This is a genomic window from Duganella hordei, assembly GCF_040369125.1.
GTDB lineage: Bacteria > Pseudomonadota > Gammaproteobacteria > Burkholderiales > Burkholderiaceae_D > Rugamonas > Rugamonas hordei.
In genome coordinates, this window is record NZ_BPWI01000003.1 from 396,405 (window position 1) to 509,460 (window position 113,056).

A 113,056-nucleotide genomic window follows, 5' to 3' on the forward strand; every position below is an offset into this window, starting at 1 on the left:
GCGCTACCGGATCTGGCACGTCTACCTGGCCGGCTGCAGCTATGCCTTCGAGCAGGACTGGATCAGCCTGTACCAGATCGTCGGCCGCAAGGCGGCGCAGCGCAGCGGCACGCTGCCCTGGTCACGCAAGCATATGTATCCGTCGGCGGCGGACAATACGAGCAATGGCACCGGCGCCGGGAACTACGCGCTCGGCGGCGACGGCCTGCCGGCGTTCGCGCTGCTTCAGGACGATGGCGGTGCGGCCGTGGCGTCGACGCCGCCGGCGATCAAGGCCTTCAGCGCCTCGTAGACCTGCTCCAGCGCCGACTCCAGGCGCACGGCGGCCGATTGCCACGGCTGGCCGGCATGCAACGCCGCCGACAGCTGCTCGGCCAGCGCCACCGCGCGCGCGGCGCCGAAGTTGACCAGCACGCCCTTGAGGCTGTGCACGGCGCGCGTGCTGCGTTCGGTCTCGCCCGACGCCAGCGCCGCGCCCAGTTCCTGCCACAGCTGCGGGCCGTCCTGCAGGAACAGCGCGGCCAGTTCCAGCAGCAGTTCGGTATCGCCGTCCAGCCGCTGCAGCGCGCCGCGCCAGTCCAGCAACTGATGGCCGCTGTCGGGCTGGTAGCGCTGCAGCATTTCGCGCAGCTGCTGGCTGTCGACCGGCTTGGACAGGTAGTCGTCCATGCCCGCCTCCATGCAGCGCTCGCGGTCGCCGGCCATGGCGCGCGCGGTCATCGCGATGATCGGCACATGGCCGCCCTGCGCCAGTTCGCGCAGGCGGATCTGGCGCGTGGCCGCCAGGCCATCCAGGGCCGGCATCTGCACATCCATCAGGATCACGTCGAAGCCGCCGTGCACCGCGCTGTCGAGCACGGCCAGTCCGTTGTCGACCAGGGTGACGCGGTGGCCCAGCTTTTCCAGCAGCCGCATCGCCAGCCGCTGGTTGACCGGATTGTCTTCGGCCAGCAGCACGCGCAGGCCGCCAAGCGCGGGCGCGGCAGCGGACGCCGGCGAGTATGAAGGCAATGCGTCGCCCTCGGCGGTCAGCACGCTGGGCCCCATGTTCGCGCCCGGGGCCTGCACCGGCAGCGGCGGCAGCGGCGCCGCCTGCGTCACCCCGGTGTGCTGCAGCGGCACGGTAAAGCTGAACACGCTGCCTCGCCCCGGTTCGCTGCTGACGTCTATCCGTCCCTGCATCAGGATCACCAGCCGGCGGCAGATCGCCAATCCCAGGCCGGTGCCGCCGTACTGGCGCGTGGTGGAACCGTCGACCTGGGCAAACGCCTCGAAGATCATGTGCTGCTTTTCGGCCGGCACGCCGATGCCGGTGTCGCGCACGGCAAACGTGATGTCGCTGCGGCCATCGTGCTCGGGACCGGCGCCCAGCGCCACCGTCACGCCGCCGTGTTCGGTGAACTTGATGGCGTTGCCGACCAGGTTCAGCAGCACCTGGCGCAGCCGCCCCGGATCGCCCTTCATGATGCGCGGCAGTTCCGGCGCCAGCTCGCCGGCCAGCGCCAGCCCTTTCTGCCGGGCGCGCAAGCCCATCGCGCGCAGCGTGTCGCCCACCAGCTGGTGCAGGTCGAACGGCACTTCCTCGATCTCCAGCTTGCCCGCCTCGATCTTGGAAAAGTCGAGGATGTCGTCGACGATGTGCAGCAGGGCGTCGGCCGAGGCCTTGACCAGCCCCAGGTCGGCGCGCTGCTCGGCGTTGAGTCCGGACTCCAGCACCAGCTCGGTCATGCCGAGGATGCCGTTCATCGGCGTGCGGATTTCATGGCTCATATTGGCCAGGAATTCGCTCTTGGCGCGGCTGGCCGCCTCGGCCGATTCCACCGCGTGCTGCATGGCGGCGCGGGCGGCGCGCTGCTCGCTGATGTCGATGAAATAGCCCAGCATATAGGACAGCCCGCCGCTGTTGATCACCTTGCGGCTGACCAGCACGTCGATCGGCGGGTCGACGCTGGTCATGCGCCGTTCGCTGGTGACCAGCCGGCCGCTGCTCCACGCCTGCTCGTCCTCGCGCAAGGTGGCGGCGGCCCAGCGCGGCGAGGCGAAGTCGCCGATGGTGCGGCCGAGGATTTCCGCCCGCGAGCGCTGCGTGAATTCCTCGAAGCGGCTGTTGAAGCGCAGGAAGCGGCCGGCGCGGTCCTTGAGGAAGACGGGGATAGGCAGCTGGTCGAGGATCTGCTCGGTCAGCTCCTGCTGGTCGCGCGCGGCCCGGTCGGCCGCGGATTCGGACGGCGTGGTCAGGTCGGCGTGCAGGTCGCGCTGCAGGCCGGCCAGCTTGGCCGCGGTCTTGTCGCGCCAGGTGCCGACGTTGCCGCGCTGCTGGCGGTTTTCCTTGCGCAGCAGCGAGTTGGCCAGGCGCAGCTGGGTGGACTCGGTCTCCAGTTCGGCCAAGGTGATCAGCAGCCGTTCCAGCGCGGCCTCGTCGCCCAGGCCGAACGCCTGCCGTATCGGCCCGATCAGGCTGTCGCGGCGCAGCGCCGGCGCCGGCCAGCTAGGCGGTGGCGACTGTGGCATCGCCAGCCTGGTCGGGTTCGTCGCGGAAACGGGCGCGGATGTGCTGCACGTCGTCCCAGCGCGCCAGCAAGGCGTCGACGCAGCGCCGGTCGAAATGCGTGTTGCAGTTGTCCAACAAGTGACGGCGGGCGTCCTCCATGCTCCAGGCTTGCTTGTACGGCCGCACGCTGGTCAGCGCGTCGAACACGTCGGCCACGGCGACGATGCGGCCCACCAGCGGAATGGCCTCGCCGGCCAGGCCGCGCGGGTAGCCGTTGCCGTCCCAGCGCTCGTGGTGGGTCAGCGCGATCTCGGCCGCCAGCTGCAGCATGCGCGCCTGGCAATCCTTGAGGATGTTGTAGCCGATGCCGGCGTGCTGGCGCATCACCACCATTTCCTCGTCGTTCAGGCGGCCCGGCTTGAGCAGGATGTGGTCCGGCGTGCCGACCTTGCCGATGTCGTGCATGGGCGCGGCGTTGAGGATGTCGTCTTGTTGTTCGGCAGACAGGCCCAGCTGGCCGGCGATCAGCTTTGAATAGTGGGCCATGCGCTGGATGTGGGCGCCGGTCTCGGGATCGCGGTACTCGGAGGCGCGGCACAGCAGCATGATGGTTTCCTGCTCGCGCGCGCGCAGCTCGGCGGTGGCCTTGCTGACCTCGTCCGCCAGCCAGCTGGCGCGGTGCTGCAGGCTCAAGGTGGCGCTGCGCAACGCCAGCATGTTGCGGGTGCGGGCCAGGAACTCGACCTTGTCGATCGGCTTGATGAGGAAATCGCTGGCGCCGTTTTCCAGCGCGCGGTGGCGCACGTCGACGTCGACGCTGGCGGTCACCATCAGCACCGGCGGGCGCTGGTCGGGCGGCGCGGCCAGCGCGGCGATCAGCTCCAGCCCGTTCATGTCCGGCATCATGTAGTCGACGATCAGCAGATCGTAGGGGTTGGCGTTGCACCAGGCCAGCGCCTCGCGCGCCGACTGGAACGACATCGTGCTGACGTCCTGCAGTTTATCGACCAGCCGCGACATCAGCACCAGGTTGATATGGGTGTCGTCGACCAGTACCACCTTCATGCATGCCTCCGGGCTTAGTCGTTCTTATTATTTCAAGCAATTATTTCAAGCGATGCGTGTACGTCTTCTTGAACTTGGCCACCTTGGGCGCCACCACGAAGGCGCAATAGCCCTGCAGCGGATGCTGGCGGAAGTAGTCCTGGTGATAGTCCTCGGCCTTGTAGTAGGGCTGGGCCGGCGACAGTTCGGTGACGATGGGCGCGTCCCACACTCCCGCCATTTCGGCGATCACCTGGCGCGCCGTGGCTTCCTGCTGCGGCGACTGGTGGTAGATCACCGAGCGGTACTGGGTGCCGACGTCGTTGCCCTGGCGGTTCAGGGTGGTCGGGTCGTGGATGGTGAAGAAGATTTCCAGCAGGTCGCGATAGCTGACGACGGCCGGATCGAAGTCCAGTTTCACCACTTCGGCATGGCCGGTGTCGCCGGCGCAGACTTGCTCGTAGGTCGGGTTGGGCTGATGGCCGCCCGTGTAGCCGGACTCAACGTGGGTAACGCCCTTCACTTCCAGATACACCGCCTCGAGGCACCAGAAACAGCCTCCGCCCAGTATCGCGGTTTCGATTGTCATCACTCCCCCTGCGTAGAAGACTGCCCGGTTCTGTCCATGAGTGACTGTAACGCAAACCGGGGCAATACGCTATCGCGGGGCAAACTTTGGCATAATGTCAGAAATATACAGGCCAACCATGCACACACGTTCTCCCCGCGCCCAACAGCGCTCCTTCGATACCCCCCATTTCCGCCAGGCCCTGGGGCAGTTCGCCACCGGCGTCACCGTCATCACGACGCGGCTGGCGGACGGCACTTTCCGTGGCCTGACGGCGAGTTCCTTCAATTCGGTATCGCTGGATCCGCCGCTGGTGCTGTGGAGCCTGGCCACCTCGGCCAACAGCATGCCCATCTTCACCGGCAACTCGCATTACGTCATCAATGTGCTGTCGGCCGGCCAGGCGCACCTGGCCAAGCTGTTTTCCACGCGCGGCGTCAATCCGTGGGACAGCGTGGAATACGAACTGTCGCGCACCGGCCAGCCGATCCTGAAAGGCTCGTCGGCCTGGTTCGAATGCCACAACCGCAGCCGCTATCCCGAGGGCGACCACGTCATTTTCGTCGGCGAGGTCGAGCTGTGCGCGGTCACGCCGGCGCCGCCGCTGATTTTCCACGGCGGGCAATTCTGCAGTCTGGGCTAAAAACGGAAATTGGTGTCGCCATTTGAAAAGCCGGCCCCCGTGTGACGGCATAGAATGCTGGGCAGCATACACCACAATGAGAGACCACCATGAGCCAAGCCCGCGCCCAATTCCACTGGGATGATCCCCTGCTGCTGGACCAGCAACTGACCGACGACGAGCGCATGGTGCGCGACGCCGCTGCCGCCTATTGCCAGGACAAGCTGCAGCCGCGCATCCTCGAAGCGTTCCGCCACGAGCAAATGGACACCTCCATCTTCCGCGAAATGGGCGAACTGGGCCTGCTGGGCCCGACCATCCCGGAACAGTACGGCGGTCCCGGCCTGAACTACGTGTCCTACGGCCTGATCGCGCGTGAAGTCGAGCGCGTCGATTCCGGCTACCGCTCGATGATGAGCGTGCAGTCGTCGCTGGTGATGGTGCCCATCTACGAATTCGGCACCGAGGAACAGAAACAGAAATACCTGCCGAAACTGGCCACCGGCGAGTGGATCGGCTGCTTCGGCCTGACCGAGCCCAACCACGGCTCCGATCCCGGCTCGATGATCACCCGCGCCAAGAAGGTGGCGGGCGGCTACGCGCTGACCGGTTCCAAGATGTGGATCACCAATTCGCCGGTGGCCGACGTGTTCGTGGTCTGGGCCAAGGACGATGAAGGCGCGATCCGCGGCTTCGTGCTGGAAAAAGGCATGGCCGGCCTGAGCGCGCCCGCGATCCACGGCAAGTTCGGCCTGCGCGCCTCGGTGACCGGCGAGATCGTCATGGACAATGTGTTCTGCCCGGAAGAGAACGCCTTCCCGGACGTGCGCGGCCTGAAGGGTCCGTTCACCTGCTTGAACTCGGCGCGCTACGGCATCGCCTGGGGCGCGCTGGGCGCGGCGGAAGACTGCTGGCACACGGCGCGCCAGTACGTGCTGGACCGCTCGCAGTTCGGCCGTCCGCTGGCCGCCAACCAGCTGGTGCAGAAAAAGCTGGCCGACATGCAGACCGAAATCACGCTGGGCCTGCAAGGCTGCCTGCAGCTGGGCCGCATGAAGGACGCCGGCACGGCGGCGGTGGAAATCACCTCGATGATGAAGCGCAATTCCTGCGGCAAGTCGCTGGACGTCGCCCGCGTGGCGCGCGATATGCTGGGCGGCAACGGCATCTCGGACGAGTTCGGCATCATCCGCCACATGGTGAACCTGGAAGTGGTCAATACCTACGAAGGCACGCATGACATCCATGCGCTGATCCTGGGCCGGGCCCAGACCGGCATCCAGGCCTTCCAGTAAAGCTAAAAAAAAAACCGCTGCCGAGGCAGCGGTTTCTCATTGTGCGGCCGCTTTCTAGAAGCCCTTGAAGGCATAGCCGATGCTGACGTTGACCGCCAGCGGATCCAGGCGCACGTCCTGGGTCTGACCGGTCGAGTAATGCGCGGTGGTTTTCAGCTTGGTCTTGATGACCGAAGCGTCGATGAACCACTTCTCGTTGATCTTCACCGTGCCGCCGATCTGGTAGCTGGCCGCCCACTTGTCATCGAGCTTGAAGGTTGCGCCAGGGCCGCCGGTGTTCAGGATCGAGGTCAGCTGGCCCGAACCACGCTCCTTCTGGAACATGGCGTAGGTGATGCCCAGGCCCACGTACGGACGGAACATCGAGTTGGCCGGCAGGAAGCGGTACTGGATAAAGGCGGTCGGCGGCAGCACTTCGGCCGTGGCCAGCTTGCCCGTGCCCTGAATGGCGCCGGCGCCTTCCAGCTCGTGCTTGTACGGCAGACCCAGATCCAGTTCGGCCGAGATGTTGTCGGTCACCATGTAGGCAACCGCAAAGCGCGGCTTGGTATCCGAACCGACGTCGGTCTTGGTGCCTGGCAGCGCCGGCGCCGAAACGTCGCCCGAGTCGACTTTAGGGGTGATCTTGTTGACGCCCAGCGTGCCCAGCCAGGTGCCCTGGGTTTGTTGTGCGGATGCAGCCGAGGCTACCGTCATCGCGGCGGCCAGCGCCAGCAGTTTTACCGTGTTCTTCATATCGTCTCCAGATTTATTGTGTTGTGAGTCCGGCAGCCGGCGCCCTCAGGCGGCGGCTGCCTGCGACGACAGAATTACAGCCAGCCCTTGACCACCAGCTTCTCGGCCACATAACGGGCCAGCAGCAGGTTGGTGAACGGCGTCGGGTGGACGTCGTCGGCGAAGGACCAGTGGCTGATATCGCCGGACTTGACGTTGCTGGCGTTGCAGACCAGCGAGCTGGCCAGCGGGTTCTTGGCAGGGGTCAGGTCGCAGGCGGTTTCCGACACGTTGGTCAGGCCGTATGGGCCGGGGTTGGTGGCCTGGTCGTGGCTGGCGGCAAACACGTCCACGATCAGCACCTTGGTTTCCGACGACAGGCCGGTGGTCAGCGCGGTGTTGAAGGCGCTGACCATGGCGTTGATCAGGGCCTGGGTCGATGCCGACTGGCCGCGGCCCGACGGCGTGGTGGCCACGTCCGGCAGGTTGTTCACGGTGACGAAGTTGGCGCCGTTGGCGACGATCTGGGTTTTCACCAGGGTGGCCAGTTCGGTGCCGGCGGTCGTCATGGCGGCGACCAGGTCTGGACCGTGGGCGGTGGCATAGTCGGCACCGGCCTTGGCGCCGGCGGCGGTCGCGTCGGTGGTGGCCTTGGCCACCATCGGACCGTAGACGGCAGGCGATGCCACAGCCGAGTTGCCTGGCTGGATGGCGGCGGCGCCGATGGCGGCCTGGGTGATCGTGGTCTGGGTGCTGCCAGGACGCGCCGCTTCGGTGCCCGCGGCCAGGCCGATGGCCTGGGCGGCGGTCTGCGGGTTGGTGGCGCCGGCGGCCAGCTGGCCCACCAGGCTGGTCACATAGGCTTGACCGCCGGCGGCGGTACCGGCCGCGGTGGCGTCGGCGCTCAGCTTGGACAGGTTGAACAGCACGTCGTTACCGCCGGCCATGACCAGCACCAGCTCGTCGCCCTTGAATTTGCCGCCGACGGCTTTCAGGTGGTTGGCCACCTGGGTGACCACAGGAATGGTCAGCGCGCCCAGCGGGCTGCCGGTCAGCTTGTTGCCTGGGCCGACAGGGTTGGTCACACGGGCGCCGCCCTGTGCATAGCCGTAGCAGCCGGCGTGGGCTACTTGCGGCACCGAGAAGCCTTGGGCTGCATTGCCGTCGAGGCCGGTAATCGCGGGGCATGGCGCGGCCACGCCGATTTGCGCGGCCATCAGTTCGGTCCAGTTCTTGCCCGTCAGCGTGGACACGGTGGCGGAGCTGTCGCCGTTGATCGTGAATTTGCCACCCTTCAGCGCAGCCACGGTGCCGACAGCGTAGGAGCCGACGTCGGACAGGCTATCGCCAAACGATACCTGGGCGCTGAACTTGTTCTTGAGGGTTTGGTTGCCAGGTGCTGGATCTGTACCGCCGCAGCCTGCAAGGACGGCCAAGGCCATTGCAGCGAGTGCAAATTTGGTGTGACGCATATTGTCTCCTAGGAATTTTATTTTGTGATGTGATACGAACGGCCGTGCTATTCGCAACACAACTAATATGCCAGCCTTGAGCAACGTTGTATAGAGGAGCACGCAATTGAGCGTCCTTTTTGTGGCTAAAAAGAACGTTTGCTCGGTGTAAATTTCGGCATGAAAGCGAGTCCGGCGGTATTTTCACCGCGATGGTGCGGAATCAAAGAAGTTTCTTGCCTCACGCATACAGAATGGCGCCACCAGGCCGGCATGGTAGCTGTCGGCGACGGCCTTGTTGGCATCGCTCCCGCTGCCGCCGCCGCTGATGACCGAAAGCCGCAGCAATGCCTTGGCGGCGGCGAACTCCGCGCGCGCGTTGCGGTAGTCGGTGAGCAGCGCGGAGTCGTCCAGGTCCAGCACCGTCAATTGCAGCGACGACATGGCCTGGGCGCGGAAATAAGCGCCGGCGGCATCGGTATTGGCGAACGGCACCACCGGGTCCTGGCTGCCGCCGCACAGGAATAGCGGCACGCTCGGCGTGTAGGTGCGCAGGTCGTTCTTCAGCAGCCACTTGCGCAGCGGCTGCGCCGGCGCGCAGGCCAGCGGCGTGCTCGAGCTGGTATTGCACGGATTGGCCTTCAGATCGGCCAGGTAGCTGTTGCGGTAACTGGTCTTGAGCAAATGGTCGGCGCCGAAATAGGAAGCGTAGCCGGCCGCCTGCGGCAGCGAATCGGCCGCGAACAGCACGTCGTTCGGCAGCTTGCCGGCGGCGACCAGGTCGCCCAGACCCAGGGTGCCGGGCAGCAGCGTGTCGATGCCGGTGGCGTATTTGTTTTCGTAGACGTCGTTCAGGCTGGTGTACAGGCCGGCGCCGGCGCGCTGCCCGGCGTTGATCAGCATCGGCAGGAAAGCGCTGGAACCGACCGTCGGCGCGCCGTTGAAGATGGCGTCGCCGAACTGCAGCAAGGCGTACGGGCCGGACATCGGCGCCGCCGCCGTGACCTTGAATTCGCCCGAGTATTTGGTCTGCATCGCGCGCTGCGTGGCCAGCGCCACAAAGCCGCCCTGAGAGTAACCGCTCACCATCAGCCGGCTGGAGGCGGTCGCGTTGATGGCGCCGAACACGCTGCGCGCGGCGCGCAAGGCGTCGATCATGTCGTTGGCCTGCTGCTCGGCGTCGAGATAGGCGTGGTAGGCCATGGCCGAGCCGGCGTAACCGCCGTAGTTCGGCGCCACCACGATGTAGCCCTGCGCCGCGAACATCGCCGCCATCAGGCGCGCCTCGGTGCCGGCCAGGTTGGCCATGTCGGTGGCTTTCGAGGCCGAGGTGCCGTGCGCGTACAGCATCACCGGACGGCCGCCCTGGCACGCCGGATCAGTGCCGGACGGCACCATGATGGCGGTGCTGGCGTCGGTGTCGGCGGCCATGCCGTCGAGCGTGTGGTATCTGACGGTGTAGGTGGTGACGGCGCAGGTCGGCGTGCCGGTGACGGCGCTGCCGTAGCTGACCGAGGCCTGCACCAGGTTTCTCATCGTGACGGGATCGACGGTATTCAGCGTGGCGCCGGCGCTCACAGCGGCCGGCACCAGGGTGGCGCCGCCGATGACGACGCCGCGCAACTGCGTAACGGGAGGCTGGGTGACGACGGTGCCGCCGGTATGGTCGGCGGACGAACCGCCACCGCCGCCGCACGAAGCCAACAGGACTGCCGGGAAAATCAGGGAAAGACGGGGGCCGCGCATCATCGCATCCTTGCTAGTGAATTCAAGGTCGCCGAGCGATTTTTTCGGCCGGCAACCGTTTCATCGTAGCAGGAAAGCAAACCGCAAGCACCATGATGTTGCGGTGCCCACACAGCTCATTTGTTCAACAATGACGCGATGACACCGGCCGAGCCGAACACGGATCGGCGCAGCCGGTCGTTGACACCCAGCCATTCCGGGCCTTGCGGCGGGGTTTCGACGAGAATCACGTCGGAGCCGGTCTGGTCCATATCGCGCAAGGCGGCATACAAACCGTAGGCATAGCCGGCCGGGTCGGCGGGCAACATTTGCTGCGACTGCACCAATGCCGGCAAGGCATAGCTGATGACGGCAACAGAGAGACTTTTCGATTGCAACTGATTCACGGTGTCGGACAGTTTGGCGTGCTCAAGCATGGTGACCGGCGTGCGCGGCGCGTAGTGCGATTCCAGCGTGCCGGAGGCGCGCGGCGCGGCCTGGTCGGGCGCGGCCGGCATGGCGCCGATGACGCCGGCGATCTGCTGCGCGCTGATGTGGCCGGGACGCAGCAGCACCGGGCCGTGCGTGGCCAGGCGCGACAGGTCGACGATGGTCGACTCGATGCCGACCTGGCTGGGTCCGCCTTCGAGCACGGTGGTCAGCAAGGCGGCGCTGCAGGCGTCGTCCCCGGATTCGGTCGGGCCCTCGTCATGGTCGTCGAGGCCGAACTCGTCGCGCACGTGCTGCGCGGTGGTCGGGCTGACGTTGCCGAACTTGTTGGCCGACGGCGCGGCCACGCCGCCCTTGCCGCCCTTGAAGGCGCTCAGCAAGGCGATCGCGACCGGATGCGACGGGCAGCGGATGCCGACCGTATCCTGGCCGCCGGAGACGGCGTCGGGGATGTGGCTGGCGCGTTTCAAAATCAAGGTCAGCGGACCGGGCCAGAAGGCTTGCACCAGCTGGCGCGCTTCCCGCGGGATATCGGTGACCCAGTAGTCGAGGTCGGCACCGGGCGCGACGTGGACGATCACCGGATGGTCGTTGGGACGGCCCTTGGCTTCGTAGATGCGGGCGACGGCCGCCGGGTTCTCGGCATCCGCCCCGAGGCCGTAGACGGTCTCGGTCGGAAAGGCGACCAGGCCGCCCGCTTCCAGCACTTCCGCCGCCGTGGCGATGGCGGCCTGGTCTGCTACTGCTTTCACGGTGCGATGCCCAGGATGACGCAGGCGGCGTTCAGCTGCTGCTGCGCTTGCGCCAGGGTCGGCGCGATGAAGGTCAGGTGACCCATCTTGCGCGCGCGGCGCGGATCGTCCTTGCCGTACAGGTGCAGGCAGGCGCCGGGCAGCGCCAGCACCTGGTCCCACGCCGGTTCGCGCGTGGTATCCGTATCATCGGTGAACCAGACGTCGCCGAGGATGTTGAGCATCACGGCCGGCGAATGCTGACGCACGTCGCCCAGCGGCAGGCGCGCCATCGCGCGGACCTGCTGCGCGAACTGGCTGGTGACGCAGGCGTCCATCGTGTAGTGGCCGCTGTTGTGCGGACGCGGCGCCATTTCATTGACCACCAGGCTGCCGTCGGTGAGCACGAAGAACTCGATGCACAGCACGCCGACATACCCGAGCTCGGCAACGATGGCTTGCGCCGCCCGTTGCGCCACCTTGGCGCTGGCGTCGGAAACATTCGGGCCCGGCACGGTGGTGGTGAACAGGATGCCGTCGCGGTGCACGTTCTCGGCGATCGGATAGACCACCGACTCGCCGTCCGCGCCGCGCGCCGTCAGCACCGACACTTCATAGGCCAGCGGCAGCATCTTTTCCAGCAGACAAGTGACCTTGTCCATGGACTCGAACGCGGCGCGCACGTCTTCGCGCGACTTCACGCGGACCTGGCCCTTGCCGTCGTAACCCATGCGCACGGTCTTCAGGATGCCGGGCAGCAGGTCGTCGGCGATGGCGTCGATATCCTCCTGCGAGGCGATCACCTTGTGCGGCGCCGGCAGCACGCCGGACTTGGCCGCGCAATCGACGAAGAAACGTTTTTCCGCGATGCGGTCCTGCGCCACCGACACGCCGTGCGCGTTCGGCGCGACAAATACTTTTTCGGCCAGGCGCGACAGGCTGTCGGCCGGCACGTTCTCGAATTCGGTGGTGACGGCCAGGCATTGCGCGGCCAGCGCGTCGAGGCCGGCGGCATCGCTGTAGCCGGCGTTGACGAGGCGCTGCGCGACCTGCCCTGCCGGACACTCGTCGGCAGGCTCCAGCACGGCGACCTGGTAGCCCATGCTTTGTGCGGCCTGGGCAAACATGCGGCCGAGCTGGCCGCCGCCCATCACGCCCAGCCACGCTGGCGGATTGGCGTTGGGCAGCAGTGGTGTGAACTTCGGATTACTCATTTATTCAAGCGGTAAAGTCATGGCCTTGGCGGCTGCGGTTTGCGTGGCGCGGAATGCTTCCAGCTGGTCGGCCAGCGCGTCGTCGTTGGCGGCGATCATCGCCACCGCCGTCAGCGCGGCATTGGCGGCGCCCGCTTCGCCGATGGCGAAGGTCGACACCGGCACGCCCTTCGGCATTTGCACGATGGACAGCAGCGAATCCTCGCCGCGCAGGTATTTCGACGGCACAGGCACGCCCAGCACCGGCACGATGGTCATCGCGGCCACCATGCCCGGCAGGTGGGCGGCGCCGCCGGCGCCGGCGATGATGGCGCGCAGGCCGCGGGCGCGCGCGCTCTTGGCGTAGGCATACATCTCGTCCGGCATGCGGTGGGCCGAAATCACTTGCGCTTCAAACGGCACGCCGAACTGCTTGAGGATGGCGACCGCGTTCTGCATCACGTCCCAGTCCGACGACGAGCCCATGATGACGCCGACCAATGGCTTGTTCTGATCCATGTCAGGCCTTCAGTTTCTGGCCGGTCAGGCGCTCGATGGCCTCGAAATACTTGGCCTGGGTCTTGTCGATGACGTCGGCAGGCAGCGCCGGCGCCGGCGCGGTTTTGCCCCAGGTCAGCGTTTCCAGGTAGTCGCGCACGAACTGCTTGTCGAACGACGGCGGCGACATGCCCGGCTTGTACGAATCGGCCGGCCAGAAGCGCGAGGAATCGGCGGTCAGCACTTCATCCATCAGGTGCATGACGCCGTTTTCGTCCAGGCCGAATTCGAACTTGGTGTCGGCGATGATGATGCCGCGCGTGGCCGCGTAGTCGGCGGCGGCCTTGTACAGCTGGATGCTGACGTCGCGCATCTTGGCGGCCAGTTCGGCGCCGATGCGGCTTTCCATTTCGGCAAAGCTGATGTTTTCATCATGCTCGCCCAGGTCGGCCTTGGCGGCCGGCGTGAACAGCGGCTCGGGCAGCTTCTCGGCCTGTTGCAGACCCGCCGGCAGCTTGATGCCGCAGATGCTGCCGGTGTCCTGGTAATCCTTCCAGCCCGAACCGATGATGTAGCCGCGCACCACCGCCTCGACCATGATCGGTTTCAGGCGCTTGGCGACCACGGCACGGCCCTGGACCTGCTCCACTTCCTCCGGCGCCACCACGGATTCCGGCGCCACGCCGGTCAGGTGGTTCGGCACGATGTGGCCGAGCTTCTCGAACCAGAAGTCGCTCATCTGGTTCAGCACCATGCCCTTGCCGGGAATCGGTTCATTCATGACCACGTCGAAGGCCGACAGGCGGTCGGTGGTGACGATCAGGATCTTGTCGTCGCCGACAGCGTAGTTGTCGCGGACTTTGCCGTGGCCGAGCAATGGCAGGGAGTGGATAGAGGTCTGGTAAAGGCTGTTCATAGCGGGGAATGTAATGAAAAAGCGAAAACCGGCGGTGGAGGGAGCCTCGATCGCCGGTCGAAAGAGTCGGGTTGGTCCAAAAGGACTAACCCGTTCCAAACAGAATTTTACTTCACAATCTGGGCCAGCTCGCCGGCCTTGTAGCGTTCGGCCATTTTTTCCAGCGGAATGACCTTGATTTTCGACGCCTGGCCTTCGCAGCCGAAGGACTGGAAGCGCGCACGCACGACCAGCTCGGCGGCGGCGCGGGCCGGCTTGAGGAAGTCGCGCGGGTCGAACTTCGACGGGTTCTCGAACATGAACTTGCGCACGGCGGCGGTCATCGCCAGGCGGATGTCGGTGTCGATGTTGATCTTGCGAACGCCGTGGCGGATGCCTTCCTGGATTTCCTCGACCGGCACGCCGTAGGTTTCCTTCATGTCGCCGCCGAATTCGCGGATGATGGCCAGCAGTTCCTGCGGCACCGACGACGAGCCGTGCATCACCAGGTGGGTGTTGGGGATGCGGGCGTGGATTTCCTTGATGCGGTCGATGGCCAGGATGTCGCCGGTCGGCTTGCGGGTGAACTTGTAGGCGCCGTGCGAGGTGCCGATGGCGATCGCCAGCGCGTCGCACTGGGTGCGCTGCACGAAGTCGGCGGCCTGGGCCACGTCGGTCAGCAGCATTTCGCGGGTCATGGTGCCTTCGGCGCCGTGGCCGTCTTCCTTGTCGCCCTTCATGGTTTCCAGCGAACCGAGCACGCCCAGTTCCGCTTCCACGGTGACGCCGATGGCGTGCGAGAACTTGACCACTTCCTTCGACACTTCAACGTTGTACTCGTACGATGCGACCGACTTGCCGTCCGCTTCCAGCGAACCGTCCATCATCACCGAGGTGAAGCCGGAGCGGATCGCGGCCTGGCACACGGCCGGCGACTGGCCGTGGTCCTGGTGCATGACGACCGGGATGTGCGGGTAGGCTTCGACGGCGGCGTCGATCAGGTGGCGCAGGAAAGCTTCGCCGGCATATTTGCGGGCGCCGGCCGAGGCCTGCATGATGACCGGGCTGTTCAGGGCGTCGGCGGCGGCCATGATGGCCTGCACCTGCTCCAGATTGTTGACGTTGAACGCAGGGATGCCATAGCCGTTTTCAGCGGCGTGGTCCAGCAGTTGACGCATGGATACGAGGGACATGGTAATACTCCAAACAATAAAAAAACCTGGTTGCCGGAGCAATGCCGCTCCCGTTCCACGGGGGCGGCGCTACCGGACTTACTGGGTAAACTCTCCAACCTTGACGATCTTCAGCGCATTGGTGCCGCCGACCTGGCCCATCGGCTCGCCCCAGGTCACGACGATCATGTCGCCCTTCTTGACGATGCCGTACTCCACCAGCAGATCCTCGGCCTGCTTCAGCACCTGCGCGCTGCTGCCCTTCTGCTGCAGATTGTAGGCCTTCACGTTGCGGTACAGCGCCACCTTGCGCAACGTCGTGGTGCTTGGCGTCAGCGCGTAAATCGGCGTATCGATGTTGTGGCGGCTCATCCACAGCGCGGTCGAACCGGACTCGGTCAACGCCACGATCGCCTTGACCGCCAGGTGGTGCGCGGTGAACAGGGCGCCGTACGCGATCGACTGGTCGATACGGGTAAAGGTCGCATTGAGGAAGTCGGCGTCGAGCTTGTTGTACTCGGACTGCTCGGCTTCCACGCAAATGGCGGCCATCATTTCCACGGTCTCGATCGGGTAGCGGCCCGAGGCGGTTTCCGCCGAGGTCATCACCGCGTCGGTGCCGTCCAGCACCGCGTTGGCCACGTCCGATACTTCGGCGCGGGTCGGCACGGCGTTGAAGATCATCGATTCCATCATCTGGGTCGCGGTGATCGCCAGCTTGTTCGACTCGCGCGCCATCTTGATCATGCGCTTCTGCAGCGCCGGCACCGCCGCGTTGCCCACTTCCACCGCCAGGTCGCCACGCGCCACCATGATGCCGTCGGACGCGTCGAGGATCTCCTGCAGCACAGGGATCGCTTCGGCACGCTCGATCTTGGCGATCATCATCGGCTTGTGGCCGAACGGCTCGCCGGCGATGTTGGCCAGCTGGCGCGCCATTTCCATATCGGTTGCGCTTTTCGGGAACGAGATCGCCAGGTAATCGCACTGGAAACTCATGGCCGTCTTGATGTCTTCCATGTCCTTGGCGGTCAGCGCCGGCGCGGTCAGGCCGCCGCCCTGGCGATTGATGCCCTTGTTGTTGGACAGCTCGCCGCCGATTTTCACGGTGGTGTAAATCTCGTGGCCGACCACCTTGTCGACCACCAGCACGATCAGGCCGTCGTTCAGCAGCAGCTTGTCGTCCGGGCGCAGATCCTGCGGCAGCGCCTTGTAGTCCAGGCCGACGCGCTCCTGGTTGCCCAGTTCGCCGTTTTCGCCCCATTTGGCGTCCAGGATGAACTTGTCGCCGTTCGCAAGGTCAATCTTACCATTTTCAAACTTGCCAACGCGGATTTTAGGACCCTGCATGTCCGCCATGATCGCCACTTCGCGGCCGCATTCGGCCGCCGCTTCGCGCACCAGGCGCGCTCGGTCGATATGGTCCTGCGCCTTGCCGTGCGAGAAATTCAGGCGTACGACATCGACGCCTGCACGTATCATTTTGACCAGTACATTAAAGTCAGTGGAGGCTGGGCCGATCGTTGCGACAATTTTGGTACCACGGGACATGGAGTATTCCTTGAGCGTTGGGTCATGCGAACAGTCCCCGCGGTCGGCGGGAACCAGGAAAAGCTGCGCTGTTTGTTATGGTGAGGCCCGAAAAATGTAGCAAAGCTACAGTTTTTAGACCTTTCCCAGGCATTAACTGGATTTTACTGTTAATTTGCTACACCGCACGACCGTGCTTTTACACCCGCTATATTACTGCGCCGCAGCACGCTGGGTCAGGATCTCCACTGCAGGCAGGGTTTTACCTTCCAGGAACTCCAGGAAGGCGCCGCCGCCGGTCGAGATGTAACCGATCTGCTCGGTGATGTTGTACTTGGCGATCGCCGCCAGCGTGTCGCCGCCGCCGGCGATCGAGAACGCCTTCGACACCGCGATGGCCAGCGCCAGCGTCTTGGTGCCTTCGCCGAACTGGTCGAACTCGAACACGCCGACCGGGCCGTTCCAGACGATGGTGCCGGCCGCGCCGATCTGCGCGGCCAGGATGGCGGCCGTCTTCGGGCCGATGTCCAGGATCATGTCGTCGTCCGCCACGTCGGCCACGTCCTTGACGGTGGCGGCGGCGGTGGGCGAGAACTCTTTGGCGCACACGACATCGACCGGGATCGGCACTTGCGCGCCGCGCTTGGCCATGATCTCGATGATGGCCTTGGCTTCGTCGACCAGTTCGTTCTCGACCAGCGACTTGCCGATGTTCAGGCCGACGGCCTTCATGAAGGTGTTGGCGATGCCGCCGCCGACGATCAGGTTGTCGACCTTGTCGGCCAGCGCCTTCAGGATCGACAGCTTGGAGGAAACCTTGGAGCCGGCGACGATGGCCAGCAGCGGGCGGGCCGGGGCGCCCAGCGCCTTGCCCAATGCATCCAGCTCGGCGGCCAGCAGCGGGCCGGCCGCGGCGATCGGCGCGAACTTGGCGATGCCGTGCGTCGAAGCCTCGGCACGGTGGGCGGTGCCGAAGGCGTCATTGACGTAGATGTCGCACAAAGCGGCCATTTTCTGCGCCAGTTCGTCGCTGTTCTTCTTTTCGCCCTTGTTGACGCGGACGTTTTCCAGCAGCACGACCTGGCCGGCCTGCAGGCCTTCGAGGCCGGCGCCGTCCACCCAGTTCTGCTTCAGCTCGACCGGCTGGCCCAGCAGCTCGGACAGGCGCTTGGCGACCGGCGCCAGGCTGTCTTCCGGCTTGAACTCGCCCTCGGTCGGACGGCCCAGGTGGGACGTCACCATCACTTTGGCGCCGGCGGCGGCGGCCGCCTTGATGGCCGGAACGGACGCGCGGATGCGCGTATCTTCGGTGATATTGCCCGCATCATCCTGCGGCACGTTCAAGTCGGCGCGGATAAAAACGCGCTTGCCTTGCAGCGCATTCTGGGCGATGAGATCTTGCAGACGGATGAAGTTCAGAACAGCGGACATGGCTACCCAAGGTCGAGTTAATGAAAGAGCGCTATTTTACCGCAAGCCGGGGCTGATTCTTCTGTTATTAAAATACATGCATCAGGCGCAATGCCGTGTAGAAAGCCATGCCAAATATAATGGTCTGCAGCATATTGCGACGCAGCAAGTAGAAGATCGTAGCAACAATTCCAGACACCAGTTTGAGATTGCTCAAATCAAGCACAGCATGGCCGTCCGCCAGGATCAGGTCCGGCGCGACGATGGCCGCCAAGGCGCAGGCCGGGGCGTAGCGCAGCATTTCCTGCACCCGCTTCGGGATGGTCACATGTTGTCCAACTACCCAAAACGAGCTGCGGGTGGCGGCCGTGGCCACCGCCAGCGCGCCGATGACGGCCCAGACTTCCCAATCAGCCATGTGTTTTTCTCCATTTTTCGGCGCCCTCTTCGACCGCCATCGAGGTCAGCATGCCGACCAGCACGGCCAGCAGCAGGCCCAGCTTGTACGGCAGGCCGGCCGCCAGCACCGACACCACGCCTGCCACCAGCACGCCGCACAGCGCCGGACGGCCGGCCATCAGCGGGATCATCACGCAGATGATGGCCAGCGTGCCGGCAAAGCTCAGCCCCCATTCGGCCGGCACGGCGCTGCCAAGGAAGATGCCGGCGATCGAGCCGATCTGCCAGGCGGCCCAGTTCGGATACAGCAAGCCCTTCAGATAGGACAGCTTGCCCACTTGCGGCGCTTCGGACGGGTATTTTTGCAGGAACAGCGCGACCGTCATGTCGCCGGCCACATAGCCCAGCAGGAAGCGCTTGCGCAGCGGCAAATGCGCGAAATGCGGCGCCAACAGCGCGGAAAAGATGACAAAGCGAAGATTTACTACAAAAGCGGTGGCGAAGATGACCCAGATCGGCGAGTGCGCCGCGATCAACGGCAAGGCCGCCAGCTGGGCCGATCCGGCGAACACCAGCATGGTCATGCCCAGCGCCTGCGGCACCGTCAGCCCGCTCTTGACCATCGCGATGCCGACCACCAGGCCCCAGGCGCCGATGCCGAACAGGGTGGGCGTGCCGGCCTTCACCCCCTCGCGCCAGGATGGCTCATGATGCTCTGCCACGTAAGGCGATGGGGGTGCGCTGCCGGATTCGGTCATGTGGATTCTTGTGGCATTCCTGCCACATAGCAGGTGGGACCGGTGTTGTAGAGGCGCTATTTTACCGATGATTTTTGCTCAATGCGCGAATCCGTTAAAATCGTGGTTTTCCCTCAGCCTTTCGGAGCATAAGAATATGACCACCGCCAACACGTCCGCCGCCGCCAACGCCGTAGAACTCGAAGGCAAGGACCTGCCAGCCCATTGCCCGAACCCCGCCATGCCGCTGTGGTCGTCGCATCCGCGCGTATTCCTGGAGTTTAACCACGACGGCGTCGCCAAGTGCCCGTACTGCGGCACCGCCTACCGCCTGAAGCCAGGCACCGTCGTCGGCCACCACTAATCAGCGCAGCGCTACCGGAGCCAGCATGCCAACCAAACGAGTCAAGCAGTTGAATGGTAGCGCCGCCGAAACCGAATCGGCGTTTTACGATGCGCTGAACCGCGCGGACCTCGATGCGCTGATGGCCCTGTGGGCCGACGACGACGAAATCGTCTGCGTGCATCCCGGCGGCCCGCGCCTGATCGGGCACGCGGCGATCCGCTCGTCATGGAGCGCCATCCTCGAGCATGGCGGCCTGCACATCATGCCGTCGCAGCTGCACGAGACGCACAACTTGATGAGTTCGGTGCACACGGTGGTCGAAGGAACCACCGCCGCCGGCAACGAAGCGGCGCACCTGGTCGCCACCAACGTCTACGTCAAAACCCCGCGCGGCTGGCGCATCGTGCTGCACCATGTATCGGTTGCGCCGGGCCCGGTGCCGGTCGACACGCCCACACAAGTCTTCCACTAAATTAAGCCGCACTGAATCGCCGTGAAGTACACCGCCCCTCTGTGGCTGCCCAGCGGCCACCTGCAAACCATCTATCCCGCCACCTGCATCGCCAAGCCGGCGGTGCGGTTCCGGCGCGAGCGCTGGGATGCGCCGGACGGGGACTTCGTCGACGTCGATTTCGTCGACGGCCAGCCGGGGCAGCCGTTTGTCGTGCTGTTCCACGGCCTCGAAGGCTCGTCCGACAGCCACTACGCGCGCGCGCTGATGGCCGACGTGGCCGCGCGCGGCTGGTCCGGCGCGGTGCCGCATTTCCGCGGCTGCTCGGGCGAGCCGAACCGCGCGCCGCGCTTCTACCATTCCGGCGATGCCGAGGAAATCGACTGGGTCATCCGCCGCCTGCACGCGCGCAGCCAGGGCAAGTTCTACGCGGCCGGCGTCTCGCTGGGCGGCAACGCGCTGCTGCGCTGGCTGGGCGAATCGCAGCACCGGGCGGACTTCGTCGACGCCGCCTGCTCGGTGTCGGCGCCGCTGGACCTGGCGCAGGGCGGCGCGTCGCTGTCGAGCGGCTTCAACATGATCTACACGCGCATGTTCCTGCAAACGCTGAAGCCCAAGTGCGTGGCCAAGCTGCAGCAGTTCCCCGGCCTGTTCGAACTGGACAAGCTGCGCGCCGCGCGCGATCTCTACGAATTCGACAACGTCGTGACGGCGCCGCTGCACGGCTACCGCAACACCGAGGATTACTGGGACCGCGCCAGCGCCAAGCACGTGCTGGGCGACATCACCGTGCCCACGCTGGTGCTCAACGCCAGGAACGATCCCTTCCTGCCGGGCCGCCATCTGCCGCAGCGTGCGGCGGCCAATGTGGTATTGGACTATCCTGCTCACGGAGGCCATGTCGGTTTTGCCGTCGGCGGACTGCCGGGCAAGCTGGACTGGCTGCCGCGGCGCCTGATCCATTTCATGGAAGGCGCTACCGGCATCGCACAAAACGACGCACTGGTGGAACAGCATGGATGACATCGTCAAGCAGGCGCTGGCCAAATGGCCGAACGTGCCCCACTGCTACGGCTGGCTGGGGCTGGACGCGCGCGGCAACTGGCGCATGCGCGACGAGCGCGCGCAGCACCTGAACCTTCCCGGCGACAAGCTGACGCATGGCGCGCTGGTGGCCTTCATCGTGCGCAACTATGCCGCCGACGAGCGCGGCTGCTGGTATTTCCAGAACGGTCCACAGCGCGTGTACGTGCAATTGGAGGCGACGCCGTACATCGTCCGCACCGATCCCGATTCCGAGCATGGCTGGACGCTGCACACCGGCGCCGCGCTGGGCTGCATCGATGAAGCGGTGCTGACGGAGACCGGCGCGCTGGTCTTGCGCAGCGGCGACGTGGTGGCGCAACTCGACGACCGCGACTTCGCGCACGTGCTACCGCAGTTGCAAATGAATGGCGAGCCGGTGGACGACGAAGCCTTGCTGGCCTGGCTGGAAGGCGACGAACTGCCGCCGGCGGCGCTGACATTGTGCGAGCGGGGCCGCCAGATCGCCGTGCAGCGCATGGCTGGCGCCGACTTGCCGGCGCGCTTAGGCTACGTCAGCGTACCGTCCGCCCCGACGTAATATCCGGTGAACGCGAACGGTCGAACGGGTCGGTGGTAGCGTCCGAGTTCTGCTGACGCAGGCGGTCGAACGGATAGCTGGACTGGCGGGCATCCGCGCCGGACTTTATCTCGGCCTTGAACGCCGGCCGCGAGTCGGCCTCGCGCATATCCTTCTTGGCCTTGTCGCCCATTTCCTCGCGGCGTTTGGCCTGCAGCTCGCGTTCGCGCGCATCGATGACGGCCTGGTCGTAGAACGACGCATCGGGCGCCTTGCGCGCATAGTTCAGCTGGTCCAGCGCCGACAAGGTGCCGCCCTGCAGCACATACGATTCCGCCAGCGCGATATGTTGCAACGCCAGCTTGCCCTGCTTGGAATACGTCTGCGCCAGCAGGTCGTAGGAATCCGGATCCTCGCGGTACAGCTGCACCTGGTCGCGCAGATAGACGGCCGCTTCCTCCAGCTTGCCGGCCGCGATCATCGCCTCGCCGTACTGATGCGCGATGCCGCGCGACAGCGGGAACTTCTGGTGCGCCGCCTCCGCCTCCTCGGCGGCCTTGGCCAGCACCGCCTTGTTATCCGGCTGCGCCAGCTTGATCTCGATCGACGTCGCGACAAATATCGATTCCGCCTTGGTGCGCGGCGCGGCGCCGAACACACCGGCCATCGGCGGCTTGTTGACGGTGTCGCGCGCCTTGTCCAGCCAGGTTTGCGCGCTGGCCGTGTCGCCCTGCTTCATGCTCAGGAAGGCCATGCCGTATTGCCCGGCGGCCTTCAGCTGCCAGTTGTCCTGCCCCATCTGGGTCTGGAAAAACTGCTTCGCTTCGGCATAGCCGTTGGACGTCTGGTCCTGCAGCACGCGGGCGCGCGAACGCACCAGGTAAAAGTCCAGGCTGTCCTGGCGCTGCTTGTACGGCTGCTCGCGGATGCGCGCCTGGATGTCGGCGATGCGTTCGGTGGTCAGCGGGTGGGTCAGCAGCCAGGCCGGCACCAGATCGCTGTAGTTGCGGGTCGAATTCTGCATTTGCTGGAAGAAGGCCACCATGCCCGACGTGTCGAAGCCGGCCTCGCCCATGATCTGGAAACCGATGCGGTCGGCTTCGCGTTCGGCATCGCGGCCGAAGTTCAGCTGACGCTGGATGGCCAGGCCCTGGCCGCCCAGGAACACGCCCATGGCCGCGTCGCCGCCGGCGCGGGACGCCAGCGCGGCCAGGATCATGGCCGCCAGCGGTATCAGCGCGTCCTGCTTCTGCTGGCCGATGGAGCGGGCGATGTGGCGCTGGACCACGTGGCCGATCTCGTGGCCCAGCACCGAGGCCAGCTCGGACTCGTTGTTTGCCGCCAGCAGCAGCGCCGAGTGCACGGCGATAAAGCCGCCCGGCAGCGCGAACGCGTTCAGCTGCGGATCGCGCACGACAAAGAAGTAATAATCGAAATTGGCTTCGCCGCGCGCGCCGGGGCGGGCCGCCACCAGCGCGTTGCCGAAGTTGTTCATGTATTCGAGGATGGGGCCGTCGTCGAGAAAATCCTTGTCGCGGCGGATGTCGCGCATGATTTCCTCGCCCAGCTTGCGTTCCATCAGCGGCGACAGGTCCTGGCGTTCGGTATCGCCGAGCGAAGGCAGGTTCGGGATCTTGGCGGGCGCCAGCGCGTTCTGCGCCATCGCCACCGGCATGGCGACCAGCAGCGCGGCGGCGGTCAGGCGCATGCGCAGGGAGCGGGGGAATCGTTTTTCATTCACGATGCTATGATACCCGCAACTCGCGCGCTTACGCACAGCGCTCTCCACTGAATTATTTTGTTACGTTTCGATCATGACCACACCCGCAAATCCCGCCGAGCAGCTGACCCATTTCGACGCCTCCGGCCAGGCCCACATGGTCGACGTCGGCGCCAAGGCCGAAACGCACCGCATCGCGCTGGCCAGCGGCACCATCCGCATGAAGCCGGAAACGCTGGCCATCATCACCGGCGGCACGGCCAAGAAAGGCGACGTGCTGGGCATCGCCCGCATCGCCGCCATCATGGCGTCCAAGCGCACCAGCGACCTGGTGCCGCTGTGCCACCCGCTGGCGCTGACCCGTGTTGCCGTCGATTTCGAGACCGACGTCGCCAATTCCAGCGTCCACTGCAAGGCCCAGGTGGAAACCTACGGCAAGACCGGCGTGGAAATGGAAGCGCTGACCGCCGTGCAGGTCGGCCTGCTGACCGTTTACGACATGTGCAAGGCCGTGGACCGGGGCATGGTGATGACCGACATCCGCGTGATGGAGAAGCATGGCGGCAAGTCGGGCGACTGGAGCGTGACCAGCCAAGCCATTGCTGCCGACTAAATCTGCTGGATACCGCCGTCGACAAACAGCTCGATGCCATTGACGAAGCTGGAATCGTCCGAGGCCAGGAACACCGCCGCCTTCGCGATCTCGTCCGGATCGCCAACGCGTCCCATCGGGATCAGCGAGGCCAGGTGGTCGAGGAAGCCCTGCTGCTGAGAAGGATCGTTGCCGACCAGTTCCACCAGGCCTGGCGTTTTGATCGGACCGGGGCTCAGCGTGTTGATGCGGATGCCACGTCCCTTCAAATCCAGAATCCAGTTGCGCGCAAACGCGCGCACCGCCGCCTTGGATGCCCCGTAGACACTGAACGCTTCGGTGCCGCTGCTGCCGGCGGTGGAGCCCGTCAGGATGACCGAGGCGCCATTTCCCAGCAGCGGCAAGGCGGTCTGGACGGTGAACAGCGTGCCCTTCACATTGCGGGAGAAGGTGTCGTCAAAATGCTCTGCCGTAATCTGGCCCAGCGGCAGCATAGTGCCGCCGCCGGCGTTGGCGACAAGTACGTCCAGCTTGCCATGCCGGTCGCGAATGTGATCGAACAGTTGCTGTAACTGCGACTGGTCCGTGGAGTCGACGCGCATCCCTTCGGCAGCGCCGCCGATGGCGCTGACCGCAGCGTCGAGTTCCGTCTGCCGGCGGCCGGTGATGTAGACCTTGGCGCCTTCGCGGACGAAACGCTTGGCCATGGCCAGGCCGATACCAGTGCTGCCACCAGTGATGACTGCAACTTTTTGTACGAGTTTCAACGTCATGATGATCTTCCTTTAAAGTGGATGGAGTGCGAGTGAGTATGCAGAGGAACAACCGGCCCGATAAGGCAAGCGCGGCTCACAACATTTATGCTTTAATTGCATGAATCAATCACTCGGCGTCCCCAGATGAATAAATTGCTATGGATGCATTGCCTGGTTCGGGCTGTGGAGACCGGCAGCTTTTCGGCCGTGGCGCGCGAATTGGGCATCGGCCAGCCCAATGTCAGTCGCCACATCGGGTCGCTGGAGCGCATGCTGGGCACCAGGCTATTGAACCGGTCGACTCGCCAGCTGACCGTCACACCCGACGGTCAGCGCTATTACGAATTGGCCCGGCAGGCGATGGATGTCATCAATCAGGCGGAGTCCGAGGCGCGTGGACAGCAAAATCCGCATGGACTGCTGAGGGTGGCGTGCGCCCCCACCCTGGCGGTGGAACAGATCGTCGATTCACTGCCGGAATTCATGGCCAGGTTTCCGGATGTCGAGGTGGAATTCAGGCTCAGCGACAGCTTCGCCGATCTCATCGCCGAGGGAGTGGATGTGGCGATACGCGGTGGCGCGCTGAAAGACAGCGCGCTGCGGGCACGGCGGGTTGGAACCTCGGAGCGCGTCTGCATCGCCGGTGCCGCTTATCTGGAGCAGCATGGCGTTCCGAGCCAGCCCGCCGATTTGCTGCAACATCAATGCATCATCTATACCCTGCTCGCTGAAGAAGGACGGGGCTGGGCATTCACTAACGGCGAGGTGCACGTGACGGGCCGCCTCAAGCTCAACAGCCTGGAGGGGGTGCGCCGCGCGGCGCTGGCGAACATGGGCATAGGCTATTTGCCGGCGTGGATGGTCGCCCATGAGCTTCGCAGCGGCAAGCTTCAACTTGTCCTGGGCGATCATGCAAAGAAATCGCCGGTCAATGCGGTGTATTCCGCTGACCGGCTACTGCCACTGCGCGCGACGGTCTTCATCGACTTCATCGCCGCCTTGTTCGCCGCCACGCCGGGACTGGACGGGCTGCCCTTGTCCAGGACGCCAGACTAAAGCACGCCGCGACCAAATCGCAACTGCTCGTCTTGTCTGATTGTTACCTTCACATGGCAGGTATATAATTGATGTCACGGAAGTAATTATTTGACGCAGGCCTCACGAAAGAATTTGCATGAGCAGCACTCCTCCAGCAGGCGAAGCCAAGACTCAGGAATACGAATTCGAGCAGATGAACCTGCAGGTAGGCGGCAGGATACAGTTCATTACTCACCGTACCATCAAACCCATCCAGCACTTCTCCACGCTGATAGGATGGTCCAAAGACGAATACATGATCGTCAAGGTGCCGTTCGAGAATGGCGCACCGATCGCGCTCAACGATGGCGACAAGCTGACGATCCGGGTCTTTTCCGGCGTGAACGTGTGTTCGTTCTCGTGCGTCGTGCAGCGCGTGTTCCCCAGGCCGCTGTTTTATGTCCACCTGTCGTTCCCGGTATCGATCCAGGGCACCAGCCTGCGGGCGGCGATGCGGGTCAAGGTCGATATCCCGGCGCAGGTGACGACGCCGGTCGGCACCACCTCGGTATTCCTGGTCAATCTGAGCGTTTCCGGCGCGTTGATCGAGTCGGCCAAGAAGCTGTCGGAAGACGACGACCAAGTCGGGCTGTCGTTCTACCTGATCGCCCAGCCCGGCAACCGGCAGGTGCGCATCAACCCGCAGGCGACGATACGCAATATCAACATGGTCAAGCCGGCCACCGGCGACAAGCCCGACGTGTTCACCTACGGCGTGCAGTTCATCGACCTGGATCCGGTTCACTACACGATGCTGCAAAACCTAACCTACGAAGCGCTGATCGCCGACCGCCAGAAGATCGTCTGATGCGTTTTGCATGGACGAAAAAAAACCCGGCATCAGCCGGGTTTTTAGCTCAAACATCCATTAAGGCAGGATGTTGTTCTTCGTGATGGCAGCCTGCGCAGCCGTATTGGTCACGGTGGTGGTGGCTTTCCAGGTCAGGTTGGTTGCGCCAGCCGCGATGGTCGGGGTGTAGACAATGGTCAGGCCATCGACGCCAGTACCCAGACCGGTACCCAGGGTCAGCGTGATAATACCCTTGGCAACGGTAGCCGAAGCAACTTCCTTGGTGGTGGTAAATGCGGCAGGGATGCCGTTGGTGCCCATGTCGCAAGCGGTCAGGATGCCGCCGGCTTCCTGGGCGCAAACAGCAACCGCGGTTTTCAGCGAATCAGCAGCGCCCTGGGCGTTGGCGATCTTGGCTTTGACGGTGTAGTCGCTATACGCAGGGATTGCCACGGCGGCCAGGATACCGATAATGGCAACCACGATCATCAGCTCGATCAGGGTGAAGCCGGCTTGTGCTTGTTTCTTCATCATTTTCATGGATTTCATTTTTCTACTCCTGGTTGGGGTACATCAATTTTTTGTTAGGTAGTTCCCTATGAGCAATTGCTGTGCCAGGGTCTTTTTACTCGTCAATCAAACTAAAAACCGCCAAAAGCTGCCATTTTTTGTCAGTTTTCATGACGCAATTTGTCAATGCATTAAGTGACTGACAAATTTTGTCGACTGCTGGCAAAAAAAAACCCGGCCAAGGCCGGGTTTTTCGTCCATCAACCATTAAGGCGTTACGTTGTTCTTCGTGATGGCAGCCGCCGCAGCCGTGTTGGTCACGGTGGTGGTGGCCTTCCAGGTCAGATTGGTTGCACCAGCTGCGACGGTTGGGGTGTAGATAATGGTCAGGCCATCGACGCCGGTACCCAGACCGGTACCCAGTGTCATGGTGATCACGCCTGCAGCGACGGTTGCGCTGGCAACTTCCTTGGTCGGGGTGAAGACTGGGATGCCTGGCTTGGTATCGGAACAATCGGTCAGCGTGCCGCCGGCTTCCTGCGCGCACACGGCCACGGCGGTTTTCAGCGAATCGGCAGCGCCCTGGGCGTTGGCGATCTTGGCCTTGACGGTATAGTCGCTGTACGCCGGGATCGCCACAGCCGCCAGGATACCGATAATGGCAACCACGATCATCAGTTCGATCAGCGTGAAGCCAGCCTGTGCTTGTTTCTTCATCATTTTCATGGATTTCATTTTCGACTCCAGGGTGTGTTGAGCATCAAAATTTTGTAGAGCACCTAGCTATGTGCAATTGACGTGCCAACCCTTTTTGCAAAGAAATCCCGCTGAAAACGCTAGAAACTGCCGTTTTTTGTCGGTCCGACTGCCCTTTTTTGTCAGCCGGTACGCCGCAATTTGTCAGCTGAGCCCGCGACTGACAAATTTGGTCAGGCGATGCGGAAGGCCATTTGGGTTCCGCTGAGATCGATCAAGTCGCCCGGGTGCAATCGTTGCGCCGCCTGCTTGCCCAAGGCGACGCCGTTCACCAGCGGCGCCACATCGCCTTCCGTGTGGACGATAGAATACGCATCCGGCTGGCGATGGATCACCACCACCTGCACGCCGGCGCGGCCGAGCGTGGTCTGCGGCTTGGTCAGCGCCACCTGCTTGCCGGCATTATTGCCATTTAATACTTCGATTTGTGCCAGCAACGGTGCCGCCGCCGCCATCGGCCGTACGCCGTCGGCCACGAACTCGACCTGGAACTTGGCCATCTTGATCACATCCTGGTGCTGCAGGAAATGCTTGCCGATGCGATGGCCGTTGACGAAGGTGCCGTTGGTGCTGTGCAGGTCCTCCAGGAAGGAGTCGTCAAGGATGGTGACGATGACCGCGTGTTCGCCGCTGACGGCCGGATGCGTCAGCACGATGTCGTTGCGCGGGTGACGGCCGATGGTCATCCGCTCCTTGCTCAGTTGTACTTGCTGTTCTACCTGCCCATCCCGCGAGATGATGATCTTCGCCAATCTGGTCTCCAAAAGAAAAAGCCCCGTGTGGCCTTGCGACGATCTTGAGCGTCGCATGCGCACATGGGGCTTTTTTATTCCACATTCAAGCTGGCTGTTATTACAGCATGGCTTTCAGCAGACGCGCCATTTCGGACGGGTTCTTGGTGACGGTGATGCCGCAAGCTTCCATGATTTCCAGTTTGGCTTGTGCGGTGTCAGCGCCGCCGGAGATCAGCGCGCCGGCGTGGCCCATGCGCTTGCCCGGAGGAGCGGTAACGCCGGCGATGAAGCCGACCACTGGTTTCTTCATGTTGTCTTTGATCCAGTAAGCCGCGTTGGCTTCGTCCGGGCCGCCGATTTCGCCGATCATGATGACCGCGTCGGTGTCAGGATCGTCGTTGAACATCTTCATGACGTCGATGTGCTTGAGACCGTTGATCGGGTCGCCGCCGATGCCGACTGCCGACGACTGGCCCAGGCCCAGCGCGGTCAGCTGACCGACTGCTTCATAGGTCAGGGTGCCCGAACGCGAGACCACGCCGATGCGGCCCTTGCGGTGGATGTGGCCTGGCATGATGCCGATCTTGATTTCGTCAGGGGTGATCAGGCCTGGGCAGTTAGGGCCCAGCAGCAGGGTCTTCGAGCCAGCTTTGGCCATGCGGTCCTTCAGGGCCATCATGTCGCGGACTGGAATGCCTTCGGTGATGCAGATGGCCAGATCCATTTCAGCTTCGACAGCTTCCCAGATCGCGGCGGCCGCGCCTGCAGGCGGCACGTAGATCACCGACACGTTTGCGCCGGTTTCTTTTTTCGCTTCGGTCACGTTGGCGAAAATAGGAATGCCTTCGAAGTCTTCGCCGGCTTTCTTAGGATTCACGCCTGCCACGAAAGCAGCTTTGCCGTTCGCGTAGTCGCGGCACATGCGGGTGTGGAATTGACCGGTCTTGCCGGTAATACCTTGGGTAACGACTTTGGTATCTTTATTGATCAGAATGGACATGTTGATTCCTTAATTAAGCTTGACCGGCAGCGGCTGCTACAACGCTCTTCGCTGCATCTTCCATGGTGTCGGCTGCGATGATAGGCAGACCGGAATCGGCCAGCATCTTCTTGCCCAGGTCTTCGTTGGTGCCCTTCATGCGCACCACCAGAGGCACCTTCAGCGAAACGGCTTTCGATGCGGTGATCACGCCTTCGGCGATGACGTCGCAACGCATGATGCCGCCGAAGATGTTCACCAGGATGGCTTTCAGGCCTGGGTTTTTCAGCATGATCTTGAACGCTTCGGTCACTTTCTCAGCCGTTGCGCCGCCGCCCACGTCCAGGAAGTTGGCCGGCTCGCCGCCGAACAGCTTGATGGTGTCCATGGTGGCCATGGCCAGGCCGGCGCCGTTCACCAGGCAGCCGATGTTGCCGTCCAGCGAGATGTAGGCCAGGTCGAATTTCGATGCTTCGACTTCGGCTGGATCTTCTTCGTCCAGGTCGCGGTAAGCCAGGATTTCCGGCTGGCGGAACAGCGAGTTGGCGTCGAAGTTGAACTTGGCGTCCAGTGCGATGACCTTGCCCGAACCGGTCAGGATCAGCGGGTTGATTTCGGCCAGCGACGAATCGGTTTCCCAGTAGGCTTTGTACAGGCCTTGCAGGTTGGTGACCGCGTCGGCGATCGAACCTTCCGGCACACCGATCTTGGCGGCGATGCTGGCGGCTTCAGCGTCGGTCAGGCCGACGGATGGGTCGATGGCGATCGAGTGCAGCAGTTCTGGGTGGGACTCGGCAACTTCTTCGATGTCCATGCCGCCTTCGGAGGAAGCCATCAGGACGACGCGCTGCGATACGCGGTCGGTAACCATCGACACGTACAGTTCTTTCTTGATGTCCGCGCCTTCTTCGATCAGCAGGCGGCGTACTTTCTGGCCTTCAGGGCCGGTCTGGTGCGTGACCAGCTGCATGCCCATGATTTGCTCGGCGTATTCTTTGACTTGCTCCAGCGACTTGGCTACTTTCACGCCGCCGCCTTTACCACGGCCACCGGCGTGGATTTGTGCTTTTACAACCCAGACCGGGCCGCCCAAGGTTTCAGCAGCTTTGACTGCTTCTTCCACGGACATGCACGGAATACCGCGCGGAACCGTCACTCCGTATTTTCGGAGGATTTCTTTGCCTTGATACTCATGGATTTTCATGCTGGCTTCCCTTCTGATGCTGATGTGTAAAAATCGGTTGATAGTGCGAAATGTGTGTATCTAGTAAGCAGAGATTGCTACGCGCCACCTGGTGCTGCTTTGACCACCCAGCGCGGGTAAAACTGCGCCACTGCTCCGCCGTCGGTGCGCAGGGCATGGCATTTGTCGAGTTGAAAAGGCTTGTGGCGCGGCACGCCGTTATCTTCGGTAGCCGCGTCGTTGGTCGACCAGACATCGTTGGCAAACGCCTGCACCGCGGCCGTCGGCAGGATCTGCGCCAGTTCGGTCAAGTGGGTGCAGCCGGAAATACCGGCCAGGCGTTGCTTGAGCTCGTGGCGGAAACCCTTCATCAGGTTCAGGCCGACTAGCTGTTGTTTGTAATCGGGAGCAATGGTGTCGCAGTGGCCGGGATACGGAACGGCATCGGATGCGGCTTCGGCATCGACGATGGTCAGTTGCAGATCGACGGTCAAACGCAAGTGCAGGTCATGCAGGGGGGTGCCGCCAGCGCGTGGGCCCGAGGCCAGCACGGTGTCGTGCACTTTGATATCGGTGATATGGGCGTCAAGATCCCACAGGCCGTCATCGCGTGCGTACGCTTGGACGGCAATTGCGCGCGTGTGCCGGAGCGCACGTCGGGTAACTGGGGTTGACAGGGACATAAGACCGATGCCGCTCTCGCGACAGAAATTTAGTAAGCAGCCATGTGCTGAAACGCACGTGTCCGCAGCTTCTACGGACAACTACCGCACCTGCGGCGCTGCAAAAACCCCAAAAGTGTAGCACATCAAGACCGCCAGTTGCGCCAGAACATATGTTTTGACCACAAAAATGGGCGTTTCGAGGTTGTTTTTACAAGAAATTCATCAATCGTATTTCAGTCATGGAAACATTGTATGGTGCGTTGCGGCAGCCGCTCAGTCGCGCTTAATCATCCTCCGGCGCGCCTTTTAACGCGGCCTGGACGGCGCGCTGGGAAAATCCGCGCTGCAGCAGGAAGCGCATCTGCTTGTTGCGTTCCTGCGGATCGGCGGCCACGGTGCCGAACTTGCGGCTCCACACTTCCTGGCAGCGCTCGGTCTCGCCTTCGGCCAGGCCGGCCTTCAGTTCCTGCAACTCCTCGCCCTTGATGCCGTGGCTCTGCAGCTCGGCGACGATGCGGCTGTTGCCAAAGCGCGCGGAGCGGCGGTGGATCAGCGCTTCGGAAAAACGCTCCTGCGACAGCCAGTTGTTCTTTTCCAGCAGGTCGAGCAGGGCTTCGATGTCGTCGCCCTCTTCCGCGTAGCGCGACAGCTTGCGGCCCAGTTCCAGCCTGCTGTGTTCGCGCATCGACAGGAATCGCAGTGCGCGTGCCTTCAGGCTCAGTTGCGGTGCTGCCATAAAACCCTCTGCACAATGAGAAAACCACCGGCAGCATAAGCGGCGCGGTGGTTCGGGATGAAGCGGACGTGGTGCTTATGCCGCGTCGGCCTTGTCGGCCTTGTCCGCTTTGTCGGCCTTATCGGCTTTGTCGACGGACTTCAGCTTGACGACCGTGTCGCCCTTGTCAGCGGCCAGCGGCGGCAGTGCGCGCACGCCCAGCGATTCGCGAACCTTGTTTTCGATTTCCCATGCCAGCTCAGGACGCTCTTGCAGGAAGATGCGGGCGTTGTCCTTGCCCTGGCCGACGCGCTCGCCGTTGTAGCTGTACCAGGAACCGGACTTCTCGACGATCTTCGCTTCCACACCCAGATCAAGAATTTCGCCTTCGCGCGAGGTGCCTGCGCCATACAGGATGTCGAAGTGCGCTTCCTTGAACGGCGGCGCGATCTTGTTCTTGACGACCTTGACCTTGGTTTCGTTGCCGATCACCTCGTCACCCGACTTGATCGAGCCGGTGCGGCGGATGTCCAGGCGCACGGAGGCGTAGAACTTCAGCGCGTTGCCGCCGGTGGTGGTCTCAGGGCTGCCGAACATGACGCCGATCTTCATGCGGATCTGGTTGATGAAGATGACCAGGGTGTTGGTGCGGTTGATCGAACCGGTCAGCTTGCGCAGCGCCTGCGACATCAGACGGGCTTGCAGGCCCGGCAGCGAATCGCCCATGTCGCCTTCGATCTCGGCGCGCGGCGTCAGCGCGGCGACGGAGTCGATCACCACCATGTCGACCGAACCGGAACGCACCAGCGCGTCGCAGATTTCCAGCGCCTGCTCGCCGGTGTCCGGCTGCGAGATCAGCAGTTCATGCAGGTTGACGCCCAATTTTTGCGCATAGCCGACGTCCAGCGCGTGTTCCGCGTCGATGAAGGCACAGGTGCCGCCCAGTTTTTGCATTTCCGCGATGGTTTGCAGGGTCAGCGTGGTCTTACCCGACGATTCCGGACCGTAGATTTCCACCACGCGGCCGCGCGGCAGGCCGCCGACGCCCAGCGCGATGTCCAGGCCGAGCGAGCCGGTCGACACCACTTGCACCTCTTCCATCGGCGTGCTGGCGTCCATGCGCATTACGGAGCCTTTGCCGAATTGCTTTTCAATCTGTGCCAGCGCGGCAGCCAGCGCCTTGGCCTTTTCAGATGCAGGTACAACAGCTTTTTTATCGTCCATAATGTTCTTTCAACCAGTGGGTGGGTGCAAATTCGTCGGTACAGGCAGTACTGTATAAAAAAACAGTGCTTAATGCAAGCACGATTTTTAAACAATTTTGAGTTCGCACAAAAACTCGCCACCTTGCGTGAAATGAAACACAATACAAGCTTCTGTAGCAGGAGTGTCTACCATGCGTATTTTACTTGCCGAGGACGATAGCGTACTGGCCGACGGCCTGACCCGGTCGCTGCGCCAATCCGGCTACGCCATCGATTGCGTGCGCAACGGCCAGGAGGCCGACACCGCCCTGTCGACCCAGGAATTCGATTTGCTGATACTGGACCTGGGCCTGCCCAAGCTGTCCGGCCTGGAGGTGCTGCGCCGCCTGCGCGCGCGCTCCTCGCTGCTGCCGGTGCTGATCCTGACCGCCGCCGACTCGATCGAGCAGCGCGTCAACGGCCTCGACCTGGGCGCCGACGACTACATGGCCAAGCCGTTCGCGCTGTCCGAGCTGGAGGCGCGGGTGCGGGCGCTGACCCGGCGCGGCGCCGGCGGCGGCGCCACCGTCATCAAGCACGGTCCGCTGTCCTACGACCAGGTCGGCCGCAGCGCCTACATCAACGAGCAGATGCTGGACCTGTCGGCGCGCGAGCTGGGCTTGCTGGAGATCCTGCTGGCGCGCACCGGCCGGCTGGTATCCAAGGAACAGCTGGTCGACCATCTGTGCGAGTGGGGCGAGGAAGTCAGCAACAACGCCATCGAGGTCTATGTGCACCGCCTGCGCAAGAAGATCGAGGTGGGCGGCATCCGCATCGCCACCGTGCGCGGCCTGGGCTACTGCCTGGAAAAATACTCGGACGCCGCCCGCGCCAACAGCGAACTCGGCGACGCCGCCAAGTGACCCCGGCGACGCAGCAGCAGGAACCCGGCCAGGCCGACGGCGAGGAATACCAGCCGCCGGCGGCCGAGGCCGACGAAGGCATCCAGCACTCGCTGTTCGGCGAAATCCTGGACTGGATGCTGGCGCCGCTGCTGCTGCTGTGGCCGATGAGCATCGCGATCACCTACCTGGTGGCCAAGTCCATCGCCAACCAGCCGTTCGACCACGCGCTGGAAGACAGCGTGACCGTGCTGGCGCAGCAGGTGCACGCGGTGGACGGCAAGATCATCAAGAGCCTGCCCGGCTCGGCCCGCGACATCCTGCGCGCCGACGACATCGACAATGTGTACTTCCAGATCCAGGGCCCGCGCGGCGAGCACATCGACGGCGACCGCGACCTGCCGCCGCCGCTGGACGAGGAGGACAAGTTCAGCGGCGGCAGCGTGCGCTTCCGCAACGACACCATGCACGGCACGCCGGTGCGCGTGGCCTATACCTATGTGCGGCTGGAGCGCAGCCAGGCCGACGACGCGCAGCTGGCGCTGGTGCAGGTGGCCGAGACGCTGGAAAAGCGCGCGCAGCTGGCCAACGCCATCATCAAGGGCGTGATCCTGCCGCAGTTCATCATCCTGCCCATCGTCCTGGCGCTGGTGTGGTTTGCGCTGGCGCGGGGACTGTCGCCGCTGGCGCAGCTGCAGGAACGGATACGGGCGCGCAGCTCGGACGACCTGAGCCCGATCGCCTCCAACCAGGTGCCGGAAGAGATATCGCCGCTGGTGCGTTCGCTCAACGAGATGCTGGCGCGGCTGTCGCTGTCGATCGACATGCAGAAGCGCTTCATCGCCGACGCCGCGCACCAGATGCGCACGCCGCTGGCCGGCATGCGCATGCAGTCCGAGCTGGCGCTGCGGCAGACCGACAGCGGCGAAATCCACCGCTCGCTGGAGCAGCTGGCCAAGAGCTCGGAAGCGGCCACGCGCCTGGTGAACCAGCTGCTGGCCCTGGCGCGCGCGGAGAACCAGCCGCAAGCCGGCGCCGCCATGCTGCCGCTGGAATTGTCCGAACTGGCGCGCAGCGCGGTGCAGGACTGGGTGCCGGCTTCGTTTGCGCAGCGCATCGACCTGGGCTTCGAGGCACCGGCCGAGCCGGTGCAGATCGTCGGCAATCCGACCATGCTGCGCGAACTGCTGTCCAACCTGATCGACAACGCGCTGCGCTACACGCCGGCCGGCGGCAGCGTGACGGTACGGGTGCGCAGCGACGAGAGCGAGCGCGGCTATCTGGAAGTCGAGGACACCGGACCGGGCATCGCGCCGGCCGAACGCGAGCGCGTGTTCGAGCGCTTCTACCGCATCCTGGGCAACACCGCCGAGGGCAGCGGCCTGGGCCTGGCGATCGTGCGCGAGATCGCGCAGCAGCACGGCGCCGAGGTCGACATCTTCAGCAATCCGCGCGCCACGCAGTCCAAGCTGCCGGGCGCGCTGTTCCGCCTGAGTTTCCCGCTGCCGCCGCGCCCGCAAGATGAAGAAAGCGAGCCGCCGCACTATGGATAAAGCACCACCGATCACCCGCGCCGAACACTGGCGCAAGACGCGCCGCCTGTCGGCCATCCTTCTGCTGCTGTGGCTGACGACCGGCTTCTGCGCCGCCTTCTTCGCGCGCGAGCTGGCCGGCCTGAGCGTGTTCGGCTGGCCGCTGTCGTTCTACCTGGCGGCGCAGGGCGCGTCGCTGGTCTACCTGGCCATCCTGGCCGTCTACGCCTGGCGCATGCGCCGGCTGGACCAGGCCGCCGCCGCGGAGCTCCGCGCTTGAAAACCCCACGCACCTTCCTTCAGCGCCTGCGCAGCTACTACGCGCTGTTCACCATCGGCTTCGCCGGCTTTCTGATCGCGCTCGCGGTGCTGGAGCAGGAAGGCATGCCGCGCGTGTGGATCGGTCACCTGTTCATGTTCGCCACCATCGTGCTGTACGCCACGCTGGGCGTGTTGAGCCGCACCTCCAACGTGCTGGAATACTACGTCGCCGGGCGCCGCGTGCCGGCCATGTTCAACGGCATGGCCACCGCCGCCGACTGGATCTCCGCCGCCAGCTTCATCAGCCTGGCCGGCGGGTTGTACCTGCACGGCTTCGACGGCCTGGCCTACATCATGGGCTGGACCGGCGGCTACTGCCTGGTGGCGATCCTGATCGCGCCCTACCTGCGCAAGTTCAGCCAGTACACCATCCCCGACTTCCTCGCCGCCCGCTACGGCGGCGCCGGCGACAGCAGCAACAAAGGCGGCCGCGCCGTGCGCATCCTCGCGGTGGCGGCCACCATCATCGTCTCGTTCACCTACGTGGTGGCGCAGATCTACGCGGTCGGCCTGATCGCCTCGCGCTTCACCGGCGTCGATTTCTCGGTCGGCATCTTCCTCGGCCTGGCCAGCATCCTGGTGTGCTCCTTCCTTGGCGGCATGCGCGCCATCACCTGGACCCAGGTGGCGCAATACATCATCATCCTGGTGGCCTTCCTGATTCCCGCCATCTGGCTCTCCGGCAAACACACCGACAACCCGATACCGCAGGTGGCCTACGGCAAGCTGCTGCCCAAGCTGAGCGCGCGCGAAGCGGTGCTGATCGACGACGCCAAGGAGGCCGAGGTGCGCGCCATCTTCCGCCGCCGCGCCGACGACTACGACACCCGCATCCGCGCCCTGCCCGCCTCGTGGGAAGCGGGGCGCGTCGAGGTCCAGCGCAAGCTCGACAGCGTCAAGCTGCGCAATGCCTCGCTGCTGGAAATCCGCGCCGCCGAACGGGGTCTGATCGCCTATCCAAAGGACGCCGACGCCGCCGCGCGCGAGTGGGCCGACGCCCGCGCGCAGAACCTGGCCCGCGCCGAGCCGATCACGCCGCACGCCACGCCCTATCCGGGCGACGCCGAAACCTCGGACATCAAGCGCAACAACTTCCTGGCGCTGGTGTTCTGCCTGATGCTGGGCACTGCCGCGCTGCCGCACATCCTGATGCGCTCCTACACCACGCCGTCGGTACACGAGACGCGGGTGTCGGTGCTGTGGACGCTGTTCTTCATCCTGCTGATCTACCTGACCATTCCGGCGCTGGCGGTGCTGGTCAAGTACGACATCTACAACTCGCTGGTCGGCAGCGATTTCGCCCACCTGCCGAACTGGGTGTCGTACTGGACCAACGTCGACAAGGTCAATCCGCTGTTCAGCATCACCGACGTCAACGGCGACGGCATCGTGCAGCTGGCCGAGATCACCATCGACGCCGACGTGCTGGTGCTGGCCACGCCGGAAATCGCCGGCCTGCCCTATGTGATCTCCGGCCTGGTGGCGGCCGGCGGGCTGGCCGCCGCGCTGTCGACGGCGGACGGGCTGCTGCTGGCGATCTCGAACGCGCTGTCGCACGACATCTACTACAAGATCGTCGACCGCGGCGCCTCGACGCAGAAGCGCGTCACCATCTCCAAGCTGCTGTTGCTGGCGGTGGCCTTCATCGCCGCCTACGCCGCCTCGACCAAGCCGGGCGACATCCTGTCGCTGGTCGGCGCCGCGTTCTCGCTGGCGGCCGCCACGCTGTTCCCGGCACTGGTGCTGGGCGTGTTCTGGAAGCGCGCCAACCACCAGGGAGCGATCGCCGGCATGGTGGCCGGCTTCACGGTCTGCGTCTACTACATGCTGCATACCAATCCCGTCCTGGGCGGTAGCGCGGCGGGCCAGTGGTTCCACATCGCCCCCATCTCGGCCGGCATCTTCGGCGTGCCGGCCGGGCTGCTGACGATGGCCGTGGTCAGCCTGCTGACGCCGGCGCCGGACCGCCAGACCAATGCGCTGGTCGACTACATCCGCGCGCCGGAACTCTGAGATACATTTGCCCTGTGGCAGATTTGATAACTTGATGGTATGGTGCTCGAGTTATCTATTTCACAAACATACCGCCATGCATATCCGTACCCTGCTGTTACTGGTTTGCGCCGTTTGCCACAGCGCCCTGGCTGCCGATGTCGCGCCTGGCGCCGGCAAGGCCCCGCCGCCGATCGCAGATTTCTTCGGCAACCCCGAATTCACCGGCGCCATCCTGTCGCCGAGCGGCAAATACCTCGCCGTGCGCGTGGGCGCCAGGGAAAAGCGCGACCGCCTGGCGGTGGTGGAACTGGGCGCCAACACCGTCAAGGTGGTCGGCAACTTCAGCGACGCCGACATCGGCGAATTCCAGTGGGTGAACGACAACCGCCTGGCCTTCACCGCCGCCGACCGCGACCTGGCCCAGGGCGACCTGCGCTACGCGCCCGGCCTGTACGCGATCAACCGCGACGGCACCGGCTTCCGCCAATTGGCCATGCGCAACGGCACGCCGTTCATCACCAGCAGCCAGGGCGGCCTGCCGCCGCGCGAGCTGCTGCCGTGGCATACCTATATGCTGAGCCAGCGCGGTCCACAGGATTCCGACTATATGTACGTGCTCGACAAGAGCTTCAGCGGGCCGGGCCAGCTAAACTACGTCAGCCTGGAACGCCTGAACACCGTCACCGGCCGCATCGCCTCCAGCGTGCCGCGTCCCGGCGACAGCATGAGCTGGATGCTCGACAACAAGGGCGAGCCACGCCTGACGGAGACGCGCAAGGACAACGTCAGCACCATCTATTACCGCGACCCCGCCAGCAACGAATGGCGCAAGCTGATCGGCTTCGATACCTATACCGGCAGCAAGGAAGCCTTTTCGCCGCTGGCGTTCGGGCCGGACGGCACGCTGTACGTGGTCACCCGCAAGCACAGCGACACCTCGGCCGTCCACATCTACGATTTCGCCACCAACACCATTTCCGACAAACCGCTGGTCAACCTGCAGGGCTTCGACTTCAGCGGCCGCCTGATCATGGACCAGAACAAGCTGCTCGGCGTGCGCTACCTGACCGACGCCCAGGGCACGGTATGGTTCGACCCGGCGATGAAGGCCATGCAGGCCGACATCGACGCCAAGCTGCCCAACACCGTCAACCTGCTGACGCCGCCGTCGCGGCCGGAAGCGCCGTGGGTGCTGGTGACCGCGTTTGCCGACATCTGGCCCTCGCGCACCCTGCTCTACAACCGCGACACCAAGGCCCTGACGGCGATCGGCGCCACCCACCCGGCCATCAATCCCAACCAGATGGCGCCCAAGTCGCTGGTGCGCTACAAGGCGCGCGACGGCCTCGACATCCCGGCCTGGCTGACCTTGCCGCGCGGCCCCGGCAAGAACCTGCCGATGGTGGTGCTGGTGCACGGCGGCCCTTACGTGCGTGGCGGCCGCTGGGACTGGGATGCGGACGCGCAGTTCCTGGCCTCGCGCGGCTACGCGGTGCTGGAGCCGGAATTCCGCGGCAGCACCGGCTACGGCTACGCGCATTTCCGCGCCGGCTGGAAGCAATGGGGCCTGAAGATGCAGGACGATATCGCCGACGGCACGCGCTGGGCCATCGCCCAGGGCGTGGCCGACGCCAAGCGGGTCTGCATCGCCGGCGCCAGCTACGGCGGCTATGCCACGCTGATGGGCCTGATCAACGATCCCGATCTGTACAAATGCGGCGTCGAATGGGCGGGCGTGACCGACATCAACCTGCTGCGCGACGGTTCATGGTTCTATGTGTCCGACATGTCCGACGCATGGAAGCAGTACGGCATGCCGCAGCTGGTCGGCGACCCGGTCCAGGACGCCGAGCAGCTCAAGGCCACGTCGCCGCTGCTGCAGGCCGCCCGCATCAAGCAGCCGTTGCTGCTGGCCTACGGCGGCTCCGACATGCGCGTGCCGCTGCCGCACGGCACCAGGTTCTACAAGGCGATCAAGGAGACCAACCCGAACGTCGAGTGGATCGAATACCCGGAGGAAGGCCACGGCTGGGCGCTGCCGAAGAACCGCATCGATTTCTGGGGCCGCGTGGAGAAATTCCTGGACAAGAATATCGGCGCGCAGTGAGACCGAGCGCAACCTTGATGCGCCGGGCGGCATATGCCTGTGCCGCCGCGGCCCTGCTGGCGGTCATCGCCGCGCACGGGCGCGGCAGCGCATCCGATGGCGCCTGCGGCCTGGGGCCGCCGCCGGGCGCCCCCGGTTTTGCCGAAGCCCAGGCTCGCGACGAAGCCGACCTGCGCAAGAACGGCTATCTTCCGGCATGCGAGGCCAGCCTGGCGCGCTACGATCTGCCGTTGCTACGTGCGGCGGCGCTTGCCGATGTGGCGTTTCCTCCGGTGGAGCTGGCGCGCACGCCGTTCGCCGGTTTCGAGAGCGCGGGCGCCTGGAGCGAGTCCGTCAACGACACCAGATCGCGCCTGTATCGCGCCTTCCGCACGCCGGACGGCCATACGTTGGTGCTGTTCGAGCATGACATGTCCGCCGACGGCTCGTCAAGCTGGCGCGCCGCGCAGTTCGAGCAGGAGCGCGTCAACGGCTCGCCGGCCCGCCTGGTGGTGCTGCGGGCGCCGTCGGGGCGCATGGTGTCCAGCCTGACCTGGACCGAGGGACGGCGCAGCTACGAGCTCTGGCTGGACGGGAACGACGCCCGGCATCCCGCGGGCCCGCAGTTGCTGGCCCTGGCGGCGGCGCTACCGCGCTCGGTGCCGGCCTGCCCGAACGAGGCCCCGGTCGCGCCGCCGCGCCTGGGCCCCGACGGCATGCCGGAGATCGGCCCCATCCCGGCCGTGCTCACCGGGGCCGAAGTCGCTGCGGCATTGGAAAAATCCGGAAAATCATGCAAGTGAGACCACATTCCGGAGTAAGCTAGCGGATCGTACTTACCAGGGGAGGGGCGTATGTCGTCGGGAAAAATTCTGGTCGCACAGGGAGGCGGGCCGACCGCCGTCATCAACCAGTCGCTGGCGGGCGTGGTGCTGGAGGCGCGCCGCTTCCGCGACGTCACCCGCGTCTACGGCGCGCTGCACGGCGTGCGCGGCATCATCAACGAAGACCTGGTCGATCTGACGCGCGAGACCAGCCACAACCTCGAACTGGTGGCGGCCACGCCGTCGTCGGCGCTGGGCTCGACCCGCGACAAGCCGGACCTGCCGTATTGCGAGGAAATCTTCAAAGTCCTGCGCGCGCACGAGATCGAGCAGTTCTACTACATCGGCGGCAACGATTCGTCCGACACCGTGCGCATCGTCAGCGAGCAGGCGCAGCAGGCCGGCTATCCGCTGCGCTGCATCCACATCCCCAAGACCATCGACAACGACCTGGTCGGCAACGACCACACGCCGGGCTTCCCGTCGGCGGCGCGCTTTGTCGCCCAGGCGTTTGCCGGCGCCAACCTGGACAACGCCTCGCTGCCCGGCGTGTACGTGGGCGTGGTGATGGGCCGCCACGCCGGCTTCCTGACCGCCGCCGCCGCGCTGGGCAAGAAGTTCCCGGACGACGGCCCGCACCTGATCTACCTGCCCGAGCGCGTGTTCTCGCTCGACCAGTTCCTGGCCGACGTCAAGGCCGTGTACGAGCGCTACGGCCGCTGCGTGATCGCCGTGTCCGAGGGCATCCACGATGCGTCGGGCGAGGCCATCGCCAGCCTGCTGGCCACGGAAGTCGAGCGCGACGCCCACGGCAACGTGCAGCTGTCGGGCACCGGCGCGCTGGCCGACCTGCTGTGCGACGAGATCAAGGCCAAGCTGGGCATCAAGCGCGTGCGCGGCGACACCTTCGGCTATCTGCAGCGCTCCTTCAGCGGCTGCGTGTCCGGCGTCGATCAGCGCGAGGCGCGCGAAGTGGGCGAGAAGGCGGTGCAGTTCGCCATGTGGGGCGGCCGCGATGGCTCGGTGGCGATCAAGCGCATCGGCGACTACGCGGTCAACTACGAGCTGATGGCGCTGTCCGACGTGGCCGGCAAGACGCGGGTCATGGAGGACGAGTTCATCAGCGCCAGCGGCACCGACGTGACCGACGCCTTCCGCATGTACCTGCGGCCGCTGCTGGGTTCCGGCATGCCGGACGCGTTCCGCCTGCGGCCGGCGCCGGTGGAAAAAATCCTGAAGAAATAGGAGATGGCGACCATGAGATTCTTCCACCGCGGCGTGCTGCTGGCCATGCTGGCCGGCGCCGCGCTATCCGTCTCGGCGCAAAACAAAGATCAGCCCCCGCCGCCCGACGGCAAGCGCGGCCCGCCACAGGAAGCCATCGACGCCTGCAAGGGCAAGGCCGACGGCGCGAAAGTCACCTTCAAGGGCCGGCGCGGCGAAGATATCAAGGGCGTCTGCAAGAAAATGCGCGACGTCGTTGCCGCCGTTCCGGAAGGCGGCATGCCGCCACCGCCGCCGGACCAGCGCAAATAACGCTACTCAGCATGCACGTCGCGGTAGGCCAGCATGGCCAACAGGCGTTCCTCCTTGTCCGCGTCGAAACCGCAGGTCGCTTCGAAACGGGCCGGGTTTTCGTAGGTGCCGAACAGCATGTCCCACCAGACGATGTCGCCGTAGTTGTTGCGGTGGCGTCCGTACTGGTGATGGATGCGGTGCATCTCCGGCCGCTGAAAGAAGTAGCCGATCCAGCGCGGCGTACGCACGCTGGTGTGATAGAAGAATTCGCCCAGCGCCGTGCACAGCGTGTAGACCGCGCCCGCTTCCGGCGACAGGCCCAGCAGCGTGTACACCAGCAAGCTGCCCAGCACCGAATTGACCAGCATTTCGCCCGGGTGCTTGTAGAACGACGTGATCACCTCGATGCGCTGCGGACTGTGGTGGATCTGGTGGAAGATGCGCCACAGCCAGTCCGACTCATGGCGCCAGCGGTGCCACCAGTAAAACACGAAGGTGGCGATGAAGTAGGCCAGCACGCCTCCCGCCGCCGGATGCAGCTGGCGCGACAGGTGGAACACCGACGCCGCCGACAACCAGCGCTCCCAGCTGAATCCCGCCAGGACCACGATGCCCAGTTGCGCCGCATTCACCAGCACCACCCGCAGCGGCCAGGTCCGAACCTTCGGCAAGCGCCAGCCCGGCCGCAGCCGCTCCAGCACAAAACAGCCGGCGAACACCGCCAGTATCACAGTCAGCATGTCTCTCTCCTCGAAGCGGTTGGAAAGACAGCAGTCTGCCACCGGGCAGCTGATTTAAATACCTTGCCGTTGATAATTACATCATTTAAGCTGCAACGTATCAAATTTCGATACCGCACGCCATGTCCCAGACCCAAAACCTGATCGTCACGCTGAAACGCCTGCTCAAGGCCGAGGGCATCACCTACGCGCGCGTCGCCGCGCACCTGGCGCTGAGCGAGGCCACCGTCAAGCGCCAGTTCTCGCTGCAAAGCTTTTCGCTGCAGACGCTGGAAGCGATCTGCGACCTGCTGCACATCGAACTGGCCGAGCTGGTGCAGGCGGCGGCCAGAAACCAGCCCGAACTGCATAAGCTGAGCCCCGCGCAGGAGAAGGAACTGGTGGCCGATCCCGGCCGCCTGCTGACGGCGGTGTGCGTGCTGAATCACTGGAGCGCGGCGCGCATCGTCGAGACCTACAAGATCAGCCAGGCCCAGTGTGTGGCCTACCTGGTGCAGCTGGATCGTCTCGGGCTGATCCATCTGATGCCGGAGAACCGCGTCAAGCTGCGCATCGCGCGCGACTTCGCCTGGCTGCCGGACGGTCCTATCCAGCACTTTTTCCAGGACCGCATCCAGTCCGATTTCTTGAACGGCAGTTTCAACCGGCCCGGCCAGCAGCTGCGCTTCCATCACGCGATGCTGACCGCGGAAGCCAGCGCGCGCCTGCAGCAGCGCATGCAGCGGCTGCTGCGCGAATTCGCCGAGCTGCACGAAGACAGCAAGAACGCGCCCGACGCCCAGCGCTACGGCACCAGCCTGCTGATGGCGGTCAAGCCGTGGGAGCCACAAGTGTTCGAAGCGCTGCGCCGCCATCCCGACGCGCGGCCGTTTGCCGGCGCCGCCGGTTAGCCGGACGCGGAGCGCGGCAGAGTCCCGAAGAGTCCTTTAAACGGAGAAGCGGGGTCAGGAAGCGGGGTCAGTTCCGGCAATGTGCCATGCCGAAAAGGCATGGCACATTGCCGGAACTGACCCCGCTTCCTGACCTCGTCGCTCTATAAAAAAAGCGGACGACGCCGAGGCGTGGTCCGCTCTTCGCGACAGCCCGTAAAGCTTAGACGACGATGGTCTGGTGTTCGTCGCCGACGCGGGCGCGGATCTTGCCGATGGTGTGGACGGTCTCGCCGGCCGCTTCCAGCTGGGCGATGGCCGCCGCCGCGTTTTCCTGCGACACGATGACGGTCATGCCGATGCCGCAGTTGAACACGCGGTGCATCTCAGCGTCGGCCACGCCGCCGTGCTGCTGCAGCCAGGTGAACAGCGGTGGCATGGTCCACGATTTGCCATCCAGTTCGGCCACCAGGCCGGGCTGCAGCACGCGGGGGATATTCTCGACCAGGCCGCCGCCGGTGATGTGCACCATGCCCTTGACTTCCATAGCGTCCATCAGCGCCAGCAGCGGCTTGACGTAGATGCGGGTCGGCTGCATCAGCACGTCCGACAGCTTGCGGCCGTGGAAGTCGCCTTCCAGGTCCGGCTTGGCCACTTCGATGATCTTGCGCACCAGCGAGTAACCGTTCGAGTGCACGCCCGACGAAGCCAGGCCCAGGATCACGTCGCCCGGCACGATCTTGGTGCCGTCGATGATCTTCGATTTTTCCACCGCGCCGACCGCGAAACCGGCCAGGTCGTATTCACCGGCAGGATACATGGAAGGCATTTCCGCCGTTTCGCCGCCGATCAGCGCGCAGCCGGCCTGTTCGCAGCCCTGGGCGATGCCCTTGATCACGTCGGTGGCGGTCGCCACGTCCAGCTTGCCGCAGGCGAAGTAGTCGAGGAAGAACAGCGGCTCGGCGCCCTGCACCAGGATGTCGTTGACGCTCATGGCGACCAGGTCGATGCCGACCGTGTCGTGGCGGTTCAGCTCGAACGCCAGTTTCAGCTTGGTGCCCACGCCGTCGGTGCCGGAGACCAGGACCGGCTCCTTGTACTTCTTGCTGATCTCAAACATGGCGCCGAAACCGCCCAGGCCGCCCATCACGCCTTCGCGCATGGTGCGCTTGGCAAAGGGCTTGATCGCTTCGACTAAAGCGTCGCCGGCGTCGATATCGACGCCGGCGTCACGGTAGGACAGGGAAACATTAGAAGTTTGGCTCATGGTGTATTTCGCAGCGGAGGCGGTAAAATAGAAGGCGGAGACCTGTTTCGTAGCAAAAAACCACGAAAATGCGTAGAAATCGGCGCAAAATCGGTACGACAACCCGGTCAATCCGCTATTTTATCAAAATGCCCCGTCCAACAGCCGTTTTTAACCATCTAAATCACTTTCCATGCCATTTCCCCTCTCGCTAGAGCAAAAGCAAACGGTATTCTGGGTAGCGGTTTGGGCGGCATTCTTCCTCCTCCTGATCACTTTGGGTCCGGTGCTGACGCCCTTCCTGGCCGCCGCCATCATCGCCTATGCGCTCAATCCGGGGGTCGACTTCCTCGACCATCTGCACCTGCCGCTGGGCCGCGTGAAGATGCCGGTGCCGCGCGCGCTGGCCGTGGTCGTGGTCGTGGTGCTGTTTTTTGCCGCCATCGCCACCCTGGTGCTGATCGTGGTGCCGGTGCTGCAGAAGGAAATCCCGATGCTGCAGGCGCAGATCCCGGCCTTCCTGGCCAAGACCAACGACCTGCTGGGCCCCAAGCTGCTGGACATGGGCGTCAAGGTGCGCCTCGACAGCGCCGGCATCAAGAAGCTGGTATCGCAGCAGATGGCCACCAGCGGCGACGAAATCTGGAGCGCCGTGCTCAATTCCGCCCGCGTCGGCGGCACCGCGGTGCTGGGCTGGATCGCCACGCTGGTGCTGATCCCCGTCGTGCTGTTCTACCTGCTGCTGGACTGGCACCCGATGCTGGCCCGTATCGGCGGCGCCGTGCCGCGCCGCTGGATAGTCGCCACCGAGGCGATGGCGCGCGAAGTCGACACCCTGCTGGCCCAGTACCTGCGCGGCCAGCTGCTGGTGATGTTCGTGCTGGCGGTCTACTACTCGGTGGCGCTGGCGATCGCCGGTTTCGACGTCGCGCTGCCGGTCGGTATCATCACCGGCCTGCTGGTGTTCATTCCCTACCTGGGCTTCGGCCTGGGCCTGGTGCTGGCGCTGATCTCGGCCGTGCTGCAGTTCTCCGACTGGAGCGGTGTCATCGCCGTGGCCATCATCTACGGCGCCGGCCAGGTCCTGGAAGGATTCTTCCTGACCCCGCGCCTGGTCGGCGAGCGCATCGGCCTCAATCCGCTGGCCGTGATCTTCGCCCTGCTGGCGTTCGGCCAGCTGTTCGGCTTTGTCGGCGTGCTGCTCGCATTGCCCGCGTCGGCGGTGCTGATGGTGGCATTTAAGCACTTGCGCCGCCACTACCTGAGCAGCAGCTTCTATAATGCGTGACGTGGAATACAGAATCGTTATGCAAAATACAAGACCAAGGCGAACGCCATGAAGCAGCTGGTGCTCGATTTAGGCGCGGACCAGGCGCACAGCCTCGCATCCTTCGAGGTCGGACAGAATGCCGAAGCGGCAGCGCTGATGGAGCAGTTCGCCGGTCGCACGTCGCGCGAGCACTTCGCCTACCTGTGGGGCGCCGGCGGCGTCGGCAAGACTCACCTGCTGAAAGCCCTGGCCAGCGCCGGCGGCGAGGCGGAACAGCTGCGCGCGCGCTACATCTCGCCGTTTTCGATCGAGTCCGAGTTCCTGTATTCGCCCGAGGTCGACCTGTATCTGCTCGACGACTGCGAAAAACTGTCGCCGGTGGCGCAGATCGACGCCTTCGCGCTGTTCAACGAAATCCGCGCCAACAACGCCTTCATGGTCTGCAGCGGCGCCGTCGCCCCGGCCGTGCTGCCGGTGCGCGAGGACCTGCGCACGCGCATGGGCTGGGGCCTGATCTACCAGATCCACGGCCTGACCGACGACGAAAAAGTGGCGGCCCTCTCCGCCGCCGCCACCGCCCGCGGCTTGACGCTGTCGCCGGGCGTGATACCCTACTTGCTGTCCCACTTCCAGCGCGACATGCGGTCGCTGTCGACGATGTTGGACTCGCTGGACCAATATTCCCTTGAAACCCAACGCCCGATCACCCTGCCGCTGCTGCGCGAGTGGTTGCAGGCGGAAGCCAAAGAATGATGAAGCATGAACCTGGCACTATTTGACCTCGACCACACGCTGCTGCCGATCGACTCCGACTACGAGTGGGGCCAGTTCCTGGTGCGCATCGGCGCCGTGGACGCCGCCGAATTCGCCCGCCGCAACGATGAATTCTTCGCCCAGTACCAGGCCGGCACGCTGGACCCGGTCGAATACCTCGAGTTCTCGCTCGGCACCTTGGCCGGCTTCCCGCGCGCCAGGCTCGAGGCGATGCAGGCGCAGTACATGGAGGAAGTCGTGCTGCCGGCGATCCGCCCGGCCGCCCGCGCGCTGCTGCAAAAGCACATCGACGCCGGCGACCTGGTGGCCATCGTCACCGCCACCAACCACTTCGTCACCGCGCCGATCGCCAAGGCCTTCGGCGTCGAGCACCTGATCGCGGCGATGCCGGAAACCGACGCCGACGGCAACCTGACCGGCAAGCTGCTCGGCACCCCGACCCAGGGCGCCGGCAAGGTCACGCACACCAAGGCCTGGCTGGCGAAGATGGACAAGAAGCTGGAAGATTTCGGCACCGTCCACTTCTACAGCGATTCGCACAACGACCTGCCGCTGATGTCCATTGTCAGCCACCCGGTGGCGACCAACCCCAACGCCGCACTGAAAACGCATGCCACAGCCCAAGGCTGGCCATTAATTGACCTATTCAATGATTAAGAAACTGATCCGCAAAATCCTGGGCACCAAGAGCAAGGCGCGCGACACCAGCACGCCGGTGATACTCGGACCGGACGCCCACGGCATCGATCCCCGCCTGCTGTCGTCAAACGCCGTTCGCGTCACCAGCACCCTGCAGGAAGCCGGCTACGAAGCCTTCGTCGTCGGTGGCGCCGTGCGCGACCTGCTGCTGGGCGTGAAGCCGAAAGACTTCGACATCGCCACCAACGCCACGCCGGAGCAGGTGCGCAAATTGTTCCGCCGCGCGTTCATCATCGGCAAGCGCTTCCAGATCGTGCACGTGATGTTCGGCCAGGACCTGCTGGAGGTGACCACCTTCCGCGGCACCACGCTGGACAACGCGCCCAAGGATGAACATGGCCGCGTCCTGCGCGACAACACCTTCGGCTCGCAGGCGGAAGACGCGGTGCGCCGCGACTTCACCATCAACGCCATGTACTACAACCCGGCCAACCAGCAGGTGCTGGACTACCACGGCGGCATCGAGGACATCCGCGCCAAGACGCTGCGCATCATCGGCCAGCCGGAAGCGCGCTACCGCGAAGACCCGGTACGCATGCTGCGCGTGGTGCGCTTCGCCGCCAAGCTCAAATTCTCCATCGAGCCGAACACCGGCGCGCCGATCCCGGTGATGGCGTCGCTGATCGACAACGTGCCGGCCGCGCGCGTGTTCGACGAAATGCTGAAACTGCTGATGAGCGGCCAGGCGCTGGCCTGTTTGCAGCAGCTGCGCAAGGAAGGCCTGCATCACGGCCTGCTGCCGCTGCTGGACGTGGTGCTGGAGCAGCCGCTGGGCGCCAAGTTCGTCACGCTGGCGCTCGATTCGACCGACGCCCGCATCCACGCCGGCAAGACCGTGTCGCCGGGCTTCCTGTTCGCGTCGCTGCTGTGGCACCAGGTGCTGGAGAAATGGACCGCCTACCGCGCGGCCGGCGAGCAGACCATCCCCGCGCTGCACCTGGCCGCCGACGACGTGCTCGATTCGCAGACCGAGAAGCTGGCCTTGCAGCGCAAGATCGGTTCCGACATGCGCGACATCTGGTCGATGCAGCCGCGCTTCGAGCGCCGCACCGGCAAGTCGCCGCACAAGCTGCTGGAACACCTGCGCTTCCGCGCCGGCTACGACTTCCTGCTGCTGCGCTGCGCCTCGGGCGAGATCGACGCCGAACTGGGTGAATGGTGGACCGCGTTCTATGAAGGCGACGAAGCCACCCGTGAAGACCTGATCGCCTCGGCCAACCAGCCAGCCGGCGGTGGCGGCGCCAAACGCAAGCGCGCTCCGCGCCGCGGAGGCCGCAGCAAGGGCGGCGCCGGCGGTGCCGAAGGCGGCGCCCCCGCCACCGGCGGCGGCGACGGCGCGGATTAAGCTGCGCGGACGCACTCACAGCGCATCATGAGCATCATCGGCAAAACAGGCGAAGACGGCTTCGCCTTCACCATCGCCTACGTCGGCATCGGCGCCAATCTCGGCGACGCGCGCGGCAACGTGGCCGATGCGCTGGAGCGCCTGCAGCGCCTGCCCGGCTGCACGCTGATGGCCGCGTCGAGCCTGTACCGCACCGCCCCCATCGATTCCAGCGGCGACGACTACATCAACGCCGTCGCCCGCGTCGCCACCACGCTGGACGCCGAAGCGCTGCTGCAGGCGCTGCACGGCATCGAGCAGGCGCACGGCCGCGAACGGCCCTACCGCAACGCCCCGCGCACATTGGACCTGGACCTGCTGCTGTACGGCGACCAGCAGATCGCCAGCCCCACGCTGACCGTGCCGCACCCGCGCATGACCGAACGCGCCTTCGTGCTGGTGCCGCTGCTGGAGATCGCGCCGGCCATCCACATTCCCGGCAAGGGCGCGGCGCAGCAGTATGCCGCCGCGGTAGCCGGCCAGGGCATCGGGCCCATTATTTGACTCCCCTGCACGCGACAGCATTCAGGACTACACTATCGCGGTCTGACCTCATCTTTAAAGGATTCTCCATGTCTGGTTATTTGCAAGGAAACGAAATGGCCGCGGGCCAAAAGCCTGCCGTCGCCACCGCGCCTGCACCGGCCAAAACGGTCGCCACCAAGGCGGTGACCATTCCGACGCTGAACACGCTGCGCGCCGCCGGCGAAAAGATCACCATGCTGACCTGCTACGACGCCAGCTTCGCCTCGCTGATGGACCGCTGCGGCGTGGAGATCCTGCTGATCGGCGATTCGCTGGGCATGGTCTGCAACGGCCACCAGTCGACGCTGCCGGTCACGGTGGCGGAGGTGGCCTACCACACGTCGGCGGTGGCGCGCGGCAGCAAGTCGGCGATGGTGCTGGCCGATATGCCGTTCGGCAGCTACGCTACGCCGCAAGCGGCGTTCGACAACGCCGTCAAGCTGATCCAGGCCGGCGCGCACATGGTCAAGCTCGAAGGCGGCGCCTGGCTGGCAGACACGGTGCGCTTTCTGACCGAACGCGCGGTCCCGGTCTGCGCCCATCTCGGCCTGACGCCGCAATCGGTGCACCAGCTGGGCGGCTACAAGGTGCAGGGCAAGACCACCGAAAGCGCCGAGCTGCTGAAAGCCGACGCGCTGAAGCTGCAGGCGGCGGGCGCCTCGCTGCTGGTGCTCGAAGCGATACCGTCGACGCTGGGCAAGGAAGTGACCGACCTGCTGGCGATACCAACCATCGGCATCGGCGCCGGCCCGGACTGCTCCGGCCAGGTGCTGGTGATGCACGACCTGCTGGGCGTCTTCCCGGGCCGCAAGGCGCGCTTCGTGAAAAACTTCATGGAAGGCCAGACCAGCATCGACGCCGCCGTCAGCGCCTACGTCGCCGCAGTCAAGGACGGTAGCTTCCCGGCGCTGGAGCACTGCTTCTAAGCGATACGGCCCGCAAACTGGCGCGCGTCGATCAATGGCAGGGTGGCCGAGGCGTCGCTGAAATAACGCAGGCCGCGCCAGACGGCAATGTCGCCGACCATGTAGAAATGATGCTGGGCTCGCGTGAGCGCAACATTGAGCAGGTTGGGTTTCGATGCCGCCCATGCCGCCGCGCCGGCGCGGTCTGCGTCTACGCCCAGCAGCATGAATACGGTGCCTTGTTCCTTGCCCTGGAATGTATGAACAGTACCGACCCGCTCTTTGCACCAGGTCCTCAGCACCTTTTTCTTCGGCGTCTTCCGACCGGGAACGTGCCGCGCCCAGTCGATCGCCATGATGCTTTTTTTCAGCTCGTTCTTGACCGCCTTGAAAGGCGAGATGCAGTACAACGGCGGCAGCTCCCCATCGCGGGCGTACAGCCGCAGCACCACCTCGGTCATATAGTCGACTTGCTGCGGCACGACTTGCTTGAATGTCGTCGCACCTTGGATCTGTATCCAGCCGCTGTCGCCCAGCCTCAGGCCTGCTGGGGGCTGGCGCGATTTGAGGCCGAACACCATCTTGCCGCCGTAAGCGGTTGAATTCGACAACGAGAACATCGGATCGGCGCAGCGCCGGTGCACGCGTAATGGACTGCCGATCCACAGCCCGCTGGTGCCCGGCTCGGGCGCCAGCGTCCCGTAGCAATTGGCGGCATCGGCCAGCCTTTGAACCGAGACTTTGTCCGGCGCATAGGCCTCGCCTGCGGTATGCACCGACAAGGCGGACAAGGCGCGGATCAAATTCATCGGCACCGTGAACACCGGCTCGATTTGCCGGGGATCGCCCACCACGACGGCACGCCGCGCCCGCCATAGCGCGCCCACCGCCGCCTGCGGCACGGCCTGGCCGGCTTCGTCGATAAACAGCCAACCCAGCGAACGGCTGCCCACGTCGCGGAACTGCCGCGCGAATGAGGCAAATGTCGTCGACACTACCGGCACCACCATGAACAGGCTTTGCCATATCAGCTTGCCATGCGTGCTCACTTCCGGGCGCCGCCCGTCTAGCAGCTTCGCGATGGCAAACAGATTGCCACCAAAACCTCCGCCCTTGGAGGCGACATCCGCCAGCCAGGCTTCATGCAGGGCCAGCGCCTTCGCAAACAATGTCGCGCGCAGCGTTGCCAGAGCGCCGTCATGCCACACGCCCGCAATCTGGACATCATCGGTTTCCAGTGCATCGAGCGACGCGGGAACCGGTTCGACGAATCGCGCCGCCAATGCGGCCAGTTCGGACGATAGCTGCTCCCATTGCCGCCGCCGCGCGGCCAGGGCGGATTCCGCCTGCCCCGCAGCGGTGGCGGCTTGCACGCTGTGCGTCGCGCAATCGGCCTCGTGCCGCTTTGCGGCGGCGATATTGGACCGTGCGGCAAGCTGCGCGTCGGCATTGCGCATCACCTCGGACTGGTGGCGGCGCGCCGTCCCGGTACGCAACAGGCGCGACCAGAAGCCAGGCCTGGAGCGGTCCAGCAGGCGCTCATTTTCGGACAGATCGGCCAGACGCTCCTTCAACACGCTTAAATCCGACTGGCTGGTCCGCAGCACCTCGGCGGCGGCGGCGGCGACGTCAACCGCCACCGTCAACGCCAGTTGCTGTTCATGGCAAAACAGCGCCGCATCCTGTCCCAGCATGGCCGTCCGCAAATCGGCATAACGGGCCAGATCAGTGCGCAATTGGTCGACATGGCGCTCGGCTTCGCGATAGTCGGCCGCGGCCTGGCTGAATCCAGGGCCGTTGTATCTCTCAACCCAGTCGCGGATATGCTGGCACCTGCGGTCCGGGGGGCTCTTGCCCTCCTTGTTCGCGTAATAAAATTTGGAAACGAAGCGCCGCCGATTACCGCTGTTGCCTAGCGCGCAGGAAATCAAACCCCACGGCGCCTCATCCTCGGACAACTCCGCGACCTTGCCTTCGTCGTCCTCGGCGGCCAGGCGATGGGCTACCGGGCGCAGGTAGCTGAAGTCCTTCCACGCCGCGCCCAGCTGTTTGCTCTTAGGCAGGTCGCGGGAGATGTTTTCGACGGCGGCGTTATTCGATGACGCCACAACCATCTCGAACCCCGTCAGGTCGGCATGCAGGCATCCTATGGTCGTGGTTTCATTGGTGTTGGCAAAGCCGACGCGTACCTTGCCGGTAAAGGCGTCGGCCGCACGGTTCAGTCGCGCCAGCACGCCGGCACGGCGCACGATGTTTTCGGCGAAGACCTCACGCAGCAACGTGGTCTTGCCGGTGCCAGGAGGTCCGTTGACCGCGAACAGTCCCTGGTCCGCCAGCCGGGCCATGCCGGCGTTGATGGCAAATTGCTGCATCAGGCTCATACGACGATCCGCGTCCTCCAGCCAATGACCACGGTTGCCGAACGCGGGATGCAGCAAACGCCAGAGTTCCGCGCGACCGGCGTCGGTGTACACATCGACCCGCTGGTTTTCCGCCAGCGGATTCAGATAAGCGTCGAGCAAGGGAACCGGCTCGCCATTCTTCACCGCGCGCATCGCGCACTCGATGTCTTCGATATAAAAACTGTTGAGGATATCGATGCCCGGTTCGGCCGGCTCTTCCGCTTCGTCGCTATCATCCACATCTTCGGGAACGGCCGTCGTATCCGCCGCCTCAGGCGGCGCAGCACTTTGAGTGGTGACGATCTCCAGCAATATCGCCGGCTGCTGCCGGCCCGGGGAAAAGCCGGACCACTCGGCAAACAAATCGGTCAACATGCCCATTTCAGCGCCGGACAACGGCGCCGCAGCCATGGTGCCATCACCGGATTTTGGCGCAGGCGCGCGTTGGGAAATGAAGTTCTGCAGCCTGTCCTTGAGCGCCTCACGGCCGGCGTCAAACGCCTCCAGGCCCAGACTCGACAAACCCTGCGCCGCGACCCGGCCCAACGCCCAAGGTACCGTTGAAACGGAAACCGGGTCGAAATTCGGTTCGCCGCAGGCATTCAGGGACAACCGCGCGCAGCAAGTGCGGCCCTCCATTTCAGTTCGTTCTTCTTCCTCGCACGGCTGGGAAGCGGACAAGGAAATGGCACACGACTCCAGTATTTCCGCCTTGTCGAATACGCCGATAAACAGGCGGTACCCGGTGAGCCTCCTCTCAGGCGGCACGGCCAGCGTCGAGAGGTAAGTCGTGGGCAAGCTGGCAAGATCATCGCGCGTGAGCCAGCGCAATTTCCATTTGTCTTCCGTATCGGTGATTTGATTTAGATCAAAGGGAATAAAGAATTCGATCTTATGCCAATATTCAAGGATGTCGAGAAGCCGCTGCTGTGCCGCTTGGGTCATAGGTTATGGAGTCAGATATCAAAAGCCGATGGGTTCGCTGCCGGACCTGCTTGTGTCAGTATCTCAGCAGCCAAACCATCGGTCAATCGGTACGCGCAGCCAGCTCTTTAACCGACTTTTATCCACGTAGTCTTGAGCTCCGTGTATTTGTCAAAGGCGTGCAGGGATTTGTCGCGGCCGTTGCCGGATTGTTTGTAGCCGCCGAACGGCACCGTGATGTCGTCGCCGTCGTACTGGTTGACGTGCACGGTGCCGGCGCGCAGCGCGCGGGCGGTCTGGATGGCTTTGCTCAGGTTGGCGCTCCATACCGCCGCCTGCAGGCCGTAAGGCGTGGCGTTGGCTTGCCTGACGGCGTCGCGCACGTCGGTAAAGCTCAGCACCGACAGCACCGGGCCGAAGATCTCTTCGCGCGCGATGCGCATGTCGCTGTTGACGCCGTCGAACAGGGTCGGCGCGACGTAGTAGCCGCCGCTGTCCTTGCGCACCTGTTCGCCGCCGGCCAGCAGTTTCGCGCCGTCCGCGCTGCCCGCTTCGATGTAGCCCATCACCGTCTTCAACTGCGTCTCGTCGACGATGGCGCCCATGATGGTGGCTTCGTCCAGCGGATCGCCGGGCGCGAAGCGCGGTATCATCGCCAGCGTTTTTTCGATGAAGCGCTCCTTGATCGACTCCTCCACGAACAGCCGCGATGGCGCGTTGCAGCTCTCGCCCTGATTGAAATAGATCGATCCCACCGCCGCCGACACGGCCGCATCCAGGTCCGGACAATCGGCGCACACGATGTTGGCCGACTTGCCGCCCAGCTCAGTCCAGGCCCGCTTCAGGTTGGACTGGCCCGCCATCTGCATGATCTGCTTGCCCACGCGCGTCGAGCCGGTGAAGCCGATGCAGTCCACGTCCATATGCAGCGCCAGCGCGCTGCCGGCTTCCTGGCCATAGCCCGGCACCACGTTGAACACGCCGGCCGGGATGCCCGCCTCCAGCGCCAGTTCGCCCAGCCGCAGCGCCGTCAGCGGCGACTTCTCGGACGGCTTGAGCACCACGCTGTTGCCGGCGGCGAGCGCCGGAGCGATCTTCCACGCGGCCATGATCATCGGATAATTCCACGGCACGATGGCGGCCACCACCCCGACCGGCTCGCGCGTGATCAGCGCCAGGCTGTCGGCGGCGGTCGGGGCGATTTCGTCGTAGACCTTGTCGATCGCCTCGCCGTACCAGCGGATGCAGTTGGCGGCGGCCGGCACGTCGACGCTCTGGCTGTATTTGATCGGCTTGCCCATGTCCAGCGTTTCGAGCAGCGCCAGTTCGGCGGCGTTCTTCTGTATCAGGTCGGCGAAGCGCAGCATGGTGCGCTTGCGTTTGGCCGGCGCCATGCCGGCCCAGCGGCTGTCGTCGAAGGCGGTGCGGGCGGCGGCAACCGCGCGGTCGACGTCGTTGCCGTCGCAGCGCGCGACAGGGCCGAGCAGGCGGCCGTCTATCGGGGAATGGTTATCGAACTGCTGGCCGCTGCGGGCCCAGACCCGCTCGCCGTTGATGAAGGCGCGGCCGTCGATCTGCTGAACCAGCGCGCGTTGATGCCAAAGAGGATTGTCCGCCATGTCGACTCCAGATGAATGAACCGCAACACCCTGATTCTAATCCGGAATGACGTGCTCCGACGCACGTCATTCCCGCGCAGGCGGGAACGACGTCAGCCGGACTTGAAGGCCGCGGACACCTGACGCTGGCGCAGGCGCTCGGCGCGCGCCAGGTACAGGCTCGATGCGATCACGCCGATCGACACCACCAGGATGGTCAGCGCCGCCACCGCGTTCACGCGCGGATCGAGGCCCAGGCGCGCGCGCGAGAAGATCACGATAGGCATCGTCGACGAACCGGGGCCGGACAGGAAGGCCGACAGCACCACGTCGTCCAGCGACAGCGTGAACGTCAGCAGCCAGGCCGAGGCCAGCGCCTGCGTGATGTTGGGCAGCGTCACCAGGAAGAATACCTGGTGCGGCCTGCAGCCGAGGTCCATCGCCGCCTCTTCCAGCGACTTGCTCATCTCCTGCAGGCGCGATTGCACCACCACCGCGGCGTAGGCCATGCCCAGCAGGGTATGGCCCAGCCAGATGGTGCCCATGCCGCGCTCGGGGAAGCCGAACATCTTCTGCACCGACACCATCATCAGCAGCAGCGACAGGCCGATGATCACCTCCGGCATCACCAGCGGCGCGCTGGCCATGCCGGCGAACAGCGTGCGGCCGGCGAAGCGGCGGTAGCGGTTCAGCACAAAGGCCGTGAAGGTGCCCAGTATCACCGACGAGCAGGCCGTCAGCACGGCGATCTTCAGCGACAGCCCGAAGCCGGAAATGATCTCGCCGTCGTTCATCAACTCGCTGTACCAGCGCGTCGAGAAGCCGCTCCACACCATGTCCTGGCGCGAGCTGTTAAACGAGAACACCACCAGCACCACGATCGGCAGGTAGAGGAACAGATAACCGAGCGACAGCCAGCCGCGCCCGAACCAGCGTTGTACGAAAGACGTCATGCCCGCCCTCCTTCGCGTTGCTCCGCCTGGTATTTGTTCAGGATCGCCATCGGCACCAGGATCAGCAGGATCACCACCACGGTGACCGACGACGCCATTGGCCAGTCGTTATTGGTGAAGAACTCGTCCCACAACACGTGGCCGATCATCAGCGTTTCCGGGCCGCCCAGCAGTTCCGGAATCACGTATTCGCCGACGGCGGGAATGAACACCAGCATGGTTCCGGCGATGATGCCGGACTTCGACAGCGGCACGGTGATGCGCCAGAACGCCTGCAGCGGCGTCGCGCCCAGGTCGGACGCCGCCTCCAGGAAGCGCATGTCCATCTTCACCAGGTTGGCGTACAGCGGCAATATCATGAACGGCAGATAGGCGTAGACCATGCCGATCACCAGCGAGAACGGCGTGTTCATCATGTGCAGCGGCTCGCTGATCCAGCCCAGCGACAGCAGCAGGTGGTTGACGATGCCCTGGTTGGCCAGGATGCCCTTCCAGGCGTAGATGCGCAGCAGGAAGGAGGTCCAGAACGGCAGCATCACCATCATCAGCAGCACCGGCCGCACCGTGGCCCTGGCGCGCGCCATGAAGTAGGCGAACGGGTAGCCGATCAGCAGGCAAAGCACGGCCGTGATGGCCGCGTACTTCAGCGAACTGAGATAGGTCAGCGCGTACAGGTCGTCGGTGACGATGAACAGGTAGTTGGCGACCTTGGCCTGCAGGTTGATGGTGCCGTTGGTGTAGCTGAGCAGCGTGCCGAGCGGATGGTCCGCGTCGATGTCGCTCAGGCTGATGCGCGCCACCAGCAGGAACGGCAGCAGGAAGGTGACCACCAGCCAGACGAACGGCACGCCGATCACGAAGCGGCGGCCGGAGTTTTTAAAGAACTTGCCCATGGCCGCCTCAGTTGGTCAGCACGACGACGTCGGCGCCGTCCCACCAGACGTAGACCTGCTGCTCGCGGCTCAGGCCCGCGTCGTGGCGGGCGGCGTTGGTGCGCGAGACTTTCAGCTCCATGCCGCTGGCCAGGCGCACCACATAGTGCGTCTCGTTGCCGAAGTAGGCGACGGAGGAGATCTTGCCCTGCACGCAGTTGTGGCCATGCTCGGCGGCGCTGGCGCGCTGTTCGACGGTCGGCGCCTCGACCTGCAGCACCATCTTCTCCGGCCGGATCGCCACCTGCACTTCCATGCCCTCGACGCCGGTGATGCCGTGCGGGACATAGCATTTGCCCTCGGCGCCCTCGACCACCACGTGGTCCGGCTCGTCGATGGTGACGCGGCCCGGGAACAGGTTGACGCTGCCGATGAAGTCGGCGACGAAGCGGCAGTTCGGCGTTTCGTAGATTTCGCCCGGCGCGCCCACCTGCAGGATGCGGCCCTGGCTCATGACGGCGATGCGGGTCGCCATGCTCATCGCCTCGTCCTGGTCGTGCGTCACCATCACGCAGGTCACGCCGACCTGCTCGATGATGTTCACCAGTTCGATCTGCGTCTGTTCGCGCAGCTTCTTGTCCAGCGCGCCCAGCGGCTCGTCCAGCAGCAGCAATTGCGGACGCTTGGCCAGGCTGCGCGCCAGCGCCACGCGCTGCTGCTGGCCGCCGGACAGCTGGTGCGGCTTGCGCTTGCCGTAGGCGGTCAGCTGCACCAGCGCCAGCATCTGCTCGACGCGGCTGGCGATTTCGTCTTTCGGCAAGCCGTCGCGGCGCAGGCCGAAGGCGATGTTGTCCCACACCGTCAGGTGCGGGAACAGCGCGTACGACTGGAACATCATGTTGATCGGCCGCTCATACGGCGGCACCGCGATGATGTCCTTGCCGTCCAATTCGATATGGCCCGAGGTCGGCGTCTCGAAGCCGGCCAGCATGCGCAACAGCGTCGACTTGCCGCAGCCGGAGCTGCCCAGCAGCGCGAAGATTTCGCCTTTCTCGATCGCGACCGACACATCGTTTACGGCGCGCAGGCCGTCAAACTCCTTGACCAGATTACGTATCGACAGGAAGGGCTGGCCGGGGGCCGATGCGGCGGGTATCGTCATGGTGGCGAAAATATCAAGCTTAATAAAAATGTACAGCGAAAAAATAAAGCGGGCTGCACCCGCTTTTTCAAAACCGTGATTATAAATGCAGCGCTTTTCGGCTGACTACTAAATCCAGCCTCTTTGCTGCAAATCGGCCAAGGTTTTGTCCAGGCAGGAGCGGATCAGCGCCACCATCTCGTCGATTTGCGCCTCGGTCATGATCAGCGGCGGCGCGATGATCATGCGGTCGCCGACGGCGCGCATGATCATGCCGTTGTCGAACATGTGGGCGCGGCAGACCATGCCGACCGCCAGGTTCTCGTCGAAGCGCTCGCTGTCGTGGATGGTCACGCCCTTGCGCCTGACCAGATTGAGGCCGGCGACGAAGCCGCAGCTTTCTGCCACACCGACCAGCGGGTGGTCGCCCAAGGTCGCGAACCGGCGCTTCAGGTAGGGGCCGGTCTGCTCGGCCACGCGCCGCACCAGCCCTTCCTCTTCGATGATGCGGATATTCTCCAGCGCCGCCGCGCAGGCGACCGGATGGCCGGAGTAGGTGAAGCCGTGATTGAACTCGCCGCCCTCGCCGATCAAGACATCGGCCACGCGGTCGCCCACCAGCACGCCGCCCAGCGGCACGTAGCCGGAGGTGACGCCCTTGGCGAAGGTGATCAGGTCCGGCTTCATGCCGAACAGCTCGGAGGCGAACCAGCGGCCCAGCCGCCCGAAGCCGCAGATCACTTCATCGGCGATCAGCAGCACGCCGTACTTGTCGCAGATGCGCTGGATCTCCGGCCAGTAGCTGGCCGGCGGTATCACCACGCCGCCGGCGCCCTGTATCGGTTCGCCGATGAAGGCGGCGACCTTGTCGGCGCCTACTTCATGGATTTGCTCCTCCAGCCAGGACGCCGCCTTCAGGCCGAAGTCATGCTCGCTCATGCCGGCGCCGTCGTCCAGATAGTTGGGCTGGCCGATATGGACAATGCCCGGTATCGGCAGGCCGCCCTGCTCGTGCATGCCGCTCATGCCGCCCAGCGAAGCGCCGGCCATGGTGCTGCCATGGTAGGCGTTGTGGCGGCTGATGATGACGTGGCGCTGCGGCTGCCCCTTCAGATCCCAATAACGGCGCACCATGCGCACGTTGGTGTCGTTGGCTTCCGAACCGGAGTTGGTATAGAACACGTGGTTGAAGCCTGCCGGCGCGATCTCCACCAGCTTGGCGGCCAGTTGCACCGCCGGCACGTTGGTGGTGTTGAAGAAGCTGTTATAGAACGGCAGCGTCGTCATCTGCTTATGCACCGCGTCCGCGATGCTGCTGCGGCCATAGCCGACGTTGACGCACCACAGGCCGGACATGCCGTCCAGGATCTTGTTGCCCTCCGAATCCCACAGGTAGATGCCTTCGCCGCGTACCATCACGCGCGCGCCCTTCTCGCCCAGCGCCTTGGTGTCGGTGAAGGGGTGCATGTAGTGCGCCGCATCGAGTTCGCGTACTTTGGCGGTGTCCATGGCGGCCTCCTTAAACGTGCAGCAGCAGGTGCTCGCGCTCCCACGGGCTGATGACGGTCATGAACTCCTGGTGCTCCAGGTCCTTGATCGCGGCGTAGACGTCGATGAAACGTTCACCCAGCACGGTGCGCAGCTTGTCCTCGGCGCGCAGCAGGGCCAGCGACTCCGGCAAGCCTTGCGGCAGCTGCACCGGTAGGTCGTAGGCGCTGCCGACGGTCATCGGCGTCGGTTCCAGCGCTTCCGTCATGCCCAGGTAGCCGCAGGCCAGCGTGACCGCCAGCGCCAGGTAGGGATTGGCGTCCGCGCCGATGATGCGGTTCTCGACCCGGCGGTCCTGCACGCCCGATTCGGGGATGCGGAAGCCCACGGTGCGGTTGTCCACGCCCCACTGGATGTTGATCGGCGCGGCCGTGTGGCGCACCAGCCGGCGGTAGGAATTGACGTACGGCGCGACGATCGCCATCGCCGACGGCATGTAGCGCTGCAGGCCGCCGATGTAGTGCTTGAAGATCGGCGCCGGCGAACCGTCGGCGTTGCTGAAGATATTCAGGCCGGTCTTGGCGTCCACCACGCTCTGGTGCACATGCATCGCCGATCCCGGCTCGCCCGCCATCGGCTTGGCCATGAAGGTGGCGTACATCGAATGCTTGAGCGCCGCCTCGCGCAAGGTGCGCTTGAAGAAGAACACCTTGTCGGCCAGGCCCAGCGGATCGCCGTGCAGGAAGTTGATCTCCATCTGGCCGGCGCCGATCTCGTGGATCAGCGTGTCGACGTCGAGGTTCATCAACTCGCAGTAGTCGTAGATGTCCTCGAACAGCGGATCGAACTCGTTCACCGCGTCGATGCTGTAGACCTGGCGGCTGGTCTCGGCGCGGCCGCTGCGGCCGATCGGCGCCTTCAGCGGCAGGTCGGGGTCGATGTTCTTGTCGGTCAGGTAGAACTCCAGCTCCGGCGCCACCACCGGGCTCCAGCCCTTGTCCGCATACAGCTTGAGCACGCGCCGCAGCACGGTGCGCGGCGCGAAGTCGACCATCGCGCCGTCGGAGAAGTAGCAGTCGTGGATCACCTGCGCGGTCGGGTCGGTGGCCCACGGCACCATGGTGATGGTGGTCGGATCGGCCTTCAGGATCATGTCGCGGTCGATCGAGGAAATGGCGCGGTAGTAGGCCGCGTCGTCGGTCGGGTAGTTGCCGGTCACGGTCATGCCCAGCACCGCCTCCGGGATGCGCATGCCGCGCTCCTGGGTGAATTTTGTCCGGGGGAGAATTTTCCCGCGGGCGACGCCGGTCAGGTCGGGCACCAGGCATTCGATTTCGGTGACTCGTTTGTCGTTGAGCCACAAGTCCATATCGGTGTAAGTGAAGTTTTCGCGGATAGCCATGAATTACTCTCAAAAGTCTTGATCAAGCGCGGCCGACTGCGGGCCGCGCGCGTGGGGACGGGTTTTCGGAGAGCCCAGCTAAGGAACGCGGCGCGCCCAGCGCTCGTAGGTACGGGTGAATTTCATGCCGGCTCCCTGTGTTGTGGATGCTGGCTGGCCTGATAGGCACGACATGCGTCGCCGAACGCGCGGAACAGCTTCATGGCATCCGGATTGGCGGCGACATTCCATTCCGGATGCCACTGCACCCCCAGCGCGAATGCGCGCGCGGCGGTCACGGAAACGGCTTCGATCAGGCCGTCGTCGGCGACGGCTTCCACCGCCAGGCCGTCGGCCAGCTTGTGGATGCCCTGGCCGTGCAGCGAATTGACCATGATGTGGGTGGGGCCTGGACCCAGGCCCTGGCCTGGGTCCAGCAGATGCGCCAGCTTGCCGCCCGGCGTGACGGCCACGCGGTGCGCGGGACCGTACTGTTTTTCCAGCGGATCGCCCTTGTTCTCGCGGTGGTCCATCATGCCCGGCAGGTTCTGCACCGCCTGATGCAGCGTGCCGCCCAGCGCCACGTTCAGTTCCTGGAATCCCCGGCAGATGGCCAGCAGCGGTATGCCGCGCTTGAGCACCGCGCGTATCAGCGGCAAGGTGGTGGCGTCGCGCGCGTCATCCAGCGGCAGCGAGGGATCGAGCTGCGCCTGGCCGTAGTGCGCGGAATGAATGTTGGATGCGGAGCCGGTCAGCATGACGCCGTCGGCCACGGCCAGCAGCGCCTCGAGGTCGGTCTGCCCGGCCAGCGCGGGCAATACCAGAGGCATGCAACGCGCGCCGGCGACGACGGCGTTGAGGTACTTGTCCTGGACTGCGTGATTAGCGTGGTCGCCTATCTGCCTGGTACAAGCTGGGACTATGACGATTGGGCGGCGCATGTGGGTCTCTATCTCAGTGAAAGCAATTCCTGCGATCGATGTGATCAATTTATCACATTTTGCATTTACCATCACCGCGCACAGCGCTGTTTCGTACTTTTAGTAGCGTTTTGCCCGCTTTTAAGGCTATGCCACCTCTTCCGCGCGGGTTTCGGCCAGCAGTTTCTTCAGCTCGGGAACGCAGGACCCGCAATTGCCGCCCGCTTTCAGGCAGCTGGTGATCTGCGGCACCGTCTCCAGCTTCTGGATGCGGATCGTGTCGCAAATGGTGTTGCGGCCCACGCCGAAGCACGAGCACACGGTGGGACCGGCGTCGGCGCCCTTCTCCACCGGCATGCCCACCAGCAGGCCGACCCGGTCGATCTCGCTCAGCTCATCCTTGACGAACAGGCTCGCCAGCCATGCGCGCGACGGCATGTCCTGGCGCGGCGACAGGAAGATGCACTGGTCGATGCGGTCGTTCACCACGTGCACGGCGCGGTACACGCCGGCGGTGCGGTCTTCGTATTCGAGCCAGTCGGCGTCCAGATCCTGTACGCCCAGCAGTTCGCGCGCCCAGCCGCTGAAATCCTTGATGGTGTTGCGGCCGGCCAGCTCATACCGCGCAAATTCGCGGCCCTGGATGCGGGTCCAGTGGGCCACGCTGTCGAGGTTCAATTCCGTGCGGCTCAGGATGAAGCCATTCCAGTTCACGCGGAACTGCTCGATGCGCACCGGCGTATGCTTGAACTCAGGCTCGCCGGAAACCGGATCGACCACCGGGTTGACCAGCGCGCCGACGCGCGCGTCGGACGAGGTCTGGCCGGACCAGTGGATCGGAATGAACACGCTGCCGCGCGCGATGCCGCCGCCGTGCTGCACCCGCGCCACCATCGCGCCCCACTGGGAGGTCACGCGCGCCAGTTCGCCCTCGCGCACGCCATGCAGCAGCGCATCCTGGGGATGGATGTCGACGAAGGATTCGGCGATGTGGTCGGCCAGCGTGGCGGATTTTCCGGTGCGCGTCATCGTGTGCCACTGGTCGCGCACGCGGCCGGTGTTGAGGGACAGCGGAAAATCTTCGCAGACGGCGTTGGCCGGCGCGCGCGTGGCGGTGGCGATGAAACGCGCCTTGCCGTCCGCATGGGCGTAGACGTTGTCCTTGAACAGGCGCGCCTCGATCTGCAGCTCGCCGGATGCGGCGCGGCGCACCGGCCACTGGGTCGGTTCCAGATCGTCGTATTCGCGCTGCTTGAGTCCTCCCAGGCCGGACATGTCGAACGCGCGCGGCACGTCGCCGACGGCGTTGCGGAAGCCGCTCAGGCGCGCATGCTCGTCGAAGACGTCCTGCGCACCGCCGAAATCGAAGCCGCCGAAGCCCATGCGCTGCGCGAACAGCGACAGGATTTTCCAGTCCGCCAGCGCCTCGCCCGGCGCCGGCAGGAAGGCGCGCTGGCGCGAGATGCGGCGCTCGGAATTGGTGACGGTGCCGTCCTTCTCGCCCCAGCCCAGCGCCGGCAGCAGCACGTCGGCGTAGGCGTTGGTGTCGGTGTTCTGGATGATGTCGGTGGCGACCACCAGTTCGCACTTCTCCAGCGCGCGCCGTACCTGGTCGGCGTCCGGCAGGCTGACGATGGGATTGGTGGCGATCACCCACACCGCCTTGACCTTGCCCGCCTCGATCGCCTGGAACAGGTCGACCGCCTTCAAGCCCGGCTTGTCGGCCATGGCGGGCGATTCCCAGAAGGTCTGCACCACGTCGCGATGGTCGGCGCGGTCCAGGTCCATGTGCGCGGCCAGCATGTTGGCCAGGCCGCCGACTTCGCGCCCGCCCATCGCGTTCGGCTGGCCGGTGATCGAGAACGGTCCCATGCCGAGCTTGCCGATTCGGCCGCCGATCAGGTGGCAATTGATGATGGCGTTGACCTTGTCGGTACCGGCCGAGGACTGGTTCACGCCCATCGAGAAAGCGGTGATGGTCTTGCGCGTGGAGGCGAACGATTCGTAGAACTCCATCAGCACCGGCAACTCGATGCGGCAGATCCTGGCGACGGCGGCGGGATCGCTGCAATCGACGTTGGCGGTTTCCAGCGCCGCCTCGAAGCCGTTGGTGTTGTTGCGGATGAACGCCGGATCGACCGCGCCGATGCGCTCCAGGTAGCTGAGCAAGCCGTTGAACAGCCACACGTCGGTGCCGGCCTTCACCGGCAGATGCAGGTCGGCCAGCTCGCAGGTGGCGGTGCGGCGCGGATCGATCACCACCAGCTTCATCCCGGGGCGCGCCTCCTTGGCCTTCAGGATGCGCTGGAACAGGATCGGATGGCACCACGCCGTGTTGGAGCCGACCAGCACCACCATGTCGGCCAGTTCCAGGTCGTCGTAGCACAGCGGCACCAGGTCTTCGCCGAAGGCGCGCTTGTAGCCGGCCACCGCCGACGACATGCACAGCCGCGAATTGGTGTCGATGTTGGCGCTGCCGATGTAGCCCTTCATCAGCTTGTTGGCGACGTAATAGTCCTCGGTCAGCAGCTGGCCGGAGACGTACAGCGCCACGGCGTCCGGGCCGTGTTCGTCGATGATGGCGCGCCAGCTTTGCGCCACCTTGTCCAGCGCCTCGTCCCACGATACGCGGCGCAGGCCGTCCGCCTCGCGCACCTGCGGATACAGCAGGCGACCGTCCAGGCCCAGGGTCTCGCCCAGCGCCGAACCCTTGACGCACAGGCGTCCCTTGTTTGCCGGATGCAGCTTGTCGCCGGCGATGGCGATCGTGCCATCGGCCTTGGAAGTGGCCTGCACGCCGCAACCCACGCCGCAATATGCGCAGGTGGTGCGTACAGCCAGATGGTCGGTGGACAGGTTCACGATATGCTCTCTAAATCAGGCGGCGCGCGCGCTGAGCGCCTCGCCGAACAAAAGGTTTTGCCGGATCGGCGTGATGTCGGTGCGGTTCTGGATCAGGTTGAAGTACCACGGCCCGTCCTTGACGTCGCCGTACAGCACGGCGCCGGTGACGCGGCCGTCCTTCAATACCAGGCGCTTGTAGACGCCGCGGCGCGCATCGCGCAACACCAGGTCCTCGCTGCCTTCGCCGCCGATGAAATCGCCGACCGAATACAAATCCACGCCGGTGACCTTGAGCCGCGTCGGCGAGGTCGACTGCACGTAGCGGCGCACGCCTGCGCCGGCCAGGTGGGCGCCGCACACGCGCGCCTGGTCCCAGATCGGCGCGACCAGGCCGAAGGTGGCGCTGCGGTGCTGCACGCACTCGCCCACCGCATACACGCGCGGATCGTAGGTTTGCAGCGTATCGTCGACGACGATGGCGCGTTCGCAATGCAGGCCGGCCGACTTGGCCAGGTCGATGTTGGGGCGCACGCCGGCGGTCATCACGACCAGGTCCGCCGGGATCACGGTGCCGTCCTTGAAGCGCACGGCGGTCACGCGGTCCGGACCGACGATTTCCTCGGTCTGCGCGCTCATCATGAACGTCAGGCCCTTGGCTTCCAGCGCCTTCTGCAGCAGCAGCGCCGCCGGCTTGTCGAGCTGCTGGTTCATCAGCGCGTCGGTCACATGGACGACGGTGACGGACATGCCCTGGCGCTGCAGGCCGTTGGCGGCCTCCAGACCCAGCAGGCCGCCGCCGATGACCACCGCGTGACGGTGGTTGCGCGCCATCGCCAGCATGGTCTCGACATCCTGGATGTCGCGGAAGGCCAGCACGCCGCGCAGCTGATGGCCCGGCACCGGAATGATGAAAGGCTTGGAGCCGGTGGCGATCAGCAAACGGTCGTAGCGCACTTCCAGGCCGGAGCGCGCGCGCACGATGCGCTTGCGGCGGTCGATGTGCTCGACCGGGTCGCCGGCGTGCAGCGTGATGCCATGCTGGACGTACCACTCGCGCGTGTTGAGCATGATGTCTTCCATGCTCTTCTCGCCCGCCAGCACCGGCGACAGCAGGATGCGGTTGTAGTTACCGTGCGGCTCGGCGCCGAACACGGTGATGTCGTACATATCCGGCGCCAGCTTGTACAGTTCTTCAACCGTGCGCATGCCGGCCATGCCGTTGCCAATGACGACCAGCGACGGTTTCATAGACCTACCCAGACCTTGCCGTCCGCGATGCGGGCGGGATAGGTGCCCACCGAGTGCTCCGGCGCTTCCAGGCACTCGCCGGTCTGCAGGTCGAAGTGCTGCTTGTAGATCGGCGAAGCGACCACGATGCGTTCGCCCAGGCTGCCCACCAGGCCGCGCGACAGCACGGCCGCTTCCGAATTCGCATCGTAATTATCGATGGCGAACACGCGCGCGCTGCCGTCGTCCACATGGAACACGGCGACCTGCGCGTCGTTCAGCAAGGCGCATACGCCGGTGTTGGGAACGATGTCGTCCAGGTTGCAGACGGCGATCCAGTTATCGGTTTGAATATCACGGTGCATAATCTTCTCCTCAAGCTGCCTTGACTGCGATAGGAATCACGCGCTTGCGCTCTTCCACGGTGGCCGGACGAATCTGGCCGCGCTCTTCCATGAACAATACGTTCTCGTCGGCCTTGTCGCTGTTGACGAAGGTGCGGAAGCGCTTGCGCGTTTCCGGATTCTCGACCGCTTCCTTCCACTCGCAGGCATAGGTGTTCACCACATGCTGCATGTCCGCTTCCAGCTCGGCGGCGATGCCCAGCTTGTCGCCGACGACGACCTGCTTCAGGTAATCGAGGCCGCCTTCCAGGTTTTCGCGCCAGGTGCTGGTGCGCTGCAGGCGGTCGCCGGTGCGGGTGTAGAACATCAGGAAGCGGTCGATGTACTTGACCAGCGTGGCCTTGTCCAGGTCCGTCGCCAGCAGTTCCGCGTGGCGCGGCTTCATGCCGCCGTTGCCACACACGTAGAGGTTCCAGCCCTTCTCGGTGGCGATGACGCCGACGTCCTTGCCCTGCGCTTCCGCGCATTCGCGGGTGCAGCCGGAGACGCCGAACTTGATCTTGTGCGGCGTGCGCAGTCCCTTGTAGCGGTTTTCCAGCTCGATGGCCAGGCCGATGGAATCGTCGACACCGTAACGGCACCAGGTCGAGCCGACGCAGGATTTCACCGTGCGCAGCGACTTGCCGTAGGCGTGGCCGGATTCGAAGCCGGCCGCGATCAGCTCTTCCCAGATCAGCGGCAGCTGCTCGACGCGGGCGCCGAACATGTCGACGCGGGCGCCGCCGGTGATCTTGGTGTACAGGCCGTACTTCTTGGCCACCGTGCCGACCGCGATCAGGCCGTCGGCCGTCACCTCGCCGCCCGGCATGCGCGGCACCACCGAGTAGGTGCCGTCCTTCTGGATATTGCCGAGGAAGTAGTCGTTGGTGTCCTGCAGGCTGGCGTGTTCCTTCTTCAGCACGAAGTCGTTCCATACCGATGCCAGGATGCTGGCCGAGAGAGGCTTGCAAATGTCGCAACCGAGACCCTTGCCGTGCTTGTGCAGCAGGTCGCCGAAGGTCTTGATCTTGCCGACTTTGACGAGATGGAAAATCTCCTGGCGCGAGTAGGCGAAGTGTTCGCAGACATGGTTGTTGACTTCCATGCCCTGCTTCTTCATCTCTGCCTTCATCACCTGCGTCACCAGCGGCACGCAGCCGCCGCAGGAGGTGCCTGCGCCGGTGCAGCTTTTCAGTTCGCCGATGGTGGTCACGCCGCCGGCCACCGCCGCGCACAGCGTGCCTTTGGAGACGTCGTTACAGGAGCAGATCTGCGCCGAATCCGGCAGCGCGTCCACGCCCAGCGCCGGCTTCGCAGCGCCGTCGGACTGCGGCAGGATCAGGAACTCGGGCGATTCCGGCAGCTCGATCTTGTTCAGCATCATTTGCAGCAGCGTGCCGTACTCGCTGGCGTCGCCGACCATCACGCCGCCCAGCAGGTATTTGCCGCAATCGGACACCACGATCTTCTTGTAGATCTGCTTGCGCTCGTCGGTGAACTGGTAGGAGCGGCTGCCTTCGACCTTGCCGTGCGGGTCGCCGATGCTGGCCACGTCCACGCCCATCAGTTTCAGCTTGGTGCTCATGTCGGCGCCGGCGAATTCCGCCGCCTCGCCCAGTATGTGCTTGGCCGCGACGCGCGCCATTTCATAGCCGGGCGCCACCAGGCCGAAGATCAGGCCGCCCCACAGCGCGCATTCGCCGATGGCGTAGACGTCCGGGTCCGAGGTGACGCAATTGTTGTTGATCTCGATGCCGCCGCGCGGGCCGATCGCCAGGCCGCTCTCGCGCGCCAGCATGTCGCGCGGGCGGATGCCGGCCGAGAACACGATCATGTCCGCATCCAGGTGGCCGCCGTCGGCGAACTCCATGCGGTGCGTGCCGTCGACACCGTCGACGATGGCGGTGGTGTTCTTGCCCGTGTGGACGGTCACGCCCAGGTCTTCGATCTTCCGGCGCAGCACGCGCGCGCCGCCGTCGTCGACCTGCACCGCCATCAGGCGCGGCGAGAACTCGACCACGTGGGTTTCCAGGTTCATGTCGCGCAGTGCCTTGGCGCATTCGAGGCCCAGCAGGCCGCCGCCGATGACGACGCCGGTCCTGGAGCGCTTGCCGCATTCGAGCATCGCTTCCAGGTCCTCGATGGTGCGGTAGACGAAGCAGTCCTTGCGCTCCTTGCCCGGCAGCGGCGGCACGAACGGGAACGAACCGGTGGCGATCACCAGCTTGTCGTAGTCCAGCACATTGCCGTCGGCGGTGGTGACCGTCTTGCCGGCGGTGTCGATCTGCGTGGCGCGCGTGTTCAGGCGCAGCACCATGTCGTCGCGGTCGAAGAAGCCCGGTTTGACCAGCGTCAGGTCTTCCGCCGCTTTGCCGGAGAAGAATTCGGACAGGTGCACGCGGTCGTAGGCGGGGCGCGGCTCTTCGCACAACACCGTCACCTGCAGGTGGGAAGCGCCGCTGTTGGCCAGGCTTTCCAGGAATTTGTGGCCCACCATGCCGTGGCCGATAACGATAATTTTCATAGTCCTAGTCCTTCAGGCTGCCAGCTTGCTGGCGATTTCGGTTTCTTCGACGGCGCTGTTGCTGAACCGTGCGGCCAGTGCGCACAGCGCCGATGCCGCGACGACCACGCCAAGGATGCTCAGTGTCCGCTGGGTGTCGCCCAGGCCCTTCATCAGGAAGCCCGCAGCGACCGCGCCGACGTTGCCACCCGCGCCGATGATGCCGGCCACGCCGCCCAGGGCGCGCTTGTCGACGAAAGGCACCACGGCGTAGGTCGCGCCGCAAGCCATGTGGGTGAACAGGCCGAAGACCAGCATGGCGCCGATCGCCAGCACGGCGCTGCCGGCGTTGGCGAACATCAGCAGGCCGGCGCCTTCGCCCAGCATCAGCACGAACAGCAGCGTGACGCGGTTATTCAGGTTGCCGGCTGCGGCGAACTTGTCCGACACCCAGCCGCCCAGGGCGCGGGCAAACAGCGCCAGCAAGCCGAAGCTGCCCGCCGCCATGCCGGCCTGCGCCAGCGTCAGCTTGAAGTGGTCGACATAATAGACAGCGGCGATGTTGTGGATGAAGATCTCGATGCCGAAGCAGGCGCCGTAGGTGATGAACAGCAGCCATACGCGGTAGTTGGCGGCGGCCAGCTTGAACGAGTCCCAACCGCCTTTTTTTCCGCCTTCGATGGCGATGCCGGCGGCGCGCAGCTCGCTGAAGTTCCCTTGCGGGCAATCCTGGGTAAAGCGGTAGTAGACGCCGGCCATGACGATCATCAGCACGCCCGGCACGATCAGCGCGGCGCGCCAGCCGAAGCCCTCGCTCACGCCCAGCATGATCATGGCGGTCATCAGCAGCGGCATCACCGCTTGCGCCACGCCACCGCCGGCGTTGCCCCAGCCTGCGGCGGCCGCGTTGGCGGTGCCGACCACTTTAGGCGCGAACATCACCGAGGTGTGGTACTGCGTGATGACGAAGCTGGCGCCGGCCGCGCCGATACCGAGGCGGAAGAACAGGAAGCTCTCGTAGCTCTGCGCGAAGGCGACGCCGATCACCGGGATGGACCCCAGCAGCAGCAAGGCGCTATAGGTCTTGCGCGGGCCGAAGTGGTCGCACAGCGGGCCGACCACCAGCCGCACGAGGATGGTGATGGCCACGGCGGCGATGTTGATGTTGGCGATCTGCGCGACGCTCAAGCCGAATTCGCCTTTGATCACCGGCATCAGCGGTGCGCAGGCGAACCATGCGAAGAAGCAGACGAAGAACGCCATCCAGGTCAAGTGGAACGCCCGCATCTGAGGCGTTGAAATTGAGAAGAGCTTGATGCTGGTAGCTTTGCTGGCCATTTTTTTATCCCGTTCAGAAAACAAAAAGGCGCCCGCGCAACCAAGGTCACCTAAGACCGGGTTGGGCGGACGCCGTTGTCCTGCCAACCCGTCTTTGGGTCAGCGTGTGTATTCGGGGGGATCGCCGTTGATCCCTTATCCTCTGTATTGCAAGAGGCGTGCCAGATGGTTTACAACGGGTCTACAGAGGGAGAAGCGGGAAATACGGTTCGGCCGGCGCGGTGCGCTGCCATGTTGCGGTGCACGATTGCACGCTATCGGTGCGCATTCGCGGTGCGCGGCGCCTGATCCGCCTGATCCGCCTGATCCGCCAGCTCCTGCCAGGCGTCGGCGCAGCGCAGCACGTCGCCCACCACGATGATGCTCGGGCTGCCCAAGCCGCTGTCACGCAGCGCCTGCGGCAGCTGGCCCAGGGTCGTCAGCAATTGCCGCTGGTTGTCGCGTGTTGCCGATTGCACCACGGCGACCGGCGTCGATGCCGCCGCGCCGCCCGCCATCAGGCCGGCCTGGATCGCGTCGACACGGGCCACGCCCATGTAGATCACCAGCGTCAGGCCGCTTTGCGCCAATGCCGGCCAATTCGGCTCGGATGCCGCATCCTTGCCGTGGCCGGTGACGAAGGTCGCGCCCTGGCTCCAGGCGCGGTGGGTCAGCGGCACGCCGATGCTGGTGGGAGCGGCCAGGCCGCTGCTGATGCCTGGTATGACGTCTACCTCGATGCCGTGGGCGCGCAGCGAGGCGCGTTCCTCGCCGCCGCGGCCGAACAGATAGGGATCGCCGCCCTTGAGCCGCACCACGCGGTGGCCGGCGCGGGCTTCGGCGATCATCAGCCGCTCGATGAATTCCTGTGGCGTCGAAGCGCAGCCGCCACGCTTGCCGACCTGGATCACGCGCGCGCCCGACGGTGCGAAGCCCAGGATTTCCGGGTTGACCAGGTCGTCGATCAGTATCACGTCGGCGCGCTCGATGGCGCGCACGGCCTTCAACGTCAACAGTTCAGGGTCGCCGGGACCGGCGCCTACCAGGGTTACGCTGCTCATGATGTTTTCCTTATCCGGCCGCAGCCAGTGCGGTGTTGACCATCTCGTCGATTTCGCCGGTGATGTTGGACAGCACGCCCGCCACCACCGCGAACTCCTTGCCGGCCTGCCCGGCGCGCGCCGCGACGATGCGCGCGTTGAACGCCACCATGCGCGCCTGGCGGTTGATGGTTTCAATATCGGTGATGATGCCGCGCAGCTGCTTGCGCACCGTGCGGGCGTTCTGCTTGGCCTGTTCCTCGTAGATGCTGGTGATCGTGTTCAGGATCGCCAGCGTCGGCGTGGTGATGTGCACCAGCTCCGCCAGCAGCTCGGCGCTTTGCGCCGAACCTTGGGCGATGGCCTTCAGCGTGCGTTCGCCCAGGTCGGCAAAGGCGGCGATCTGCCGGTCGCCATCGAGCTTGCCGAAGTAAGCCTCGTGCAACTCCGGACAGAACACGCCCGGCAAGCCATCCTTCTCCGCCAGCAGCGCCTTGTGGGCGTTACGGAACAGCGCCAGCGCTTCCTGTGCGATGGCGGCTCCGCTTTCCTGCCCCTGCGACGCCAGCAGCGCGTACAACACGATGCGCTGCGACGTGAAACGGCGGCGGCCGGAAAGATTAATCAAGGCGCCGAACACTTCACCGGTCAGCGCCTTCCCGGCGGCGCCCTCCTTCGCCATAGGCGGCATGGTCATATCCATCAAGCCGCCTCCTTGGCCGGGTGTGCCTGTTTGCGGTACAGGAACTCCAGCACCGCCGTGCGGTACTCGGTGTAACGGGCGTCCTGCGCCAGCGCCACGCGGTCGCGCGGGCGATCCAGCCGCACGTCGACGATCTCGCCGATGGTGGCGGCCGGGCCGTTGGTCATCATGACGATGCGGTCCGAAAGCAGCACCGCCTCGTCGACGTCGTGCGTGACCATCACCACGGTGGACTTGGTGGCGGCGACGATCTTCAGCAGCTCATCCTGCAGGTGGGCGCGGGTCAGCGCGTCGAGCGCGCCGAACGGTTCGTCCATCAGCAGCACTTTCGGCTCCATCGCCAGCGCGCGGGCGATGCCGACGCGCTGCTTCATGCCGCCCGAGATTTCATGCGGACGCTTGGCCTCGGCCGCAGTCAGGCCGACCAGCGCCAGCGCCTGCATGGTGCGCTCGCGCAGCTGCTGGCGGGTTTCCGTCTTGCCGAACACGCGCTCCACGCCGAGGTGGATGTTTTCGTAGCAGGTCAGCCACGGCAGCAACGAATGGTTCTGGAACACCACCGAGCGCTCCGGCGACGGTCCGGCGATTTCCCGGTTGGCGCACAACAGCACGCCGTCGGTCGGTTTCAGCAGGCCGGCGATCAGGTTGAGCAGCGTCGACTTGCCGCAGCCCGAATGGCCGATCAGCGTGATGAATTCGCCCTTGCGCACCGTCAGGTCGATTTCCCGCAGCGCGTGGAACACGCCTTTTTTGGTATGGAAGACCATCTCCACGCCTTCGATATCGATGAATTTTGGCTCGTCCATGATGGTGCTCCTTAGTTCGATACTTGTTCGTAGGTGAAGGCGCGGGCCAAGGCCATCAGCGCCTGTTCCAGCATCAGCCCGACCACGCCGATGGCGACGATGGCGATGATGATGTGCGGGACATTCAGGTTGTTCCACTCGTCCCACACCCAGAAGCCGATGCCCACGCCGCCGGTCAGCATTTCCGCCGCGACGATCACCAGCCATGCGGTGCCGATCGACAGCCGCACGCCGGTCAGGATGTAGGGCAGCGCCGACGGCAGCAGGATCTTGGTCAGCACCTTCCACTCCGACAGGTTCAGCACGCGCGCCACGTTCATGTAGTCCTGCGGCACGCGCTGCACGCCCACGGCGGTGTTGATGATCATCGGCCAGATCGAGCAGATGAAGATCGACCATATGGCCGCCGGGTTGGCGGACTTGAACACCAGCAGCCCGATAGGCAGCCAGGCCAGCGGCGACACCGGCTTGAGCAAGCTGATGATCGGGCCGAACATGTTGCCGACGAACTGCACGCGACCGATCAAAAAGCCCAGCGGAATGCCGACCATGGCGGCCAGTCCGAAGCCCACCGCCACGCGCTGCAGCGACGCCAGCACGTTCCAGCCTATGCCCTGGTCGTTCGGGCTGGTGCGGTAGAACGGATCGGAGAACAACTTGACCGCTTCCTGCAGCGTGGCCAGCGGCGTCGGGAAGGCGGAGTTGTTGGTGGTGATGATCTGCCAGACCAGCACCAGCAAGGCCGCGCCCAGCAGCGGCGCGACGATCTTCACCGCCGTGGCGGACACCTGCTGCCGCACGCGGGTCGCGGAATTGGCCGCCAGCGGACGGCGCGGGCGGCGCGCCGGTGCGGCCGCGGTAGGAGCTTCGATGGCCGCCGCGACGGGCGCGGCGCTTTCCGGCTGGAGCATGGCGTTCATGGCATTCTCCTATCAGGCTTTGATTTTGAACGAGGCGGCGAACGCTTTCGGGTTCTTGCCGTCCCAAACGGAACCGTCCATCAGCTTCGAGCTGCGCATGGGGCTCTTGGGCACCGGTGTCTTGGTCATCGCCGCCGCATCCTTGTACAGGTCGATCTGGTTGACCGCCGTGGCGACGGCCAGGTAGTCCGGATCCTCCTTCATCAGCCCCCAGCGGCGATGCTGCGTCATGAACCACATGCCGTCCGACAGGTAAGGGAAGTTGACCGCGCCGTCGTTGTAGAACTTCATGTGGTTGGCGTCGTCCCAGGTCTTGCCCAGGCCATTCTGGTAGCGGCCCATGATGCGCTGGTCGATCGCGTCCTTGCTGGTGTTGACGTAGGACTTGTCGGCAATGACCTCGGCCATCTTGTTCTTGTTGGCCAGCGACGAATCGATCCACTTGCCCGCTTCGAGGATGGCGGCCATCATCGCGCGGCAGGTGTTGGGATACTTCTTGGCGAATTCCAGCGTCGAGCCCAGCACCTTCTCCGGGTGATCCTTCCAGATGTCCTGGGTGGTGGTGGCGGTGATGCCGATGCCGTCCATGATGGCCCGGTGGCCCCATGGTTCGCCCACGCAGAAGCCGTCCATGTTACCGACGCGCATATTGGCCACCATCTGCGGCGGCGGCACGGTGATGACCTTGGCGTCCTTCATCGGATTGATGCCGTTGGCGGCCAGCCAGTAGTACAGCCACATCGCGTGGGTGCCGGTCGGGAAGGTCTGGGCGAAGGTGTATTCGCGCTTGTCGGTCTGCATCAGCTTGGCCAGCGATGCGCCATCGACCGCGCCCTTGTCCGACAGTTTTTTGGACAGCGTGATGGCCTGGCCGTTGTTGTTCAGGCTCATGAGCACCGCCATGTCCTTCTTCTGGCCGCCGATGCCCATCTGTACGCCGTAAAGCAGGCCATACAGCACATGGGCCGCGTCGAGATCGCCGTTGGCCAGCTTGTCGCGCACGCCGGCCCATGAGGCCTCCTTGCTGAGCACGAACTTGACGCCGTATTTTTTATCCAGCCCCAGCACCGACGCCATCACCACGGAGGCGCAGTCGGTCAGCGGAATGAAGCCGATCTTGATTTCTTCCTTTTCCGGCTTGTCCGAACCAGCCGCCCATACCCCACCCGTTGACAATCCCAACATGCTCCCCCCAGCTACTAGACTTGCGCCTTGGATGATTTGCCGGCGTTTGATATTGACGCCAGTGTCGGCGTTGCCGCCGGATGGCAGGTCGCTGCCCGCTTGTAGCTTTTTATATTCCATCGCAAATCCCCAAAAAAAAAGTCTACCCACATGAACGAATTCATGAGTGTAGACATCGTTGTCTGGTGGTCCCCGCCGCCGTTGGCGGGAATCATCGTGCGCGACATTGCGCATACTTGAGCTACTGCAAGGTCCGTGCCAGCAGGGTTTACAGAGGGGAATGGGCAAAAAACGGGGAGAGGCGCGCCGCGCCGTGGCGCAAAAAAATGCACCGCTATTGCGCAGTGCATCATTTTGGACGGGGGATTTAGCCGAGCAAGTCTTCGACGTCGATGATGCGCTGGGCCACTTCGGACAGCTTGAGGTTCTTGCTCATCGCCATGCTGCGCAGCTTTTGAAAGGCCTGCTCTTCGGTGAAACGTTGGCGTTCCATTAACAGGCCCTTGGCGCGTTCGATGATCTTGCGCTCGGCCAGCTTGCTCTTGGTGTCGGACAGCTCGTCCAGCAGCTTCTGCTCGCGCTTGAAGCGGGCCAGCGCCACCTGCAGCACCGGCTTGATGCGCTCGCTCTGCAGGCCGGCCACGATGTAGGCCGACACGCCGGCCGCCATGGCCGCCTCCATGCTCTCGGTATCCTCGCTCTCGGTGAACATGACGATGGGCCGGCGCTCGTCGCGCGTGGCGATGACGATGTGCTCCAGCACGTCGCGCGCGTCGGACTCGGCATCGACGATGATCATGTCCGGCTGCAGCTGGGCGATGCGCTCGGGCAGGTACATGTCCGGCGGCAGCGAGGCGACGATGTCGTAGCCCGCCTCCAGCAGGCCGATGCGCAGCGCGCGGGCCCGCTCGGCCTGGGCGCGCAACGACTCGTCATCCTCGTCGCCGGCGTGGATGATGGTGTTGACGACCACGATACGTAAATGTTTCATGGTCATACTAGGGACGGAGTGTGGTTCATGACTCTTAAGCAAGCAAGAATCAAACCAGTAATTTTGATGTGCATTTGCAGATTCTACGGCACAAAGCCGAAATCCTGCCAGCCCATCCTTCAGCGCTGCATGCCCCAGCGGCGGATGGTGAACGTTTCCAGTGGACGGAATACGACGTTCTCCACCAGCAACCCGATCAGGATGACGGCGGCCAGGCCAGCGAAAACCTTGTCGGTGTAGAGCTCGTTGCGGTTCTGGAAAATGTACCAGCCGAGGCCGCCCTGGCCGCCGGTGGTGCCGAACACCAGCTCGGCCGCGATCAGCGTGCGCCAGGCGAAGGCCCAGCCGATTTTCAGGCCGGACAATATCGACGGCAGCGCGGCCGGCACCAGGATCTGCAGCACGAAGCGCAGCCCGCGCAGGCCGTAATTGCGGCCGGCCATGCGCAGCGTTTCGGGCACGCCCTGGAATCCGGCGTAGGCGCCCAGCGCCAGCGGCCACAGCACCGCATGCACGATGACGAAGATCAGGCTGGCGCGGCCGAGGCCGAACCACAGCAGGGCCAGGGGCAGCAGCGCGATGGCCGGCAGCGGGTTGAACATCGAGGTCAGCGTCTCCAGCAGGTCGCGGCCGATCCTGGTCGACGCGGCCAGCGCGGTCAGCGCGAAGGCGGCCAGCACGCCGACGACATAGCCCTGCAACAGCACGGACAGCGAGGCGCCGATGCGGCCCGTCAGCTCGCCGCTGGCGATGCCGCCGATGAAGGCTTGCGCGGTTTGCAGGAAGCCGGGCAGCAGCAGGTCGTTGTCGGTCCAGCGGGCGACCGCCTGCCACAGGCCGGCCAGCAGCATGAGGATGAACGTCTTGCGCAGCCAGGCCTGGCGCCATGCGCGCTGCAGCGGCGGCGGCGTGGTGTCGGCTTCGCGCCGCGGCGGAGCGGCGGTGATGTATTCGCATTCCTGGCGGATCGGCGGATCGAGAAGCAGGCTCATAGCGCGACACTCCACTCGGCCGGCGCGGCGGCTGGCGCATCGAACAGCAGGCTGTGGATGCGCCGCGTGGCGGCCTGGAACTCGGCGCTGCCGGCGCTGCCGAGGCTAAACTGGTGGCTGTTCAACTCCGCCCTCACCTGCCCCGGATGCGGCGACAGCAGCAGGATGCGGTTGCCCACCACCAGCGCCTCCTCGATCGAATGGGTGACGAACAGCAGCGTGAAGCGCAGCTCTTCCCACAAGCGCCCCAGCTCCTCCTGCATATTGCGCCGCGTGAGCGCATCGAGCGCGGCGAAGGGTTCGTCCATCAGCAGCACTTCCGGCTGCATCGCCAGCGCGCGCGCAATCGCCACGCGCTGCTTCATCCCGCCGGACAAGGTGTGCGGATGCGCGTTCTCGAAGCCGGCCAGGCCCACCTTGGCGATCCAGTGCAGCGCCCGCTCCTCCGCCTCGCGGCGGCGCAGGCGCTTCGTCGCCAGCAAGGGGAACATGACGTTCTCCCTCACCGTCTTCCACGGCGGCAACTGGTCGAACTCCTGGAACACGACGATGCGGTCCGGTCCTGGCCCGGTGACGATGGCACCGTCGATGCTGATGCCGCCGCCGCTTGGCTTGATGAAGCCCGCTGCGGCCTTCAGCAGCGATGACTTGCCGCAACCGGAAGGCCCCAGCAGCACAAAGCGGTCGCCGCGATACACATCGAAGCTGACGTCGTGCGTGGCCCGCACGGCGCCGTACTCCAGGCTCACCCTCTCCGCTTTCAGCAAAGGCGCGATGCCGCTGGTTGGACGTACCACCTGGAAGCTCATGATCTCAGCCGCCTTGCGTGATCACGGGATCGTCGAAGAAGTAGTCGCGCCAGCTGGCGGGCTGCTTCTTGATCGCGCCAACGCGGTACAGGAACTGCGACAGGCCGTAGGTATTCTGCGGCTCCACGCTGAACTGCACTTGCGGGTTCTTGATGATCTTCAGCAACAGGTTGCGATCAACCTTGCTCTTGCTGACGCGGATGTACGCGTCGGCCGCGCCTTCCGGATTGCCGGAGGCGTACCTGGCCGCCTCCGCCAGCGCGGCGGTGAAGGCGCGATAGGTCTTCGGATTCTCGTTGCGGAACTTCTCGGTCGCATACAGCACCGTGGCCGAGCTCGGGCCGCCCAGCACGTCGTACGAATTGAGCACGATGTGCGCGTTCGGATTGCCGGCCAGCTCCTGTTCCTGGAACGGCGGATTGCCGAAGTGGCCGTTGATCTCCGTGCCGCCGGCAATGACGGCCGCCGTCGCATCCGGGTGCGGCAAGGTCTGGGTAAATTTGTCGAGGCGCGCGAATTCCTTGTCGCCCCACTGCTTCGCCGCCGCGTACTGCAGGATGCGCGACTGCACCGACACCTGCACCGCCGGCAGGCCGATGCGGTCCTTCCCGGTCAGGTCGGCGATCGACTTCACCTTGGGATTGGTGCTGACCAGGTAGTAGGGAAAACTGCCCAGCGACGCCACACCCTTGACGTTCTGCTTGCCCGACGTGCGGTCCCAGATCGTCAGCAGCGGACCGACACCGGCGCCGGCGATATCGATGGCGCCGGACAGCAGCGCGTCGTTCACGGCCGGGCCGCCGGACAGTTGCAGCCATTCCACCTTGATGTCGATGCCGTTCTTCCTGCCCTGTTTTTCAATCAGCTGCTGGTCCTGCGCCACGTTCAGCAACATGTAGACGACGCCGAATTGTTCGGCGATGCGGATGCGTCCCTCGGCCTGGGCCGCGGTGGCGAAGCTCAACGCGAGGGTGAGAGCAGACCCGGCGGCGATCAGGCGGGAAGTCAATCTGTACATGGGTTTCCTTGAAATTAGAAAGGCGTTTCGCCTTCGATGGTGGTGCGGTACAGCTTGCGGCGCAAGTGATCCGGCGTGCCTCCCGCCAGATGCATCAGCGAGCGGTTGTCCCAGAACACCATGTCGTGCGGCGCCCAGCGGTGGCGGTAGATATGCTCCGGCTTCACGCTGTGCGCAAACAATTCGTCCAGCAGCGCGCGGCTCTCGCCTTCGGGTATGCCGATGATGCGCGTGGTGAAATGCTCGCTGACGAACAGCGCGCGGCGGCCCGTCTCGGGATGCGTGCGCACCACGGGGTGCAGCACCGGCCGCACTTCGTCGATCTGCGCCTGCGTCAACGGCGGGCGGTAAGGATTGCGGCGGCGCAGTTCTTCATACTGCGCCAGATAGCTGTGCTCCGCGCGCAAGCCTTGCACGGCGTTGCGCAAGGCTGCCGGCAAGGTGTCCCACGCCAGGTGCATGTTGGCGAACAGCGTGTCGCCGCCTTCGGCCGGCAGCTCCTGCGCGTGCAGCATCGAGCCCAGGCTCGGCGTTTCCTTGTACGACAGGTCGGAATGCCAGAAGTGGCCGGCGTCGCCCAGCCCGATCGGCTTGCCGTCCTCGATGATGTTGGAGATGATCAGCACCTCCGGGTTCGAAGGCAGCTGGAAATTGCGCAGCACGTGGATCTGCAGCGCGCCGAAACGGCGGCTGAAATCCACTTGCTGCTGCGGCGTGATGCGCTGGTCGCGGAACACCAGCAGGTGGTGCTCCAGGTGGGCGGTATGGATGCGCTGGAAATCGCGCTGGGACAGCGGACGGTTCAGGTCCAGGCCGAGTATCTCCGCGCCCAGCGGCGCATCGAAGATTTCAACCTCGAATGAAGGCTGGAGGGAAGATTGGAGAACGGCAGACATGGCACACGCCCGATGAGTGAGTATGCGCCCAGTCTATGCCGCTTCCTTTAGTTAGAAAACGAAGCTTATCCGATATCGATATGCGGTTTTCTAATCAGCCCTCATCTGCGTTGTATTCGGCCAGGCGCTTGGTCACGCGCGGCGCCAGTTCATGGGCGGCGGCGACGGTGATCTCCAGGTCGTGCAGCTTGCCGTCCTTCAGGCCATACACCCAGCCGTGCACGGTGACGTCCTGGCCGCGGTCCCACGCGTCCTGCACGATGGTGGTCTGGCAGACGTTGGACACCTGCTCCACCACGTTCAGCTCGCACAGGCGCTCCGAACGCTTCTTGCTCGGCAGGGTATCGCCGAGGTAGCGCTCATGCTTCTGGTGCACGTCCTGCACGTGGCGCAGCCAGTTGTCGGCCAGACCGACGCGGGTGCCGGTCATCGCCGCGTGCACGCCCTTGCAGCCGTAGTGGCCGACGATGATGACGTGCTTCACCTTCAGCACGTCGATCGCGAACTGCAGCACCGACAGCGCGTTCAGGTCCGAGTGCACCACCACGTTGGCGATGTTGCGGTGGACGAAAACGTCGCCTGGAGCAAGGCCCAGCAGCTCATTTGCCGGCACCCGGCTGTCGGAGCAGCCTATCCACAGGTACTCAGGCGAGGCTTGCTGCGCCAGGCGGTTGAAGAAATCGGGATCGCGTTCGACTTCCGATTCGGCCCAGCGGCGGTTGTTCTCCAACAGGTCGCGCAGGGGGGAATTGCTGTTATCCAGATCACTCATGATGCTCCTCTCGTTCTCGTACATAAGAAGACCGCCGGTCCGCCCGGAAAGGGCGGCGCGGCGGTCCGATATTACCAAGACTGCGTGACGTCGCAGTTACTCAAAGAAGTCCTTCACCTTGTCACGCCACGTTTTGCTTTGCGGGCTGTGCTTCGAGCCGCCCTCGGTGGTCAGCTTCTCGAAATCGCGCAGCATGTCCTTCTGCTTCTCGGTCAGCTTGACCGGGGTCTCGACGGCCACGTGGCAGAACAGGTCGCCCGCGAAGCCGGAACGCACGCCCTTGATGCCCTTGCCCTTGAGGCGGAAGGTCTTGCCCGACTGGGTGCCTTCGGGGATCGTAAACGATACTTTACCAGACAACGTCGGTACCTCGATGTCGCCGCCCAAGGCCGCCTTGGCGAACGAGATCGGCATTTCGCAATGCAGGTCGTCGCCTTCGCGCTGGAACACGCTGTGCGGCTTGATGTGGATCTCCACATACAAATCGCCCGACGGTCCACCATTGGTACCCGGTTCGCCGTTGCCGGACGAACGGATGCGCATGCCGTTGTCGATGCCGACCGGGATCTTCACTTCCAGCGTCTTGTTGCGCTTGATGCGGCCCTGGCCCGAGCATGCGGCGCATGGCTCGGGAATGATCTTGCCGGTGCCGTGGCACTTGGGGCAGGTCTGCTGGATGCTGAAGAAGCCCTGCTGCATGCGCACCTGGCCGTGGCCGGCGCAAGTGGAACAGGTGACCGGCGAGGTGCCCGGCTTGGCGCCGGAACCGTGGCAGGTGTCGCACTTGTCCCACGACGGAACGCGGATCGTGGTGTCGAAACCGTGCGCGGCCTGCTCCAGCGTGATCTCCAGGTTGTAGCGCAGGTCGGCGCCGCGATAGACCTGCGGGCCCTGGCTGCGGCCGCGGCCACCGCCGAAGATGTCGCCGAAAATGTCGCCGAAGGCATCGCCGAAACCGCCGGCGCCACCGCCAAAGCCGCCACCGCCGCCCATGTTCGGATCGACGCCGGCGTGACCGTAACGGTCATATGCCTCGCGCTTTTCCGGATTGGTCAGCATCTCGTATGCTTCTTTGACTTCCTTGAATTTTTCTTCCGACTCTTTGCTATCCGGATTGCGGTCCGGATGGTACTTCATCGCCAGTTTGCGATAAGACTTCTTGATCTCGTCTTCAGACGCGTTTTTTGCGACACCAAGTGTCTCGTAGAAATCACGCTTTGCCATATTGTCGGGACCTTGCTGTATTTATACCGATGTACTGATTATGCTAAAAAGCCGAGCCGGCACCGCTTGAGCGGACACGCGGCTCGGCTCGTCGTTCCCGCGCAAGCGGGAAGACGCCGGGTGCTTACTTGCTGTCTTTGACTTCTTTGAAGTCGGCGTCGACGACGTCGTCCTGCGGCTTGGCCTGCTCGGCGCCGGCACCTGCCTGCGCGCCTTCGGCGCCACCGCCGGCTGCGGCTTGCTGCGCCTGCATGTCAGCGTACATCTTCTCGCCCAGCTTCTGCGAAGCGGTCGACAGGGCTGCTACCTTGGCGTCGATTTCCGCCTTGTCGCCGGCCTTGATCGAACCTTCCACCTCGGTGATCGCAGCTTCGATCTTTTCCTTCTCGCCCGCGTCCAGCTTGTCGCCGTATTCGGTCAGCGACTTGCGGGTCGAGTGCACCAGCGCGTCGGCCTGGTTGCGCGATTCGGCCAGCTCTTTCACTTTCTTGTCTTCTTCGGCGTTGACTTCGGCATCCTTCACCATCTTCTGGATCTCAGCTTCGGTCAGGCCGGAGTTGGCCTTGATCGTGATCTTGTTCTCTTTGCCGGTGGCCTTGTCTTTCGCGCCGACGTGCAGAATGCCGTTGGCGTCGATGTCGAAGGTCACTTCGATCTGTGGCGTGCCGCGTGCCGCTGGCGGGATGCCTTCCAGATTGAATTCGCCCAGGCCCTTGTTGCCGGCCGCGATTTCACGCTCGCCCTGGTAGACCTTGATGGTCACCGCAGGCTGGTTGTCGTCGGCGGTCGAGAACACTTGCGAGAACTTGGTAGGAATCGTGGTGTTCTTGTGGATCATCTTGGTCATCACGCCGCCCAGGGTTTCGATACCCAGCGACAGAGGCGTCACGTCCAGCAGCAGCAAGTCCTTGCGTTCGCCCGACAGCACCGAACCCTGGATCGCGGCGCCGACGGCGACCGCTTCGTCCGGATTCACGTCCTTGCGCGGATCCTTGCCGAAGAACTCCTTAACTTTTTCCTGCACCTTCGGCATGCGGGTCATACCGCCGACCAGGATGATGTCGTCGATGTCGGTGACCTTGACGCCGGCGTCCTTGATCGCGATGCGGCATGGTTCCATGGTCGCGTTGATCAGTTCTTCCACCAGCGATTCCAGCTTGGCGCGGGTCATCTTCAGCGTCAGGTGGACCGGCGCGCCGTTCGCCATGGCGATGTACGGCTCGTTGATCTCGGTCTGCTGCGACGACGACAGCTCGATCTTCGCGCGCTCGGCCGAAGCCTTGATGCGCTGCAGGGCGATCGGGTCCTTCTTCAGATCCAGGCCGTTGATCTTCTTGAACTCGTCGATGATGTAATCGATGATGCGCTGGTCGAAGTCTTCGCCGCCGAGGAAGGTGTCGCCGTTGGTCGACAGCACTTCGAACTGCTTTTCACCGTCCACGTCGGCGATCTCGATGATCGACACGTCGAAGGTACCGCCGCCCAGGTCATACACGGCGATCTTGCGGTCGCCCTTGTCGGTCTTGTCCAGGCCGAAGGCCAGCGCGGCCGCGGTTGGCTCGTTGATGATGCGCTTGACGTCCAGGCCGGCGATGCGGCCGGCGTCCTTGGTTGCCTGGCGCTGCGAGTCGTTGAAGTACGCAGGCACGGTGATGACGGCTTCGGTGACTTCTTCACCGAGGTAGTCTTCCGCCGTTTTCTTCATCTTGCGCAGCACTTCAGCCGAGATTTGCGGCGGCGCCAGTTTCTTGTCGCGTACGCCGATCCATGCGTCGCCGTTGTCGGCTTTCATGATCGAGTAAGGCATCAGGCCGATGTCCTTCTGCACTTCTTTTTCGTCGAACTTACGGCCGATCAGGCGTTTGACCGCAAACAGCGTGTTCTTCGGATTGGTGACAGCCTGGCGTTTTGCCGGGGAGCCGACGAGAATTTCACCATCTTCTTGGTAAGCAATGATCGATGGCGTCGTGCGTGCACCTTCGGCGTTTTCGATTACCTTTGGCTGACCATTTTCCATGATGGAAACGCAGGAATTTGTGGTTCCCAGATCGATACCGATAATTCTACCCATGATTTTCTTCCTTATTTGCTAGAGTTCAGATGGTACTAATATGTGGAAAAGCTATATGTTTTCAAGTGCTTAGTTCGGCGCTACGGCAAATTACTTTGCCTGCGCAGCGGTCACGATGGCGGGACGCAGCAGGCGGTCCGCGATCATATAGCCTTTTTGCAGTACGGAAACTACCGTATTGGCTTCCTGGTCGGCAGGCACCACGGCAACGGCCTGGTGCTTGTTCGGGTCCAGCTTCTCGCCCTGTGCCGGCAGGATCTCCAGCAGGCGGTTTTTCTCGAACGCCGACGACAGCTGCTTGAGCGTCATTTCCACGCCTTCCTTCAGCGATTCGATCGACGGGGTTTCGACTTTGAGGGCCATTTCCAGGCTGTCCTTGACCGGCACCATGGCTTCGGCGAAGCTTTCCACCGCGAACTTATGGGCCTTGGCCACGTCTTCCTGGGCGCGGCGGCGGATGTTTTCGCCGTCAGCCTTGGCACGCATGAAGGCGTCGTGCATCTCGGCCAGTTTCGCTTCGGTGGCCGACAGCTGCTCTTCCAGGGAAGGCTGGTCCGGGGTCGATGGCGGGGCCGACGCAGCGGCCGCTGCCGCCTCTGGATTAGGTGCTGCTTGGTTTTCCTGATCTTGCATCTAGAGACTCCTACAATCGTATTTGTTTGACATTACTTTTCTACCGCACTGGCTGCAAATGGGGCGATAACCTATATTTTCAAGGGTTATTCCGCCAGCCATTTCAGTACGGCACGGTCCGGTACAAAGCGATACAAAACTTCGCCCTTGCGACCTCTACTTTTTTGCGCCGCAGCGTCTAAGATGAGCTTAAGACACCCTTCGCGGCGGTTTTTCAGGGAGCGCATCATCATGAAGTTGCCACTGATAGCAGCATCCATCCTGGTGTACATCGTCCTCGCGACGGCATGGATATGCTATGCCGCCGATCCCGTCAGCCGGCTATTTTAACAGGCTGGCACTCGTCACCCGCAAGTGCTGATTATGGTGCGGGGGCGCGGTTGTGGTCAGTTTGTCTCTTTTCAGTCAGCCGCGCCCAGGCCGAGGGCGCTGGCGCGGCCCGATTCCGCATCTTTCTTGATTGCATCATGCTGGGCGGGCGACAGCTGCGTCGGCCAGCCGATGATGTGCTGTTCGGCAATTTCCGCCAGCGCGGCGACCCAGGCTGGCGACTCGTTCAGGCAGGGGATGTAGCGGAAGTCTTTACCGCCGGCCTGCTCGAACTCGTGCCGCACCTCCATGGCGATTTCTTCCAGCGTTTCCAGGCAGTCGCTGATGAAGCCGGGGCAGAGCACGTCGACCCGCTTGACGCCGTCGCGCGCCAGCTGGACGATGGTCGGCGCCGTGTACGGCTGCAGCCACTCGGCCTTGCCGAAGCGGGACTGGAAGGTGACGACATACTGGTCCGGCGTCAGTTTCAGCGCGGCGGCCAGCAGGCGCGCGGTTTTCAGGCATTCGCAATGATAGGGGTCGCCCAGCATCAGTGTGCGCTTGGGCACGCCGTGGAAGCTCATCACCAGCTTGTCGGGACGGCCGTGGGCTTCCCAGTGCGCCTGCACCGACAGCTTCAGCGCGCGGATGTAGGCCTCGTGGTCGTGGTAGTTGCGCACGAAGCGCAGCTCGGGGATGTTGCGCACCGAGCCGTAGTGGTCGAACACGGCGTCGTAGATCGAGCCGGTGGTGGTGCCGGAATACTGCGGATAGGCCGGCAGCACGGCGATGCGGTCGGCGCCGTCGGCCTTCAGCCGGGCCAGCACCTCCGGCAGCGACGGCGAGCCGTAGCGCATGGCCATGGCCACCGTCAGGTTCTCGTGGCCGCGTTCGCCCAGCGCGCCGCGCAGCAGCTGGGCCTGGGCGTCGGTGTGCACCTTCAGCGGCGAACCTTCGCGGGTCCAGATCGATGCATATTTTTTGGCCGACTGTCCCGAGCGGAACGGCAGGATGATCAGGTTCAGGATGAACCACCACACGGCGCGCGGAATCTCGACCACGCGCGGATCGGACAGAAACTCCTTCAAATAGCGGCGCACGGCCGAGCGGGTCGGCGCGTCGGGCGTGCCCAGGTTGACCAGCACGATGGCGCTGCGGCCGACGGTGCCGTGCTTGTAGGGAGGTTCTTTTAAAAAGGTCATGGACGCCTGGGTTTGCGGGAGCTGGAGAGGCTGCAATTATATGGTCTAAAATAAAAGCACAGCCATTTGATCCGCAAGGGGGAAGATTTTGCTCGACGATAGCGAACATGGGCGCGAAGACTGCCGCGCGCTGACCGAGGTCCTGAAACGCATCGGCGACCGCTGGACGATCCTGGTCGTCGGACTGCTGGGCAGGGGACCGCTGCGCTTCAACGAGCTTCGCCGCACCATCACCGGCATCACGCAGCGCATGCTGACGCTGACGCTGCGGGGGCTGGAACGCGACGGCCTGGTGTCGCGCACGCAGTTTGCCACCAATCCGCCGACGGTCGAATACGCGCTCACCGATCGCGGCCGGTCGCTGCTGGTGCCGCTGATGGCGCTGGCCCAGTGGGGCAACGAGCACCGCGACCAGATAGGACAGTCCCGCGAACGCTACGACCAGGCGCAGGCCCGGGCTGATAACACTGCGGAACCTGCGGGCGTGCACCGCATCGCCGCGCGCGGCCGCTGACGCCGCCCATCGCCGCCGGTATCACGCATGTGCCTTCTTGTGGGCCTGCGGCAGATCTCTACAATGCCTCGCATCGCCGCTGTCGCGGCATCAACCGGCCTGGAGGAATTTATGTCCGCATCGATCTGCTTTTTTTCCACACCTGAGCACCGGCGCCAACGCCGTATCGCCTTGTGGCTTGCGCAGTGGTTCGTCGCCGTCTCGTTCGGCGCTGGTGCGGCGATGAAGCTGGCCATGCCGATTCCGGAGCTGGCCGCAATCTGGCCTTGGGCGGGCGACCTGCCCGTCTTCAGCGTGCGGCTGCTGGGCCTCATCGACCTGGCCGGCGCCGTCGGCATCGTGCTGCCGGCGTTGCTGCGCTGGCCCGGCAAGCTCACCGCCTCGGCGGCGCTGGGTTGCTCGGCGCTGCAGGCATGCGCGATGGTCTTCCATGCGACGCGGGCGGAATTCAGTGCCCTGCCGGTCAACGTCGCGCTGTTGGCCGCCAGTGTCGCGACCTGCATCGCCTACGCCAGAAAACCCGCCTGATTCGGCTCTCAGTTGCCCGGATGATGCAGTTCGGTGGCGTCGTCGGCCGGAAACAGATATTCGATGCGCAGTTCCTGGGCGGCCACCGTTTGCGGCGTGCCGACCGTGGTCACCATGGAAAAATAACTGAGCTCGCGGCCGTCCAGTAGGAAGCGGATCGGCACGAACGGCAGCTCCGGCGCCACGCCGGGATAGGCCATCAGCGCGGCCAGCAACTAGCACAACGGCTCGTCGACCGCGCCGACCGATTCGCGGTAGACGCGCTGGATCAGGCTTTTCGCCACCTCGTCCCAATTGACGATGAACGGGCGCATGGCGGCCGGGTAGAACATCAGATGCAGCATGTTGCGCGGCCCCTGGCGCGCGGCCATGTCGATGAAGCGGTTGAAGAAGCGCGGCGCCGCGTCGTTCGCCTGCAGCACGTTCCAGTGGCGGTCCATGACGAGGGCGGGATACGGCTCGTGCTGGCGCATCAGGCGATATCGACCGGCGTGACGTTGCCGCGCTTTTCGATCAGCGCCTTGGCGATGCCGGACAAGGCCGCGTATTACGGATGCCGCGGCAGGCGGCCGGCGCGGATCGCCTGCGCGTCGTGGGCGTCGACGCCGTCCTCGATGGCGAACGTCGAATGGGCCGCCAATTCCTTCGGAGGTAATGAGAACATCGCAGCGTTCGGCAGATTTTTATACGTTGCCGGTAATCCAGTTTTCCATACCAGTGAGAAGCTCTGAAATCGGAAGGTCTTCAATATTTTTGTCCGAAAAGCCTCGCAGCTTCAGTGCATCGTAGTTCGCTGCCATGAAATCGGTAAATGCGCCCCAGATCCTGGCGGGACCGGCGGCATTCGGCCGGTACTGCGGGGCTAACCAATTTCGGACTACAACAACGGCCTCTTCTGGTTCATTACCATGCACGGCGATATCGGACCCTGACAAGTCAGAAAGTGCAGCTTGATATCTGTATCGTTCCGCTTCGAGTATCAGGCATCGCTTGGTGGCAAGCTGGGCGCCACCGAAATTTCGGCAACCTACATCAAGTCCGAGCTCAAACGGCATGTTGAGGCGATATAACTCGTTTGCTTTCCTGGACTTGATCCTGGAAAGGTCATGAATGGCGTATCTGGATTCCTGGATCAGTTCAAGAATTTTTTCGATTCTGGCTTCGCCCGAATCGGACCGCTCTAACGCAATCCTCGGTTGCAGCCCCAGATAGATAACAGTAAAGAGTATGGGGCGAAGCAACCCATAATATTCTCGGTCGAATGGACAGTTAATGAAGACGTTGTCGTCGAAAGCCATCTTGATGGCTCAGTTCCTGTCTTTGGGAGGGGATGGATCATTGCCATAGCTATCCCGGGCCCGGATAGTTCCATCTTTTTTATGGACATACAGCTCAGACCTTTCCTTCTTCGCTATCGTGCGTGCATGCCGGACAGCTTCCTGCTGGGTCTCAAAGACTTTCGAAGCACGTTCAGCTCCTGTGCGGCGAACCGCCCACCCTCCACTTGAGCTCGGGACAACGTGCTGATCTCTCTTCTTGGTTGTCATGGCTGGTGACCTCCATCGGAATAATTAGCCACTATGATAGCTCTCGAAACCGATTCAAGAGGCCAGCAGCTCCCGGGCGTGCTTGCGCGTGGTGGCGGTGATTTCCAGGCCGCCCAGCATGCGCGCCACTTCCTCGACGCGGGCCTTGGCGTCCAGCACGTCGATGCGGGACGCGGTCTTGCCGCTGGCCAGCGTGCTCTTGGCCACCTGGAAGTGCTGGCCGGCCTGGCTGGCCACCTGCGGCAGGTGGGTCACGCACAGCACCTGGCGTTCCTGCCCCAGCCGGCGCAGCAGCCGCCCCACCACCTCGGCCACGCCGCCGCCGATGCCGCTGTCGACTTCGTCGAAGATCAGGGTCGGCGTGGTGGTGGCGTTGGAGGCGATCACCGAGATCGCCAGCGAGATGCGCGCCAGTTCGCCGCCCGAGGCCACCTTGGCCAATGGTCGCGGCGCCACGCCCGCGTGGCCGGCCACCAGGAACTCGACCTGCTCCAGCCCATGCGCGCTGGGCTCGCCCGCATTCAGCGCGACTTCGAAACAGCCGCCCGTCATGTTCAATTCCTGCATCGCCTTGGTGACGGCGTCGCCCAGCAGGCGTGCGGCCTTGGCGCGCGTGCCGGACAGGCGCTTGGCCTGCTCCATGTAGGCGGCCTTGAGCTTTTCCTCCTGCTTGCGCAGGCCTTCGATGTCGCTGGCGTCGGCGATCTGCGCCAGCCGCTCCGCCAGCTTCACCGTCTCTTCCGGCAACTGCTCCTCGGTGATGCGGAACTTGCGCGCGGCCGAGTGGATCGCATCCATGCGCGCCTCGACCTTGCGCAGTCGCTCGGGGTCCAGGTCCACGCGGTCGAGATAGTCGTTGAGCGCATACACGGCTTCCTGCAGCTGGATGCGCGCCGGCTCGATCAGGTCGACGATCGCCTGCAGCCCCGTATCGATGCCGGCCAGCTTGCCCAGCTTCTGGTTCAGCGACGACAGCTGCGACAGCACCGGATGCTCCTCCGCTTCCGAAATCACCGTCAGCGCTTCCTGCGCGCCCTCCAGCAGGCTGGCGGCGTGCGACAGGCGGCTCTGCTCATTGGTCACCTCGGCCCACTCGCCCGGCTTGACGGCCAGTTTTTCCAGCTCGTTGACCTGCCACTCCAGGCGCTCGCGCTCATACAGCACGTTGGCCGCGTTGGTCTCGAACTCCTCCAGCTGCTTCGACAGCGCGCGCCACGCCTTGTACGCCAGCGTCACCGCTTTGACGTCGCCCTGCGCGCCGGCCTGGCCGTCGAGCAGCGCGCGCTGCGCCTCGGTCTTCATCAGCGACTGGTGCGCGTGCTGGCCGTGGATGTCGACCAGCATGTCGCCGATCTCGCGCAGCTGCGCCGCCGTCGCCGCGATGCCGTTGATGTAGGCCTTGCTGCGGCCGGCGTTGTCGATCACGCGGCGCAGCAGGGCCCCGCCCTCCTCCACCGCGAACTCGTTGGCCGCCAGCCAGTCGCGCGCCTGCTCGCTGAGCGCGAAATCGGCCGTGATGTCGGCCTTGGCAGCGCCCTCGCGCACCACGCTGGCGTCGCCACGTCCGCCCAGCGCCAAGGTCAGCGCATCGATCAGGATCGATTTGCCGGCCCCGGTCTCGCCGGTGAAGACGGAGAAGCCGGCGGAGAATTCCAGTTCGATGGAGTCGACGATGACGAAATCGCGGATGGACAGGGTACGGAGCATGGATGCCTGGTGAGGTTAATTGAGTTTGCCTTCGCCGGAAGGATATTCATTCCAGTGCAGCTTTTCGCGCAGCGTGTTGTAGTAGCTCCAGTCTTCGGGATGCAGGAAGGTGATCGCGTGCGGCGAGCGCTGGATCACGATCCGGTCCTGCCCCTGCAGGCTGGCGAAGGTCTGCATGTCGAAGTTGACGCTGATGTCGCGCCCGCGCACGATCTCGATGACGATCTCGCTCGACTCGGGCAGCACGATGGGCCGGTTCGACAGCGCATGCGGCGCGATCGGCACCAGCACGATGCCGCCCAGGCTGGGGTGCAGCAGCGGCCCGCCGGCCGACAGCGCGTACGCGGTGGAGCCGGTCGGCGTCGAGATGATCAGGCCGTCGGAGCGCTGGTTGTACATGAAGTGGCCGTCGACGTCGACCCGCAGCTCGGCCATGCCGGCGCCGGCGCCGCGCGCCACCACGACGTCATTGACGGCCAGGCCGACGTGCATGATTTCGCCATCGCGCAGCACCCGCCCTTCGAGCAGGGTGCGGCGCTCGGCCTTGTAGCTGCCGCCGAGGATCTTGGCCAGCACGTCGAGCATGCCTTCGAGCGGAATGTCGGTCATGAAGCCGAGGCGGCCCTGGTTGATGCCGATCAGCGGCACGTCGAACGGCGCCAGCTGGCGCGCGATGCCCAGCATGGTGCCGTCGCCGCCCATGACGATGGCGGCGTCGCAGTGGGCGCCGATTTCGGAGGCGCCCATCACCCGCACGCCGGCCGGCACCCGCTCCAGGTGGGTGGCGGTCTGCTCTTCGAACACCACGTCGTAGCCTTCCCGCTGCAGGAACCCGACCACGCTGCCCACCGCCTCGGCGATGCCGTCGGTATTCGGGCGCACGACCAGTGCGATGGTTTGATAAACGGCGTGCGTGGCGGTCATAAAAATCTCGGCAAAAAGGTGAGGTCGGCAACACGCAGCAGGGTAACCCATAAAGCGGGCTTTCGCCATTCCTCACAACTGTACATTTAAACAGTATTTTGCGCAGTATAGTGTGCGCCGGGCCAGACCGCAAGGATCCCGGCGGCTTTAGTGGCCGATCGTCATGATTCCGCCCAGCATGGACAGCGTCACGGCCAGGATGATGCACATCGAGTAGATCAGCATCAGCGTGCTCCAGCGCAGGAACACGCCCCAGCGGCTGCTCAGGTACACGCGCCGCATCGCCCACGGCAGGTAGCCGAGCAGCCAGCACCACAGCAGCAGCCGGACCGGCGTGATGGGCACCAGCAGGAACACCGAGAAGATGAAATAGGCGAAGGCGTTGGTGTGCAGCGCGAACAGCAGGTGCTCGCCGAAGCGCCGGCCCGAGCCCAGGTACAGCACCTTGAGGATCATCGCGAACACCGGCATCAGGCAGAAGATCGCGTACGGCGCGTAGTGATAGAAACCGTCCTTGAACACCTTGGTCTGCTCGCTGCCCGGCAGCTTCTCAAACGCGCGGTACTGGTGCTGCAGCGTGGGCCAGTTGTCGAGGAATCTGGCGTCCTTGTCGAACAGGTTGATGATGGAGTTGTCGTCGTCGTCCGTTTCCGCCTTGTCCTTGCCGGCGGCCCTGCGAGCATCGGGCTTGAAATCCTTCTGCATGTCGGCGGCGGCCGCTTCGGCGGCGGCCTTGCCGCTCGCCTGCTCCGGCGTCAGCGGCTTGAGCGTCTCCGCCACCGCGGCCTGCGCCTTGGCCGCCTGGCCGGCAGACGCCGCCGTCACCTTGCCCGCCTCCGCTTCCCGCCTGGCGTCGTCTCCGACAGTGACGGGAACGAAGGACCCGGTGAACTTCAGCAGCGCGAAGAAAATCAGGCTCAAGGTCAGGTACAGCCGCAGCGGCTGCACGAAGCGCACGCGGCGGCCCTTGATGTATTCCAGCGTCAGCGCGCCGGGACGGAACAGCAGCCGCATCACCGTGCCCCACAGCTTGCCCTCCAGCGCCACGTAATGGCCGACGAACTCATGCAGGAACTCGCGCGTGCTGGCGTGGTGCAGGAAGGCTTCCTGGCCGCAGTTCGAGCAGAAATGGCCGCTGACGACCGCCTCGCAATTAGGACAGTTTTCCGACGGCGCGTGGACGGCAGTGCTCATGCAAAATCCCGGTGAATAAAAAGTGTCTAAATGATAAACGAGATCGCCTGGTAGTTGTCAGAATTCAATGTGGCGACTGTGATAACAGCGACCCGTTAAGATGACTTTACAACGATGCGAGGAGCGCAGACATGAAAGATACCAAGGTCAATACCGACGCCAAGGTCAAGAACGACGGCGTCGAGCGCATGCCGCACGAACGCGACGAATCGCCCGACGCGCAAGATCCCAGGCCGCGCAGCGTCATCAAACAGGCCGCCGCCGATGTCGACAGCGGCATGGTGGACACCGACCTGCACAACCAGCCTGGCGTCGAGCACGTGAAGACGCCCGTCCCGCGCGAAGCCACGGCGCGGCCGCAGGCCGGCACAAAAAAAGACTAACCGGAGATACCGCATGCAATTGAAGACGACGAGCGCGGCGGCGATGAGCGCCGCCCTGCTCGCGCTGATGCCGGTTCTGGTGCTGGCGCAAAGCTACCCCGCCGGCTTCGGCCCCAATCCGGCGCTGCCGGAGCCGGAGCGCTCGCTGATCCCGACCGTCAACGTGGCGCCGGTCGATCCATGGAAAGGCCAGGACCAGCCGCGCGCGCCGGCCGGCTTCGGCGTGACGGCCTATGCGCGGGGCCTCGATCACCCGCGCTGGATCTACACGCTGCCGAACGGCGACGTGCTGGTGGCCGAGACCAACGCCCCGCCCAAGCCGGACGACGGCAAGGGCATCAAGGGCGCGATCATGAAACATGAAATGAAGAAGGCCGGCGCGGTGACCGAGACGGCCAACCGCATCACGCTGCTGCGCGGGATCGACGCCAACGGCGCGGCGCAAAGCCGCACCGTGTTCATCAAGGGCCTGAACTCGCCGTTCGGCATGGCGCTGGTCGGCAACAACCTGTACGTGGCCGACACCGACGCCATCCTGCGCTTCCCGTACCAGGAAGGCGCGACCTCGATCAACGCCAGCGGCGTCAAGGTGATGGACCTGCCGGCCGGCACCATCAACCACCACTGGACCAAGAACGTCATCGCCAGCCCGGACGGCAAATACCTGTACGTGACGGTGGGCTCCAACAGCAACGTCGGCGAAAACGGCATCGACCAGGAGGCCGGCCGCGCCGCCATCTGGCAGCTGGAACTGGCCACCAGCAAGTCGCGCCTGTACGCCACCGGCCTGCGCAACGCCAACGGCATGGGCTGGGAGCCGAAGACCAAAATGCTGTGGACCGCCGTCAACGAGCGCGACGAGCTGGGCAACGACCTGGTGCCGGACTACATGACGTCGGTGAAGGAAGGCGGCTTTTACGGCTGGCCGTACAGCTATTTCGGCCAGCACGTGGACAGCCGCGTCTCGCCGCAGAAGCCGGAACTGGTGGCCAAGGCCATCGCCCCCGACTACGCGCTGGGCGGCCACACCGCCTCGCTGGGCCTGGCCTTCTATGACGCCAGGCTGTTCCCGGCCAGCTACCAGGGCGGCGTGTTCATCGGCCAGCATGGCTCGTGGAACCGCAAGCCGGCCAGCGGCTACAAGGTGGTGTTCATCCCGTTCAGCAACGGCATGCCTTCCGGGCCGCCGCAGGATTTCCTGGCCGGCTTCCTCGCCGGCGACGGCAAGGCGCACGGACGGCCGGTCGGCGTGGCGCTCGACAAGCAGGGCGCGCTGCTGGTCGCGGACGATGTCGGCAATATCATTTGGCGCGTAGCGCCCTCGGCTTCGGCCACCACTGCAAGTAAATAAGGATAGACCATCATGAGCACTAAACATACAGGTTCAGCAGTCTGGAGCGGCGGCCTGAAAGACGGCGGCGGCAAGATATCCACACAGAGCGGCGTGCTCGATAACGTCGAGTACGGCTTCCACAGCCGCTTCGAAGACGGCCCCGGCACCAACCCGGAAGAGCTGATCGGCGCCGCCCATGCCGGCTGCTTCACGATGGCGCTGTCGGGCGTCCTGGCCGAGGCGGGCATGACGGCCAAACAGCTGTCCACCAGCGCCACCGTGACGCTGGACAAGATCGACGGCGGCTTTGCCATCACCGACGTGCACCTGTCGCTGGTGGCCACCATTCCCGGCGCCGACCAGAAAGCGTTCGAGGAAGCGGCGCTGAAGGCGAAGCTGAATTGCCCCGTGTCGAAACTGCTGAACGCCAACATCACGCTGGACGCGCGGCTGGAGGCCTGAGCAGGATTGCCGCAAAACGCATAGAATCCCGGTTTATCCGTCCATCACGAAAGACCACTATGCGTATCTTGCACACCATGCTGCGGGTCGGCGACCTGCAGCGCTCGATCGATTTCTACACCAAGGTGCTCGGCATGAAACTGCTGCGCACCAGCGACAACCCGGAGTACAAATATACGCTGGCCTTCCTCGGCTACGGCGCCAATCCGGACCACGCGGAGCTGGAGCTGACCTATAACTACGGCACCACCAGCTACGACATGGGCACCGCCTACGGCCACATCGCCATCTCGGCCGACAACATCGTCAGCGCCTGCGAGGCCGTCAAGGCCAACGGCGGCGCCGTCACGCGCGAGCCGGGCCCGGTCAAGGGCGGCACCACGGTGATCGCCTTCGTCACGGACCCGGACGTACGGACAAGTAATTATGCCTTTGCTTAAACACGCAAGCTCTGCAAAAATGGACGCCAGCTGAGTTCACTACTCACCTGGCGTTTTATTTTGGTCGTCATGACCATTCTGGCGCAGGAATGTTGCGAATGTTATCCACGCTGGACCTGACATCGCGTCCCGTCACGTTCTGCCGTTGCCCTGTCATATCCGCCACACCGAATAGTGTCTCGCAAAGAACTCTACTTCGATCAACCTGACCGCTGCCGCGCAAGGAGTCACAATGACTGCGCTCGCCCGCAAGACAGTACTCCCCAAATTCACGTTAACTGTATTGGCCGAAAAAAACGATCCTTTAGCTACCCGAATATCGACTTCGGACGAGATACCCTATTTCACCAGACCCAAATATTCGGCCAACAACGCTCAGGCAAGTGACGGAAGTCCACCGCCGCAATATCGACTGTTTCCCCTCATACTCAACGGTGACGGGTCCCCTTGGGCGGAGGCGAATCTATACATTTTAGGTCTGCTCGACGGCGATGAGAATCCGAAAATGGCGACAGTGACTAGCATCGCCGAGGACTTGGCTGCCTTTAAGCGATTTCTTGAGAACCAGCCTTCAATCAACTGGCTACACTTTCCCGAAAATCGTCTCCTACGCCCTACCTATCGATTTAATGGCCATCTCCGAACGCTTTGCCGAAGTGCTGAAATAGCATGGAGTACTGCAAAGCGCCGCATGGCTGTAGTAGTAAGGTTCTACCGATGGCTCGTGGAAGAGAGGGTATTCGAGCCTAAAAATCCACTATGGAAAGAAAGCGAGCGCTATGTCCATTTCACAGACAGCTACGGTTCTCCTACTTCTAAAAGGGTTGCCACCACCGACCTCTCAATTCAAGTCCCTTCGCAAGACGACCCGTACGATGGCTTCATTGACGATGGCGCGAAATTACGCCCGTTGCCGGCTAATGAGCAGCAGTGGCTATTGGACGCCCTCATTTCCCTGGGAAATACCGAGCTAACTCTCATTCACATATTTGCGCTGGTGACTGGTGCGCGTATTCAGACAATTCTTACCTTTCGCGTGGGTGACATTATCAACTCGCGCCCGCTTCCATCCCAGGGGCCGATACGCTTCCCCGTAGGACCCGGCACCGGAATAGATACAAAACAAGATAAAAGATTGGTGCTGCATATCCCAGTTTGGTTCTACGAAATGCTACAGACGTATGCGTTGAGCAACCGCGCCAGAAATCGGCGGCTGCGAGCGAATGGCGGCGACACGCATGCTCAGTACCTCTTCCTCACCACGAGGGCCGTGCCCTTCTACTTGAGTAAGTACGACAACGGTGGGAGCCGTATGTCCGGACTACGGCATGGAAAAGTAGGACAAGGCGTTCGACAGTACATCACCGACTACATCTTGCCATCGATTCGGGAGGAACATGGTGCGGGCTTTCAATATCGGTTCCACGACCTCCGGGCCACCTTTGGCATGAATGTGCTAGACGAGAAACTGAAGCTTGTTCAGGAGAAAAGAATTACCTTAGCAGAGGCTCTAAACTATTTACAGACGGTCATGGGCCATTCATCGCTGAGCGTCACTGAACGGTATGTGAACTACCGGGGCCGGCTCAAGCTAGCGCGCTCTGTCCAAGACGAATGGGAATTGAATATTGCGAAGATCGCCAGCACCGCATTGGGACACCGGGATCTAAAATGAGCAAGATGACTGAGCATCCAATAACACTTCACCATCTCCCGTTGCCGGAAGGACTTGAGCTTTTACGTATCGAAGAGTTGGTCATCGGGTACCAAAATTCGTGGTCAGTAGACTTTGGAGCCTTATGTTACCTTCGTAGGTCAAAAACAAAAAGAAAGTCAGGAAGAGGTCGAGCAGTCGAGCTAACTTCATACTGCGACGCCAGAGCGACGCAGATTAGAAATTTCGCGCGAGCTGCTTCCGATTTCTGTTCGACCAGTGGATTTCGCGTTTCAACAATTTTCGGCCTACATAGCTCCCTCGCACGGTTCCTAGATTGGTGCGACGAGAACTCGCATAGTAACGCGCTCGCAACAAGAGAGAATGCACACCCAGCATTTCGAAGCTACTGCAATCACCTCCGAGAGCAAGTCGATCAAAACGAACTGCATGTGAACACGGCAGCCGATTACCAAAAAAACGTAATCGCCGTAATGGAAACGCATTTCGGCTTTGAGAACTTGGACCAAGGTGCACGCGTGCTCGCAAAATGCAAACAACTTGAGCGCGCCACCGCTGTTCCTCATGAAGAAGCGCAAGCGCAGGTATTGGCATGGTGCCATTGCTTGTTCTTGGGACTGAGCGAACTAGCAATCGAGGGCAAGGCATTCCCGTTTGCGCTTTCCATCCCAGGGTATCTGAATTGGCCCGGGGACCGTCTATGGATATTTCCCCTGCCACGCTGGTGCGAGACACCGAGGAATTTAAACCGCAGTCAAAAATATATGGCTTACGATTTTCAAAATGGCCGCGTCCGCGACCAGAAACAAATCATCGATATATTCGGAAGGACAAAATTCCCTTCTATTAAGCTAATAGCTCGGGCCGAAGGTAGGATAGCCGCTGCCAATATAAATCCACGCGACTATTCACGATTTGACCGTGCCACGCTCGCAATGCAATCATTTTTCCTGTTGTTCATAGCCATTACTGGGATGAACCTCACACAGGCTGCAGAACTACCATGGAGCGAAGAGCTTGATGCTTCGGTACAGGATCCCCTAGTGGAACGGCAAGGCTTTCGGACAATAAAATACAGGGCAAATAATCGCAAAGTCGCGTTCGAGTTGGGCGTACAGCACATAACATCCTTCAAGCGGTATCTTGAACTCAGAACGTACTTGCTCAACGGAAGGACTTCAAAATTTCTGTTTCATGGGGGCGTTTTACGATCAGGTGAAATCAGAGATTGCATTGCAGGTCGTGGCAAAGAACAAATTCAGATTTTTTTCAAAACTCTTCACCGCTTATGTCCGGACCTGCCAAAGGTACTCCCGAAACAATGGCGCGCCGCCAAGCAAGATTTCGTCATAAGACATTACGATCCAACTACTGCAGCGACGGCGATGCAGCATTCAACGGTGACTGCCCTTAAACACTACAGTAATGGCTCTGAAACCCTACAACAAGCGGAGCTCCGCTCATACCTTGAGCAGGTTGAACGCGTAGCCGTTCGACATCAGCGTGTAGCAGGGCAAACCGAGGCGCGCTCTATTGGGGCGTGCTCCGCTCCAAACAAACCGAAGCCGATCTCGGACATCACACCAGTAGCGCCTGACTGCGTTGGACCGGAGGGATGCCTTTTTTGTGACAAATACAGGATTCATTTAGATAAGCCAGACCTAAGGAAACTATTGAGCGCGAGGTACTGCCTTAGAAAGACGGCTGCGTTAGCGGAAAACCACGAACAGTTCCAAAGATTCTTCTACGCCAGCCTACAACGCATAGAGATGATCCTTACGGAGTTACGCCAGCACAACGCGCTTCTAGTACAGGAGGTAGCGCGCGAAGTTGATATCAATGGTGACCTCGACCATTATTGGGCCGCTAAGTTAGAACTACTTATTGAGCTGGAAATTCTGTGATGGCAATACACAAACTTCAGGCAAAGGCCGAGAATTCCCTGTTAAGCGAACAAGGTGCCCTTAGGCAAAGAAATCTCCCGTCTGCTGATTTCATAGTGTCCAAAAACAAAGATGGAACAGCCTTATCACATTATGGCGATGACTCTTGGGATCGCACAGCATATGACTCAGATGGCGTGCGTTCAATTTTTTCGTTTAAGTTTTGGAAGATAGGTGAAATAACCGAACAACGAAGCCAACTGATGGAGGCGGTTAAATGGATTATGTATTTGCTGATCTTCGAGAGAGGTGGCACCCAATTAAGCAACGGCTCCCTTAAGAACTACATGAAGCCGCTTAAAGCAATGGCTAGGTTCTGTGATGCGAAGAACCTAAGGATTGATAACGTCTTTTTTAATCATCAAATCATGCTTGCATTCCTGGTAGAGCAGGATCAGATGGCGAAGCTTGCGGCTGCGCTGGTGAACTTTCTTGGTAGACTTGGCCCGAACATTGTTGGATATGAGGTGGCGAACAAAAAAACACTCGTACAGTTGCAGCAACGAGCATCGGATTGGGCGGGGCGTGGCAAACAGCATCCACCTATCCCAACTAGAATATATTCTGAAATACTATCTATAATCGACCGCGAAATAGATGCGTTCCAAAAAATGGAAAGCAAGCTTTTTCCCCTTCTGGAAGCATGTTTAACGAATCCCTTGATAGGCCGTGCTGCTTCAAATCAGTGGAAGAAACGAAGCTCAGACGGCCGCAGGAGCGCTGTTCTGCCGACATTCAAGCAGCTACTCCAAGAATATGATCTTGAGCTATTTTGGGATGAAAGGGGCTATTCTTGGGACATTCGAGGACTGTCTGTTTCCGTGCTGGAGATGTCGATTGCCGCGTCGTTACAAATCCAAGCATATACGGGAATGCGGGCAAACGAGGTAGCCGCACTTCCCTACGATTGCTTTGAAGAGACTGCTCACACCGATGGCGGCTCAACCCATTTCATTATCAATGGACGCATAAGGAAGATTAGTGGAGGCAAGAGCAAATTGGTACGGTGGGTTACAAGCGATAGCGGGAGGACTGCTATTCGGCTAGCTCAAAGGCTCGCAACGATACTTTTTAGGGCGCGAAACTCGGCAGCTGATAGTTCCGATACCCGCACAGTTCCGAGCCACTTGTTTTCTTCTGCAGGCCTATTTGGCACAAAAAAAACTGGCAACATCGCCGATTTGAAAATTTATCGTTTCAAATCATTAGATGAGTGGCTTCCAATCATTGCAGAGGAAGATCTGTTTGAGTTAGAGCAAATCGATCCACACCGTGCTTGGCGATTTGAGGAAAAGTTCACACTCGGGCAACGCTGGCCCTTTTCATCACACCAACTCCGTAGGTCGCTCGCACTTTACGCTCAGCGATCTGGTCTGGTTTCATTGCCAACTCTAAAGCGACAGCTACATCATGTCACTGCAGAGATGTCGGCGTACTACGGGCGTGGATCAGCGTTCGCCAAACAGTTTATTCAGAATGAGGACGGTAAAAAGCATTTCGGGTTTGAATGGCAGGACGCGCAGCCGGTAAGCCAATATTTGAGCTATGCGATTAACGTTCTGTTGCTAAGTGACTCCGACTTATTCGGGGTTCATCCTCAGTGGATGAAACATAGACTCACAGATGGTGAAGGCGTCGTCCGCTTCGACCGAGCCACTACACTGGCGAGATTCAAAAAAGGCGAGCTTGCGTACAAAGAGACATTACTCGGTGGTTGTGTCAAAGTTGGCGAATGCAATAGAAATCCGTTGGACCTTCTACACGTCGAGTGCATAACGACACACTGCAAGAATATGGTCGGGCATAAAAAGAAACTCGAAAGAGTGGTAACGGCGCAGTCCCGCTTGGTAGATAGGTTAGCGATAGAGGACAATACTTCTCCCGAATTTCGGCACGAAAACGCCAACCTTTTTACGTTGCAATGCACTCTGAGATCACTCAGCAAATTAAAAAATTAACCGAAATAAAAAGATGCCGACTTCTGTCCCAGAAGAATATTTTTTAGCGCTTGACCGAATCAAGCAAGGCACGCCTCGCATTGTGAGGAAGGATGCCAAAATCAATAATGACTCAGTCTCGCTTGAAGCGGGCCGCAAAAAAGGCAGCATCAAGAAATCGCGCCAACAGTTCGGGGCTCTTATCGCCGCCATCGACGACGCCGCAGCCGAACAGTCTCGCCCTCAGGATGATCAAAGCCAACGCCTGAAAAAGGTCAAAGAAACAGCCGATACGTTAAGAATCGAACTAGACGCCGCGCTAGCCCGAGAGCTTTCCCTCTTGGCCGAGTTATATGACATGAAGAAAAAACTTGCAGCTTTGAGCGGCGAAAACGTTTTGCCGATTCGAGGCCCAGGCTGAGAATATTTCCGCAACTTGGCGCCCAACATCAAGCAGAACAGCGCGGGTTCATGCGAAGAAAAGTTGGATGTGAGCCTGCGAACTCTCTAGCAAAAGTTTAATATAGCGGCTGACAATTCTGGAGCCAGACATGAAGTATCTACACACCATGGTCCGCGTGACCAACTTGGAAGCATCTTTAGAATTCTACCGTGAAGCGCTCGGCTTGGAGCTTGTACGACAACGTGATTACCCTAAAGGACGATTCACTTTGGCCTACCTCGCTGCGCCCCACGATCAAGGCGCCGAGCTCGAACTTACATACAACTGGGATGCAGAAGAATATTCCGGAGGTAGAAATTTCGGACATGTCGCGTACGAAGTCGATGATATCTACGCCGTGTGCCAACGACTTGCAGATCGCGGAGTGACCATCAACCGTCCGCCACGAGACGGCCACATGGCATTCGTGAGATCGCCCGATGGCATATCTATCGAACTACTGCAGGCAGGTGAGCCACTCGGTCCGCAGGAACCCTGGTCTTCAATGCCCAACTCTGGGGCTTGGTAGCATCTAGCAACAGGGGTGAGATTACTAGCTGGCCAGCTCTGCTTCCGCAGAGCTCTCCAGTATTTCTACTCAGCCGGCACTACACCAACAGAAAGAGATTACTGACTCAAAGATCCATTTCAAAAATTGTCGCTTGTGCCGACGGCGTAGAATAGCCAGATTCGTTATAAGTTATTGCACGCGAATAACAAACCTGAAGAGCGGGATTCTCTACAGCAGCCAATCCTGCTCCAAATGTAGATATCTTCGTGTTCATTGGGCAGATAACAGTATTATATGCCGGCAACCGCTTAACCTCTGCCAAGATTGAGCTTTTTGCAGCGACTGGATCAATACCTGAAAATTTAAAAATATTAACTTGTGAGTAGATGCTTGTTTTCAAATCAATAAAGCTCTTCACTTCATCGAAAAATCTTTGATTGGTTTCATAGTGGGCTTTGGAAACCGAATGCGAGACATCGCCGATACCCAATGTGAGAGAAGAAGGTTCGAATTTTTCGATTACCGCTTTTGCTCTGTCATGCTCAAAACCCACTAGAACGATAAGATGCAACTTCTTTGAAGGCAAAAATTCGCCGGGAAAACCCAAGATCGATCTGACTTGCGATACTCCGCGGGAAAGCCAAACACCATCGGCATTCGTATTTGTGCTGTATTGCTCAGCTCCAGTATATCCAAAAATAAATCTTCTTCCGTGCTTGGTTTGAGTCACCACACGCAAAAAGATTAAAAGTTGCTCATGAGTAAATGTCGTGATATCTACAAAAATCAATCCATCAGCAGCGGAATCAATCATTGATAAGCATTTTTGGAATGCATCCGCCGTAATAGTCGGTCGATCCAAATCGATCTCGAAGACCCTATTTTTTAGAATAGTCAGCGCTCGCATTTTCTGAAGATTCTCTTCAGCAATTTCACCAGCCTCAACATTCTTAAAAAACATAAATGCGTCAGCACTATCAACTAAAGACGTTAATATACTCAAGCAACGAGCTTCAAAGCTGGCCGTTCCGATAAAAAGAGCGATTCGCTCCGGCAGAGATTGAGCAATATCAATGATATTAATTTTATGACTCATGATTCCAACTCCAAGCTCAACTGACTATCGTCAACAACGTTACCTAGCCTATTAGCCGTAAATTCGCGAATAGCTCGTACCGGATTCAGGATGGCGGTTTCTAATAAATCTGACGTCACAAAAAGGTAACCGGCAAAACCTGTTGGATCCAGTTTAAAGGTCGGCGCGAGGCGACGTGTCATCACATACTTACGCGTGCGCCAACGTCCGTCCTTACTACCTATCGCACCGTCGTAAAGATATCCATGTCGCACCGCAAGCTTAAGTATGCGGACAACGTTATCAGAAGGAGCGTCACTCAGCGCAATAGAAAAAACACGCCGTTCGGAGCGGTCGGAAAGCAATATAGATTGGAAGATCCCTCCTAGCCCCTGAATTAAATTACGCAGCTGTTTGAAGTCGTTTTTCACGCTTCCATTTACGAGTTCAAGATCAGCTTCTTCCAGCAATCTATCTAAATTATCAATCATCAAGGCGTCAGCGCTGCTACGAGTCACTTGGTCCTGAATGGCCGGGCTAATGCACGTAAGTTTAATATCAGTTTCACCTGATTTAACTTGTGCCAGCTTCATTTCTGCTGCGTACATCGAAGCAGCATCATCTAAGAAGTATCTTATAATTCCTGAAGAAATATGCACTAACTGCTCAAAGCCAGCATAAAGATAGGTACTGCCTTGCTTAGATGATCCTATCAAACTTTTTATGTAGTCAGGGCGCGCGTATCGAGTTGCGTCATCACCAGGACGAAATCCACGACCACTTAACTCGAAATCGTCCTTATACTTCTTTTTGATCGCAGCAATTGCATTTTCTTGGGCCTCGGACGGAGGAAAGAACTCCTTCGCTCCGGCATTAATCTCAGTCGCAGCAAGTCGCTTGGTCACGATATCTTCAACCCATTTAGGATAGGAGCCTTTCGAAGCTCCCCCTGTATAGATCGTAGAAATATTTACCTCTTTGAAATCATGTGGCGATTCAATTCTAGTATTCGAAGACGTCCGATAGTGCTTATATCCAAGTTGCGTAGATATTTTGAAGCAAATCTTATTTCCTGTGCGATACGAAACCCAAGTATTTAAGACTTGTGTTTGAAGGGCATTCAAATTATCTGCGTCATCAAGCAAGATAAAGACAGGCCCGGTAGGCATACATTCCATTTGGGTCAACGAAGAGCAAAGTGGAAAGAGAAATTCACGATAACCGACTACCCGTCCGGTAAATGGAGTGTACTCTGCGGAATCACCTAATAGACTTAATTGCCGGAGATAATCAATCAGTTCGCCATACTTTGAATCCACTGCTTCGATCGCGAACTGTAAAGGATCAGCCAATCTTTTTTCCAAAGGTGGAGAATTGCTTTCAGATAGTTTCAGCCGCTGAAATACATATTTCTCTAAAAAACCATTTAACTCTTCTTTAGCAGAAGAATTATTCAAATAGTCACCGGTATGATCCTTCAACGATTGCAACACTTTCGACGCGACAAATAAAGTAAGCGAGTGTTCAGCAAGCACTAAGCCAGCATACTGATTTTTTATCCTTTCAAACTCGGAAATATCAAGGTCTGTTGATTTAATCGTGGCGTATACGCCTAAAAACGGTAATCCCGTCAACGGGAGATTCAGTTCGATAGCCTTACAATCAGGCGCCAAAAGCCGAAGCATCATGCTCTTGCCACAACCGCGATGGCCATGCACGAATATATGTCCAGGCCCGTTTATCTCGAAATCTTCAGCAAGCGGCACGTACAGACGCCGCATCTCTGCAGCATCCATCATTTCTGGTGAAGATACGGTGAAAGGATTATTCCGCATTTTTCCATTCCTTTTCGGCTCTTTCGGCTATCTTATCGCCGACAAGCTCAGTATGCTGCCACGATGATGATTTAGGATAACCAGTCAGTGAGGGAATTTTAAACTCGAATTTATCAACTTCACCATTTTGCATAGCGTTTCCAATTTTCTTGGCTTGCAGCAAGCGAATTTGTACCTCGACCTGATTGGTTTGAAGGCCGGGTGATAAGAACTGATTACAATAACTGCGTTCCTTATCGAGTTTAGTGAGACGTTCGGTGATTTCGTCTATCAAGAACTTTTGAGTTGAAACACCTTGGGCATTAGCAGGCGTAGGATACTTTTCATGCAAAAACTTAGTATCGATGGCAATATAGAGACGAAACGATTTCGCTTTCCGATCTGGAACAGCACCAGTTATACTACTCGCGTAGTAATGGTATAGCTTATTCTCGTCTGGCAATTTCCCATTACGAATGAAGTGCCCCGCTGCTCGATTTCGGTGTTCGCAGATTTCGTCCGCAAAACGAACTAAGGCCGCCACATATCGCGGCCTGCAAGTGATTCCTCCAAATGGAGTATCATCGGGCGGCAAAGTGGCGATGGTGTCTTTATCGCCATCAAAGGTGTATCCACCGTGCGCTTGCGCGATCGAGCTGATCAATTCAAATTCGGGTGAATCATACACAATATTCCCTCCATACAACGAGAGAATACTGGCTGCATTCCTTTCGTGTTCTTCGCGACCGTCAATATTTCCCGCATCATGCAGTCGAATTGCGCACAACAGTAAATACAATTCGTAAGGTTCCAAACCTTCCGGCTTGCCAGTTTCTGGACTATTCAAAAGAAGTCCAGCATACCTTATCACTTCATCAAAATGCTCAGGTCCATGGTCAGTATAAATTCCTGGCGACTTCGAAAATGAGGCCAACCCTGCATTAATGTTCTTATATACATGCTCACGCAGGCCCGCCAATAAGTGCATATATCGCCCCCAATAATCAACATTGCGGTCTGGCAATTTGTTTTTATCCGTCGACAGTTTTTCTTTTACGAACTCTTCCAACGGTTGTAAATTATTATCCATTTTTTATTTACCGCTAAGTTTTTTACGAATTTCTTCGAGACGTGGATCATTAACCATTTCAACAGCTTCTAACATCTCGTCAATATCCGATTTAGAGATTTTTTTGCTGTGTAAAACATGGTTTTCAAAGGATTTATATGCCATCGGTGCTACATTTTTTGCGCAAAGAGATAATGCCTCTCCATAAACACGGATTTCCTTTTGAGCATGAGCATCCAATCGCAGCCGTAAGAAATGAAACAGATTATGCAAATCTATCTGCCAGTAAAACTCCGTATAAAGACTTAAAGGAAGATTTATGCGTGCCAGCTCACGAGCAATGTCAGATTTTATATAACCCTCATATCGGTGGTACGTTAATTTCTGATCATCAACAAGAGTGCCAACAAAATTTTCTTTGATCTCATCATCGAGAGACTCTTCAGATCGACCTTGTTTATTTTTTTGACTTTGTGGTCTTACATCATCCAGCTCTGGAACATAAAATTCATCTTGGAGAACGCTGTATCGCCCAGATATTTCGTTCATCCGCGCCGTTCTATGGCGTACCCACTGACGTGCCACGAAAAGCGGGGCCTTTATGTGAAATGTCAAGACAACTTGTTCAAAAGGCGAAGTATGATCATTCCGCAAAAGGTAATCGATCAACGCAGAATCTTCCCGAACAGTTTTTGTCCCATCGCCATAAGAAACTCGCGCTGCCTGGACAATGCGGGCATCACCTCCCATGTAATCAACTAGGCGAACGAAACCCTTGTTTAGTACTTTCAGCTCCTTGTCGAGCAAGGTATCCGCCTCAATTACCGTAATACGCGCCATTACATTCCCCCCAATCCATTTAATAATTATTCAATATGTTGGAAAAGACCGCCTTCGCTAGTAACGGAGGTACAGCGTTACCAACCTGCTGTTGTTGAAATCCAATGGAGCCTGCAAATCGAAACCAATCAGGAAAAGATTGCAGTCTGGCAGCTTCGCGAACAGAAAGTCCCCGATCAATATGGGGATGTATAAGCATATTTTTCCGGAAATTACCGATTACGACTGACGGCTCATTTGCTTTAAGCCGACGATAAATACCAGTATGACAACGTGTCACATCGGCATAATTTTCCATGAGTTCGATTGGAATATTCTCCCAATTACCACCCTGCGGAATATGCTTATATCTAGATATAATATTGGGTGCATTATTGGTAACTATATTATTAAAACACCTTTTTAGATTGCCGCGCATTTGTACCGCATATGCACTTCTGGCAACTCCAGAGTATTCCTTTTCATCAGGCGCATCGCCATTCTCAAGTAAAGGGAGATCATCTATCGCCTGAGAGACGGTAATCGGCTTCATGGACGTAACGGTAGGCCTATCCACTTCAATGCCATCTAAAGAACCAATGATAAAGAGCCGATTTCGCTTCTGGGGAACCCCGTAATCAGCTGAATTAAGTACGAAATGACTGGTTCGATACCCAGATTTTTTAAATCCCGACAAAACCTCATCGAGAAAAAAACCATTCTCTGTCTCAATCAACCCTTTTACATTTTCGAATACAATCCAATCCGGTCTAACGCTGCGCACCAATCTCAGATATTCTCGAAAAAGCCAGTTATTCTTATTGTCAGAATTTCTATTTTTTTGGTTGGATGTCGAAAATCCTTGGCACGGCGGCCCACCAAACATAATTAAAGGATGAGTTCTATCAATATCATTAAATTCTTTGCGAGTAATTTTTCGTACATCGCGCTCTATAATTTTGACATCAGGGTGATTTAATCTAAAAGTTTCTGCCGCAAATTTGTCTATTTCTACTGCGGCGCGTACTTTAATATCACACATTGAGGCGCCAATTGACATCCCCCCGGCACCACAAAACAGATCGATTGCTTGCATTTAATTCCCGTGCGCTATTTTTCTTTCAGCCAAATCAAGCGAATGTCTACGCTGAAAGCTGGAATTTTTATTAGACAGCTTGGCACCCCGCCCTCATATTCGAGAGCAATGGGTACGCCTTAGCCTATCTCTTGTAGAACTGGCAGTGCAGACACAACTTTCCACTGTACTTCGAAAGGATACCAGTTTGAAGTGTGCTGTGTGCGACGCGATATGAATTTGGCCGATGATTTGCTCAGAAACACCTATGAGGAGCACCGTCCAACGCCTGCCTGATGATTGCTGTCGACCGGACTTGAGTAGCCCGGCGAATGATACAAACACCACTGCGTTGAACGGCAGATGCCGGACGGCAACCCCTGAAAACCGACAATAGGTCGCACGACTTCGGTGCATGTGAGACTCGAAAACGTCTCGATGGCAGCGCCTCGCATGGGTACACCCACTGAGCCACGGACAGCAAAATTTATTCGAGGTCCCGGATAGCCTCAGCCAAGGCGGAAATGACGGCTTCCTGATGCTGTGGCAGCGGGCGTAGGCTGTTACTTATGATGTCCTGCTTGACCGTGCTCAGAAGGCCATTGAGATCACAACCAGCCTTACGGGCCGCATACAGCACTGCTGTGAGTGCGTGTGAGTATTTACCTGCGTTGTCTAAGTCCATGTTGATCCCCACTGTAGTCGAAAATTACAAGATTAGCACCTTGAGCAGCTACGCCGAAAGAATTCTTAGGGAAGAAAGAATGAGATGCAGCAAGCGGTCATTTGCAAACTACGTGAGCACGTCGGAATGAAATGAAAGCCCGCGCCGATGAATGCAAGCTCATTTGCAAATAGCGTGAGCATGATCGCTCGATCATGTGCAGTCATTGCGAGCCGAAATCGGCGACTAATGCGAGCACTGCCATTTTCAGACGCGAGCCGTTACGGCTAGCTGGAAGAACTGCACTACCTACTGTTTGCTTTAGTGCCACCTCGTTTTTGAAGTGCATCGGCCAGAATTTCCAAGACCATCCCTGGAACACTAACACTTCGACGTTGAAGCAGCGTAGCAGCCGCCGAGAGGTTGAGCAGATCCTCATACATTTCCCTAGGGACGCGTATCATGACTGGCTTTTTTTCGGTAGCGTCTAGGCTCTTCATATTGACTCAAGGGGTTGAGAAGGGTGGGAGGCAAAATGGGTCTTTGATGCCGTGGCCTATTTTGCACGAAAAACTGACGATGCAGTAATGAAAAATGCATCGTCAGAGGCAAACGAGACAGAAGTCTTGCGCTCACTTGGGGTAGTTATAAAAAATGCCCGAAAGGACAAAGGCTTGTCGCAAGAGGAATTCGCGCATCTTTGCCGAATCGATAGAAGTCACATGGGCAGAATCGAGCGAGGTGAACGGAATTTGGCAATTTTGAATTTCGTCAGAATCTGCCGAGCGCTGGATGTCACCCCATCGGAAGTTTTTGCACGAGCAGGACAGTAGCCTGCTGCCCTTTCAAATTTGTGGCAGCTATGGCCAACGTCGACAATCGCAACTTTGCTTCTTTGCTTCTCCAATACTATGTAATCACGCTAGTTATACAGGGCTCAACAGAGCCAAGAACTTGGTCCAGGTAGAAACCCGCCGTCATTGTGACTGTCCATCTCTTAAAAAAATTATGGACTGCCAAAAAAACTCGTAAGTCCTTGAGCTAAAAGGAAATAAGTATGTCCATTAGGCGACATACTTGACAGTACAGGCGGCTACAAGATCGAGCTGATCGAACGCAGCTTCGACGGCCAGGGCGCCGGCCTTTAATCAGATGCGGCTTTGACCAGGCCTGGCTTGAGCAGGTCGGCGATGCCGATGCGCTCGGCGAACCGCACGCGCACCCGCTCGGCCACTTCGGTCACCGCCGTGGCGCCGTCGTCGATGAAGTCGGTGATCGAGCGGAACGGACGCTTGCCGTGCGGCAGGCCGACGATGCGGGCGATGTCGCCCGCCACCGCCGCCGGGTCGGCTTCCGGCGGCATCAGCTCGGTCAGCCGCGCGCCGACCTGGTCCATCAAGCCGTCGTAACGGGCATACGCCGCGCTGGTCGCCGCGTCGGCCGGCTTGCCGGCGTTGGCGAAGTGGTCGGTGCCGGCGGTGAAGGCGCCCGGCACCACGATCGAGGTTTCGATATTGAAGCGTGACAGCTCGTAGGCCATCGTCACGGCGATCGAATCCATCGCGGCCTTGGCCGCGGCGTACGGCCCCAGGAACGGCGGAAAGCCGCCGCGCGCCGTCGTGCTGCTGACCCACAGCACCAGCCCCTGCTGCTGGCCCCGCATCACCGGCAGTACCGCCTTGTTGACGCGCTGCGTGCCGAGGAAGTTGGTGTCGAACACGCGGCCGATTTCTTCCGGCGTGAACGCTTCCGTCGGGCCGATCACCAGGTGGCCGGCGTTGTGGACCACCGCGTCCAGCCGGCCGCGCTCGGCGACGATGGTGGCCACAGCCGCATCGGCGGACGCCTGCGACAGCACATCGAGTTCGACGGCGCGCACGTCGGCGCCGTGGGCGAAGGCCCAGTCGCGCAGTTCGCGCACCTTGGCGGCGTTGCGGCCGGCGATGTCGCGCATCGACGCGTAGACCGAGTGGCCGGCCAGCGCCAGCGCCTTCACCGACAGATGGCCAATGCCGGTGCCCGCACCGGTAACGAGGACGATGGATTTGTTCATAATGTTCTCCTGGATGCGTACGGGTTAAACCAGGCCGCCGTTGGCGCGCAGCGTCTGGCCGTTGATCCAGCCGCCATCCTGGCCGGCCAGGAAGGACACGGCGGCGGCGATGTCTTCCGGCTGGCCCAGGCGTTCCAGCGGCGCCATTTTCGACATGCGCTCTATCGTTTCCGGGGTTTTACCGTCCAGGAACAGCGCGGTGGCGGTCGGCCCCGGCGCGACGGCGTTGACCGAGATGTTCTTGCCGCGCAGCTCCTTGGCCAGGATGTTGGTCATGACCTCGATCGCCCCTTTGGTGGCGGCGTAGATCGCGTAGCCGGGCAGCGCCAGGCCGATCATGCTGGTGGAGAAATTGATGATGCGGCCGCCGTGTTGCAGCTTGGCGGCAGCTGCACGCATCGTGTTGAAACTGCCTTTGACGTTGACCGAGAACAGGCGGTCGAAGGTCTGGTCGTCGGTGTCGGCCAAGTGCGGCAGCGCCGGCGGCATGATGCCGGCGTTGTTGACCAGCACATCGACGCGGCCCAGTTGCGCGATGGCCGCGTCGAACATGGCGCGCACGGCGGCCGGGTCGGCGACGTCGGCCTGGATGGCGATGGCGGTGCCGCCTGCGCCGGCGATGGCGCCGACCACCTTGTCGGCTTCGGCGGCATTGCCGGCGTAGTTGACGACGACCGCGTAGCCGTCTCTGGCCAGGCGTTGGGCGATGGCGGCGCCGATGCCGCGGGAGGCGCCGGTAACGATGGCAACTTGTTTCATGTTAGTACTCCTTCAATGAGAGGTTGGTGTGAAAGAAGTATCACCCACCATCAAACATGAATAAACCCATGAAAATTGCTTTAAGTATGCAATTTTCAATAACAATCGCGCCCGCGCGGCACACGCCCGTCAGCCCCCTGCCTTGCCCCGGCGTGCTACATTACGTCGGCAAATCCCCGATACTCGGGGCGATCTGGAGCACAATTTGATGAATTCCCCCTTGGCGCCGGCCACGCCACAATGGCGCTACAACGTGGTGCACGAAACCCGGTACAGCTATCAAAACATGGTGACGCTGTCGCAACAGCTGCTGCACCTGACTCCGCGCGACCTGCCGTTCCAGAAGACTGAAACCCATCATTTGCTGATCGACCCGGCGCCGGACGACAGCGCCGACAGCCAGGATTATTTCGGCAACAACATCCGCCGCCTGACGATCACGACCCCGCACAAAATGCTGCTGGTGCGCGCCGAATCGACCGTGGCGCTGGGGCCGCGCCCCGATCCGGCGGGCATACGCGGTTCCCTGCCCTGGGAATCCCTGCGCGACCTGCTGAAACAATCGCGCCAGGCCGACATGCTCGACGCCGGCCGCTATCTGTACGAGTCGCCGCACGTGCGCTGGACCGCCGCGCTGCGCGACTACGCCCAGCCCAGCTTCACGCCGGGCCGGCCGCTGCTGGACGCCGCGATGGAACTGACCGAGCGCATCTTCGACGACTTTGAATTCGACGGCGGCGCCACCGATATCTCCACGCCGCTGGAACAGGTGCTGGCCGGGCGCCGCGGCGTATGCCAGGATTTCGCGCAACTGATGATAGGCGGCCTGCGCAGCCTCGGTTTGCCCGCGCGCTATGTCAGCGGCTATCTGCAGACCCATCCGCCCGAGGGGCAGCCGCGCCTGATCGGCGCCGACGCCTCGCACGCCTGGGTGTCGGTGTTTTGCCCGGAGCTGGGCTGGGTCGATTTCGATCCGACCAACCGCTGCCTGGTGCAGCGCGAACACATCACCATCGGCTGGGGCCGCGATTTCAGCGACGTCACGCCGATGCGCGGCGTGGTGCTGGGCGGCGGCGCCCAGGAGTTGCAGGTCAATGTCACCGTCACGCCGCTGACGCCGGCGCAGCCGCCAGCGCAGCCGCCAGCGCAGCCGCAGCCCGCCGCCCAGCCGCCGGGCCAGATGCAGACGCCGGTCCCGCTGCCCGGACAGCCCGTCTAGTCCGCCTGGTTCGGCCGGCCCCGGCGCAGTGCGCAGCGCACCGGGCTGGGGCATCGCGACGATGGCGCCGTGCGCCGGCGCGGTGCGGCGGCGGCCCGGAACCCCGCCCCGCCGCCTTTCCACCTTGTGCCAATGGCATGCTTTCTGCTTAGTGCTGTGATATCCGCGCTCCGGGCACCTCCCGCGCCGCCGTGTCTCCACACCAGAGAAAGAAGCTCACCGTATGGCTATCCGTGTCGCGTTGCACCACAAAACCAGCTACAGCTACGACCGCCTGGTTGCGCTTTCGCCCCACGAAGTCCGCTTGCGCCCGGCCCCCCATGCGCGCACGCCCATCCTGTCGTATTCGCTGACGGTCGCGCCGGAGCAGCACTTCATCAACTGGCAGCAGGACCCCTACGGCAATTACATCGGCCGCTTTGTGTTCCCGGAAAAGGCCGACCGGCTGGAATTCACCGTCGACCTGGTGGCCGACATGACGGTGATTAATCCCTTCGACTTCTTCGTTGAAAAATACGCCGAGCAATTCCCCTTCGCCTATCCGGAACAGCTGCGCGCCGAACTCGGCCCGTATCTGCAGAGCGAGCCGCCCGGCGCGCTGCAGACCGCCTGGGTCGAGGCCGCCCGCGCCGACCTGCTGAAGGAAAAGATGGGCACCAACGACTTCCTGGTGGCCATCAACCAGCGGCTGCAGGGCGATATCGGCTACCTGCTGCGCATGGAACCGGGCGTGCAGACGCCCGAGCAGACGCTGGAAAAACGTTCGGGCTCGTGCCGCGACAGCGGCTGGCTGCTGGTGCAGATCCTGCGCGAGATGGGGCTGGCCGCGCGTTTCGTGTCCGGCTACCTGATCCAGCTGCGCGCCGACCA

At 62.3% G+C, this 113,056-nt stretch carries 108 protein-coding genes and 1 pseudogene (2 of these 109 only partly in view); 39 read left to right on the forward strand and 70 right to left on the reverse strand.

The window, feature by feature from the left end; all coding sequences use genetic code 11:
- Positions 1–292, forward strand: partial view of a class I SAM-dependent methyltransferase gene (locus ABWW33_RS09885; RefSeq protein ID WP_353401181.1) — the 3' end only. Its footprint begins 1,058 nt before the window's first position; 292 of the gene's 1,350 nt are visible here — the last part of the coding sequence; its start codon lies off the left edge, out of view; the stop codon is at positions 290–292.
- Here the strand turns inward: ABWW33_RS09885 and ABWW33_RS09890 are convergent.
- The 3 genes from ABWW33_RS09890 to msrA are packed head-to-tail and all read right to left on the reverse strand — an operon-like array spanning position 226 to position 4,124.
- Entirely contained in the window at positions 226–2,511 is a 2,286-nt protein-coding gene (locus tag ABWW33_RS09890; RefSeq protein WP_353401183.1) for a PAS domain-containing hybrid sensor histidine kinase/response regulator, read from the reverse strand. The two genes, ABWW33_RS09885 and ABWW33_RS09890, sit on opposite strands and share 67 nt — an antisense overlap.
- Entirely contained in the window at positions 2,489–3,556 is a 1,068-nt protein-coding gene (locus ABWW33_RS09895) for an HD domain-containing phosphohydrolase (protein WP_176652309.1), read from the reverse strand. Before ABWW33_RS09895 ends, ABWW33_RS09890 begins: the two co-directional genes overlap by 23 nt.
- A gap of 40 nt (positions 3,557–3,596) precedes the next feature.
- Positions 3,597–4,124: a peptide-methionine (S)-S-oxide reductase MsrA gene (msrA, locus tag ABWW33_RS09900; protein ID WP_176652308.1), complete on the reverse strand. Its 528-nt coding sequence runs from the start codon at positions 4,122–4,124 to the stop codon at positions 3,597–3,599.
- Between the two features lie 118 nt (positions 4,125–4,242).
- Here msrA and ABWW33_RS09905 point away from each other — a divergent pair, with 118 nt between their 5' ends.
- Together ABWW33_RS09905 and ABWW33_RS09910 are read left to right on the forward strand one after the other, a co-directional pair.
- Complete coding sequence (locus ABWW33_RS09905) at positions 4,243–4,746, forward strand: flavin reductase family protein (RefSeq protein WP_176652307.1); 504 nt, start codon at positions 4,243–4,245, stop codon at positions 4,744–4,746.
- Between the two features lie 89 nt (positions 4,747–4,835).
- Entirely contained in the window at positions 4,836–6,020 is a 1,185-nt protein-coding gene (locus ABWW33_RS09910; protein ID WP_353401185.1) for an acyl-CoA dehydrogenase, read from the forward strand.
- 54 nt (positions 6,021–6,074) lie between these two features.
- Here the strand turns inward: ABWW33_RS09910 and ABWW33_RS09915 are convergent, their stop codons facing one another.
- The 12 genes from ABWW33_RS09915 to ABWW33_RS09970 all read right to left on the reverse strand — a co-directional run bounded on the left by ABWW33_RS09915 (position 6,075) and on the right by ABWW33_RS09970 (position 18,946).
- On the reverse strand, positions 6,075–6,755 hold the full coding sequence (locus ABWW33_RS09915; RefSeq protein ID WP_176652305.1) for an OmpW/AlkL family protein: 681 nt from the start codon (positions 6,753–6,755) through the stop codon (positions 6,075–6,077).
- 74 nt (positions 6,756–6,829) lie between these two features.
- Complete coding sequence (locus ABWW33_RS09920; RefSeq protein ID WP_353401188.1) at positions 6,830–8,206, reverse strand: SGNH/GDSL hydrolase family protein; 1,377 nt, start codon at positions 8,204–8,206, stop codon at positions 6,830–6,832.
- A 183-nt stretch (positions 8,207–8,389) separates the two neighbouring features.
- Positions 8,390–9,934, reverse strand: coding sequence for an alpha/beta hydrolase family protein (locus ABWW33_RS09925; protein ID WP_353401189.1), 1,545 nt, complete (start codon positions 9,932–9,934; stop codon positions 8,390–8,392).
- 113 nt (positions 9,935–10,047) lie between these two features.
- Complete coding sequence (locus tag ABWW33_RS09930; protein WP_353401191.1) at positions 10,048–11,112, reverse strand: L-threonylcarbamoyladenylate synthase; 1,065 nt, start codon at positions 11,110–11,112, stop codon at positions 10,048–10,050.
- On the reverse strand, positions 11,109–12,305 hold the full coding sequence (locus tag ABWW33_RS09935; protein WP_353401193.1) for a 5-(carboxyamino)imidazole ribonucleotide synthase: 1,197 nt from the start codon (positions 12,303–12,305) through the stop codon (positions 11,109–11,111). The genes ABWW33_RS09930 and ABWW33_RS09935 overlap by 4 nt, the downstream gene beginning before the upstream one ends.
- Positions 12,306–12,803, reverse strand: a complete 498-nt coding sequence (gene purE / locus ABWW33_RS09940) for a 5-(carboxyamino)imidazole ribonucleotide mutase (RefSeq protein ID WP_176652300.1) — start codon at positions 12,801–12,803, stop codon at positions 12,306–12,308.
- A gap of 1 nt (position 12,804) precedes the next feature.
- On the reverse strand, positions 12,805–13,698 hold the full coding sequence (locus tag ABWW33_RS09945) for a phosphoribosylaminoimidazolesuccinocarboxamide synthase (protein ID WP_176652299.1): 894 nt from the start codon (positions 13,696–13,698) through the stop codon (positions 12,805–12,807).
- Positions 13,699–13,805: 107 nt separating this feature from the next.
- A complete protein-coding gene (fba, locus tag ABWW33_RS09950; protein WP_176652298.1) occupies positions 13,806–14,870 on the reverse strand; it encodes a class II fructose-bisphosphate aldolase in 1,065 nt (354 codons plus the stop codon).
- A 78-nt stretch (positions 14,871–14,948) separates the two neighbouring features.
- On the reverse strand, positions 14,949–16,400 hold the full coding sequence (gene pyk / locus ABWW33_RS09955; RefSeq protein WP_176652297.1) for a pyruvate kinase: 1,452 nt from the start codon (positions 16,398–16,400) through the stop codon (positions 14,949–14,951).
- A 192-nt stretch (positions 16,401–16,592) separates the two neighbouring features.
- Positions 16,593–17,810 (reverse strand): phosphoglycerate kinase, encoded by a 1,218-nt coding sequence (locus ABWW33_RS09960; protein WP_353401195.1) that lies wholly within the window; start codon positions 17,808–17,810, stop codon positions 16,593–16,595.
- Between the two features lie 67 nt (positions 17,811–17,877).
- Positions 17,878–18,207, reverse strand: coding sequence for a branched-chain amino acid transport AzlD family protein (locus ABWW33_RS09965; RefSeq protein ID WP_176652296.1), 330 nt, complete (start codon positions 18,205–18,207; stop codon positions 17,878–17,880).
- Positions 18,200–18,946 carry an AzlC family ABC transporter permease gene (locus ABWW33_RS09970; protein WP_353401197.1) on the reverse strand — a complete coding sequence of 249 codons (747 nt, stop codon included), beginning with the start codon at positions 18,944–18,946 and terminating at the stop codon, positions 18,200–18,202. Before ABWW33_RS09970 ends, ABWW33_RS09965 begins: the two co-directional genes overlap by 8 nt.
- 136 nt (positions 18,947–19,082) lie before the next feature.
- Between ABWW33_RS09970 and ABWW33_RS09975 the strand changes: the two genes are divergently transcribed.
- From ABWW33_RS09975 to ABWW33_RS09990, 4 genes are read left to right on the forward strand one after another with little or no spacing between them, the layout of a single operon-like run.
- Complete coding sequence (locus tag ABWW33_RS09975; RefSeq protein WP_176652294.1) at positions 19,083–19,289, forward strand: zinc-finger domain-containing protein; 207 nt, start codon at positions 19,083–19,085, stop codon at positions 19,287–19,289.
- 25 nt (positions 19,290–19,314) lie between these two features.
- Complete coding sequence (locus ABWW33_RS09980; protein WP_353401199.1) at positions 19,315–19,743, forward strand: YybH family protein; 429 nt, start codon at positions 19,315–19,317, stop codon at positions 19,741–19,743.
- 21 nt (positions 19,744–19,764) lie between these two features.
- The gene (locus ABWW33_RS09985) at positions 19,765–20,745 is read left to right on the forward strand and encodes a YheT family hydrolase (protein ID WP_353401201.1); all 981 of its coding nucleotides are present in this window, start codon (positions 19,765–19,767) and stop codon (positions 20,743–20,745) included.
- On the forward strand, positions 20,738–21,346 hold the full coding sequence (locus ABWW33_RS09990; RefSeq protein WP_353401203.1) for a DUF2946 family protein: 609 nt from the start codon (positions 20,738–20,740) through the stop codon (positions 21,344–21,346). The genes ABWW33_RS09985 and ABWW33_RS09990 overlap by 8 nt, the downstream gene beginning before the upstream one ends.
- On the opposite strand, the gene ABWW33_RS09995 is transcribed toward ABWW33_RS09990, so the two are convergent.
- Positions 21,321–23,033, reverse strand: coding sequence for a beta-barrel assembly-enhancing protease (locus ABWW33_RS09995; protein ID WP_353401429.1), 1,713 nt, complete (start codon positions 23,031–23,033; stop codon positions 21,321–21,323). The genes ABWW33_RS09990 and ABWW33_RS09995 overlap by 26 nt on opposite strands.
- A 106-nt stretch (positions 23,034–23,139) precedes the next feature.
- Here ABWW33_RS09995 and moaC point away from each other — a divergent pair, with 106 nt between their 5' ends.
- On the forward strand, positions 23,140–23,658 hold the full coding sequence (moaC, locus tag ABWW33_RS10000; protein ID WP_353401205.1) for a cyclic pyranopterin monophosphate synthase MoaC: 519 nt from the start codon (positions 23,140–23,142) through the stop codon (positions 23,656–23,658).
- Here the strand turns inward: moaC and ABWW33_RS10005 are convergent.
- Positions 23,655–24,410 carry an SDR family NAD(P)-dependent oxidoreductase gene (locus ABWW33_RS10005; RefSeq protein ID WP_353401207.1) on the reverse strand — a complete coding sequence of 252 codons (756 nt, stop codon included), beginning with the start codon at positions 24,408–24,410 and terminating at the stop codon, positions 23,655–23,657. The two genes, moaC and ABWW33_RS10005, sit on opposite strands and share 4 nt — an antisense overlap.
- A 126-nt stretch (positions 24,411–24,536) precedes the next feature.
- Here ABWW33_RS10005 and ABWW33_RS10010 point away from each other — a divergent pair, with 126 nt between their 5' ends.
- Positions 24,537–25,448 carry a LysR family transcriptional regulator gene (locus ABWW33_RS10010; RefSeq protein ID WP_353401208.1) on the forward strand — a complete coding sequence of 304 codons (912 nt, stop codon included), beginning with the start codon at positions 24,537–24,539 and terminating at the stop codon, positions 25,446–25,448.
- A 118-nt stretch (positions 25,449–25,566) separates the two neighbouring features.
- Positions 25,567–26,277, forward strand: coding sequence for a flagellar brake protein (locus ABWW33_RS10015; protein WP_353401210.1), 711 nt, complete (start codon positions 25,567–25,569; stop codon positions 26,275–26,277).
- Between the two features lie 60 nt (positions 26,278–26,337).
- Here the strand turns inward: ABWW33_RS10015 and ABWW33_RS10020 are convergent, their stop codons facing one another.
- From ABWW33_RS10020 to recA, 8 genes are all read right to left on the reverse strand, one after another.
- The gene (locus tag ABWW33_RS10020) at positions 26,338–26,808 is read right to left on the reverse strand and encodes a pilin (protein ID WP_353401212.1); all 471 of its coding nucleotides are present in this window, start codon (positions 26,806–26,808) and stop codon (positions 26,338–26,340) included.
- Between the two features lie 228 nt (positions 26,809–27,036).
- Positions 27,037–27,504: a pilin gene (locus ABWW33_RS10025; protein WP_353401214.1), complete on the reverse strand. Its 468-nt coding sequence runs from the start codon at positions 27,502–27,504 to the stop codon at positions 27,037–27,039.
- Positions 27,505–27,698: 194 nt separating this feature from the next.
- Positions 27,699–28,277: an FHA domain-containing protein gene (locus tag ABWW33_RS10030; protein ID WP_176652286.1), complete on the reverse strand. Its 579-nt coding sequence runs from the start codon at positions 28,275–28,277 to the stop codon at positions 27,699–27,701.
- Positions 28,278–28,377: 100 nt separating this feature from the next.
- On the reverse strand, positions 28,378–29,259 hold the full coding sequence (sucD, locus tag ABWW33_RS10035; protein WP_152808787.1) for a succinate--CoA ligase subunit alpha: 882 nt from the start codon (positions 29,257–29,259) through the stop codon (positions 28,378–28,380).
- A gap of 13 nt (positions 29,260–29,272) precedes the next feature.
- Positions 29,273–30,442: an ADP-forming succinate--CoA ligase subunit beta gene (sucC, locus tag ABWW33_RS10040; RefSeq protein ID WP_176652285.1), complete on the reverse strand. Its 1,170-nt coding sequence runs from the start codon at positions 30,440–30,442 to the stop codon at positions 29,273–29,275.
- 77 nt (positions 30,443–30,519) lie between these two features.
- The gene (locus ABWW33_RS10045) at positions 30,520–31,104 is read right to left on the reverse strand and encodes a DUF2889 domain-containing protein (protein WP_176652284.1); all 585 of its coding nucleotides are present in this window, start codon (positions 31,102–31,104) and stop codon (positions 30,520–30,522) included.
- A 265-nt stretch (positions 31,105–31,369) separates the two neighbouring features.
- Positions 31,370–31,822, reverse strand: coding sequence for a recombination regulator RecX (gene recX, locus ABWW33_RS10050; RefSeq protein ID WP_353401216.1), 453 nt, complete (start codon positions 31,820–31,822; stop codon positions 31,370–31,372).
- A gap of 75 nt (positions 31,823–31,897) precedes the next feature.
- Positions 31,898–33,025, reverse strand: coding sequence for a recombinase RecA (recA, locus tag ABWW33_RS10055; RefSeq protein WP_353401218.1), 1,128 nt, complete (start codon positions 33,023–33,025; stop codon positions 31,898–31,900).
- A 172-nt stretch (positions 33,026–33,197) separates the two neighbouring features.
- Between recA and ABWW33_RS10060 the strand changes: the two genes are divergently transcribed.
- The 8 genes from ABWW33_RS10060 to ABWW33_RS10095 all read left to right on the forward strand — a co-directional run bounded on the left by ABWW33_RS10060 (position 33,198) and on the right by ABWW33_RS10095 (position 42,181).
- Complete coding sequence (locus tag ABWW33_RS10060; RefSeq protein ID WP_176652281.1) at positions 33,198–33,908, forward strand: response regulator; 711 nt, start codon at positions 33,198–33,200, stop codon at positions 33,906–33,908.
- On the forward strand, positions 33,905–35,440 hold the full coding sequence (locus ABWW33_RS10065; RefSeq protein WP_353401220.1) for a sensor histidine kinase: 1,536 nt from the start codon (positions 33,905–33,907) through the stop codon (positions 35,438–35,440). Before ABWW33_RS10060 ends, ABWW33_RS10065 begins: the two co-directional genes overlap by 4 nt.
- On the forward strand, positions 35,433–35,699 hold the full coding sequence (locus tag ABWW33_RS10070) for a DUF4212 domain-containing protein (protein ID WP_176652280.1): 267 nt from the start codon (positions 35,433–35,435) through the stop codon (positions 35,697–35,699). Before ABWW33_RS10065 ends, ABWW33_RS10070 begins: the two co-directional genes overlap by 8 nt.
- On the forward strand, positions 35,696–37,753 hold the full coding sequence (locus tag ABWW33_RS10075) for a sodium:solute symporter family protein (protein ID WP_353401222.1): 2,058 nt from the start codon (positions 35,696–35,698) through the stop codon (positions 37,751–37,753). The genes ABWW33_RS10070 and ABWW33_RS10075 overlap by 4 nt, the downstream gene beginning before the upstream one ends.
- Before the next feature lie 76 nt (positions 37,754–37,829).
- Positions 37,830–39,842, forward strand: a complete 2,013-nt coding sequence (locus ABWW33_RS10080) for an alpha/beta hydrolase family protein (protein WP_353401224.1) — start codon at positions 37,830–37,832, stop codon at positions 39,840–39,842.
- Positions 39,843–39,856: 14 nt separating this feature from the next.
- Complete coding sequence (locus ABWW33_RS10085; RefSeq protein ID WP_353401226.1) at positions 39,857–40,624, forward strand: hypothetical protein; 768 nt, start codon at positions 39,857–39,859, stop codon at positions 40,622–40,624.
- A gap of 51 nt (positions 40,625–40,675) precedes the next feature.
- The gene (locus ABWW33_RS10090) at positions 40,676–41,890 is read left to right on the forward strand and encodes a 6-phosphofructokinase (RefSeq protein ID WP_353401227.1); all 1,215 of its coding nucleotides are present in this window, start codon (positions 40,676–40,678) and stop codon (positions 41,888–41,890) included.
- A gap of 12 nt (positions 41,891–41,902) precedes the next feature.
- Complete coding sequence (locus tag ABWW33_RS10095) at positions 41,903–42,181, forward strand: hypothetical protein (protein WP_353401229.1); 279 nt, start codon at positions 41,903–41,905, stop codon at positions 42,179–42,181.
- 2 nt (positions 42,182–42,183) lie between these two features.
- Here the strand turns inward: ABWW33_RS10095 and ABWW33_RS10100 are convergent, their stop codons facing one another.
- Positions 42,184–42,903: a sterol desaturase family protein gene (locus ABWW33_RS10100; protein WP_353401231.1), complete on the reverse strand. Its 720-nt coding sequence runs from the start codon at positions 42,901–42,903 to the stop codon at positions 42,184–42,186.
- A 122-nt stretch (positions 42,904–43,025) separates the two neighbouring features.
- On the opposite strand from ABWW33_RS10100, the gene ABWW33_RS10105 reads away from it, so the two are divergent.
- Positions 43,026–43,793 carry a helix-turn-helix domain-containing protein gene (locus tag ABWW33_RS10105; RefSeq protein ID WP_353401233.1) on the forward strand — a complete coding sequence of 256 codons (768 nt, stop codon included), beginning with the start codon at positions 43,026–43,028 and terminating at the stop codon, positions 43,791–43,793.
- Positions 43,794–43,995: 202 nt separating this feature from the next.
- On the opposite strand, the gene purM is transcribed toward ABWW33_RS10105, so the two are convergent.
- Positions 43,996–45,039 (reverse strand): phosphoribosylformylglycinamidine cyclo-ligase, encoded by a 1,044-nt coding sequence (gene purM, locus ABWW33_RS10110; RefSeq protein WP_353401235.1) that lies wholly within the window; start codon positions 45,037–45,039, stop codon positions 43,996–43,998.
- Positions 45,040–45,211: 172 nt separating this feature from the next.
- Between purM and ABWW33_RS10115 the strand changes: the two genes are divergently transcribed.
- The 6 genes from ABWW33_RS10115 to panB all read left to right on the forward strand — a co-directional run bounded on the left by ABWW33_RS10115 (position 45,212) and on the right by panB (position 50,596).
- Positions 45,212–46,306, forward strand: coding sequence for an AI-2E family transporter (locus ABWW33_RS10115; RefSeq protein ID WP_176652264.1), 1,095 nt, complete (start codon positions 45,212–45,214; stop codon positions 46,304–46,306).
- Positions 46,307–46,354: 48 nt separating this feature from the next.
- Positions 46,355–47,041, forward strand: a complete 687-nt coding sequence (hda, locus tag ABWW33_RS10120) for a DnaA regulatory inactivator Hda (protein WP_176652263.1) — start codon at positions 46,355–46,357, stop codon at positions 47,039–47,041.
- Positions 47,042–47,047: 6 nt separating this feature from the next.
- Positions 47,048–47,719 carry a histidinol-phosphatase gene (locus tag ABWW33_RS10125; RefSeq protein WP_353401238.1) on the forward strand — a complete coding sequence of 224 codons (672 nt, stop codon included), beginning with the start codon at positions 47,048–47,050 and terminating at the stop codon, positions 47,717–47,719.
- Positions 47,712–49,106, forward strand: a complete 1,395-nt coding sequence (gene pcnB / locus ABWW33_RS10130) for a polynucleotide adenylyltransferase PcnB (protein ID WP_176652261.1) — start codon at positions 47,712–47,714, stop codon at positions 49,104–49,106. Before ABWW33_RS10125 ends, pcnB begins: the two co-directional genes overlap by 8 nt.
- A 27-nt stretch (positions 49,107–49,133) precedes the next feature.
- Positions 49,134–49,649 carry a 2-amino-4-hydroxy-6-hydroxymethyldihydropteridine diphosphokinase gene (gene folK / locus ABWW33_RS10135; protein WP_353401240.1) on the forward strand — a complete coding sequence of 172 codons (516 nt, stop codon included), beginning with the start codon at positions 49,134–49,136 and terminating at the stop codon, positions 49,647–49,649.
- A 95-nt stretch (positions 49,650–49,744) separates the two neighbouring features.
- Positions 49,745–50,596, forward strand: a complete 852-nt coding sequence (panB, locus tag ABWW33_RS10140) for a 3-methyl-2-oxobutanoate hydroxymethyltransferase (protein ID WP_353401242.1) — start codon at positions 49,745–49,747, stop codon at positions 50,594–50,596.
- Here panB and ABWW33_RS10145 read toward each other — a convergent pair.
- The 29 genes from ABWW33_RS10145 to hemH form a co-directional block, all read right to left on the reverse strand.
- On the reverse strand, positions 50,593–53,922 hold the full coding sequence (locus tag ABWW33_RS10145; protein WP_353401244.1) for a DEAD/DEAH box helicase: 3,330 nt from the start codon (positions 53,920–53,922) through the stop codon (positions 50,593–50,595). The two genes, panB and ABWW33_RS10145, sit on opposite strands and share 4 nt — an antisense overlap.
- A 107-nt stretch (positions 53,923–54,029) precedes the next feature.
- The gene (locus ABWW33_RS10150; protein WP_353401246.1) at positions 54,030–55,520 is read right to left on the reverse strand and encodes an aldehyde dehydrogenase; all 1,491 of its coding nucleotides are present in this window, start codon (positions 55,518–55,520) and stop codon (positions 54,030–54,032) included.
- Positions 55,521–55,612: 92 nt separating this feature from the next.
- Positions 55,613–56,452 carry an ABC transporter permease subunit gene (locus tag ABWW33_RS10155; protein WP_353401247.1) on the reverse strand — a complete coding sequence of 280 codons (840 nt, stop codon included), beginning with the start codon at positions 56,450–56,452 and terminating at the stop codon, positions 55,613–55,615.
- A complete protein-coding gene (locus ABWW33_RS10160) occupies positions 56,449–57,345 on the reverse strand; it encodes an ABC transporter permease (RefSeq protein WP_176652255.1) in 897 nt (298 codons plus the stop codon). The genes ABWW33_RS10155 and ABWW33_RS10160 overlap by 4 nt, the downstream gene beginning before the upstream one ends.
- Before the next feature lie 7 nt (positions 57,346–57,352).
- Positions 57,353–58,486, reverse strand: coding sequence for an ABC transporter ATP-binding protein (locus ABWW33_RS10165; protein WP_353401249.1), 1,134 nt, complete (start codon positions 58,484–58,486; stop codon positions 57,353–57,355).
- A 108-nt stretch (positions 58,487–58,594) separates the two neighbouring features.
- The gene (locus ABWW33_RS10170; RefSeq protein WP_353401251.1) at positions 58,595–59,974 is read right to left on the reverse strand and encodes an aspartate aminotransferase family protein; all 1,380 of its coding nucleotides are present in this window, start codon (positions 59,972–59,974) and stop codon (positions 58,595–58,597) included.
- 10 nt (positions 59,975–59,984) lie between these two features.
- Complete coding sequence (locus ABWW33_RS10175; RefSeq protein ID WP_176652252.1) at positions 59,985–61,355, reverse strand: glutamine synthetase family protein; 1,371 nt, start codon at positions 61,353–61,355, stop codon at positions 59,985–59,987.
- A 122-nt stretch (positions 61,356–61,477) separates the two neighbouring features.
- On the reverse strand, positions 61,478–62,275 hold the full coding sequence (locus tag ABWW33_RS10180; RefSeq protein ID WP_353401253.1) for a gamma-glutamyl-gamma-aminobutyrate hydrolase family protein: 798 nt from the start codon (positions 62,273–62,275) through the stop codon (positions 61,478–61,480).
- 126 nt (positions 62,276–62,401) lie between these two features.
- Complete coding sequence (locus tag ABWW33_RS10185; RefSeq protein ID WP_353401255.1) at positions 62,402–65,116, reverse strand: molybdopterin-dependent oxidoreductase; 2,715 nt, start codon at positions 65,114–65,116, stop codon at positions 62,402–62,404.
- Positions 65,117–65,131: 15 nt separating this feature from the next.
- Positions 65,132–66,346 carry an NAD(P)/FAD-dependent oxidoreductase gene (locus ABWW33_RS10190; protein WP_176652249.1) on the reverse strand — a complete coding sequence of 405 codons (1,215 nt, stop codon included), beginning with the start codon at positions 66,344–66,346 and terminating at the stop codon, positions 65,132–65,134.
- Positions 66,343–66,690, reverse strand: a complete 348-nt coding sequence (gene nirD / locus ABWW33_RS10195; protein WP_176652248.1) for a nitrite reductase small subunit NirD — start codon at positions 66,688–66,690, stop codon at positions 66,343–66,345. Before nirD ends, ABWW33_RS10190 begins: the two co-directional genes overlap by 4 nt.
- Positions 66,691–66,700: 10 nt before the next feature.
- Positions 66,701–69,232 (reverse strand): nitrite reductase large subunit NirB, encoded by a 2,532-nt coding sequence (gene nirB, locus ABWW33_RS10200; RefSeq protein WP_353401257.1) that lies wholly within the window; start codon positions 69,230–69,232, stop codon positions 66,701–66,703.
- Positions 69,233–69,244: 12 nt separating this feature from the next.
- On the reverse strand, positions 69,245–70,549 hold the full coding sequence (locus ABWW33_RS10205; protein WP_353401259.1) for an MFS transporter: 1,305 nt from the start codon (positions 70,547–70,549) through the stop codon (positions 69,245–69,247).
- A gap of 254 nt (positions 70,550–70,803) precedes the next feature.
- On the reverse strand, positions 70,804–71,589 hold the full coding sequence (cobA, locus tag ABWW33_RS10210) for a uroporphyrinogen-III C-methyltransferase (RefSeq protein ID WP_353401261.1): 786 nt from the start codon (positions 71,587–71,589) through the stop codon (positions 70,804–70,806).
- A gap of 10 nt (positions 71,590–71,599) precedes the next feature.
- A complete protein-coding gene (locus ABWW33_RS10215; RefSeq protein ID WP_353401263.1) occupies positions 71,600–72,271 on the reverse strand; it encodes a type IV pili methyl-accepting chemotaxis transducer N-terminal domain-containing protein in 672 nt (223 codons plus the stop codon).
- A complete protein-coding gene (locus ABWW33_RS10220; protein ID WP_176652243.1) occupies positions 72,271–73,077 on the reverse strand; it encodes an ABC transporter ATP-binding protein in 807 nt (268 codons plus the stop codon). Before ABWW33_RS10220 ends, ABWW33_RS10215 begins: the two co-directional genes overlap by 1 nt.
- An 11-nt stretch (positions 73,078–73,088) precedes the next feature.
- Positions 73,089–73,997, reverse strand: coding sequence for a nitrate ABC transporter permease (ntrB, locus tag ABWW33_RS10225; protein WP_353401265.1), 909 nt, complete (start codon positions 73,995–73,997; stop codon positions 73,089–73,091).
- A gap of 12 nt (positions 73,998–74,009) precedes the next feature.
- Positions 74,010–75,182 carry a CmpA/NrtA family ABC transporter substrate-binding protein gene (locus ABWW33_RS10230; RefSeq protein ID WP_353401267.1) on the reverse strand — a complete coding sequence of 391 codons (1,173 nt, stop codon included), beginning with the start codon at positions 75,180–75,182 and terminating at the stop codon, positions 74,010–74,012.
- A 367-nt stretch (positions 75,183–75,549) separates the two neighbouring features.
- Positions 75,550–76,173, reverse strand: coding sequence for an ANTAR domain-containing response regulator (locus tag ABWW33_RS10235; RefSeq protein ID WP_176652240.1), 624 nt, complete (start codon positions 76,171–76,173; stop codon positions 75,550–75,552).
- Positions 76,174–76,292: 119 nt separating this feature from the next.
- Entirely contained in the window at positions 76,293–77,165 is an 873-nt protein-coding gene (locus ABWW33_RS10240) for an ABC transporter permease (protein WP_353401269.1), read from the reverse strand.
- Positions 77,162–77,974, reverse strand: coding sequence for an ABC transporter ATP-binding protein (locus ABWW33_RS10245; RefSeq protein ID WP_353401270.1), 813 nt, complete (start codon positions 77,972–77,974; stop codon positions 77,162–77,164). The genes ABWW33_RS10240 and ABWW33_RS10245 overlap by 4 nt, the downstream gene beginning before the upstream one ends.
- A gap of 4 nt (positions 77,975–77,978) precedes the next feature.
- Positions 77,979–78,992, reverse strand: coding sequence for an ABC transporter substrate-binding protein (locus tag ABWW33_RS10250; RefSeq protein WP_353401272.1), 1,014 nt, complete (start codon positions 78,990–78,992; stop codon positions 77,979–77,981).
- 14 nt (positions 78,993–79,006) lie between these two features.
- Positions 79,007–79,888 (reverse strand): TauD/TfdA dioxygenase family protein, encoded by an 882-nt coding sequence (locus tag ABWW33_RS10255; protein ID WP_353401274.1) that lies wholly within the window; start codon positions 79,886–79,888, stop codon positions 79,007–79,009.
- A 94-nt stretch (positions 79,889–79,982) separates the two neighbouring features.
- Positions 79,983–80,660 (reverse strand): carbonate dehydratase, encoded by a 678-nt coding sequence (can, locus tag ABWW33_RS10260; RefSeq protein WP_176652235.1) that lies wholly within the window; start codon positions 80,658–80,660, stop codon positions 79,983–79,985.
- A gap of 96 nt (positions 80,661–80,756) precedes the next feature.
- The gene (dnaJ, locus tag ABWW33_RS10265; protein ID WP_176652234.1) at positions 80,757–81,884 is read right to left on the reverse strand and encodes a molecular chaperone DnaJ; all 1,128 of its coding nucleotides are present in this window, start codon (positions 81,882–81,884) and stop codon (positions 80,757–80,759) included.
- Between the two features lie 124 nt (positions 81,885–82,008).
- The gene (gene dnaK, locus ABWW33_RS10270) at positions 82,009–83,955 is read right to left on the reverse strand and encodes a molecular chaperone DnaK (protein WP_176652233.1); all 1,947 of its coding nucleotides are present in this window, start codon (positions 83,953–83,955) and stop codon (positions 82,009–82,011) included.
- 90 nt (positions 83,956–84,045) lie between these two features.
- Positions 84,046–84,588 (reverse strand): nucleotide exchange factor GrpE, encoded by a 543-nt coding sequence (grpE, locus tag ABWW33_RS10275; protein WP_176652232.1) that lies wholly within the window; start codon positions 84,586–84,588, stop codon positions 84,046–84,048.
- Positions 84,589–84,674: 86 nt separating this feature from the next.
- Positions 84,675–84,821 (reverse strand): hypothetical protein, encoded by a 147-nt coding sequence (locus ABWW33_RS10280; RefSeq protein ID WP_176652231.1) that lies wholly within the window; start codon positions 84,819–84,821, stop codon positions 84,675–84,677.
- Between the two features lie 168 nt (positions 84,822–84,989).
- Complete coding sequence (gene hemH / locus ABWW33_RS10285) at positions 84,990–86,099, reverse strand: ferrochelatase (RefSeq protein ID WP_353401277.1); 1,110 nt, start codon at positions 86,097–86,099, stop codon at positions 84,990–84,992.
- Between the two features lie 88 nt (positions 86,100–86,187).
- Here hemH and ABWW33_RS10290 point away from each other — a divergent pair, with 88 nt between their 5' ends.
- On the forward strand, positions 86,188–86,613 hold the full coding sequence (locus tag ABWW33_RS10290) for a winged helix-turn-helix transcriptional regulator (RefSeq protein ID WP_176652229.1): 426 nt from the start codon (positions 86,188–86,190) through the stop codon (positions 86,611–86,613).
- A 111-nt stretch (positions 86,614–86,724) separates the two neighbouring features.
- A complete protein-coding gene (locus tag ABWW33_RS10295) occupies positions 86,725–87,141 on the forward strand; it encodes a DoxX family protein (RefSeq protein WP_176652228.1) in 417 nt (138 codons plus the stop codon).
- Between the two features lie 8 nt (positions 87,142–87,149).
- Here ABWW33_RS10295 and ABWW33_RS10300 read toward each other — a convergent pair.
- The 6 genes and pseudogenes from ABWW33_RS10300 to ABWW33_RS10325 form a co-directional block, all read right to left on the reverse strand.
- Positions 87,150–87,620 (reverse strand): annotated as a pseudogene (locus ABWW33_RS10300) (MmyB family transcriptional regulator); the annotation flags it as partial.
- A 204-nt stretch (positions 87,621–87,824) separates the two neighbouring features.
- Positions 87,825–88,439 carry a hypothetical protein gene (locus ABWW33_RS10305; RefSeq protein ID WP_353401280.1) on the reverse strand — a complete coding sequence of 205 codons (615 nt, stop codon included), beginning with the start codon at positions 88,437–88,439 and terminating at the stop codon, positions 87,825–87,827.
- 9 nt (positions 88,440–88,448) lie between these two features.
- Positions 88,449–88,688 (reverse strand): DUF2188 domain-containing protein, encoded by a 240-nt coding sequence (locus ABWW33_RS10310; protein ID WP_176652225.1) that lies wholly within the window; start codon positions 88,686–88,688, stop codon positions 88,449–88,451.
- A gap of 54 nt (positions 88,689–88,742) precedes the next feature.
- A complete protein-coding gene (gene recN / locus ABWW33_RS10315) occupies positions 88,743–90,395 on the reverse strand; it encodes a DNA repair protein RecN (protein ID WP_353401282.1) in 1,653 nt (550 codons plus the stop codon).
- Positions 90,396–90,410: 15 nt separating this feature from the next.
- The gene (locus tag ABWW33_RS10320; RefSeq protein ID WP_176652223.1) at positions 90,411–91,319 is read right to left on the reverse strand and encodes an NAD kinase; all 909 of its coding nucleotides are present in this window, start codon (positions 91,317–91,319) and stop codon (positions 90,411–90,413) included.
- A 147-nt stretch (positions 91,320–91,466) separates the two neighbouring features.
- A complete protein-coding gene (locus ABWW33_RS10325; RefSeq protein WP_353401284.1) occupies positions 91,467–92,513 on the reverse strand; it encodes a DUF3667 domain-containing protein in 1,047 nt (348 codons plus the stop codon).
- A gap of 131 nt (positions 92,514–92,644) precedes the next feature.
- Between ABWW33_RS10325 and ABWW33_RS10330 the strand changes: the two genes are divergently transcribed.
- From ABWW33_RS10330 to ABWW33_RS10370, 9 genes are all read left to right on the forward strand, one after another.
- Positions 92,645–92,896 carry a hypothetical protein gene (locus tag ABWW33_RS10330; protein WP_176652221.1) on the forward strand — a complete coding sequence of 84 codons (252 nt, stop codon included), beginning with the start codon at positions 92,645–92,647 and terminating at the stop codon, positions 92,894–92,896.
- Positions 92,897–92,909: 13 nt separating this feature from the next.
- Entirely contained in the window at positions 92,910–94,247 is a 1,338-nt protein-coding gene (locus ABWW33_RS10335; RefSeq protein WP_444550988.1) for a PQQ-dependent sugar dehydrogenase, read from the forward strand.
- Between the two features lie 12 nt (positions 94,248–94,259).
- The gene (locus tag ABWW33_RS10340) at positions 94,260–94,691 is read left to right on the forward strand and encodes an OsmC family protein (RefSeq protein WP_176652219.1); all 432 of its coding nucleotides are present in this window, start codon (positions 94,260–94,262) and stop codon (positions 94,689–94,691) included.
- A gap of 59 nt (positions 94,692–94,750) precedes the next feature.
- A complete protein-coding gene (gene gloA, locus ABWW33_RS10345) occupies positions 94,751–95,131 on the forward strand; it encodes a lactoylglutathione lyase (protein ID WP_353401286.1) in 381 nt (126 codons plus the stop codon).
- A gap of 232 nt (positions 95,132–95,363) precedes the next feature.
- On the forward strand, positions 95,364–96,806 hold the full coding sequence (locus ABWW33_RS10350) for a site-specific integrase (RefSeq protein WP_353401288.1): 1,443 nt from the start codon (positions 95,364–95,366) through the stop codon (positions 96,804–96,806).
- Between the two features lie 431 nt (positions 96,807–97,237).
- On the forward strand, positions 97,238–98,710 hold the full coding sequence (locus ABWW33_RS10355) for a hypothetical protein (RefSeq protein WP_353401290.1): 1,473 nt from the start codon (positions 97,238–97,240) through the stop codon (positions 98,708–98,710).
- Positions 98,710–100,707 (forward strand): hypothetical protein, encoded by a 1,998-nt coding sequence (locus tag ABWW33_RS10360; protein WP_353401292.1) that lies wholly within the window; start codon positions 98,710–98,712, stop codon positions 100,705–100,707. The genes ABWW33_RS10355 and ABWW33_RS10360 overlap by 1 nt, the downstream gene beginning before the upstream one ends.
- A gap of 13 nt (positions 100,708–100,720) precedes the next feature.
- Entirely contained in the window at positions 100,721–101,107 is a 387-nt protein-coding gene (locus tag ABWW33_RS10365; protein WP_353401293.1) for a hypothetical protein, read from the forward strand.
- Positions 101,108–101,237: 130 nt separating this feature from the next.
- On the forward strand, positions 101,238–101,657 hold the full coding sequence (locus ABWW33_RS10370) for a VOC family protein (RefSeq protein WP_353401295.1): 420 nt from the start codon (positions 101,238–101,240) through the stop codon (positions 101,655–101,657).
- Positions 101,658–101,763: 106 nt separating this feature from the next.
- On the opposite strand, the gene ABWW33_RS10375 is transcribed toward ABWW33_RS10370, so the two are convergent.
- The 6 genes from ABWW33_RS10375 to ABWW33_RS10400 form a co-directional block, all read right to left on the reverse strand.
- Positions 101,764–102,735 (reverse strand): hypothetical protein, encoded by a 972-nt coding sequence (locus ABWW33_RS10375; protein ID WP_353401297.1) that lies wholly within the window; start codon positions 102,733–102,735, stop codon positions 101,764–101,766.
- A complete protein-coding gene (locus tag ABWW33_RS10380) occupies positions 102,732–104,549 on the reverse strand; it encodes an ORC-CDC6 family AAA ATPase (RefSeq protein WP_353401299.1) in 1,818 nt (605 codons plus the stop codon). The genes ABWW33_RS10375 and ABWW33_RS10380 overlap by 4 nt, the downstream gene beginning before the upstream one ends.
- The gene (locus tag ABWW33_RS10385) at positions 104,539–105,618 is read right to left on the reverse strand and encodes an HD domain-containing protein (protein ID WP_353401301.1); all 1,080 of its coding nucleotides are present in this window, start codon (positions 105,616–105,618) and stop codon (positions 104,539–104,541) included. Before ABWW33_RS10385 ends, ABWW33_RS10380 begins: the two co-directional genes overlap by 11 nt.
- A gap of 3 nt (positions 105,619–105,621) precedes the next feature.
- A complete protein-coding gene (gene thyX / locus ABWW33_RS10390) occupies positions 105,622–106,437 on the reverse strand; it encodes an FAD-dependent thymidylate synthase (RefSeq protein ID WP_353401303.1) in 816 nt (271 codons plus the stop codon).
- Positions 106,438–106,456: 19 nt separating this feature from the next.
- Entirely contained in the window at positions 106,457–107,512 is a 1,056-nt protein-coding gene (locus ABWW33_RS10395; protein WP_353401304.1) for a DNA cytosine methyltransferase, read from the reverse strand.
- Between the two features lie 466 nt (positions 107,513–107,978).
- Entirely contained in the window at positions 107,979–108,176 is a 198-nt protein-coding gene (locus tag ABWW33_RS10400; protein ID WP_353401306.1) for a hypothetical protein, read from the reverse strand.
- 566 nt (positions 108,177–108,742) lie between these two features.
- On the opposite strand from ABWW33_RS10400, the gene ABWW33_RS10405 reads away from it, so the two are divergent.
- Complete coding sequence (locus tag ABWW33_RS10405; protein WP_353401308.1) at positions 108,743–108,988, forward strand: helix-turn-helix domain-containing protein; 246 nt, start codon at positions 108,743–108,745, stop codon at positions 108,986–108,988.
- A 311-nt stretch (positions 108,989–109,299) separates the two neighbouring features.
- On the opposite strand, the gene ABWW33_RS10410 is transcribed toward ABWW33_RS10405, so the two are convergent.
- The gene (locus tag ABWW33_RS10410) at positions 109,300–110,208 is read right to left on the reverse strand and encodes an SDR family NAD(P)-dependent oxidoreductase (protein ID WP_353401310.1); all 909 of its coding nucleotides are present in this window, start codon (positions 110,206–110,208) and stop codon (positions 109,300–109,302) included.
- A 24-nt stretch (positions 110,209–110,232) separates the two neighbouring features.
- On the reverse strand, positions 110,233–110,967 hold the full coding sequence (locus tag ABWW33_RS10415) for an SDR family oxidoreductase (RefSeq protein WP_353401312.1): 735 nt from the start codon (positions 110,965–110,967) through the stop codon (positions 110,233–110,235).
- Between the two features lie 208 nt (positions 110,968–111,175).
- Between ABWW33_RS10415 and ABWW33_RS10420 the strand changes: the two genes are divergently transcribed.
- Complete coding sequence (locus tag ABWW33_RS10420; protein ID WP_353401314.1) at positions 111,176–112,186, forward strand: transglutaminase family protein; 1,011 nt, start codon at positions 111,176–111,178, stop codon at positions 112,184–112,186.
- A 223-nt stretch (positions 112,187–112,409) separates the two neighbouring features.
- A protein-coding gene (locus ABWW33_RS10425; RefSeq protein ID WP_353401316.1) for a transglutaminase family protein crosses the window boundary here: on the forward strand, positions 112,410–113,056 show its beginning. The gene runs 2,698 nt beyond the window's last position; the window shows 647 of its 3,345 coding nt (coding positions 1–647); it begins with the start codon at positions 112,410–112,412; the stop codon falls past the right edge of the window.

What these genes read in the sequence shown, in the direction of transcription:
- ABWW33_RS10095 (WP_353401229.1), top strand. Translation starts at nt 41,903, where the DNA reads ATGAGATTCTTCCACCGCGGCGTGCTGCTGGCCATGCTGGCCGGCGCC.
- ABWW33_RS09905 (WP_176652307.1), top strand. Translation starts at nt 4,243, where the DNA reads ATGCACACACGTTCTCCCCGCGCCCAACAGCGCTCCTTCGATACCCCC.
- recN (WP_353401282.1), bottom strand. Translation starts at nt 90,395, where the DNA reads ATGCTCCGTACCCTGTCCATCCGCGATTTCGTCATCGTCGACTCCATC.
- ABWW33_RS09995 (WP_353401429.1), bottom strand. Translation starts at nt 23,033, where the DNA reads ATGCGCCTGACCGCCGCCGCGCTGCTGGTCGCCATGCCGGTGGCGATG.
- ABWW33_RS09965 (WP_176652296.1), bottom strand. Translation starts at nt 18,207, where the DNA reads ATGGCTGATTGGGAAGTCTGGGCCGTCATCGGCGCGCTGGCGGTGGCC.
- pcnB (WP_176652261.1), top strand. Translation starts at nt 47,712, where the DNA reads ATGATTAAGAAACTGATCCGCAAAATCCTGGGCACCAAGAGCAAGGCG.
- ABWW33_RS10375 (WP_353401297.1), bottom strand. Translation starts at nt 102,735, where the DNA reads ATGAGTCATAAAATTAATATCATTGATATTGCTCAATCTCTGCCGGAG.
- fba (WP_176652298.1), bottom strand. Translation starts at nt 14,870, where the DNA reads ATGTCCCTCGTATCCATGCGTCAACTGCTGGACCACGCCGCTGAAAAC.
- ABWW33_RS10250 (WP_353401272.1), bottom strand. Translation starts at nt 78,992, where the DNA reads ATGTACAGATTGACTTCCCGCCTGATCGCCGCCGGGTCTGCTCTCACC.
- ABWW33_RS10305 (WP_353401280.1), bottom strand. Translation starts at nt 88,439, where the DNA reads ATGGCTTTCGACGACAACGTCTTCATTAACTGTCCATTCGACCGAGAA.
- ABWW33_RS10020 (WP_353401212.1), bottom strand. Translation starts at nt 26,808, where the DNA reads ATGAAATCCATGAAAATGATGAAGAAACAAGCACAAGCCGGCTTCACC.
- ABWW33_RS10190 (WP_176652249.1), bottom strand. Translation starts at nt 66,346, where the DNA reads ATGAAACCGTCGCTGGTCGTCATTGGCAACGGCATGGCCGGCATGCGC.
- ABWW33_RS10090 (WP_353401227.1), top strand. Translation starts at nt 40,676, where the DNA reads ATGTCGTCGGGAAAAATTCTGGTCGCACAGGGAGGCGGGCCGACCGCC.
- ABWW33_RS10045 (WP_176652284.1), bottom strand. Translation starts at nt 31,104, where the DNA reads ATGTCCCTGTCAACCCCAGTTACCCGACGTGCGCTCCGGCACACGCGC.
- ABWW33_RS10235 (WP_176652240.1), bottom strand. Translation starts at nt 76,173, where the DNA reads ATGAAACATTTACGTATCGTGGTCGTCAACACCATCATCCACGCCGGC.
- ABWW33_RS09895 (WP_176652309.1), bottom strand. Translation starts at nt 3,556, where the DNA reads ATGAAGGTGGTACTGGTCGACGACACCCATATCAACCTGGTGCTGATG.
- ABWW33_RS10010 (WP_353401208.1), top strand. Translation starts at nt 24,537, where the DNA reads ATGAATAAATTGCTATGGATGCATTGCCTGGTTCGGGCTGTGGAGACC.
- cobA (WP_353401261.1), bottom strand. Translation starts at nt 71,589, where the DNA reads ATGAGCAGCGTAACCCTGGTAGGCGCCGGTCCCGGCGACCCTGAACTG.
- ABWW33_RS10160 (WP_176652255.1), bottom strand. Translation starts at nt 57,345, where the DNA reads ATGGGCAAGTTCTTTAAAAACTCCGGCCGCCGCTTCGTGATCGGCGTG.
- nirB (WP_353401257.1), bottom strand. Translation starts at nt 69,232, where the DNA reads ATGAAAATTATCGTTATCGGCCACGGCATGGTGGGCCACAAATTCCTG.
- ABWW33_RS10155 (WP_353401247.1), bottom strand. Translation starts at nt 56,452, where the DNA reads ATGACGTCTTTCGTACAACGCTGGTTCGGGCGCGGCTGGCTGTCGCTC.
- ABWW33_RS10330 (WP_176652221.1), top strand. Translation starts at nt 92,645, where the DNA reads ATGAAAGATACCAAGGTCAATACCGACGCCAAGGTCAAGAACGACGGC.
- ABWW33_RS10405 (WP_353401308.1), top strand. Translation starts at nt 108,743, where the DNA reads ATGAAAAATGCATCGTCAGAGGCAAACGAGACAGAAGTCTTGCGCTCA.
- purE (WP_176652300.1), bottom strand. Translation starts at nt 12,803, where the DNA reads ATGGATCAGAACAAGCCATTGGTCGGCGTCATCATGGGCTCGTCGTCG.
- ABWW33_RS09910 (WP_353401185.1), top strand. Translation starts at nt 4,836, where the DNA reads ATGAGCCAAGCCCGCGCCCAATTCCACTGGGATGATCCCCTGCTGCTG.
- ABWW33_RS10245 (WP_353401270.1), bottom strand. Translation starts at nt 77,974, where the DNA reads ATGAGCTTCCAGGTGGTACGTCCAACCAGCGGCATCGCGCCTTTGCTG.
- folK (WP_353401240.1), top strand. Translation starts at nt 49,134, where the DNA reads ATGAGCATCATCGGCAAAACAGGCGAAGACGGCTTCGCCTTCACCATC.
- ABWW33_RS10105 (WP_353401233.1), top strand. Translation starts at nt 43,026, where the DNA reads ATGTCCCAGACCCAAAACCTGATCGTCACGCTGAAACGCCTGCTCAAG.
- ABWW33_RS10070 (WP_176652280.1), top strand. Translation starts at nt 35,433, where the DNA reads ATGGATAAAGCACCACCGATCACCCGCGCCGAACACTGGCGCAAGACG.
- ABWW33_RS09935 (WP_353401193.1), bottom strand. Translation starts at nt 12,305, where the DNA reads ATGAGTAATCCGAAGTTCACACCACTGCTGCCCAACGCCAATCCGCCA.
- ABWW33_RS09925 (WP_353401189.1), bottom strand. Translation starts at nt 9,934, where the DNA reads ATGATGCGCGGCCCCCGTCTTTCCCTGATTTTCCCGGCAGTCCTGTTG.
- recA (WP_353401218.1), bottom strand. Translation starts at nt 33,025, where the DNA reads ATGGACGATAAAAAAGCTGTTGTACCTGCATCTGAAAAGGCCAAGGCG.
- ABWW33_RS10380 (WP_353401299.1), bottom strand. Translation starts at nt 104,549, where the DNA reads ATGCGGAATAATCCTTTCACCGTATCTTCACCAGAAATGATGGATGCT.
- ABWW33_RS10125 (WP_353401238.1), top strand. Translation starts at nt 47,048, where the DNA reads ATGAACCTGGCACTATTTGACCTCGACCACACGCTGCTGCCGATCGAC.
- sucC (WP_176652285.1), bottom strand. Translation starts at nt 30,442, where the DNA reads ATGAAAATCCATGAGTATCAAGGCAAAGAAATCCTCCGAAAATACGGA.
- ABWW33_RS10295 (WP_176652228.1), top strand. Translation starts at nt 86,725, where the DNA reads ATGTCCGCATCGATCTGCTTTTTTTCCACACCTGAGCACCGGCGCCAA.
- ABWW33_RS10350 (WP_353401288.1), top strand. Translation starts at nt 95,364, where the DNA reads ATGACTGCGCTCGCCCGCAAGACAGTACTCCCCAAATTCACGTTAACT.
- ABWW33_RS09920 (WP_353401188.1), bottom strand. Translation starts at nt 8,206, where the DNA reads ATGCGTCACACCAAATTTGCACTCGCTGCAATGGCCTTGGCCGTCCTT.
- ABWW33_RS10255 (WP_353401274.1), bottom strand. Translation starts at nt 79,888, where the DNA reads ATGTCTGCCGTTCTCCAATCTTCCCTCCAGCCTTCATTCGAGGTTGAA.
- ABWW33_RS09975 (WP_176652294.1), top strand. Translation starts at nt 19,083, where the DNA reads ATGACCACCGCCAACACGTCCGCCGCCGCCAACGCCGTAGAACTCGAA.
- ABWW33_RS09890 (WP_353401183.1), bottom strand. Translation starts at nt 2,511, where the DNA reads ATGCCACAGTCGCCACCGCCTAGCTGGCCGGCGCCGGCGCTGCGCCGC.
- pyk (WP_176652297.1), bottom strand. Translation starts at nt 16,400, where the DNA reads ATGTCCCGTGGTACCAAAATTGTCGCAACGATCGGCCCAGCCTCCACT.
- ABWW33_RS10025 (WP_353401214.1), bottom strand. Translation starts at nt 27,504, where the DNA reads ATGAAATCCATGAAAATGATGAAGAAACAAGCACAGGCTGGCTTCACG.
- dnaJ (WP_176652234.1), bottom strand. Translation starts at nt 81,884, where the DNA reads ATGGCAAAGCGTGATTTCTACGAGACACTTGGTGTCGCAAAAAACGCG.
- ABWW33_RS10165 (WP_353401249.1), bottom strand. Translation starts at nt 58,486, where the DNA reads ATGACGATACCCGCCGCATCGGCCCCCGGCCAGCCCTTCCTGTCGATA.
- ABWW33_RS09915 (WP_176652305.1), bottom strand. Translation starts at nt 6,755, where the DNA reads ATGAAGAACACGGTAAAACTGCTGGCGCTGGCCGCCGCGATGACGGTA.
- ABWW33_RS10060 (WP_176652281.1), top strand. Translation starts at nt 33,198, where the DNA reads ATGCGTATTTTACTTGCCGAGGACGATAGCGTACTGGCCGACGGCCTG.
- ABWW33_RS09970 (WP_353401197.1), bottom strand. Translation starts at nt 18,946, where the DNA reads ATGACCGAATCCGGCAGCGCACCCCCATCGCCTTACGTGGCAGAGCAT.
- gloA (WP_353401286.1), top strand. Translation starts at nt 94,751, where the DNA reads ATGCGTATCTTGCACACCATGCTGCGGGTCGGCGACCTGCAGCGCTCG.
- can (WP_176652235.1), bottom strand. Translation starts at nt 80,660, where the DNA reads ATGAGTGATCTGGATAACAGCAATTCCCCCCTGCGCGACCTGTTGGAG.
- ABWW33_RS10145 (WP_353401244.1), bottom strand. Translation starts at nt 53,922, where the DNA reads ATGACCCAAGCGGCACAGCAGCGGCTTCTCGACATCCTTGAATATTGG.
- ABWW33_RS10325 (WP_353401284.1), bottom strand. Translation starts at nt 92,513, where the DNA reads ATGAGCACTGCCGTCCACGCGCCGTCGGAAAACTGTCCTAATTGCGAG.
- msrA (WP_176652308.1), bottom strand. Translation starts at nt 4,124, where the DNA reads ATGACAATCGAAACCGCGATACTGGGCGGAGGCTGTTTCTGGTGCCTC.
- ABWW33_RS09960 (WP_353401195.1), bottom strand. Translation starts at nt 17,810, where the DNA reads ATGTCCGCTGTTCTGAACTTCATCCGTCTGCAAGATCTCATCGCCCAG.
- moaC (WP_353401205.1), top strand. Translation starts at nt 23,140, where the DNA reads ATGACCACACCCGCAAATCCCGCCGAGCAGCTGACCCATTTCGACGCC.
- ABWW33_RS10395 (WP_353401304.1), bottom strand. Translation starts at nt 107,512, where the DNA reads ATGCAAGCAATCGATCTGTTTTGTGGTGCCGGGGGGATGTCAATTGGC.
- dnaK (WP_176652233.1), bottom strand. Translation starts at nt 83,955, where the DNA reads ATGGGTAGAATTATCGGTATCGATCTGGGAACCACAAATTCCTGCGTT.
- ABWW33_RS10215 (WP_353401263.1), bottom strand. Translation starts at nt 72,271, where the DNA reads ATGGATATGACCATGCCGCCTATGGCGAAGGAGGGCGCCGCCGGGAAG.
- ABWW33_RS10115 (WP_176652264.1), top strand. Translation starts at nt 45,212, where the DNA reads ATGCCATTTCCCCTCTCGCTAGAGCAAAAGCAAACGGTATTCTGGGTA.
- ABWW33_RS10280 (WP_176652231.1), bottom strand. Translation starts at nt 84,821, where the DNA reads ATGATGATGCGCTCCCTGAAAAACCGCCGCGAAGGGTGTCTTAAGCTC.
- ABWW33_RS10080 (WP_353401224.1), top strand. Translation starts at nt 37,830, where the DNA reads ATGCATATCCGTACCCTGCTGTTACTGGTTTGCGCCGTTTGCCACAGC.
- ABWW33_RS10385 (WP_353401301.1), bottom strand. Translation starts at nt 105,618, where the DNA reads ATGGATAATAATTTACAACCGTTGGAAGAGTTCGTAAAAGAAAAACTG.
- purM (WP_353401235.1), bottom strand. Translation starts at nt 45,039, where the DNA reads ATGAGCCAAACTTCTAATGTTTCCCTGTCCTACCGTGACGCCGGCGTC.
- ABWW33_RS10175 (WP_176652252.1), bottom strand. Translation starts at nt 61,355, where the DNA reads ATGGCTATCCGCGAAAACTTCACTTACACCGATATGGACTTGTGGCTC.
- ABWW33_RS10335 (WP_444550988.1), top strand. Translation starts at nt 92,910, where the DNA reads ATGCAATTGAAGACGACGAGCGCGGCGGCGATGAGCGCCGCCCTGCTC.
- ABWW33_RS09980 (WP_353401199.1), top strand. Translation starts at nt 19,315, where the DNA reads ATGCCAACCAAACGAGTCAAGCAGTTGAATGGTAGCGCCGCCGAAACC.
- hemH (WP_353401277.1), bottom strand. Translation starts at nt 86,099, where the DNA reads ATGACCTTTTTAAAAGAACCTCCCTACAAGCACGGCACCGTCGGCCGC.
- ABWW33_RS10150 (WP_353401246.1), bottom strand. Translation starts at nt 55,520, where the DNA reads ATGGCGGACAATCCTCTTTGGCATCAACGCGCGCTGGTTCAGCAGATC.
- ABWW33_RS10240 (WP_353401269.1), bottom strand. Translation starts at nt 77,165, where the DNA reads ATGAGCCTGCTTCTCGATCCGCCGATCCGCCAGGAATGCGAATACATC.
- ABWW33_RS10420 (WP_353401314.1), top strand. Translation starts at nt 111,176, where the DNA reads ATGAATTCCCCCTTGGCGCCGGCCACGCCACAATGGCGCTACAACGTG.
- ABWW33_RS10320 (WP_176652223.1), bottom strand. Translation starts at nt 91,319, where the DNA reads ATGACCGCCACGCACGCCGTTTATCAAACCATCGCACTGGTCGTGCGC.
- ABWW33_RS10170 (WP_353401251.1), bottom strand. Translation starts at nt 59,974, where the DNA reads ATGGACACCGCCAAAGTACGCGAACTCGATGCGGCGCACTACATGCAC.
- ntrB (WP_353401265.1), bottom strand. Translation starts at nt 73,997, where the DNA reads ATGAACGCCATGCTCCAGCCGGAAAGCGCCGCGCCCGTCGCGGCGGCC.
- ABWW33_RS10205 (WP_353401259.1), bottom strand. Translation starts at nt 70,549, where the DNA reads ATGGCCAGCAAAGCTACCAGCATCAAGCTCTTCTCAATTTCAACGCCT.
- ABWW33_RS10100 (WP_353401231.1), bottom strand. Translation starts at nt 42,903, where the DNA reads ATGCTGACTGTGATACTGGCGGTGTTCGCCGGCTGTTTTGTGCTGGAG.
- ABWW33_RS09990 (WP_353401203.1), top strand. Translation starts at nt 20,738, where the DNA reads ATGGATGACATCGTCAAGCAGGCGCTGGCCAAATGGCCGAACGTGCCC.
- ABWW33_RS10360 (WP_353401292.1), top strand. Translation starts at nt 98,710, where the DNA reads ATGGCAATACACAAACTTCAGGCAAAGGCCGAGAATTCCCTGTTAAGC.
- ABWW33_RS10415 (WP_353401312.1), bottom strand. Translation starts at nt 110,967, where the DNA reads ATGAAACAAGTTGCCATCGTTACCGGCGCCTCCCGCGGCATCGGCGCC.
- grpE (WP_176652232.1), bottom strand. Translation starts at nt 84,588, where the DNA reads ATGCAAGATCAGGAAAACCAAGCAGCACCTAATCCAGAGGCGGCAGCG.
- ABWW33_RS10370 (WP_353401295.1), top strand. Translation starts at nt 101,238, where the DNA reads ATGAAGTATCTACACACCATGGTCCGCGTGACCAACTTGGAAGCATCT.
- ABWW33_RS10410 (WP_353401310.1), bottom strand. Translation starts at nt 110,208, where the DNA reads ATGAACAAATCCATCGTCCTCGTTACCGGTGCGGGCACCGGCATTGGC.
- ABWW33_RS10005 (WP_353401207.1), bottom strand. Translation starts at nt 24,410, where the DNA reads ATGACGTTGAAACTCGTACAAAAAGTTGCAGTCATCACTGGTGGCAGC.
- ABWW33_RS10400 (WP_353401306.1), bottom strand. Translation starts at nt 108,176, where the DNA reads ATGGACTTAGACAACGCAGGTAAATACTCACACGCACTCACAGCAGTG.
- ABWW33_RS10310 (WP_176652225.1), bottom strand. Translation starts at nt 88,688, where the DNA reads ATGACAACCAAGAAGAGAGATCAGCACGTTGTCCCGAGCTCAAGTGGA.
- recX (WP_353401216.1), bottom strand. Translation starts at nt 31,822, where the DNA reads ATGGCAGCACCGCAACTGAGCCTGAAGGCACGCGCACTGCGATTCCTG.
- ABWW33_RS10340 (WP_176652219.1), top strand. Translation starts at nt 94,260, where the DNA reads ATGAGCACTAAACATACAGGTTCAGCAGTCTGGAGCGGCGGCCTGAAA.
- hda (WP_176652263.1), top strand. Translation starts at nt 46,355, where the DNA reads ATGAAGCAGCTGGTGCTCGATTTAGGCGCGGACCAGGCGCACAGCCTC.
- ABWW33_RS10220 (WP_176652243.1), bottom strand. Translation starts at nt 73,077, where the DNA reads ATGGACGAGCCAAAATTCATCGATATCGAAGGCGTGGAGATGGTCTTC.
- ABWW33_RS09945 (WP_176652299.1), bottom strand. Translation starts at nt 13,698, where the DNA reads ATGAACAGCCTTTACCAGACCTCTATCCACTCCCTGCCATTGCTCGGC.
- panB (WP_353401242.1), top strand. Translation starts at nt 49,745, where the DNA reads ATGGCCGCGGGCCAAAAGCCTGCCGTCGCCACCGCGCCTGCACCGGCC.
- thyX (WP_353401303.1), bottom strand. Translation starts at nt 106,437, where the DNA reads ATGGCGCGTATTACGGTAATTGAGGCGGATACCTTGCTCGACAAGGAG.
- ABWW33_RS10180 (WP_353401253.1), bottom strand. Translation starts at nt 62,275, where the DNA reads ATGCGCCGCCCAATCGTCATAGTCCCAGCTTGTACCAGGCAGATAGGC.
- ABWW33_RS10365 (WP_353401293.1), top strand. Translation starts at nt 100,721, where the DNA reads ATGCCGACTTCTGTCCCAGAAGAATATTTTTTAGCGCTTGACCGAATC.
- ABWW33_RS10230 (WP_353401267.1), bottom strand. Translation starts at nt 75,182, where the DNA reads ATGTTGGGATTGTCAACGGGTGGGGTATGGGCGGCTGGTTCGGACAAG.
- ABWW33_RS10015 (WP_353401210.1), top strand. Translation starts at nt 25,567, where the DNA reads ATGAGCAGCACTCCTCCAGCAGGCGAAGCCAAGACTCAGGAATACGAA.
- nirD (WP_176652248.1), bottom strand. Translation starts at nt 66,690, where the DNA reads ATGCACCGTGATATTCAAACCGATAACTGGATCGCCGTCTGCAACCTG.
- sucD (WP_152808787.1), bottom strand. Translation starts at nt 29,259, where the DNA reads ATGTCCATTCTGATCAATAAAGATACCAAAGTCGTTACCCAAGGTATT.